Here is a 115,343-nt window from a genome sequence, read left to right as displayed (position 1 = left end):
CGACCTACGCGCTCTTCTCCGTCGTCGCGATGGCCGGGCTCTCCCGGATTCCGGGCTCCGGCCGGCAGCGCGCCGCCACCATCGTGACCACCCTGCCGCTCGCCTGGCTGCTGGTGACGGCCGGCACGCTGCTGGCCGTCCGGACCTGGGCGGCCGTGGCCGGGATGGCGGTCATCGGCTTCGCGCTCGCCTTCTCCGCGGTGACAGGACCGCGACTCGGCGGAGCGGTACCGGGGCTCCAACTCCTCTACATCCTGCCGTGCTTCCCACCCTTCGCACCGCAGATCCTGGACGAACGCCTGGCCGGTACGACCCTGGGCATCGCCGCGCTGGTCACGGCCGAACACTTCCTGCTGCCCGACCCCGGCCGCCCGTCCTTTCCGCAGCTGCTGGCGACCGCCGCCGACGCGGCCGGCCGCTGCGCCGGTGAGCTGGCCCAGGCTCCCTGGACGCTGAGCGGGGCGGCGCGCCGGCAGGCCCGGGCGGCCGCCGAGGCGCTGCGTCCGGCCCGGATACCGGAGGCGGACCGCCCGGCCGGTCCCAGCGCGCGGCAGCGCGGCCTGGCCCACGCGGGCGCGGCCTCCCGTGAACTGCTGGCGCGGCTGCAGGACCTGGCCGTGCTGCGCGAACAGCCGGTCGCGCTGGGCACCTCGACCGTGCCGGGGCCGACCCTGCACCCGGGCGCCCTCGGGCAGCAGCTGCTGGGGGACGTGCGGGCGGAGGCCGCCGCGGCGGCCCTCGCGCTGCGCAGCGGTGTGGCCCCGCCGTCCCCGTCCGCGCTCAAGGAGTCGTTGCGGGCCTTCCGGCACGAACGGGCCGCCCACTGCGAGGCGGGCGGCGACGGGGCCTCGCCCGCGGTGCTGCGACGTCAGGCGGAGCTGATCGACGCGGCCGAGGCGGCCCTGACCACGCTGCGCGCGGTCGACGTCGCGTCGCGAGCGGCCGCGCCGCCGGACCGGAACCGGACCGCCGGCCGGCCGGCCCACCCGGAGCGGCCCGCCGCGGACGGTGAACGGGCGCTCCCCGACAGCACCTTCTGGTACGCGCGGATGAGCCTTCCGGCGCTGTTGTGGCACCGGCTGGCCGGCCACCTCGGACGCCGCTCCGTCTACTTCCAGAACGCCGTGCGCACGAGCCTGGGCCTGGCCCTCGCCCGGACGGTCGCCGGCGTCATGTCCCTTCCGCACGGCTTCTGGGCGATGCTCGCCGCCCTGACCCTGACGCGCACCACCGCCCTGCAGACCCGTACCACCGTCCGCCAGGCGCTCACCGGCACGCTGCTGGGCGCGATGGCGGCCGCGGGGTTTCTCGTCCTTGTCGGCCGGGACTCCGGGGTGTATGCCGTCGCACTGCCGGTGATCATGCTGGCCACCTTCTGTCTCGGGCCGACCCTGGGCGTCGGCTGGGCCCAGGCCCTGTTCACGCTGACGGTCTCCACGGTGTTCGCCCAACTCGCCCCGGCCGGCTGGCATCTGGCCGAGGCCCGCTTCCTCGACGTCTTCACGGGCAGTCTGATCGGCCTGCTCTGCGGGCTGTTCGCGTGGCCCCGCGGGGGCCTGGACGAACTGCGCCGTGACACCGGTTCGCTGCTGCGGACCGTCGCCGAGACCCTGACCTCCACCGTCACGGCCCTCAGCGGTGAGCGGGACGGACCGGCCCGTCGGGCACGCCGCGATCAGCCGGTCCGGCACGCACTGGTCCTGATGGAGTCGTCCTACGCGCAGGCCCAGAACGAGCCGGCCGTCCCGTGGGCGGATCACCTGGACTGGCAGGCCGCGATCATCGCCGGTCACCACGCCGTGCGCGGCGCGGAGCGGCTGCTGGACCACCGGGGCCCGCCCGGTACCCGCCTGGGGCCCGTCGCGAGCACACGGACCACGGGCTTCGCCGAAGACGTCGCCGCCCGCTATCTGCTGCTCGCCGACGAGCTGGACGACATCGGAGCGGGTGCCCCGGCCGGCCCGCCCGCTCCGCCGGCCCGGCAGCCGGCGGAGCGGACCGTCTTCGCCGACGCCCGTTCGGACACACCGCCCGCCGCGCTCCCCCTGCTCTTCGACACGGGAGCCTGGCTGCAGGGCCTCGACGCCGACCTCGGCCGCATCACCCCGGCACCCAGCAGATCCACCGGCGTTTCGTGAGCGTTCGCCCAAATTGCCCATCGCCGATCGCCGGATCGAAACGAACTCATCGTTGACGACTGACGGCAACCAAAATCGCGCGAGAACGCACATCTTCCGGCGGACAGCAAGAGGTCGAGATCCAGCCAATCCAACAAACGATCTTGAATGGTGCGCCTGGGATATTCACCATGAACCTGTCGACCTGTTCAGGGGCAGCGTGGGCCTATGTAGATGACCTGTGCGCCGAACCCGCGGCTGGCAGGCGACACATGACGGAGGCTCAGTTGCACGGCTACTTCACCACGGAGCTGCACGAGCGCCTACGAGACGAAGTCCGGATGTTCGCCGAGACGGAAGTACGACCCCGGATACCGCAGATGGAGTCCTCCCGGGCCGTCCAGCACGGCCTGTCCCGGCTCATCGCCGCACAGGGCTGGATCGGGGTCACGATCGGGGCCCAGTACGGCGGGATGGGGCTGGGACACCTGGCGAAGACCGTCATCATCGAGGAGCTGTCGCGGGTCAACGGCGCCATGGGAGCGATGGTGCAGGCCTCCCAGCTCGGCGTGGCGAAGATCGTTCACTTCGGCAGCGAGGAACAGAAGAAGCGCTGGCTGCCCGCGATCGCCGCCGGGGAGTGCCTGCCGACCATCGCGGTGACCGAGCCCGGGTCCGGCGGACACGTCCTGGGGATGACGGCGAGCGCGGAGCGCGACGGGGACTCCTACGTGCTCAACGGCCGCAAGGTCTTCGTCGGCAACAGCCACGTCGGCGATCTGCACGGCGTGGTCGCCCGCACCGGCAGCGGCTCCGGCGGGCTCTCGGCGTTCCTGGTGGAGGCCGGCCACCCGGGCCTCACGCTGGGCCTGCACCAGGAGGCGATGGGGCTGCACGGCTTCAGCTTCGGCGAGCTGACCTTCGACAACTGCCGTGTCCCCGCGGAGAGTCTGCTCGGCTCCGAGGGCGACGGACTGGCGGTGGCGTACTCCTCCAGCGTGCTGTACGGACGGCCCAACCTGACCGCGGTCTCGCTCGGGATCCACCGCGCGCTGCTGGAGGAGACCGCCGCGTTCTGCACCGAGCGACATCGCTACGGAAAGCCGCTCCACGATGTGGGGCCGGTCAAGCTGAAATTGGGCCAGATGCAGTCGCGGATGATGACGGCGCGGCTGGCGGCCTATCACGCGGCGTATCTGCTGGACCTGGGACTGCCCTGCGACGCGGAACTGATGAACGCCAAGCTGATCAACGTCGAGTACGCGCTGGACTCGGCGCGCGCCGCGATGGAGGTGCACGCCGCCAGCGGGCTGTTCACCGACCGGCCGGTGGAGCGGTACATACGCGACGCGCACCACATCTTCGCCCCGGCCGGCACCTCCGACGTGCAGCTGCTGCGGCTGGGCGAAGTGGCGCTGGGGCTGGGCAAGGGCCAGTGGTCGCAGCGGTTCGCCGACCTGGTGCGGTCCCCCATGGCGTACGACGAGCAGCTGACCGGCTGACCGGGCCGACCGCTCGCCGACCTCACCGCCCGCGCCTGCCTCACCGCCCTCACCGTCCGGCTACGCGAGGCCCGCTTCGCGCTGCTGGAGGAGCTCCACGGCCTCGGCCGCCAGGGCCTTGATCGTCTCCAGACCGGTCTGGCCCCAGGGCCGGGGCTCGATGTCGACGACGCAGATCGTGCCGAGGGTGGTGCCGGTGTGGTCGATCAGCGGGGCGCCCAGGTAGGTGCGGATGCCCAGCTCGTCCACGACCCGGTTCCCGGCGAACCGGGGGTAGTCGCAGACGTCCTCGAGCACCAGCGACTTGCGCCGGTTGACGACGTGCGGGCAGAAGCCCTGGTCGTACGTCATCTCCCGGCCCGGTTCCGCGGCCGCTTCCGGGGCGGGGGCGGTCTGCGGCCCGGAGGGGGTGTGCAGTCCGGCGAAGTACTGCCGTCCGTCCATGAAGAGGTTGACCATGGCGTACGAGGCGCCGGTGGTCGCCGCGAGGCGGGCGGCGAACTCGTCGAGCTGTGCGTCGGGGCGGTCGGTCAGGCCCATCGCGCGCAGCCGCTCGTCGCGCTGCACCGCCTCGGTGTCCTCGGGGATCAGCAGGTGCCGCTCTGCGGGGTCGTAGATCATGACGGGCCTCCCTGGTCGGGCATGTCTAGTGGGCGGGCTGGTGGCGGGATGACGCGGTGTTCAGCAGGTGGCTGATGAGGTCGATGAGCACCCCGGTGGACGACCGGCTCTCGCGGGCGTCGCACATGACGACCGGCACGTGCGGGCTCAGGTCGAGCGCGGCCCGGACCTCGTCGGGTTCGTAGCTGTAGGCGCTGGCGAACTCGTTGACGGCCACGAGGAAGCGGATGCCGCGGCGTTCGAAGAAGTCGACGGCCGCGAAGCAGTCCGCGAGCCGCCGGGTGTCCGCCAGCACGACGGCGCCGAGCGCACCGTCGGACAGCTCGTCCCACATGAACCAGAAGCGGTCCTGGCCGGGGGTGCCGAACAGGTACAGGATGTGCGCCGGGTCCAGGGTGATGCGTCCGAAGTCCATGGCGACCGTGGTGGTCGTCTTGTTCTCCACCCCGGCGAGGCTGTCGGTGGCGACACTGGCCGAGGTCAGGATCTCCTCGGTGCTGAGCGGCTCGATCTCGCTGACCGCGCCCACGAACGTGGTCTTGCCGACGCCGAAGCCGCCCGCGACCAGGATCTTCAGCGCGGTGGGAAACAGGTCACTGCTGTCGTCGGCGTAGGCCATCGAGCACTTCCTCCAGAACGGCTCGGTCGGTGAGATCGGCGGGTGGCAGCGGAGGCCGCGCGGTCAGGGCGCCCCAGTCGATGAGGTCGGACAGCACGATCTTGGTGATGGCGACGGGCAGCCGCAGCTGCGCCCCCACTTCCGCGACCGTGACCGGGCTCCGGCTCAGATCCAGCGCCCGGGCGTGGTCGGGCTCCAGGTGCGCCGAGGGGACGCTTCCGGTGGCGCGGACCATGGACAGCATGTCCAGCGCCGCGCTCGGGCGGGTGCGGCCGTTGCTGACGGTGTAGGGGCGAACTAAGCGGCCGGCATCGTCGTCGATCCAGGGCTCGTCCTGCTCTTCCGCCGCCGTCACCGTACAACGTCACCCGTAACGGCCGACGCGGCGCGGGCAGGCGTCTCGAGGTTCGGCCGGACCTGCTGGATCAGCCGGTTCATCTCGTAGCCGAGGACGCCGGGGTCGGCGTCCCGGCCGGCCATGACGGCCAGGGCGCTGCCGGAGCCGGCCGCGGACACGAACAGCAGGGCGTCCTCCAGCTCGGCCACCACCTGGCGCACGTGCGGTCCGCCGCCGAGGCGGGCTCCCGCGCTGCCGGCCAGCGACCGCAACCCGGAGGCGACGGCGGCCAGATGGTCCGCGCTGTCGCCGTCGAGGCCGTGGACGGCCTTCTTGAGCCCGTCGGAGGAGAGCAGCACTGCGCTGCGGGTATGAGGGACGCGGCTGACCAGGTCGGTCAGCAGCCATGCGAGATCGCGGCCGGGGGGGACGTCGCTCACCATGGTGAAAGGACTCCTAGCGGGGAAGGTGACGCAGGATCAGGGGTTGGTGTCCGGTCGGCGCGGCAGCCGGTCGGGCTGCTCGGCGCCTGCCTCGGACTCACGTACCCCGATGCGGAATGCCGCCATCAGGTTCGGGTCGGGCTCGCCGCCCTCGTCGTGGCTGCGGGGCGCCGGGCCGTTTCGCAACTGGGGTGCGAGGTGGGACTGGCCGCGGCGCTGCGGCAACGAGGGCCGCCCTTCCGTGGCCGGGGGACGACCGGCCGGGACGGCACCGGTCGGTGCGGACGCGGTTGAGGCGGCCACGGTCGAGGCGGGGCGGGCCGGGTCTCCCGCGAATCCGCCGGAGGCGGGGTACGCCGCGGGTGCCCGGGCGGGCTCCGGCACGGCGGCCCGGACCTCGGCCGGCTGCTGGGGACGCACCGGCCGGCGGCTCTCCATGGAGCGGGCGGACACCGGCGGGCGGCTGTGGTCCACGGGCGCCGCGTCGATCGGCACGGCGGCGTGCGCTCCGGTCCTGGCCCCGATGCCCGCGGTGTGTGCCGAGGCGGCGGGTTGCCGCTGCGGGAGCGCCGGCTGCACCGGCGTCGCGGGCCGTGCCTGGACCCGTGCCGGCGGCTCCTGCTGCGCGGGCTCCGTTCCCACCAGGGCGTGCGGCAGGATCACGAAGGCCTGGATCCCGCCGAAGACGTTGCTGCGCAGCTGGACCGTGACGCCGTGGCGGCGGGCCAGGACGGCGACGACGTAGAGCCCGATCCGGCCGTCCTTGAGCAGCGTGTCCAGGTCGATGCGCTCCGGGTCGGCCAGGAGCGCGTTGTTGCCCTCCTGGGCGGCCAGGTCCAGGCCCAGGCCGCGGTCCTCCACCTCGATGACCAGACCGGCCGTGACCTTCTGCGCCCGCAGCAGTACCTGCGTCTCCGGAGGGGAGAACGTGGTGGCGTTCTCGATGAGCTCCGCGATCAGGTGCACCACGTCGGCCACGGCCCGGCCGTCGAGGTTGCCGTCGATCGGCGGGACCAGCTTGACCCGGGCGTAGTGCTCCACCTCGGCGACGGCCGACCTGAGGACCTGCGTCAGCGGCACCGGCTTGCTCCACTGGCGGCGCGACACCGCGCCGCCGAGGACGGCGACGTTCTCCGCGTGCCGGCGGATACGGGTGGCGAGGTGATCGACCTGGAAGAGTCCGCGCAGCAGGTCCGGGTCCTCGACCTGGTGTTCCAGTTCGTCGAGCAGCTGGATGCCCCGGTGGACCAGCGACTGCAGCCGCCGGGCCAGGTTGACGAACACCACGACCTGCTGGTCAGCGGCGCTGGCCGGAGCGACCGGCAGGGCCGCCGCCTGGACCAGCGCGGCGCACGCGGCGTACTGGGCCTGGCGCAGTTCGTCCGTGAGCGCGGTGAAGCGGTCCCGGCCCGCCGTGTTCGCCGGTGCCGGGCCGTGGGACACCGGGGATTCGCCCCGCCGCACCTGGGCGAGCACGTTCTGCAGCTCTTCCCAGCCGCGCGAGTTGACCGCGCGGACCTCCTGCACCCGCCGGTCCACCGCGCGGTCGGCGGAGAGCGCCGCGGCCGATCCCACCGCGAGGATCACCACGGCGAGAACGACGGCTCCGGCGAGCACCACCGCGGCCAGGGACCTGGACGGTTCCACGACCAGCAGCCAGGCCGCGACACCTCCGCCGAGCAGGGCCATGAACAGGGCGGGCAGCACCGCTATCCACCGCAGTCCGGGGACCACGCGTTCCGGGGAACGGCGGCTGCGAGCCTGGGATCTGCCGTGGCGTCCGCTGTCCCGATGATCGGACCGCACGCTGGATGAAGGGAGTTCAGACATCAACGTCCTCAGCACAAGGAGGGTGACCGGTTGTCAACAACCATCACACTAGTAACAACTCGCCACATTCGTGGGGGAAGTCGGTACTTCCGGCCCACAAGATCGTTTATCTCGCCGGTCCGACCCTCCCACGCCCCCGAGAGCTCCAACAGCCTCCCATAGTCGGCGTGTTGGGCGCCAACTGAGACGGAGAGGCAACGCGTGGCCAAGACTGCGGCCGCGCCCGACCGCGGAGCTCGAAGCTCCGTCGGGAGTTAATTCCAGGACGAGAAGAAACCTTGTCGCCCCTGACCGGGCCTGGTTAGGGTCGGGACATGAGATCGATTCGGCACCTCGGAGAGCAGGCGCGATGCGCCTGCCTCGGTGCGATGCGATGTAGTCGCCGCTGTCGGCTCATTTCCTGCTGAACTGGTTCCACCAGTCGTCTTTCCGGCATATGCCCATGGGCCGCAATATTTCGCCATGCCCTCAGCAGGCTGGTGCGGCGCTCTCGCCCGGATCCTGAGACCCCTTCCGCCGGCTGCCCGCCGGCTCGATGCCGTGGTCTCCGCTCCAGGGCACGGGTGCCCCGCCGGGCGACCACCTCGGTGACGACGGCGCAGCGCCGCGCCGCGTTCACCTCCCTTTCATCGTCTCGCCGCCGCGCGCCGCCGCGCGGTGTTCACCTGTGGCCGACCATAAGGATTCCCCCGTGCGCAGCAGAACCCGTCCTTCGGACCCTGTCCCCGGCCTCGACCGGCGACTCTTCCTGCAAGCCCTGCTCGGCACGGGCGCCGCCCTCGGGCTCAGCGCCTGCACCGCCGCCGCGGCCAAGGGACCCACCCTCTCGTCGACCGCGCCGCTGCCGAGTGCGGTGCCGGCCGGCACCGCACTGAGCATCGCTTCGTACACCGGACAGCAGGAACTGCAGCTCAAGCTCGCCGGGCTGCTGAAGAACCTGCCCTTCGACGTGTCCTCGTGGCCCAGCATCGGGGCCGGACCGGATGTGATCAACGCGTTCCGGGCGCACTCCCTGGAGGTGGGCAACAACGCGGGCATCCCGCCGATCCAGGCCCACTTCCAGGGCTTCGACGCCCGGATCGTCGCCGTGGACCTGACCCGTAAGCCCACCTACGTGTTCGCCACCAAGCCGCACAGCGACATCCGGTCCGTCGCCGACTTCGCGGGCAGGAAACTGGCGTTCTCCCAGGGGCAGGCACAGGGCGTCGTGCTGCTGCGCGCCCTGAAGAAGGCGGGCATCAAGGCGGCAGACGTCACGCTCGTCCCGCTGACCAGCAACCAGTTCCTCACCGCGCTGCAGGCCGGGCAGGTCGACATCGCCCCGCTCGCGATCTCCCAGGTGCCCGCCTATCTGACCCGGTACGGATCGGACGGCGCGCACACCGTCACCACCGACGTCGTGGACCTGCTCAACGTCCTGTGGGCGCCCGCCTCGGTCCTGGCGGACTCCGCGAAGGCGGCCGCCATCGCCGCCTATGTCCCGCTCTGGGCCAAGGGTCTCGTCTGGGTGTACGAGAACCCGGACACCTGGAACGAGGACTACTACGTCAAGACCCAGCACATCACCCTGGATCAGGCCAAGGGGATCACCTCCCTGAGCAACAAGCCGCTGCTGCCCCCGACCTGGGACGAGGCGATCGCCTGGGAGCAGGAGACGATCGATCTGCTCGCGGAAGGCGGCTTCGTCAAGTCCGTCAAGGCCGATGTGCTCTTCGACCGCCGGTTCGAGCCCATCGCGTCCAACGCCGTCGCCGCGCAGTACCGGAGTTGATTCCCGTGACGGACACCGTCTCCGAACAGCTCGCCGCGCCCGGCACCGCGGACGCGGTCGCCGCCGATCCGCCGACCACCGGCCCACCGACCGCCACGCCTGTGCGCCGCCGGGTGCGCCGGCTGGCTCCCGGCAAGCGCCTGCCCTACGCCCGTCTGCTGGGACCGGCGCTGCTGCTGGTGATCTGGTCGGTCGCCAACGTGACCGGCTCACTCGACCCGCGCACCTTGCCGGCACCCTGGACGGTCGTGCGCACCGGCGCCCACCTGTGGTCGTCCGGCACGCTCGGTACCGACATCACCGAGTCCTTGTGGCGCGCCGCCCAGGGCTTCGCCATCGGCCTGACCGCGGGCGTGGTGCTGGCCCTGCTCGCCGGGCTGAGCCGGATCGGCGAGGCCGTCATCGACGGCACGGTCCAGATCAACCGTTCCGTGCCGACGCTCGGGCTGATACCCCTGTTCATCCTGTGGCTCGGCATCGGGGAGACGTTCAAGGTCGCGATCATCGCGATCGTGGTCTACATCCCGATCTACCTCAACCTGTACTCGGCGCTGTCGGGCATCGACCACCGCTTCGTCGAACTCGGCGAGGTGCTCCGGCTGAGCCGGTGGCAGTTCATCCGGCAGATCGTCATCCCCGGCGCCCTGCCCGGCTTCTTCGTCGGGCTGCGGCTCGGAGTGACCGGCTCCTGGCTCTCGCTCGTCGTGCTGGAGCAGATCAACGCCACCAACGGCCTGGGCTACATGATGTTCCAGGCGCAGAACTACGGCCAGACCGACGTGATCGTCCTCGGTCTGCTCATCTACGGCGTCTTCGGCTTCGCCTCCGACTCCGTCGTCCGCATCCTGGAACGGAGGGTGCTGTCATGGCGGCGCTCGTTGAACACCTGACCCCGCCCGCCGTCCACATCAGCGGGCTGACCCGTGGCTTCGGCGAGCGCGTGGTCCTGGACGGCATCGACCTGGACATCCCGCCGGGCCAGTTCGTCGCCCTGCTCGGACACAGCGGCTCGGGCAAGAGCACCCTGCTGCGGGCCATCGCCGATCTCGACCACGACGTCACCGGCACCGGCGAACTCCAGGCGCCCGAACGGCTCTCGGTCGTCTTCCAGGACTCCCGGCTGCTGCCCTGGCGCCGGGTCCTGGACAACGTCCTCCTCGGCGCGCGGGGCAAGGACTCGCAGGGCAAGGACCCCGCAGAACGCGGCCGCGGCGCGCTGGCCGAGGTCGGTCTGGCCGGACGCGAACGGGCCTGGCCCAGTCAGCTCTCCGGCGGGGAGCAGCAGCGCGCGGCGCTCGCCCGTTCGCTGGTCTGGGAGCCCGAACTGCTGCTCGCCGACGAGCCGTTCGGGGCGCTCGACGCGCTCACCCGGATCAGGATGCACACCCTGCTGCGTGAACTGTGGGAACGCCACCGGCCCTCCGTGCTCCTGGTGACCCATGACGTGGACGAGGCGATCGTGCTCGCCGACCGGGTCCTGGTGCTCGACCAGGGGCGCTTCGGCCTCGATCTGACCATCGACCTGCCGCATCCGCGCTCGTACCGCGACCCGCACCTGGGCGAGTACCGCGAGCGGCTCCTGGCCGCGCTGGGAGTCGAGGAGAACGGCGGGGTGAAGGAGACATGATGACCGACATCCTTTCGACCGAGGCGGGTCCGGTCACGTACACCGAGACGGGACCGGTCATGTCCACCGAGGCGGGTCCGGTCACTCCGGACCGGTTCCGGCAGGTGTTCCGGAGGCACCCGGCGGGCGTCGTCGTGATCACCACGGATGCCGGCCGCGGTCCCGCCGGATTCACCGCGACCTCACTCACGTCGCTCTCCCTGGAACCCGCACTGGTGTCCTTCGGCATCGCGTCGACCGCGTCGAGCTGGCCGCACATCCGGGACGCCGACACCGCCGTCGTGAACTTCCTCGGCGCCGAACAGGAGGCCGTCGCGCAGCGGTTCGCCACCAGCGGGATCGACCGCTTCGGCGGGCCGACCCGCTGGAGCCGACTGCCCGGTGGTGCACCGGTGCTCGACGAGGCGCCCGGGTGGTTGCAGGTCCGGATCGCGGACATCGTGACGGCGGGCGACCACCGCATCGTCATCGCCCGCGTCGAATCGTCCTGGCTCGCCGACTTCCACCGGCCGCTCGTCCACCACGACGGCCGCTACCACTCCCTGCCCTCCGCCCCGCACCCGGACCTTCTCCTTGGAGTCGACGCATCATGAGCAGCACCGACCGCAGCCTGCACTTCAATCTGTTCATCCATGACACCGGCCATCACGAGGCGTCCTGGCGGCTGCCCGAGTCCGAGCCGCTGGCACACATCGACGTCGCCTACCACCAGCGGCTCGCCCGGATCGCCGAGGACGCCGCGTTCGACTCGTTGTTCCTGGCGGACAGTCCCGCGCTGTGGGGCGACCCGGGCCGGCGGCCGAGCGGCCGGCTGGAGCCGACGGTGCTGCTGACCGCACTGGCCGCCGTGACCAGCCGGATCGGGCTGATCGCCACCGCGTCGACCAGCTACAACGAGCCGTACAACCTGGCGCGGCGGTTCTCCTCGCTGGACCACATCTCGGGCGGCCGGGCCGGCTGGAACATCGTCACCACCGCGGGCGACGCGGCGGCGCGCAACTTCGGCCTCGAAGCCCAGCCCGCGCACGCCGACCGCTACGAGCGGGCGGCCGAGTTCATCGAGGTCTCCACCAAGCTCTGGGACAGTTGGGAGGACGACGCGGTCGTGGCCGACAAGGACCGCGGGGTGCACGCCGAGTCGGACCGGGTGCACCGGTTCGGCCATGCCGGCAAGTACTTCCAGGTGGACGGTCCGCTGAACGTGCCGCGCTCACCGCAGGCCCATCCGCTGCTGGTGCAGGCCGGATCCAGCGAGGACGGCAAGGACTTCGCGGCACGCTACGCCGAGGCGGTGTTCACCGCCCAGCCGACCTTCGAGGAGGGCCAGGCGTTCTACGCGGACGTCAAGCGGCGGGCCGCGGCGGCCGGCCGGGACCCGGACGGTGTGAAGATCCTGCCGGGCATCGTGCCGGTCATCGGCGACACCGAGGCCGAGGCCCTGGAGCTGGACGCGGAACTGGGCCGGCTGATCCAGCCGGAGTACGCCAAACTCCAGCTCGCCACCCTGCTGGGGCTCGACCCGGACCGGTTCGCCCTCGACGAGGAACTGCCGGCCGACCTGCCCGACGAGGACCAGATCGAGGGCTCCAAGAGCCGCTACACGCTGGTCGTGGAGCTCGCGCGCCGGGAGCGGCTGACGGTACGGCAGCTCATCGGCCGGCTCGGCGGCGGGCGCGGCCACCGGACCTTCGCCGGCACGCCCGTGCAGGTGGCGGACACCATCGAGCACTGGTTCAGGAACGGGGCGGCCGACGGGTTCAACATCATGCCGGCCGTCCTGCCCTCAGGACTTGAGGTGTTCGTGCAGCGGGTGCTGCCGATCCTGCGGGAGCGCGGTCTGTTCCGCACCGGGTACACCGGCCGCACCCTGCGCGAGCACTACGGCCTGCCCCGCCCCGCCAACCAGTTCTCCCCGACCCTGGTGAACGCCTGACGGGCCGGCAGTCCGCGCTGCCGGACGCTCGCGGTCAGCGGTAGTACGGCTCGACGACCTCCCGCACCTCGTCGAGGAGCGCCGGGCCGTCCTGCGGGACGGGCGGCTGGCCGCTGCCCGGCCGGATGTCCAGGAGCTGTTCGTTGGACAGCGCGAACACCACCCGCCGCAGCCCCGCCCGCTGGATGACCGCCGCGCACATCTCGCACGGCTCGCAGCTGGTGTACATCGTGGTCTCCGCCGCGGTGGCCGCGTCCAGCTCCTTCGCGGCCCACCGCGCCAGTTTCAGCTCCGGGTGCGCGGTGATGTCCTGGTCGGTGAGCGTCGTGTTGTGCTCCTCGGCCAGCACCGTCCCGTCCGGCGCCGCCAGCAGCGACCCGAACGGCGGGTTGCCGTCGGCGCGTGCCTTCGCCGCGAGCGCGATGGCCCGCCGGAGGAGGGCGTGGTCGTCGGGTGTGGTCATGACGGCTCCGTTCTGGTGCGGGGCGGGTGGACGTGAGCGGCGACCCTGGCGAGTGCCTGCCAACTCCCCTGCGGTTGGCAGGTCTCGCCAGGGTCGCCGCCGTAGGTGTCGAGGACGACGGAGTCGGCTCCCAGCAGCCGTAGTTGTTCCAGGTCGTCCACGATCTGGTCGATGGTCCCCTCGCCGGCGAGGCGTTCCGGTCCGACGGCCGGTTCGGGGGTGATCTTCAGAGCGATGCGGGGGGCGAAGGCGGGTACGGGGAGCTGTTGCCCGGCCGCGGCCGCCTGCAGCCTGCCGGCGGCTTCGCGCAGCCACGGCATGGTGCAGCGCAGTGGATGCCACGCGTCGCCCAGCCGCACGGCCCGGCGCAGGCCCGCGTCGCTGTTGCCGCCGACCCACAACGGGATCTTCCGGGTTCCGTAGGAGGCGGTGTCCGCCCAGGCCGTCCGGATGTCGCGCAGATGGTCGTCGGTGATGCGGCCACGCTGTTCGAACGGGATCCCGAGGGCGGCGAACTCCTGCCGCGCCCAGCCCACCCCCACCCCGAGAACCAGCCGGCCGTCGCTGAGCTCGTTCAGGTTGGCCGCCATCCGGGCGGTGAGCAGCGGATGGCGGTACGGAACGATGAGGACCGTGGTGCCGAGCCGGATCCGGGTGGTGAGGCCGGCCAGCCAGGACAGGGTGGTGAAGGGCTCGTAGAAGGGTGCCGGGTAGCGCTCGGCGACGTCGGGCGTGATCGCCACGTGGTCCGAGAGCATCAGCAGGTCGAAGCCCAGGCCCTCCACGGTCTGTGCCCAGCTCCGCAGGAGTCCCGGGTCGGTGCCGGGGCCGAAATTGAGGATGTTGACGCCGATCTTCACAGACCTGAGCCTAGTCAGGGAGCCCGGGTCGCCAGAAGGGATTCCTCCCTGTTCAGCGGCGGTTCGCCCGTGGATTCGCCGGTAATCTGGGCGGATGACGGAGAGTCTTGACGAGACGGACTGGGCGATCCTGGCGGAGCTCCAGAAGGACGGCCGGATCGCCTTCACCGAGCTGGCCCGGCGGGTGAACCTGAGCGCGTCGGCGACGACGGAGCGGGTGCGGCGGCTGGAGGCGGCCGAGGTGATCACGGGGTTCCGGGCCGAGGTGAACCTGGAGCGGACCGGGTACGGAGTGCTGGCGGTGATCCGGCTGAAATATCCGGGGACCCGGCACGAGCCGTTGCACCGGCTGATCGAGGAGCGCTCCGAGATCCTGGAGTGTCTGCGCACCACCGGGGACGACTGCTACGTGCTGAAGGTGGCGACCACATCGATGGCCGGCCTGGAGGAGATCGTCGACGCGCTGGCCCAGTTCGGCAGCACGACCACCAACCTCGTCCTCAGCAGCACACTGTCGTTCCGCGGCCCACGGGTGCCCCGGACGCGCACCCGGCCGTTCTGAGCCCGGCCGTTCTGAGCGCGGCCGTTCTGAGCGCGCAGCCGGCCGTTCCGAGGATCGCCCCGGCTTCCAGGAGGGTTGCCGCCACGTGGACGGTGGGCGACGATCAGGCGCCAAGCGTTTCACCGTGGGAGGGGTACCCGTGTCCGACGTCAAGGCCGAGCTCGACCAGTTGATGCGCGCCTTCCTCGGCGCGTTCACCAACACCGCCGGCAACCGGCCGAACGTCGACGTCGTCCGCGAGGTCTTCATCCCGCAGGGGATGATCATCAAGAATGTCGGGGCCGAGCCCGTGATCTACGACCTCGAGGCGTTCATCGAGCCCCGGGAGAAGATCCTCACCGATGGGACGCTGACGGAGTTCTCCGAGTGGGAGGTCGCCGAGCGGACCGAGATCTTCGGGTCGATCGCGCACCGGTTCAGCGACTACCGCAAGTCCGGTTTCCTCAAGGGTGAGTGGTTCGAGGGCTCCGGCCACAAGACCACACAGTTCGTCCGGACGCCTGCCGGCTGGCGAATGAGCTCGATGGCCTGGGACGACGTGGAGTAGCTGACGCCGCACGCAAGGGCAGGCTCTCGCAAGGGGCGCCGTGCCGCTCGGCGGTGCCCGGCGCGGTTACTCCGTACGGGCTCAGGCCCTTGTTCCAGAAGGGCCAGAACCAGACCTGCGGGCCTCCCTCAGCCGGCCGCCTGCTTCACGATCTCGCCGATCCGCGCCTCGTCGGTGGCGCTCAGCTCCCTCAGGGCGTAGGAAGTCGGCCACATGGCGCCGTCGTCGAGGTGCGCCTGGTCGCTGAAGCCGAAGGTCGCGTACCGCGAGTTGAACTTCTGCGCGCTCTGGAAGAAGCAGACGACCTTGCCGTCCCTGGCGTACGCGGGCATTCCGTACCAGAGCTTCGGTGCGAGGTCCGGCGCACTCGCCTTGACGACCGCGTGCATCCGTTCGGCCATCACCCGGTCCGAGTCCACCATTTCGGCGATCTTCGCGACCACGGCGGCTTCCTCCTCCGCGGCCTTCTCAGCGCGCGATCCGCGGCGGGCGGCGGCCTTGAGCTCCTTGGCGTGCTCCTTCATCGCGGCGCGCTCCTCGTCCGTGAACCCCTCGAAGGTCGAGGCGGCCGGGGTGGTCTTCCTGGCAGGCTGCTGGATGTCCTTCATGGTGGAATTCCTCCTGGTACGTGATGTGATGGATGGCATCGTCATGCTGGGGAGCTGTCGCGGCGGCGGCTCCTCCGAAATTGGCGTTCACGGGGCGATGCGCCCCTGGTGGCCCCGGATCGGCCGGCCGGCGGGCCCTTGCCCGCCGGCCGGGGCGGGTGCCCGTCAGCCCCAGGCGCCGGCGATCTGGCGGGTCGTGGCGTTGAGGCGGTTGAACATGTTGGTGACGCCGATCATCAGGACGATCGCGGCCAGCTGCTTCTCGTCGAAGTAGGTGGCGGCCGTGTCCCAGACCTCGTCGCTCACCGGGTCGGAGGTGTCGGCCAGCCGCGTCGCGGCCTCGGCCAGCGCGAGGGCCGCCCGCTCCTCGTCGGTGAAGTACGGGGCTTCCCTCCAGGCGACGACCGTGGCCAGCCGCTCGTCGCTCACTCCGGCCTTGCGGGCCGACTTGGCGCCGCCGTCGACGCAGGCGCTGCAGCCGTTGATCTGGCTGACCCGCAGATGCACCAGCTCCAGCGTCTGGCCGTCCACCCCGCCGGAGTGCACCGCCTTGAAGAGCTGCTGGATGGGCTGCATCGCGTCGGACAGTACGGCGGCGGGGTTCTGCATACGGGACTGCATCTCGGTCTGCTCCTCGTGTCGTTCGGTGCCCCGTTCTCCCCGGGGTGTGACTCCATAACAGCCGTTCCCGCCCGTCACGACGACGGCCATGGGACGCCCTGGGACAGCTGGAACAGCCTTGACCAGCGGAGAAACGGCCCGGAATACTTCGGCCGGAGCGGGACAGGGAAACGGGGGAATGGTGGACATGGAACAGCGAACAGCGAGGACCGACCCACAGGACGAACTGTCCGCCCGACTGCGCATGCTGCAGGAGCTGTCCGGGCTCGGCGTCCGGGCTCTCGCGAAGGACGCCGGACTCAGCTCGTCATCGCTGTCGCGCTACCTCAGCGGACAGACCGTGCCGCCCTGGCCTGCGGTGATCGCCCTCTGCCGGCTCGTCAAGCGCGACCCCCGCCCGCTGCGACACCTGTGGGAACGGTCCTCGAACCCGTTGCCCGCGCCTCCGAAGGCCAGCCGGCTGGCCCAGCCGAAACCCCGCAACGATCTACCGCGTGACGTACCGGACTTCACCGGCCGTGAGGCCCAACTCGCGGCCGTGCTCGCCGCGGTGGACAGTCACCGGGTGGTCGCCGTCGACGGCATGGCGGGCATCGGCAAGACCTGTCTGGCGGTGCACGCCGCGCACCGGCTCACCGACCGGTACCCGGACGCCCAGCTCTATGTGGACCTGCACGGATTCACCGAGGGCCGGGAGCCGTTCGATCCCGGTTCGGTCCTGCGGATGCTGCTCGGCGCGCTCGGCGTCCCGTCCGAGAGGGTCCCGCAGGAGGGCGTGGAACAGCTGGCCGCCTGCTGGCGGTCGGAACTCGCCGGCCGGCGGGCCGTCGTGGTCCTCGACAACGCCGCCGACGCCGACCAGGTCCGCCCGCTGCTGCCCGGCGCCGGCCCCTCCGTCGCCCTGATCACGAGCCGCAACCGGCTGCTGGGCCTGGACGAGGTGCCCCCGGTCTCGCTGGACGTGCTGAGCCCGCAGGAGAGCGCGGAGCTGCTGGCCCGGGCCAGCGGCGACCCCAGCGGCCCCGACGGCCGGCTGGACCGCGATCCGCGGTCCGCCGCCGAGGTGCTGCGGCTGTGCGGCCATCTGCCGCTGGCCCTGCGGCTGGCGGCGGCCCGGCTGCGGCACCGGCCGGGCTGGACCGTCGGCGTCCTCGTCGAACGGCTGTCGGAGGGCGCGACCGAGTTCGACACCGCGTTCGCCATGTCCGTACGGCAGTTGGACCGCTCCAAGGCACGTCTGTTCCGGCTGCTGGGCCTGCTGCCCGGCACCGCCTTCGACGAGTACGTGGCGGCGGCCCTGGCGGACGTGCCGCTGAACAGCGCCCGGGAGATGCTGGAGGACCTGCTCGACGCACACCTGGTCCAGCAGCCCGCGACGGGCCGGTACCGGCTGCACGACCTGGTGCACCAGCACGCCCGCCGGGCCTGCGAAGAGCAGGACTCGCCGGCCGAGCGGGAACGGGCGCTGGGCCGCTTCCTCGACTACTACGTGCACGCGGCGGCCGCCGCCGACGCCGCGCTGCCGGTCCTGTCGCCCGGCCGGCCGGCCTCCGCGGGCCGGCCCCCGGCCGCACTGCCGCGGTTCACCGACAAGAACGCGGCTCTCGGCTGGCTCGTCTCGGAGTACGAAACGCTGATCGCCGTCTTCGAAACGGCGGTCGCCATCGGTGCCGATGTGCACGTGCGCGAGCTGCCGCGCTTCCTGCGGGCGTACTTCGCGCGGCGCTGCGGCACGACACACCTCAACTTCCTCTTCGAGCGGTCACTGGCCGCCGCGGAACGCCTGGGTGATCCGCTACAACTGGCCGAGGCGCACAGCGACCTGGGCTTCGCGCGCTACAACGCGGGCCGGATGGCGGAGGCGGGCGCCGCGTACGAGGCGGCCGAACTGGGGCTGTCCCGGGCGGGAGACGTCCGGTCGGAGGCCGAACTGGCCATGCGCCGCGGCTATCTGAGATCGGACGAGGGACATGTCGACGAGCCGCTCGAACTCTTCCGGCTGGCGGGGAAGTTGTACGAGGAGGCCGGTTGCCCGACGGGTTCGGCCCACGCGGCCGCGTCGGAGGCCTGGGCGATGCTGCAGCTGGGACACCGCGACCAGGCGGCGCAGCGGGCCCGCGAGGTGCTCGACATTTCCCACGCGGACCCGTCCTGGCCGCCCACCCTGACGGCGCGGATCACCCTCGGCGTGGCCATCGCCGTCGATTCGCCCGACGAGGCGGCGGAGCACCTGCACCAGGCACTGGCGCTGGCCCGTGAGGACGGGCACATGAACAACGAGGCCTGGTGCCTCAACTGCCTGGGCGTCGCGCTGCGGCAGATGGGCCGGTACGAGGAGGCGCTGGCCAGCCATCGGGAGGCGTTCGCGCTGTTGGACGAGCTGTTCGAGGACCACTGGAAGATCCATTTCCTCAACGGCTACGCCGAGACCTGCCGGCTCGCGGGCCTCCCCGACGAGGCCCTGCGGCTGCACCGGCAGGCGCTGGAGCTGGCCCCGAAACTGGGATTCCGGTCCGAGGAGGCGCTGGCCCACGAGGGCATCGCGATCGTGCTCAACGCAACGGATCCGACCGCGGCCGCCGAGCACCGCGCGGCGGGGCAGGCCGTCCTGCGGGAGCTCGATCCCGTGGCTTACTGATCGCGGGGCGGTGTCCGCAACGGGGCGGCGGCCGGACGCCGGACGCCCACCCCAACGCCCGCGCGCGCCCACGCCATCAGTAGACGTCGCGGACGTACCGCTTGTCGGACGCCAACCGCCGGACGTACGCGGCGGCCGACTCCTCGTCCAGGCCGCCGTGTGCCGCCACGATCTCCCGCAGCGTCCGGTCGACGTCCTTGGCCATGCGGCCCGCGTCGCCGCAGACGTAGAAGTGGGCGCCGTCCTGGAGCCACCGCCACAGCCGCGGGCCGTGCTCGCGCATCCGGTCCTGAACGTAGATCTTGTTGCGCTGGTCGCGTGAGAAGGCGACGTCGAGGCGGTCCAGCCGGCCGGAGGCGCGAAAGGCCTCCAGCTCCCGCTGGTAGTAGAAGTCGGTGGCCGCACGCTGCTCGCCGAAGAACAGCCAGTTGGGTCCGGTGTGACCGCGGGCCTGCCGGTCCTCCAGGAAGCCGATGAACGGTGCGACGCCGGTGCCGGGACCCACCATGATCATGGGTGTGGCGGATCCGGCGGGCGGCCGGAAGTCCGGCGAGCGCTGGACGAACACCTGCACAGGACCGTCGTCGGCGCTGTCCGCCAGGTACGGGGAACAGACGCCTGTCCGGTCCCGGCCGCGGTCGTTGGTGTAGCGGACGACGGACACCGTGAGGCGGACCTCACTGGGATGTGCCAGCGGGCTGGAGGAGATGGAGTACAGACGGGGCTGCAGTCGCTTGAGGACCGCGGCCCACTCGGCGGCGGAGGCCCGGACGGGGAAGGCACCGACGACGTCGGCGGCCTGCCGGCCCCAGCTCCATTTCGCCAACTCGCCCGTGTTGTCGGGGCGCAGGAGCCGCTGGAGGTCGCGGTCGCCGGTGCGCGCGGTGACGAACTTGAGGAGGGCGGGGGTGATGCGGGTGATGTCGAAGCGGGTCCGCAGCGCTTCGCCGAGAGGGATGGCACCGCTGTCGGGGACGTCCACGCTCTCGTCGGGGTCGAGGCCGGTGAGGGCGAGCCATTCGGCGACGAGTGCGGAGCCGTTCACCGGCCACACACCGAGGGCGTCGCCCGCCTCGTAGGCGAGTTCGGCGCCGCGTGTGTCGAAGGCGAACTGCCGTACCTCCTTCTGCGATCCGGGCAGACTGAGCAGGCGGTTCCCGATGAGCAGGGTCGCGAACGGGGACGCCTTGGAGAAGGCTGCGGGCGCGGCCGGCCCGGCCGTGGCGGAAGGGGCGACGGCGGTGGCGGGGGTGGTTGCCAGGGCGGTGGTGATCCGGTCGAGCCACTGCGCGGCGGCTTCGTCGTAGTCGGGTTCGCAGTCGGTACGCGGGTGCAGGCGGGTGGCGCCGAGTTCCGCGAGACGATCGTCCAGGCGGCGGCCGTGGCCGCAGAAGTCGTCGTAGCTGGAGTCGCCGAACGCCAGGACGGCGTACCGCACACCGGCCAGCCGGGCGGCATCGGGAGCGGTCAGACCCTGCCAGAAGGCGGCGCCGTTGTCGGGGGCGTCGCCGTCGCCGAAGGTGCTGGTGACGATCAGCAGGTCGGTGCCGGGCGTGAGCTGCTCGGGGGCCGCGTCGGCCATCGGGAGCAGGGTCGATACGCGTCCGGCCCCGGTGAGGTGGCCTGCCGCGGTGGCGGCGAACTCCTCGGCGTTTCCGGTCTGCGAGGCCCACAGCACGAGCAGTTCCCGGGGCGGCGCGGCTTCGGAGGCCACGCCGGTGGCGGGGACCACGGGAGCGGCCGGGGAGGCAGGGGCGGTAGAGGTAGCAGGGGCGGTAGAGGTAGCAGGGGCCGTGGTTCGGGAGAACATGCCGGCCAGCACGCCGTCCACCCACAGAGCCGTCCCGGGGTCGAAGGGCGCGTCCGCGGGCAGCACCGGGACACCACCGGGCGGCGCCAGGGCGACACCGGAGAGGAATCCGGACAGGTAGCGGCGCTCCTGTTCGCCCAGTACCGGCGCGGGGAGGTCGGTCAGACCGAACAGTGCGGTCAGCGCGGTCAGCGCGGGGACGGCCGCGGCCGGCTCAGGCGACTCGGGAGACTCGTCGCGGGTCGGCGGTGCGGCGGGCACCGCGTGCGGCTGCTGCTCCTGGACCCCGCGGCCGACCCCGGGGTCGGTCTTCCTGGGTGCCGGGGCCGCCACCACGCGCAGCGCCACGGCACAGGCCTTGAACTCGGGCTGGAACGAGATCGGGTCGACGGCGTCGTTCGTGACGGCGTTGATGCCGAGGTATTCGCCGAAGAGGTCGTTCCAGTGGAATGGCGCGAAGCAGTTCCCCGGGCGTACCCGGTCGGTGACGACGGCGGGCAGGACGGCACGACCGCGACGGGAGGCGACCTCGATGTGGTCGCCGTCCCGGGCGTCCATGGCGGCGGCATCGTCGGGGTGCAGTTCGATGAACGGACCGGGGTTGAGCCGGTTGAGTCTGGCGACCTTTCCGGTCTTGGTGAGGGTGTGCCACTGGTGCTGGAGCCGCCCGGTGTTGAGGACGAACGGGTAGTCGTCGTCGGGGAGTTCGGCCGCCGGCAGGTGCGGGCGGGCGAAGAACTGCGCGCGGCCGGTGGGGGTGGGGAACGCCAGCCGGGGCCGGGTCCCGTCCGTGCGTTCCAGCAGGCTCTGGCTGACGCCGTCGTTGAGGTAGCGGATCGGGTTGCGGTCGCCGCCGTCCGGGGCCGGGGCCGGCCACTGCACCGGCGTCTCGCGCAGCCGCCGGTAGCTGACGCCGCGCAGATCCCAGCCGGTCTTCGGGTTCCAGGCCCGCTTGAGCTCCTCGAAGACGTCCTCGGCGCCCGCGTAGGTGAAGGCGTCGGCGAACCCCATCTCGCAGGCGACTCGGGCGATGAGCTGCCAGTCGGGCAGCGCCTGCCCTGGCGGGTCGACGACGCCCTGGACGAGGGTGAGGTTCCGCTCCGAGTTGATCATGATGCCGTCGGACTCGGCCCACAGCGTGGCGGGCAGCAGGACATCGGCGTACGCGTTGGTCTCGGTCTCCGCGAACACGTCCTGCGTGATGACCAGTTCGGCGGCCTCCAGACCGGCGATGACGGTCCTGCGGTTGGCGACGGAGGCGACCGGGTTGGTGCAGATGATCCAGCACGCCTTGACGTCCCCGGCGGCCATCCGCTCGAACATCTCCACCGTGCCCCGCCCGACCTCGGTCCGCAGTGTGTCCGCCTCGACGCCCCACAGGTCCTCGATGAAGGCACGCTCCTCGTCCACGAGGACGGAGCGCTGGCCGGGCAGGCCCGGTCCCATGTAGCCCATCTCGCGGCCGCCCATCGCGTTGGGCTGGCCGGTGAGGGAGAACGGCCCGCTGCCGGGGCGGCAGATCGCCCCGGTGGCGAGGTGCAGGTTGACCAGGGCGTTGGTGTTCCAGGTGCCGTGCGTGGACTGGTTGAGCCCCATCGTCCAGCAGCTCATCCACTCCCCCGCCTCGCCGATCCACCGCGCGGCCCGCCGGATGTCCGCCTCCGGTATCCCGGTGATCTCGGCGACCTTCGCGGGCGGGTGGTCGGCCAGGAAGGAGGGCAGCTCCGCCCATCCGTCGGTGAACTCCGCGATGAACGCCTCGTCCGTGTGGCCGTTCGCCACCAGCAGGTGCAGCAGTCCGTTCAGCAGGGCCAGGTCCGTGCCCGGCTTGATCTGCAGGAACAGGTCGGCCTTGGCGGCGGTGGCGGTGCGCCGTGGGTCGACGACGATGAGCTTCGCCCCGGCCGACTTGACCCGGTCCATCATCCGCAGGAACAGGATCGGATGGCAGTCGGCCATCTTCGCGCCGATCACGAAGAACGCGTCCGCGTGGTCGAAGTCCTGGTACGAGCCGGGCGGGCCGTCCGCGCCCAGCGACAGCTTGTAGCCGGAGCCGGCACTGGCCATGCACAGCCGGGAGTTGGACTCGATCCGGCTCGTCCGCACGAAGCCCTTGGCCAGCTTGTTCGCCAGGTACTGCGCCTCCAACGACATCTGCCCGGATACGTAGAAGGACAGCGCGTCCGGCCCGTGCTCGTCCAGAATCGCGCGCAGCCGCCCGGCGACCGCCGTGATCGCCGCGTCCACGTCCGTCCGCACGGGCTCGGTACCGCGCTCGGCCCGGATCAGCGCCGTGCCGGCCCGCCCGGTGGCGGCCATCATGTCCGCGCTGGTCGAGCCCTTCGTGCAGAGCCGTCCGAAGTTCGCCGGGTGCTTCCTGTCCCCGGAGACCTTGGCGACGGTCCGCCTGCCGGTGGAGGCGTCCCGCCCGATGTCGAGCACGACGCCGCAGCCGACTCCGCAGTACGAGCAGACCGTCCGCACACTGTCCGCCTCCGAGCCTGACGCCGTCACCGTCACTCCCTCCCCGGGGCTCGCAGCCCTCGCCCCGTGCCCGCCGGGCGTGGAGCGGCGGGTGTGGAGCGGCGGGCGGTGGGACGTTCCCACGGTCGCCACCCTAGGAAGGCGGCATTACCGGGTGGTCACGGCGCGTGGGTACAGGGGGTTAACCGGATCGCACAGGGCGCTCCGCGCAGGTGTGAGCGCCAGGTTCCCGGCCGCGGGACGACCTCGGTCCTGGCGCGGCCGTCGACACGGCTACGCCGCGGCAGGTGTGTCGCACACGGGCAGGGGAACCGGGTTCCTCGGCGCTTTCAGGTCACTAGGGGCGGGAGCCGTGCAGCTCCCATTCCCACAGGGCCTCGCACAGCAGGTCCAGGCCCTGGCGCAGGTGGCGCCGGTAGGTGCCGTACGGCAGGCTCAGGCGGCGGGCGGCGGCCTCCTGGGTGGGGGCGCCGGAGAAGTGACTCGCCGTCAGTGCGTCGCGGGCCCGCACTCCGCGCGGGTCGCGGGCGAGGTCGTCGACGGCCTGGCGCAGCAGGGCGCGCAATTCCTCGACGGGGTCGGTGAAGTCGGCCGCCAGGCGGGCGCGCATCAGGGCGCAGGCCGCGAAGGCGCCAGGGTCGCGCCAGTGCGACAGGGCTTCGCGCACGGCCTGGTCGAACGCGCTGCGCGAACCGTGCGGTGGTCCGGACTCGGCGGGCGCGTCGGGGGCCGATATGAAGCGGCCGATCCAGGCCTCGACGGGCACCTGTCGCCAGTCGACGCCGAACAGCCCGTAGGTGTGCTCACCGACCAGCGGTCGCGCACCGGTGTCGGCGAGGCTGCCCCTGACGCGCTCGGCCCAGGCGTCGGCGTCGCGCCAGACGGCGAAGCCGTATGCGCGGCCGCGGGCGCGGGCGGCCTCCGCCTGGGCGCGGGAACTGCTCAGGTCGATGACGCGCGAGGGGACCTGGTACCGCTCGGGGTAGACCGAGAAGCGGCTCACGCCGATGTGATCGCCGGGGCTCACCGGCGCCGTGGCGTCGGTGTACGCCCAGGCGGCCGCGATCACGGGATCGGTGGCCAGGTCCTGGGGGTCGGGAGGGGCCGGCAGGGCGAGTCGGGCGGTGAACGCCACGATCCGGCCCGTGCTCACCAGACGGTAGACGCTGAAGGCCTGCGGCTGGCGCCGCGCCCAGTAGCGGACCAGCTCCGCGGATTCCGGGCCCTCGGTCTCCTCGGCCATGCGCAGTACGGCGTCGAGGTCGTCCGGGTGCAGCGGACGGTCGTGCACCTCGTCCTCACGGGACCACGTGCGCAGTCGCGCGAGGATCTCCACCTCACGGAAGAGGTAGAAGAGTTCGTCGGTGACCGTCCAGACCCGCTCCTCGGGTGCCTCGCGCAGCAGGCGCATGTACTCCTCCGCCAGCCGCAGGCGCATCGTCACGTAGGCGTTGGGTGCCCGCCAGCGCAGGTCGGCGGCGAGGGTCTCGCGGGCGGCGTCGTGCGGGTGGAGCCCCCGGTGCGTGGACTCCATGAAGGGCAGCTCCCGCAGCCAGCCGAACAGCAGATGGGCGTCCTCCTCGGGCAGTACCGCGGACAGCAGCTCCTCGGACGTCGAATGTGCCTGCGCCACCACCTCCAGGGCGCGGCGGTGCGCTGCCGTCGGCACCTCTCCGATCAGCCCCGCCAGCAGGGTGCGCAGGACGTCGGCCGAGGGCGCCCACGTCTCCTCCCTGTTCCAACCCGTCGAATCGGCTGCCGCCGCGAGGGACAGGGCCAGCGGGTTGCCTCCGGCGAAGCGGAGCACCAGGTCCCGCAGTTCGGGCCGGATCCGGGCCGCGACCAGCAGGCTCCGGGCCTGCTCCGCGGAGAACGGCTCCAGTTCGGTCACGTGCAGGAGCCCGGCCCAGGCGGGGTCGGAGCTCCACTGCGGCTGCGGTGCGAGCCGACCACCCAGGACGACCAGGGCGCCGTCCGCGGCCCGCGGCAGGAAGTGGTGCCACAGCCAGCTCTCCAGCCACTGGCACTTCTCGAAGGAGTCCACGAACAGGACCGTTCCGGCGACGTCCAGGAACGGGGCGGCCGCGCGCTCGAAGTCGGCCGGATCCCGGCCGACGAAACGGCCGTCCAGCTCGACGAGCGGCCGGCCCGCCTTACGGGCGTGGTCCGCCAGGCGCCGCAGCAGCGTCGACTTCCCGATGCCACCCGGCCCGGACACGTAGAACGCGAACGGCGCCTGCGGATCGCAGGCCAAAGCCGCCGCGAAGCGCGCGAGTTCATCGTCCCGGCCGATGAAGGCCTGTACTCGCGCGCTGCTCAGTCTCTCTCCGATGGAGACCATGGCGGCTCCCCTCCGCTCGTCTCAGCTCCGGACAACGCAGCCCGGAAGTTCCCTCCGAACCTCGCGGTGACCGGCACCGGCACCGGCGCGAGGCATGTGTGGCGGCGGTCCGGCCCGCCCGTCACTTGATGGTTCCCAGGTTTCGGTCGTCGTCGTGGCCCGTGACCAGGAGGGTGGTCTCTTCGACGCACTGGAATCGCCCGTCGGGGGCGAACCGGGCGAAGAGGTACACCTCGGTGCGTGAGGTGCGGCCGTCGTTCCTGGTGACGGTGACGGAATGGCGGTCCGCGTAGCGCGGACCGTCGCGGAATTCGTCGTGGACCTCGATGTGCCCGCTGAGCACCACGGAACGGAGGCGGGTCATGTGCTGGGTGAAGCCGGCCCGGTCGCTCCACTCGCCGTTGGTGCGCTGGCGGTAGTCGGGCGTGAAGTGCCGGTCGATGGCTTCGTCGAGGTCGAGGCCCGGGGTGAACAGCAGGTCGTTGATGGCTCGGGTGATGTCGGTCGGAGTCATCGCTGTTCTCTCCCGGTGGGGGTGGTGGTCGTACGCACGGCAGGCCCTGACTCCTGGAGCAAGGGAGGATGGGGCGCCGGCCGACCTGGTAGAGGGCAGGACGAGGGGCCGGGTTCCGCCCTGGCCGGTGCACCTTCGTGGACCGGTGTGAAGTCCAGCGACAGGGCGGCGGGACCGCGGGTGTACAGGCCGGTCTCCCGGTAGCGGAAGCCGGGGCTGTAGCGGACCTGGTCGAGCAGGGGGAGCAGCAGCGCGGCCACGGTCTCGATCTCGGCGCGGGCGAAGGCCGCGCCGACGCACTGGTGGAGTCCGGTGCCGAAGGCCAGGTGCTGGGCGGCGGCGGTGAAGGAGCGATCGGTGCCCAGGTCCTGGCGGTGGATGTCGAAGGTGTCCGGGGCGCTGAAGGCGTCGGGGTCGCGGTTCGCCGCGCCGATCATGCAGAAGACGGTGGCCCCTGCCGGGACGACGGTGCCGGCGAACACCGCGTCCTTCTCCGCTTGGCGGGGAACGAGCTGGACGGGCGGGGTGTACCGCAGCGTCTCGGCGATCGCGGCCGACAGCAGGGCCGGGTCCTGGCGGACCTGCGCCAGCTGCTCGGGGTGGTCGATCAGATGCTTGAAGAGGAGCCCGAGGGTCTTGTCGGCGGGCTCGACGGCGGCGACCAGGACGTTGATGATCAGCGCGGTGACGTCGCGGTCGCTCATGGCGATGCCGTCGGACCCGGCCGTGCACAGCTTCGATATCAGGTCCTCGCCGGGGAGGCGGCGCCGCCGTTCGATGACGGGGGCGAGGTAGGCCTCCAATTGCTCGGCACAGTCCAGGCAGTGCCGACGGCGTTCGGGGGTGAGGCCCATGCTGGTGATGAACTCGCCGACCCCGTTGAGCCAGCCGGAGACCTGCTGCCAGTCCTGCTTGTCCAGGCCGAGGACGTCGAGCGTCACGTAGACGGCGAAGGGCTTGCCGAAATCGTTGACGAGGTCCATCCGTCCCCGGGCAAGAAAGGGCGCGACGAGCTCGGCGGCGTCGGCGTGGATGGCGCGGGTCTGCTCCCGCAGCGCCTGTCCGGTGAAGCCCCTGACGACGATCTTCCGCTTGGCGGTGTGCTCGGCCCCGGTCATCTGGGCGAGGACCGGTCCGCGCATCACCGGCTCGGCGCGCACCTGAAGTGTCTCGGTGGTGAACGCCTCGTGGTCGGTCAGCACCCGCTTCACGTCCCGATGGCGGGAGAGGAAGTAGCTGTCGATGGCCGGCTCGAAGTGCACCGGTGACCGGTCCCTCAGCCCGGCGAAGTACCGGTAGGGATCGGCGGCGAAGTCCTCGGACAAGACGCTGAAGCGAGGATCAACCATGGGCACGGCGGCCTCTCAAGGGGAACGGGCGCGGAGTGAACGCTGCGGCGGCGGCAGGCGCTTCGGTGGTGGCGGTGGCGGTGGCGGTGGTGGCGGCGGTGGTGGCGGCGGCGGCGGTGGCGGTCAACAACTCTGATCGGGATGTGGGATTCGCCGGGAAGTGAATCCGGCCGATGAAGATCCGCTGACCGAGTTCTCAGGCCGTCGGTAAGCGCCACGTGGTGCGCCGACACCCGGGACGGGGACCGGGACCGGAGTGGTCGTCCGCCGACGCGTACGTCATGCGCGGACGGCGGAGCACCGCCTGCCGACCCTCGGCCGGGCAGGCAACTCGCACTCTGGACAACGCTGTCGGCCCCTACGTCGGGACGGTCGATGAGGTCTACCGTCGGGATGACTCGGCGCCGACCCACCCATGGAAATTGTTGGGTGGACTATAACCCGGAGATCCGCCGGGACGTGAGGCTCTGGGATCGCGGCAGGTCAGGGCCATGACGACGGGCTGATGAGCCGACCGTTCACCGGCAGGAACGGGTGGACAGGTGCGGACAGGAGTGGACAGTGCCCGCCCCTGCCGGGCCTGGAATGTGGACAGCGCCCGGCACGAAGCTCTGCGTCATGAACCTCCGACGCACACAAAAGGGCCGGACGCCCCCAACCCCTCGGTCCCGTCCTCGGCCGGCGGCCGTGCTCGCGGCGCTCGCCGCGGCCCAGTTCACCGTCATGCTCGCCACGTCGATCGTGAACGTGGCGCTGCCCCAGATCCGCGCCGGGGTGGGCCTGTCGGACGGCGGCACCACGTGGGTGGTCAACTCCTACGGCCTGGCGTTCGGGGCGCTGCTCCTGGCAGGCGGGCGGGCGGCCGACCTGCTCGGGCGCCGCCGGGTGCTGATCGCCGGCCTCACGCTGTTCGCGGTGTCCTCGCTGGCGGCAGGAGTGGCCGCCTCCCCCGGCGTCCTGATCGCCGCCCGCGCCGTTCAGGGCCTCGGCGCCGCCGCCATCGCCCCGGCCGCGCTCGCTCTGACGATGGACCTGTTCCCGTCCGGCCCCGGGCGTGGCCGGGCGTTGGGGGTGTGGGGCGCGGTCTCCGGTGCGGGAGGGGCGGGCGGCGTCCTGCTGGGCGGTGTGCTCACCCAGGCCTGGGGCTGGCCCTGGATCTTCTACGCCGTCGCCCTCGGGGCGGCGCTGGTCCTGGTCGCCGTGGCGGCCCTCGTGCCACGGGAGGCGGCCGGGCACAAGGTCGGACGGAAGGCCGGACGGAAGGCCGGACGGTTCGACCTGTTGGGGACCGTCACCGTCACACTCGCCCTGACCTGCCTGGTCTGGGGGCTGACCACCGCACGCGGCGCCGGCTGGACGGACGGCCGGGTGCTCGGCGCCCTCCTCGGCGCCGCCGTGTTGCTCGCGGCCTTCGCCGTGATCGAGCTTCGCCGACCGAACGCGCTGATCCCACCGCGACTGTTCACCACCGGCCGCGTCGCGTCGGGCAACCTGCTGATGGCGCTGCTGGGATCCGTGTGGATCGCCCTGTTCTTCTTCCTGCCGCTCTACCAGCAACTGGTTCTCGGATCGAGCCCCTTGGTCACCGGTGCGGGCCAACTCCCGCTCGCCGGCGCCAACATGCTCGGCGCCGCCATGGCGCCCCGCATCTCCCGGCGCATCGGCGGCACCGCGACCGTGACCGCGGCCCTGCTCACCGAGGCCGCCGGGCTGCTGTGGCTGTCACGGATCAGCGCCGACGGGAGCTACCTCGGCGACATCCTCGGTCCGAGCATCCTGATCGGCCTCGGTCTGAGCATCGCCTTCGTCCAGCTCACCGCGTTCGCCGTGGACGGCGTCCCACGACAGGACGCGGGCCTGGCCGGCGGACTCGTGAACACCACCCGCCAGGTCGGCGGTGCGATCGGCCTCGCCGCCCTGACGACCCTGGCGGGTTCCGTCACCGCCCACGCGGCCACGCACCAACCCCACCTGGAAGCCCTCACCGCCGGCTACCGCGCCGTCTTCACCGTCGCCGCCGCGGTCCTCGCCGCAACGGCCCTCCTCGCGGTGCTCCTCACCCGCTGCATCAGCCCGCGGAGCACCACCCCCACCACCACAAACGGCACCACAGCGGGCACCGCGACCGCCACCGCCACCGCCACCGACCCGCGACCCGCCTGAGCCGCGCCACCCAACCCTCAGCACCCCACACCCCACGTCTCAGCTCTCACGTCTCACGTCTCACATCCACGGAAAGAGGTTCCTGCCATGACTGCTGCGAAGCCCTACCTGACCGGCCACTACGCCCCCGTCGCCGACGAGATCACCGCCACCGAGCTCACCGTCGAGGGCCACCTGCCCCCCGAGCTGACCGGCCGCCTGATCCGTAACGGCCACAACCCCAAGCCCGGCATCACTCCGACCCACTGGTTCAAGGGCAGCGGCATGGTGCACGGAATCCGGCTCCGCGAGGGCCGCGCCGAGTGGTACCGCAACCGGTGGGTGCACACTCCCGCCCTCGACGGCGCCCCCTACATGACCGACAAGGGGCCCGACCTGACCGCGAGCACCGCCGGCACCCATGTCATCGAGCACGGCGGCCGGCTGCTGGCCCTCTGCGAGGCCAACCTCCCCTTCGAGCTCACCCGGGACCTGGAGACGGTCGGCGCCCATGACTTCAACGGCCGGCTGAAGACCGCCATGACCGCGCACCCCAAGGCCGATCCGGTCACCGGAGAGCTCCACTTCTTCGCCTCCTCGCCCTTCCCGCCGTTCCTGACGTACTACGTCGCCGACCCCAAGGGCGAGATCGTCCACAGCGCCGAGATCCCGGGAGCGACCGCTTCCCTCAAGCACGACTTCGCCATCACGCGCCGCCACGTGGTCTTCATCGAGGGCAACGTCACGTTCGACCCCGCCGAGCACTCCGGCATCCCCTACGGCTGGAGCGACCAGCAGCCCGCCCGGATCGGCGTCATGCCCCGCGGAGGCGAGGGCGACCGGCAGATCCGCTGGTTCTCCATCGAGCCGGGCAACATGCTGCACGCGAGCAACGCGTACGAGGACGGCCAGGGGCGCATCGTTCTGGAAGGCCCCACCGTGGACCGCGAGGGCTTCCGGCTCTCGTGGAACTGGTGGGTCGGCGCGCCCGGCCGCGGCACCGAGCCCAACGCCCGCTCCTACACCCGCCGCTGGGTGATCGACCTGACGGCCGGCACCGTCGACGAGCAGATCATCGACGATCTCGCGGTGGAGTTCCCGACCCTCAACGAGGACTACCTGGGCGCCGAGAACCGCTACCAGTACGCGGTGTCCTTCCCGGACCAGGAAGGCTTCGGCGGCTACGGCGTCGTCAAGTACGACCGCACCACCGGCGCCCGCCGCATCCACCGGATCGGCGACGCCCGGCTGCCGAGCGAGGCGGTGTTCGTCCCCGCGGCCGGCGCCACCAACGAGGACGACGGCTATCTGCTCACCGTCGTCTCCGACCTCAAGCAGGACGCCTCACAGCTGCTGGTCCTGGACGCCTCGGGCCTCGACCGGATCGCCACCGTCCATCTCCCGCGCCGCGTGACCGCCGGCATCCACGGCTCCTGGATCCCCGACAGCGCCCTGGACGGAAGCGAAAACTGACCCCGCTTCCCCCCGGAGCACCCCGAACCACGTCTCCATCACCGTCTCCATCACCGTCTCGAACAAGGCTTCGGACCCGCACAGGCCGAAGCCCACGACCAAGGAAAGTCGACATGACAAGAATCCGGAAGAACGCAGGCTGGATCGCCGCGGCCCTCTCCGCGCTCGTGGCCACCATCGCCGTACCGGCGCTCGCGCAGACCGAGGACGCCGGCTACCGCACCCCCGCCAACAGCATCGACTGGCACGCCTGCGCCGACACCGACTTCGCACACATGCAGTGCGGATCGATGCAGGTTCCGGTGGACTGGTCGCACCCCGGCGCCGGCAGCACCACCCTCGCCCTGGTCCGCCGCGCGGCGGACGACCAGGCGCACCGCCAGGGCACCCTGCTCCTGAACGACGGAGCCGGCGGCTCCTCCATCGAGCAGCTGCGGCTGGCGATGCACATCCACCTCCCGGCCTTCGCCGGCGCCATGACCCAGAACTTCGACCTGGTCGCCGTGGACCCGCGAGGTGTGGGGCACAGTACGCCGATCCTCTGCGCGGAACCCCTCAAGCCCGCCGGGGTCAGCCACTTCCCGCAGAACCAGGCCGCGTTCAACGCGCTCGTGTCCCACAACCGGGCCTTCGCCGAGGACTGCCAACGCCGCAACGGCCAGCTCATCGAGCACGTCGACCAGACCAGCACCGCGCGGGACTTCGAGGCGGTCCGGATCGGGCTGGGCGAGAAGCAGCTGAACTGGTACGGCATCCACTACAGCACGCTCCTCGGACGCACCTACGCCAAGCTCTTCCCCGGCCGGCTGCGCACCATGGTCCTCGACACCGCCCTGGACGACACCGGCTCGCCGCTCACCCGGGTCACCCAGGAGGCGGCCACCGCCGAGACGGCCTTCAACCGCTTCGCCACCTGGTGCGCCACGTCGAAGGACTGCGCCCTGCACGGCAAGGACGTCGCGGCCGAGTACGACGCCCTCGTCGCCCGCGCCGACCGCACCCCGATCCCGACCGGGGGCGCGTCCCACCAGCCGCTGACCGGTGAGGACATCCGCGAGGCCAGCCAGGACTATCTGACCCTGTCCGGTCAGGCCTGGCCGGACTTCGCGAAGGCCATCGTCAAGGCCCAGGCGGGCGACCCGATGGACTTCACCCACGACCCGGACGACACCCTCGACCCGGTCCAGGTGCAGGTGCCGGCCTGCCTCGACGACACCCGCCCGGTGCACACCCTCGCCCAGCTCACCCAGCTGGGGAAGGAACTCGCCCGGGTGTCCCCGCACCTCGGCGGCGCCGTGCGCTCCTACAAGGCCATCGCCGGCTGCCTCGGCTGGCCCACCCCGGCCCAGCCGGTCAAGGCGGGCGCCCCGGTCCACGGCGCACCGCCCGCACTGATCCTCCAGTCCACCCACCAGGCCCTCGCCCCCTTCCGTGCGGGCGCGGCCATGGCCGCCCAACTCCCGGGCAGCGTCGTCCTGGGCCATGAAGGCGACGACTACAGCATGTTCCTGGTCTCCAAGTGCGTCCTGGAAGCCACCAACCACTACCTGACCACCCGCACCCTCCCCGCCCCCGGCACCACCTGCACCGACTGAGAGCCACCGCCTTGCCAGAAGTGACCGTCCGGCGCCCGCGCCGGACGGTCACCCAGTTCCTCGCCGCATTCCGAACGGTGGTCTCACCACTCGGAGTGCGGCGAAGGGCCAGTGGATCGCACCACCGGAGTGAGGCCTACTCCGGTTGCTCCGGGCGGACGCTGCCTATCCAGAGGGTGTCACGGGCGCGGGTCATGGCGACGAAGAGTTGTCTGCGGGCGAGTTCTCCGCGCTCGCGAGCGGTCTCGTCCTTCTCCTCGAGTTCACGGAGAGCGGCGTCGTGCTGGGGGAGATACACGTGCTTGAACTCCAGACCCTTGGCGCGCCGATAGCTTCCGAGTTTCACGGCCTCGACCGTGTGTCCGTCGTAGCGCTCCAGGAGGCAAACGGGAATTCCTGCCTGTCCGAGGAGCCGCTGATAGTGGGAGACAGCGCGCAAGGACGGACAGAGCACCGCCATATCGCCCCAGTCTTCACGAGTCCCCTGCAGCTGATTCGGATTGGATGTTGCAGCATCCCGCGGGGTGTCACCGGGACGGAGGGCGTCGAGAAGGGCTCGATCGTGGTCGGTGATCGTGTGCTTCACGATGCGGATCACCCGGCCGTCGTGGTAGGTCAGGTCGACATCCCGGCGTCCTGGGATGTGCGTGCCGTCAATGTCTTCGAAGGCATCCTCGGCGACGATGTTCAGGGCTACGTCCAGAATCTCCTTGGCGTTCCGGTAGTTGGTTCGCAGGACCTGCCCACGGTCGCCGCGGATGTCGACGCCGGCGTCGGACAGCCGGAATCCGCCGGGGTAGACGGCTTGCTGACCATCGCCGACAAGGAGCAGACCGTTGGGGGCGTCGCCGACCAGGGCGTGCAGGAGTTGTACGCCGACGAGGGTGAGATCCTGGACCTCGTCCACGATGACTGCTCCGTACGGTGAGCGGTCCGGGTGGGCACGGGCCTCAGCGTGAGCGAGCGTGAGGATGTCGTTGAAGTCATGTACCCCGCGCTCGGTGCGGTTGTGCTCGTACGCCTCGAACAGGGCCCACACCGCTTCGCGGTGGGTGCGCCGCAGCCCGGCCAGCCGGCGGCGTCTCGGTAATACCGCGTATTCGTTGAAGTCGGTGATGCCACGGCCTTTGATGACGTAGTCGATCTCTTCCTGCCAATATCGGTGCGCGGGGTCGATTTCTGTGAGGCAGCTGTCGCGGCCGACGTTCTTCCACGCATGGCTGAAGGCCGTCTCGGCCTTGTTGCCGTGCAGGCGGGTCGGGATACCACGCTCGTGGAGGAATTCCTGTGCCCAGGCGTGCAGACTGTGGAAGTGGACGCGGTCGGCCACCGCTGGAGCCATGGTCTGCAGGAATGTGCTCTGCACCCGGGGCAGGTTGTTGGCGAAGGTGACATACAGGATCTGTCCGGTGGTCCGCTGCGCGAGGTAGGCGGCACGGTGCAGCGCGACCACCGTCTTGCCGGTGCCGGCAGGGCCGCTGATCCGGGCGGGCCCGGCCCACCTGCGACGCACGAGCGCGATCTGGTCAGGGTGCAGGAACGTCATCCACCGCTCGATCGGAGCCCGCCGCGCAGCCTCCATGGCAGCCTCACGCAATCCATCCGCATCGAATAACCCGTCGGCAACTGGGGTCGGCGCCATGGGCTGCCGGGGAATCGCCGCAGCGTCCGTTCCGGATCGGGCGTCCGCGTCGACGGCGGATCCCTCGTAGGCGGGAAAGACGTGTTCGAGGTGATCAGCGATGGCGCGGATCATCGCGGAACGCAGCCTGTGTTTTTCGGACAGCAGCGCCGGCCCTACCTCGTACTCCCCCAGTAGCCGGATCCGACCCAGCGCGCTGTTCACCCGCCGGCCCGCAAAGACCATCAGGGGCTGCACCGCGACCGGTGACAGACCGAGCGACGCCACGGCGTGCTCGGTTGTCCTCGTCACGGCCAACAGCTTGCCCACATCGCTGTCCCGGGATTCGCCGCCGGCACTCAGGCGGCCGTCAGTGACGTCGGGCGCGGAGCGCCAGTTCTTGACGTCGATGACGAAGACACCACCGGGGCCGACCATCAGCATGTCGACGTTGCCGGACCGGGTCCCGGGCCAGCGCCGATCCACCAGCAGGCGCCAACCGCGTTCGGTGAGCACCAGCAACTGAGCGGCGACCCGGCGCTCGCCTTCGCTCCCCGCCTCCCAACGACGGGCCTGCCGCCGCGCGGCCTGCCATTGCTCGCGCAACTCGCGCTCGTGCCGCCGGGCCTCCTGGGCCCTGCGCGACGCCGATCCACCCGCTGCCATACCTGCCCCCTCGCACGCGGAGTGACGATCATAGGACGCTACGCATACGTCGCGACAGACAGCACCGCACCCTGCTGGCCGATGCCGGAGCGCGTACCGTCCTCCCGTCACTGGGAGTCCTCGTAAGGGCCGTTCTCGTTCCCCGCACCACGTGTGCCGGTGATCCGGTGCAGAATCTCGTCCCCCTGCGGTACTCCCACGTCGCTGAGAACGCGTGCCAGATTGACGCCGACGAAACTCCGGTCCTCCGGTGTCAGTGACTGAAGCGTCGCGGCGAGGGCGCGTTCCCAACTGTCCCGTTCGGAGAGCAGATTGCGGTGGGTCACCGTCCAGTCGAGTACCTCTCTCGCCTGTTCCGGCTGATGCAGCAACCAGAGGGCCGCCAAGCCCACGGGGCCACCTGCGACAACCTCCCGGTAGAAGCGGTACGCCTCGCGGTGTGCTTCGCCGAACCCTGCCGGCAGGAGGGGTTCCGCACCGGTGCCGGGCGTGGGGAGGAGCGCGGCTGGTGGGTCAAGGAACCAGTAGATGAGGCCGAAGCCGTCGATCGCCTGTGCCAGCCCGGGCGGTGTGACCTCGGTCGTGCCGATGTGCGGCGGTGGCTTTCGCAAGGGGTCGGCACTGCCGGGCAGGGTGGCGTTCTCGCTGATGTGACCGACCACCAGGTGCCGGGCGCGTTCCTCGGTGATCTGGCTTCGTGCGGCGACGACCGGATCGCTGATCTTCCACACCACCCCGTAGCGGGCAGGAGGCCTCGGCGGTCGGCGTGGGATGTCGACCTGGATCCGCCGCTCCGCGACCGAGACCCACACGATGTCGGAGAAGTCCCCCTGCCGCACTGCGCGCACTGTCGGGCGCGGGTAGCCCCAGTTGTCGACGCCGCCGGACGGCACCATGGCGTCGTCCCCGTCGTGCGCGAGGAACACCAAAGCTCGGTCGGCCGAGGAACCGAGACGGTGGCGAAGCAGTTGCCAGGTGGGCGAGGAGTCCAGGGGTGTGATGACCGGAGCGGTCATGGGGTGAACCCTTCTGCTGGTGGGGATGTACGAGCGCGATGGCGGCGCAGGACGAATCGCAGGACGCCGCGGTGGCTCTGTGCCACGGCGGAGAGTGCGACGAGGAATTGCGGAAGAGCGGACCGCTGCCGTTGCTCCGGATTCCTCTCGATCAAAGACAGGCCCGCCGCCATCGTGTCGTGGGTGACGGGGTCGTCCAGAGCCGTGACGACGAGGGCGAAAGCCGCCTCGCGGTGGTTCGCGAGCAGGTCGGCGAGACGCAGGCGCCGTACGCCCGGCGCGCTGGGGCGGGGGAAGGTCGTCAGACACATGGATTCGATGACGTGCACCGCCATGGCGTGGCGTTGTGTGCCTGGATCGGCCTCCTGCCACTCCCGCAGGCAATCAAGGACGAGGGTGTGATTGACATCCTCGGAGAGAAGGGTGCTCAGAGCGAAGGACACCGCAGTGCGCAAACTGTCCGCCAGGTCCTTGTCCGGTTCGTCGAGTACGGCATCCAGGAGTTTGAGGGCGGTGCTGGGACGGGCCAGCCCAAAACTGCCCGCACAGGTCTCGGCAACGGTGCAGCGGAGGGGTACGAGACGTACACGGCTCCACTGCCGTAGTTGCTCCCGTACGGCTCCGGTGAGGGCTGGGTCCTGAACCATCTCCCCGAGCGCGTAAGCCACCAGACGGCGCCGCCAGCGCATGTCCGACTCGGCGAAGGGCCGCAGTTGGCGCAGGGTGTTCGGGCCGGTCGCATGGGCCAAGACCCTTCCGATTGCCTGACCCGCCGCCAACTCGATGCCGGGGTGGTGAGGAGTCTCTTCCAGAGCTCTCCACAGCAGGCGCGCCATACCTTCGTAGTCCAGCCACAGGCACCGGAGCAGGGCGTCCGAACGATGCCGGCCGGAGAAGACGACCGGCTGAACCGGGTAACGCTGCGCGGCTCCAAAACGAGACGGTAGGAGACAGGCGCCGACGGCTTCCAGTCGGTCCTGGAAGGCCGGCCCGAGGACGTTGCGGCTCTGCGGTCGATCCGTGGCGGGCATCGGGCCGTCGCGTTCGTCGATGTGGGGGCGCAGGATCGCGCTGAACTCCTCGATGACCGTGCGATCCTGTTCGGCCAGCAACGAGATCGATGCCATGAGGGAGAGATTGCCGGCCTGGTGACATGATTCCGCCAGCGCTCTGCGAGCCTCCGCGGGACTGCCGGTCTGCAGGTCGTGGAGTACGGATGCGGCGGGTTTCCCAGTCGCCACGAGATCGCGCAGCCCCTGCGCTGTGTCGACACCGTCCTGTGGCAGCGGGTGGGCGTGCAGGTGACTGGCGAAGCTTGCGGAGGCGAGGTGTCTCAGCGCCTCGGTGCTCTGGTCCGGGGTAAGTTCACCGTCCTTGACCATGATGTTCAGGCGCTTGGTGACTACATCGGCCGGCTTCGGCGGACGATGCACGACCTGCCAGGGCGTCGTACCGCCTTGAAGCGCCGTCTCTGTCCGTACCGTGATGACCAGATGAGCACCCAGGCGGCGCAGCGCAGCGGCCAGCTCCATGAGCATGACTTCACTGAGCGAGGTGGCGGCCGTCGGGGACAGACTCTGCAGCAGATAGCCGCGCCCTTCCTTGGGGCTCCAGCGCCTGAGGTCGTCCGGGGAGTCCAGGCCAGTGATCCCGTCGACTCCGTGCCGTTCTGCCAGCAGTGCGAATGCGGTGGTGCTCGCGCCTGCGCCGCCGCCGGCCTTCAGCACGAGAATGTGGCTGTCCAGGATCTTCCGGCACTGCGCGTAGGCCGGTGGTTCGACGAATCCGCGCAAGCGCGCTTGAACGTCGGCCGCAGGGTAGGGGCCCTCGCGCAGACGGGGTTTGACGATACTGTCCGTGGCGTCCTCATCGGGCGGGGCGCCCATGTTCACGATGACGTCACCCGTGATTCCGCCCATGACCGCCAGTCCCCGGTCCAACCGCTGCTGGTTGTCGCGGTAGGAGTTCCCCGGGTCGCGGGCGTCAGCGCGCTGGCCGGGTGGGTCGGGAGCCGTGTCGGCGTCGGCGCTCACCGCTGCTCCCCGCGCTCGCCGACATGCTTGTCGCCCGCCACGTTGTCGCCGCCACCCCAGTGCTGGTTGGTGCCGCGGTACGAGGTCGAAGAGCCGGTGTATTTGATATCTCGTCCGACGTTCCCCATCACGGCTGCGCCCTCGCCCACGCGCTGCGTGTTGCCGCTGTAGTGCGTTTCGGGTCGAGTCGCCGGTTCCTGTTCCTGGTCGGCAGACGCGTCGGCCTGCTCTGCGAATTCTTCGCGCGGTCGCACACCGGCCTGGATGAGGTTCCCGGAGGGCGACGGGACGTACAACCATGCCCGTTGCGAGAAGTTCTTCCCCTCCACGGTGGCCGGGACCTCCACGCACCGGTCGGGGTGCAGTCCGGTGTACGCGCCGAGCACTGCATCCTCGTACACGCGCTGGGAGATGATCGCCACCAGGTGCGTGACCTCTTCGCTGGCCGCCGCCAGGATGGCTTTGACCGGTCGGGAGTCCAGAAGGCGGTGCGTGTCGTTGCGGGCCGTACCGTTGCCGTCGCCGGGGTTGTCCGCGTCCGGCAGCGGCCCGACGTGGACGCTGGCCCGGAGCCGGATACGGGGGCCTACGCACTGCTTGTTGTACGCCCCGAGGATGCCGTCCAACACGCCCAGGAACGGCCAGAGGACGAAGGGCAGCAACGCCGGGTCGAAGCCGAAAACCACTCCGTCCCCAGTATTGGCCGGAAACCGCTTGGAGTCGCGCAGCTCGTGGAGCCCGGCACGTTCCAGTGCCTGGTCGACGAGTTCCGGGATCAGCTGGCTCACCGGACCGTGCTGCACGGCGGGAAGGCCGGTGAAATCCTTTGCGTCGACGGCGAACAGCGCCCGGTAGGGAGGAAGCGGTCGGCTCTCGGCGTACGGTGCGGGAACGGGCGTGGACATGCGTGATCTCCTCGTGGACGGTGGGGCGGTGACGAAGCCGGCTTCCGGCTTGATTCGAGGTTCCGCCGGGTGGGTCCGTCCGAGTGCACAGCGCAGGGCACTGAGGGGGTGTCCCACGTCACAGCGCGGGCAGGTTCAAACGGCGATTACCGCTCACCGCACGGAAGGGTACGTTCAGCGGGTCCGCAAGAAGGGCGGCGCGAGCGGGACCTACAGCGCGGTCATCGCCCAGTCCCGCAGTGCCTGTATGTCCTTGATGACGATCACCTTGCGGGCCGTCTCCACCGCGCCGGACTCCCGCAGTCGCTGCAGTCCGGTGATGACCGCGTTGCGGGTCACTCCGGTTGCCTGGGCGATCTCCTCCTGGCTCAGGCCGGTCAGCCGTACGTCGCCCGATTCGGTTCCGAGCGCCTTGAGTTCCGCCAGTCGCAGGAGTGCCCGCGCCAACCGGACGACCAGCGGAAGGGTCAGCAATTCGGTGCGGTGTGTGTCGGACTCTCGCAACCGGGACAGTGCCTGGCGCATCAAGTCCATGACGAGTCCACGCTCTTCGATGAATCGCAGGAATCGCTCTGCTTCCAGGACGACGGCCGTGCACGGGGTGAGAGCGACCACCTCCGCCGTGCGCGGGGTGCCGTCAAAGACCGACACCTCGCCCAGCAGGTCCCCCGGTCCCCGGAAGGCCAGCCAGCTCACGACTCCGTCCGGTTCCCGGCGCACGACCTTGGCGAGGCCGGCAGTGAGTGCGAGCAGGTGCGTTCCCGCTGACCCCTGCCTCAGCATGACGCTGCGTTCACGAAAGGTGCGGGTCGCTCCCTGCCCCCGTAGCTCATGCCATGCCTCGTCCGACAGCACCCGTAGCCTTCCCCCGCCCACCCCGTACGCGACCACCTCACCCCCGGCCGACTCACGAGTTCTACACCTGTCCGACCACATCTGAGGCTAGTCGGGCAACTTTGTCCGGTAACGGCTGCTACAAACGGAGGACCCATAGGCTGGCGGTTCAGCCCCTGGGTGGTTGCGGCTCGGGCTGGGGCCCGGGGGCGGGCTGATCGGGGTGGGGGTAGGACGGTTGTACGCGGAGGGGGCGGGCTGCCCATTTGGGCAGGTACCAGTTCCACTTGCCGAAGAGGGAGACGAGGGACGGAACGAGCAGCATCCGCACGATGGTCGCGTCGATCAGGATGCCCAGGCCGAGGCCGGTCGCCAGGGTTTTGAGATCGGTGCCGGGGCCGGAGGCGAGCGCGGCGAAGGCGAGGAAGAGGATGAGTGCGGCGCTGGTGACGAGCCGGCCGGTGCGGCCGATGCCTTCGATGACCGCTTCGTCGGTCGAGTGGCCGGCGTCGTACTCCTCGCGGATGCGGGAGAGGATGAACACCTCGTAGTCCATGGACAGTCCGAACAGGAACGCGAAGATCATGATCGGGATCCAGAACGTGACGGCTCCGGTGGCGGCGATGCCGAAGATCGCGTTGGAACCGTGACCGTTCTGCCAGAAGAGCACCATCAGGCCCAGGGTCGCCGCCAGGGAGATCAGATTGAGCAGCACCGCCTTCAGCGGCAGCAGCAGGGAGCGGAAGGCGCGCACGAGCAGGATGTACGTGAGCAGCGCGATGATGGTGAGCATCAGGGGGAAGTTGCCGTAGACGGCGTGCAGGAAGTCGATCTGGGCTGCCCCGATGCCGGCGACACCGCTGACGCCGGGGAAGTTCGCCGCGGTGCTCTTGACCCGTTTGACGACGTCGACGCTCTTCGAGTTCACCGTCTCGTGGTCCGGGATGACGACGACGATGCTCTGTCCGTCCCGGTTGCCGGCGGGCCCGACAGGCACGAGGACACTGCTCACACCGTCGACCTTGGCCAGCTCGGCGGCGACCGGTTTCGCCTGGTCGGTGCGGACCAGGACCTCCATCGGGGTCAGCGCGCCGGTCGGGACGCCGCCGCGCTCCAGGGTCTGCAGGGTGTCGTAGGCCGAGCCGTTCTTGGCCAGCGATTCCGAGGAGGCCAGGCCGATCTTGATGCCGAAGAAGACGCCGACCAGGACCCCGAGCGCGGCCAACGCGGCGCCGGCGGCGATCCAGCGGCGCCGTACCACGGCGGCGGTCCAGCGGCTCCAGAACCGGCTCGCCCGGTTCTCGTGCCGGATCTTCGGCCAGTCGACCTTCGGCCCGATGCCGCCCAGGATCGCGGGGTCAGGGTGAGCGTCGTCATCACGCTCGCGAGCGGGATGAGCGCCCCGCCGTAGCCCATGCTGCGGAGGAACGGGACCGGCAGGACGACGAGGGCGAGCAGGCCGATGGCCACCGTCACACCGCTGAACACCACCGCATGACCGGCTCGTTCCATCGCGACCACGACGGCCTCGTGATTGTCCCGGCCGCGGTCGCGTTCCTCGCGCCAGCGGGTGACGAACAGCAGCGAGTAGTCGATCGCCACGCCCAGGCCGATGAGGGCGACCAGGAACTGCACGATGAAGGACACATCGGTGGCGTAGGTGAGCGGCAGCAGCATCACGAAGGTCGCGAGGATCGACACCGCGGCCACCAGCAGCGGCAGGAAGGCGAGGAACGAGGCGAAGACGAAGGCGAGCACGGCGAGGGCTCCGACGGCACCGAGGAGCGTCTCCCCGAGCACCCCGGGCCCGCCGCCGTCATTGCCCCCGGAGGCCAGCACGTCCTGGCCCGTCACCCCGACCGTGGCGCCGGACGGCAGGGCCTTCTGCACCGCCGCTTGGATGGGATCGGTCAGCAGCTTCTGACTCGGTGACGGGTTGAACCGGTAGAAGACCATCGCGTAGGCGGTGCGGTCGTCCTTCGTCCTGAACGCCTTGTCGCCGGTGTTCGCCTCATCGATCACCCGCACGTTCGGGGCCGCGGTGCCCGCCGCCGCGAAAGCGCGGCCGACCTCGGCCTCGTGGCCGGTGATCGTCTGCCCTGCCGGGAGCGTGACCGAGACCAGATACGGACTCGTGTCGCCGCCGCTGCCGAAGGCGTGCTCGATCTTGTGCGCCGTCACGGTGCCGGGCTGACCCGGCAGCGAGAAGTCGATCGTCAGCCGATCCGTCGTCCGGCCCGCCAACAGCACGCCGGCGACCAGCACGAGACCCCAGAACCCCACGACCGCCCTGCGATGCCGCAGCACGAACTCGGCCCACCGACGCATGCCCGGTCCTCCCGCACGCCGTAAGGTGCCCGAGCTCAGCCCTCGGTCCCTTTCCTCTGTTATCAGACAGATTTGCATACTTTGCACCACACGGCAGAGCCTGCGGGCCGAATGACTGTTCCCGTGACGCCTTCTCCGTCGGCCTACGCCACACGGTCGGCGCGCCTTCGGGCGAATGTCGGGCCGGTGGCGTGGCAGGGCGGGGCTCCGGTGGTACGAGCCTGGAGATGTCCAGGCCATCGCATCCGCAGTCCGGCAGTCCGGACCCCGTCGCGCCGTCCGCCGGGCGCGGGCACCGGATCCGTAAGGCGTCGCGCCAAGCGCTGCGCGGCTTCGCCCCTCCCCCGGCCGGCAACCCGGCCGGCCGGCGCCCGGCGTCAGGCTCCGGGCCCGGTGGTGAGCCGCGAGTGTTCCCCGCTCTGCTGACGGCTGCCGCGTACGCATGGCGGATCCTCGTGGTGGGCGCCCTCGTGTACGCGGTCTTCTCCGTGCTCGGGCGGTTCCACGAGATCACCGTGTCGGTCTTCCTCGGCCTGGTCATCACGGCGATGCTCCGGCCGGTGACCGACCTCCTGGAGCGCTTCCTGCCACGACCGCTCGCCGTCGCCGTGACCCTGCTCGGCAGTATCGTCCTCGCCCTCGGCGTCCTGGCCCTGGTCGGCGGGGCGGTGGCGGGAGAGCGCGCCGGGCTGGACCGGGAGTTCCGGGCGGGCGTCGACAGGATCGAGCACTGGCTCCAGCGGCCGCCGTTCCGGCTCAACCCGGCGGCACTCACCGACGTCCAGTCCCGGATCGGTCAGTTCCTGTCCAGCCACCGGTCCACCCTGATCAGTACGGCGGTCAGTGGCGCCGGCCGGCTGGTCGAGGTCCTCACCGTGTTCGCGCTGGCCCTGTTCTCCTCGGTCTTCTTCATCCACTCCGGCGACCGGCAGTGGGGCTGGTTCTGCGATCAGCTTCCGCCCACCGCGCGGGAACGGGTGATGACCGGGGGCCGCGCGGCCTGGCGGACCTTCACCGGCTACACCCACGGCATCGTGCTGGTGGCCGCGATCAACGCGATCCTGGTCGGCGTGGCCCTTTTCGTCCTCGGCGTGCCGCTCGCGCTCCCGCTGGCTCTGCTGGAGTTCTTCGCCGCGTTCATTCCGCTGATCGGCTCACCCATCGCGCTCGCCGTCGCCGCCGTGGTGGCGCTGGCGGCCAAGGGCCCGTTGATCGCGGCCATGGTCGTCGCCCTCATCGTGATCATCGGGCAGATCGAGGGCCATCTGCTGCACCCGATCGTGATGAGCTGGGCCGTCCGGCTGCATCCGGTGGTGGTCGCGTTCTCGGTCATCGGCGGCGCCGTCGCGGCCGGCGTCATGGGCGCCGTGGTGGCCGTACCGCTGGTGTCCGTCCTCTGGTCGGTCCATCAGGCGCTGCGCCCGGCGGGCGAACCGGGTCCGCCGCGGAACCCGGCCCCCGACGGAGGGCGGGAATCCTGAGTTCCCGCGGGTCGGTGCGCCTGCCGATCCGGAGGACGACGTGCCGGCGCGCCGCCGGTTCCCTCCGCGGTTCCACGGGCGGTTGACGCGACCGCACGGCGCTTCCCGCATCGGGGTCGTCAGTCGGGGTGCCGAACCTGGCGGAGAGCGCTTCGCCACGACGGGAAGCCGTGAACATTACTTACGCAATCCTGACGGATTCCTGCCCGTTTCCGGGCTCCGGATCACCCGCGGAATCCATTCCTCCGCCAGCGGCGCAGCTGCCGGCCGGAGTGAAGAAACCTCAGTTCAGGCAGGGTTGAGGCAAGGGTGGGGCGGCGGCACCGCAACACAGCCCGGGCGCGCGGAAACGGGCGCGTGACGGGCCGATCGTGCCCGTTCCGGCGCTTGGCGGCCCATCGGGGGCGGGTGATGCCGGCGCCGCGGTCACCGGCACTACGTACCATCTTCGACCATACGTACGGTGTGCGTGATCCACACGCACACCGGGCACCGGATGTGCCGGACCGACAGGCCGTGCACCCACACCCTCGCTGGACGTATCGATGACGCGGAGACCGACCCGGCCGACCACCGGGACGGAGCCGTCGTCACACAGGAAAGGACTGCAGGTACACACCATGCAGATGTCTCCCACAGCCCTGCCGGTGGAATCGCACGGGGACGTGCCGGCAGTGTCCTGGAGCAAGGTCTTCACCGGCCGGGTGGCCGAACTGCGGCTGCTGGGGGAGCTGATGCTCAGCGATGGGCGCGGCTGCTTCGTCGTGTGGCTGCACGGCATGGCGGGCGTCGGGAAGAGCACCCTGCTGCGCCGGTTCGCCGAGGAGGCCGAGGCGCACGGCCGGGTCACCCGCAATGTCGATCTGCGGCACACGGACCCGACGCCGGAGGCGTTCCTGGCCGCGCTGGAGGCGCAGGGCGGGCCGGCGGGCGCGCAGGTGCTGCTGATCGACTCCGCGGAGTCGCTGGGCCCGCTGGAGCGGTGGCTGCGCGACGTGTTCCTGCCCGGCCTGCCGTCGCGCCCGCTGCTCGTCGTCGGCAGCCGGCTGCCGCCGTCCGCCGAGTGGCGCACCGATCCGCAGTGGTGGCACGCGCTGCGCAGCGTGCGGCTGACCGGGATGAACGATGCGGAGGCCGCGCTGCTGCTGCGCAACCGGGACGTCGACGAGGCCGAGGTCCCGGGCATCGTGCGTGCCGCGCACGGACTGCCGCTCGCGCTGGCGCTGTTCGCCGACGCGCGGGGACAGTCCATGGGCGCCCTGGAACAGCGCTGCTTCTGGGAACTGCGCGACTCCCCCGACCTGGTGGCCGAACTCCTGCGTCTGATGCTGCGCGAAAGCCTGTCGCTGTCCCGGATCGACGCCCTCCACGTGCTGGCGCTGGCCCGGGTCACCACCGAGGAGTCGGTACGGCACGCGCTGGAGGTGCCGCCGGCCACGGCGCACGAGCTGTACACCTGGCTGTGCGGCCTGTCGTTCGTGCACAGCACCGCGGAGGGACTGGTGCCGCACGAGTTGATGCGGGAGGCGCTGCTGGCCGATCTGCGGTGGCGCGGACCGGAGAAGTACGAGTCGCTGTTCGGCCGGCTGCACGGCCAGTTGACCGAGCGGCTCGGACAACGGGTCGGCGACCGCTGGGCGTCCGGTGCGGGGCTGGCCTATCTGGGCCGGACGAACCGGGTGGCGCGGGAGGCGGTGGACTGGCGGGGCGCGGACCGGATCCGGTGGCGCGCCGCCCGCCGGGAGGACCTGGACGGGGCGGTTGCCGCGATCGGGAAGGAGCACGGTGTCGCGGCCGGCGCGCTGGCCCTGCGGTGGTGGGAGTACCAGCCGGCCGCCTTCACCGTCGCCGAGGACGGCCGCCGGCTCGTCGGCGTGCTCGTCGCACCCCTTCTGGAGCCGGGCGCCACGCGGCTGCCGGACGACCCGGTGGCGCGTGCCGCCCTCGAGCGCGCGGACGGCCGGTCGCCGCTGCGGCGTACCGAGCGGCTGCTGCTGGCCCGCTGGAGCACCGGCAGCGCGGCGGCCGTCTGTTCGGCGCTGACCACGCTGTGGGCGACCACGCCCGGCCTGGCCGTGAGCTGGACCTGTACGAGCGGGGAGCAGTCGGCGCTCGCGTCCCTGCTCGCCCTGTACGGGCAGCAGCGGACGGCGCCCGCCGACGGACCCGACGGCGAGCGGGTGCTGCCCTTCGTACAGGACTGGCGCGGCGCACCGTTCGACCGCTGGGCCGCGACGCTCCGCTTCCGGCTGCTGAGCGACGAGCCCGCGTGCGCGCTGGCGCCGACCGCCGCGCTGGTGGAATCCACCATGCCGTGGCCGGAGTTCGTCGACTCCGTCAAGCACGCCTACCGCAGTGTGCGGGACCCCCGGCTGCTCGCGGAGAGCGCGCTGCTCGGCACCCGGCTGGTGGCGCCCGGCGCGGACGCGACAGCGCTCCGCGAGGTGCTGACCGAGACGGTGGCGCAACTGCGCGCGTATCCAGGGCAGCGGCAGTTGGGCGATGTGCTGGAGATCACCTACCTGGGCGGGCCGCGCAGCCAGCAGGCCGCGGCCAGCAGGGCCGCGCTGTCCTTCAGCACCTACCGGCGCCGGCTCTCCACGGCGCTGACGAAGGCGGCGGAACTGCTGCGGGAGCGCGAGCTGTACGGGCCGGTGCCGCGGTGAGGCGGTCCGAGCACTGCTCACCTCGTGCTCATCCCGTGCTCACCCCGCTCGGGGAACGGCCGTCACGGGACCCCCGGTGGTTGACTGGCAGGCCCGGGGCAGGGCCGGACGGATGCATGTGAACGATTTCTCGCGAGTTGGGGACGGGCGTTGAGTGAGACCGAGCAGGACGACGCGAAACGGCGGCAGCGGGCGCGGTTCGTCGACGCGCTGACGAGCACCGCCCAACAGCCGGGCGAGCGCTCCCGGCTGGGCATCAGGGTCGCCGGTGCCACCGCGGTGCTGGCGCTGGTGGCGGGCGGCACGCTGGGAATGGGTGCCTGGCGCAGCTATCAGGCGGACGCCGACGCCAAGGAGCAGAAGCTGGCCTTCGAACAGGCGGCGGCGCTCAAGAAGATCCCGCAGTCCCCGTCCCGGCCGGCCACTCCAAAGCCCACGAAGCCGGCAGAGCCGGCGCAGCCCACCGGCCGTGCGGAGGCCCCGGCCCCCTATGCCGTTCCGGCCGCCCCTCCTGCGAAGCCTTCGAAGGAGGGCAAGCCCCAGGCCGAGAAGAAGGCAGCGCCCCGCCCCATGGTGCTCTCCGACCGGTCAGGGGTGCTGCTGAGCAACGCGGCCACCGGCATGTGCGCCGACCTTCCGGGCACCGGCCCCGGGCAGTACCAAATGATGCTCATCCAGAGCCACTGCGACGGCACCGGCGCGGACAATCAGCAGTGGAACATGCAGGTCCACCGCGGCGACACGGGTCCTGGCGGCGCCTCGCTCGTCCTCTTCGTCAACGCCAAGGACGGTCTGTGCATAGACGTGCCGGAGCGCGTGCCGAAGCCTGCGCGCACCGAGATCCAGGAGGCGAACTGCCATTCCACCGTGGAGGACAACGAGTTGTGGTGGCTCGACCCGGTCGGTGACGGCACCGTCAGGATCCGCAACTACATGAGCAACCAGCTGTGCCTCTCGATCTGGGGCGACAGCCCGAAGACCGCGAGTTGGGTGTGGATGGACCGGTGCGACGCGGACCGTGACAGCCTCTGGCGGCTGATCTGACCTGACCGAGCCGGCCGGCAGGCAGGCACCGGACCATGCGCGACGGCCCCGGCGGAATCCTCCGCCGGGGCCGTCGTACGTCTCAGCTGCCCGCACCGCCGGGCGGCGAGGAGAGCGAGTCCAGCGGGAACCGGGCGCCGCCGGTCCCCTCCCGGCACCGGTCGGCGGCCAGCGCCCCGGCCAGACCGGGCAGTTGCGCCCACGCGCCCTGCTGCAGACGCTGCTGGTCGACCTGCTCCTGACGCGTGTTCCGCAGCTCCTCCCCGAGCCGCCGGTGCGTCTGCTGCCACTCGTCCCGGGCAGCGGCGGCCCGGGTGACGGCGGCGGCAGCGGTCTGCTCCTCGTCGAGGGCCGCGCTCAACCGTTCCCCGGCGGCGGTCAGCCGCTCCTGGAGCTCCGCGACCGTACCGGCCGCGTGCTCGGCGGTCTCCCGCGCCGCCTCGGCCACCCCGCGCGCGATGTCCCGTTCCACCCGGGCCGTGTCCCGCGCGGACTCCGCGGCGGACACGGCCTCCGGGCCGGGACCGGCCTGCGGCGCCGCCGCCCCGTCCGCGCCGGAGACCGCCGGCCGGCTCCTCCCGGCCTCCTCACGGGCCCGGTGCAGCGCCTGTTCCGCCGCCGCGAGCCGCTCCTCGGCCCGCGTGACGGCCTCGTCCCGCCGGTCCGCCGCCCGTTGCGCCTCGGCCCGGAACCGCTCGGCCTCGGCCATCCGGTCGGCGAGGGACTGCCGGGCGGTCCGTGCCGCGGTGAGCGCCCCGGCCGCGGTGGTGTGCGCGGTGGTCGCTGCGGCCAACGCCGCTTGCGCCGTGGCCAGTTCCTCGGCGGCTTGGGATTCGCGCGGGCGCAGCTCGGCCTCGTGGCCGGCCGCGTCCGCTTCCGCGGCGGCCGCGTCGGTTGCGGTGACCACCGCCGTACGCAGCCGGTTCCAGGTGTCGGTGGTTGCCGGGGTGAGGTCGGCGAGCCGTCCGTCGGCGGTGAACGGCCAGAACCTCAGCCCCGTTCCGCCGCGCAGCACCAGTTCCACCGGACGGCCCGCCGCCTGGGCGGTCCGCGAGCCCACGTACAGGGCGCGGGACAGCCGGCGGCCGGCCGGGTCGGCACCGAGGTCGAGCCAGAGCTGGGCTCCGCTCTCCCCGCCCGACAGCTCCCCGGCCAGCACGGCGGGCAGTTCGGTGACCGGGTGTCTCGTCCAGTCCCGCAGCACGGCGTCCGGCTGCCGGGCGAGCATCGACGGAAGGTCGTAGACCCGTGAGGCGGTGCGCGGCCCGATCACCCCGTGGCCGAGCAGGTCCCGCTCGAAGAGCCGGACGACGGCGCTGCCGGTGACGTACCGGGTGCCTTCCGGTCCGGTGACCGTGACCACCGCGTCCACCATCGTCTCGTAGCTGCGGGTGTTGGCTCCCGTCGCGGAGCGGGCGGGGTTACCGGTCTTGAACCGGTCCCGCTGCGCGGCCGAGACCGAGGAACCACTGGTGCGGGTGACCGGCTGCCGGGTCAGCAGCGGGGTGGTGAAGCCGACCACGTGCCGGTTCGACCGGTTGCCGCTCTGGGTGAACTGGTAGCCGATGCCCGCCGCCGAGCCCACGGCCGAGGAGCTGCTGGAGGAGCTCGCGGGGCGCCGCAGCCGGTCCACGGCGACGTCCTCGGCGTCGGTGACCGGCCGCGGGTTGTGCAGCGTCACGTGGAGTACGGGGGTCTCCTCGGGACCGCTCCCGGTGGGCCAGGCCCCGGGCATCGTGGAGGCCGGTCCGGCCGTGGCGGACAGGTCGACGCTGATCCGCCCGGCCTGCACGAGTTCCCCGAACCGGGCCGCCGCGGCATCCGGCGGTGTGTCCGCCGACCAGTCCAGGGCGCCCGCGATACCCGGCGCCACCGTCCGCAACGCCTCGGCGAGCTGCGGCAGGCCGTTGAATCCGAGCACCGGTGTCGGACCGGTGGGCAGCAGTGCGGGCCCGGCGGTGAAGGGCCGCCCGTCGACCGGCAGCGGTCCGTGCGGCGCGGCCGCCCGGGGATCGGTGTGCGTGATGCGGGGCCGCACCGGCGGATCGTGCGGGCGCGGTGCGACGGCTTCAGCGGCGATGAACCGGAGGGCCACCGCCGCCGGGACCCGGACCTCGCGGGCGGGCCGGCCGCGCACCATCCGGGCCAGCCGCTGCGCGAGCCCGCTGCCGTCCCGTGCGGTCAGGGACACCCAGCCGTTCTCCAGGAAGCCGCCGACCAGGTCCGGCGGCCAGTCCCAGATCAGTTCGGAGCGGACGGAGCCGGTGAAGGTGTACCCGATGTCGTCGAAGTCGGCGGAGTTGCCGGTCCGCGTCCAGTGCCGGTCGTCGGCGGAGGAGTCGGTGCGCGAGGTGCGGCCGCGGGTCACGGAGGCGGACAGCACCGGGCCGGTCCGGTCGGTGCGGCCCGCACTCGCGCCCGGGCGGGCGTACCGGGAGATCGGGGTCGCCGTCACCTGGAGCGTCCGGCTGATCCCCTGGGACTCCGCGCTGTTGTCCGGCGCGTGGATGCCCACCACCTCCACGCCGGCCCCGCCGCCCGCGGGGCGCCCGAGCATCCGGCGCAGGGCCGGGGTCTGGGCTTCGGGGCGGGCGTTCAGGGTGACCTCCACCAGCCGGGTGCCGCCTGTCGTGGCGTACCGGAACCACAGCCGGACCGTGCCCCGCGCGGGCAGCGCGCGCACCGCGGCCGGTGCGGTCAGGTCGGCGATGCGCGTGGCCACCCCCGGCAGGTACGCGGCGTTTCCCGGACGGGTCACGCCGGGCGCTTCCCGCTCCACCAGCGCCAGCAGCTCGCGGTGCAGCCGGTCGCGGCTCTCGTTGCGCCGCACCGGGTCGTCGAGCTGGGTGACGGACAGCACGCTGCCGGCTCCGAGCTCGCGGGTGCGGGCGAAGTGGTCCGGCAGCGGCACCGTGGGAGCCGGCAGCACCGGCCGGGGCAGGCCGGGCACGTTCGCGAACCAGCGCGCGAAACGACCCAGTTGGCTGGTGGCCAGGGTGAACTGCACGGCACGGGGCAGGTCGATGGCGACCGTGATGCCGTCCCGGCTGCCCAGACCCACGAAGTTGCCGAAGAAGTTCCGGGTGCCGTGCCGCAGCGTCACCAGCAGGGTGGCGTCGGCGGTGATCAGATGCTGGTCGCCGGACTCCACCGGCACCCGCACGACCGAGGTGCCCGCGGAGCGCTCGCTCACGGCCTCGGTACGGCTGGTGCCCGCGACCCGCAGGCCCGGGTTGGCCTGCGAGGCCCGCGGCGGCGGGCCGCCGACGGGAGGGGTGGGCACCGCCTGGAGCGCGGTGAGTCCTCCCCCGAACTGATGGGACGTGGCGACGGAGCGCTGCTGGGCGGACGCGTCGCTCGCGGTCAGGTCGGTCTTGCCCTGGCTGCGGAAGGAGCCGCCGTGCGTGGCGTGGTGCAGGTAGCCGGTGATCTCCAGGGACAGTTCCTGGTCGGCGCCGAGTCCGGGCAGGACCAGGCCCTCGATGAGATAGGAGCCGTTGAAGATCTGCTGCGCTCGGGCGAGCAGGTTGGCGACCCGCACGTGCTGGTTCAGGACCTCGCCGGCGAAGGCGCCCTGGTTCCCGGCGGCGGGGCCGGCCAGGTACTCGCCCAGCCAGGTGCCGGGTGCCGTCACCAGGTCGGGCATCCGGCCGCTGAACGTGTGGAGTCGGCGGCCCAACGCCCCGGCGGGCGGGTGGCCGGGGTAGGTCCCGGTGACGAGCTGCCGGAACGCCTCCCGCAGGGCGGCGCTGCCGCGGAAGGTGTCCACGAGCGCGTCGTCGGGGAGCCGGATCAGCCCCGGCTGCGGCTGTCCTGCGGCGTCCGTGAGGCCGGACCGCACGGTGTCGTCCTGCGGTCCGCCGTCGGTGCGGGGCGTGCGGATGACGTCCAGGGTGGGCGGCGGCACGATCCGGCCCTGCGCCGGGAGCGTGCGGTGGTGCGGCACGGCCAGCGTGACGTGTCCGGCGACGGTCAGCTGCCTCGCCGGGGCGGCCGGGAGGCCCAGCGGCCCGGTCGGCGCGGGCCGGGCCTCGCCGGGCGCGGGGGCCGAAGCCGGGTCGGAAGCCGGATCGGCGAAGCGCACCAGCGGGTCCTCGGCGGCGCCCTCGTAGAGGTTCAGCGCGAACCGGGCCGGGACGGCGAAGAGTTCGGTGCTGCCGCTGACCGTGCTGGTGAGCTGGTCCGTCACCGCGGATCCGGCGGTCGCGGAACTCGAGCGCTGCGCGCCCCGGACGTACTCGCCGGTGGAGTCCAGCGCCCAACCGCCGTCCGCCAGCGCCCAGCGGGGACCACCCCCGCCACCCACCGTGCCGCCGACCTGGGTGCCGCTCTGCCGGGTGCCGCGTGCCTCGTGGGAGCTGAATCCCGTGATCCGGACGTCCGGCAGATGCCGGGTGTGCACGGCGGGCGGTGTGCCCACCTCACCGGGGCGTGGGGTCCGGTCCCGGGCGGCGGTGAAGCGCAGTTGGACGCGGCGGCTGCCGCTCAGGTGGCCGGGCAGCTCGAACCAGACGGGCCGGCCGCCCTCGACGGCGTCCGGCAGCGCGGCGGCCTGGCCCAGCCTGGAGCGCAGTTGCTCGAACCGCCGCAGGTTGGCCAGCTGGGACTGCACCCGCGGCTCGTTCACCGTGTAGCCGTGCTCCCGCGGCGGCAGGAATCCCTCCTGGCGCAGCCATTCCTCCGCCCTCCGGAACATCTGCTCCGTGCCGTTGACGGCAAGGGGCACGGCGGAGAAGCCGATGCTTTCGAGGTGTTCCAGGTGGCCGGGGAGCCCGCGCAGCTCGTTCGCCCCGGGAGCCCGGCCGTTGGCGACACCGCGCGGCAGCAGCCGCAGCTGGACGCCCTCCCGCCACGGACCGTAGGAGCGGGTGATCTCGCCGCCGCCCGGGCGGACGAGCGTGATCCGGTACGTGACGTCCCCCGGGATCAGCAGATGGTTGCTGTCCGAGTAGAGGCCGTGCATCAGCGATGCCTTGTTGCTGGTGTTCAGCGAGTCGTTGGACTGCCAGGAGACACCGGCCTTCGCGTAGACGCCACCGCCCGTGCGGGTGGCGGCGGACGGGTGGCCGGGCGCGTGGTCGGACGTGAACGACGGCCCGCCGCTGCCGTCGAGCCCGATGCCGTTGGTGAGCCGCGCCGAGCGGTCCACGCCGGAGGAGTAGGTGAGCCAGGACTCCAGCCGGAACTGGCCGTCCGGGGTCTGCGCGCTCGCGTCCCCCGGCCGCACGGTGGCGGCGAGCCGGAGCACGCCGAGCGCGTTGCCGCTGTCGTCCAGCAGCACGGGCGAGTACACGCCGCGGTCCCGCTGCATCGGGAGGGAGGCGCGCAGCATCCTCTCGGCGAGGAACTCCTCCAGCTCGCGCCGGGAGTCCGCGCCCAGGTTGTGCAGGGCGGCGAAGGCGGCGTCGTCGAGCACCTGGTCCAGCAGTCTGCCCGGTTCGCCGACGGCGTCCACGCCCCACAGGGGGAGGTCGTCCAGCCCGGCGGGCTCCGGCAGCGGGCCGCCGGCGCCGCCGTGGTCGAAGGCCCGGTGCTCGGAGAACCAGACGGTCAGCGGCCCGTGGCCCCGCTCGGCGCCCCAGGTGTCCCCCGGCGCGTTCCGGTCGGTGTCCACCCGTACCTGCCACCGGCCGGTGAAGTCGACGGCGTGCGCGGGGTCGTTGGCGCGCTCCATGGTCGTGGTCGTGACGCCCTCACTGACCGTCGTGGACTGCGTGAGTTGATGGTGCGTCAGGTTGAGGGTGAGCGCCCCGTCGAACCAGCGCAGTGGCCCGGCGGGTCCGTTGTAGATCCCGGTCCACGGGACCGGGACCGTCCGCAGCGTGCCGGAGCTCTCGCCCGCGGAGGAGGCCTGTCCGCCGTCGCCCTGCCGCTCCGACTTCGTCGTACGCGGTACCTCGCCCAGGGTTCCCTGGCGCGTGGCATGCCGCGGGTCGGTCAGGCGCAGCCGGACGTCGACGGTGTGCTCCGTGCCGTCCACGGTGACCGTGACGCGATGCCCGCGCGAGCTCCGCACATAAGCCAGATGCATGGCGATCTCCGGGGAGCTGAGCTGCTCGGCGAGCTGCCCTCGCACCGCTGCCTCGGCGGCACCGGGCGCCACGCCCAGGGCGGTCAGCACCTGCTGGTGGAGCGCGGCGAGTACGTCCTCGGGAACGGGCTCGTGGGGCACCAGCCCGACGAGGCCGTCGTGCCGGGCGCCGTAGTCGCGGACGTAGGGCGACAGGGCGCGGGGCGCGGCGGCGGCGCTCTCTGGGGCCACGGGGGCTCTTCCGGACCCGGACCCGGAGCCCGACCCGGACCCGGAGCCCGACCCGCCACCGCTGCCGCCGCCGCTGCTGCCGACGGCTGTGGCGTCGCGGGAGCTGCCTTCGCCGGGATCGTGGGCGGCGGGGACGAGGGCGTTCTCGGGGGCGGGCGCGGCGGTTGTCGTGATGGTGGGGGCCGGCGAGGTCTCCGGTACGGGAGGCGGGTTCTCCGTCGCGGCGGCGGCCGGAGTGGGCGTCACCGGCCGGGGGTCGGGGCCGAAGAAGACCGCGGGCCGCGCCGGGTTGGAGGCTGCGGCCTGCCTGGCCACGGGGGTGGCCGGGGGCGACCCGACGGCGCTCCGGGCCGTTCCCGGGGTCGCGGCCGATGGCGCGGCGGAGGACGTACCGCCCCGGGTGGCCCCGGAGGTCTCGTCCGCGCTCTCCTGGCGGGGGCGCCGGGCCTGCTCGGCCGCGGCTACGGGTTCGGTCGCCACCCAGCGGGCGGTGTAGGGCCCGGGCCGCTCCTGCTGGAGGAGGACGACAGGGCGTCCGTCGGCGGGTCCGACCGTCCAGGGGGCACCGGACGGCGACAGTACGGTGATCCGCAGCCGCAGCCCGGGCGCCCCGACCGCGAGGGTCAGCCAGTCCGAGGAGGCGGGTCCGCTCCCGGTCCGCACCCCGCGGACGATCTCGTCCGCGCTGACCCCGGCAGCCGTTCCGGGCAGCAGCGGTGCGCCGTCCGGCCCGTTCGGCACCGTCCCCGGCGACAGCAGCCCGCGCGCGGCGGGCTCCCTGCCCAGGTCGGCCGCGAGCGCGTCGGCGAGTTGGGCGCGCAGCTCCGCCGGAGCGGCGGGCCGGCTCTGCCCGACGACCTGCCCGCTCTCCTTCGGCGCTACGGCGATCAGCGCGTTCGCCAGCGCGTCTCCGTCGGCGGGAATGTACACCGGGAGGAGTCCGTGCTCGGCGAGTTGGGCCTCCACACCTGCCGGTTGGTGCTCCGAGACGGCGGGTGTCTCCGTCGTGGGGGGCACGTGAGTGACGGGCGCCTGGGTGGCCGGCTCTTCCAGCATGGTCGTGGTCGTCGGGGGCGCCGGGCGCGCTGTTGCGGACGACGTGCCTGCGGCGGCGGGGGCCGGTTGTGCCACCGGGCCGCCGACCGGAGGGAGTCCGCGTTGCCGGCGGGCGTCGTTGTAGAGCTCGAGGGACAGCTCAGCCAGAGTGTTGTGCTCCTCCTCGATGGTGTCCTCGGTCGACCGGGCCGACGCGTAGGGCCGGGTCTCCACCCGGACGACCGACGGCACGATACGCGGATTCCCGCTCCCCTCCTCCGGGTTGCCGTCCAGCACACGGAAGTGAGTGCGGATCCTGAGCGCCTGATACTGACTGATGACCTGAGCAGGGGCCGCGAGGAGCAGGTTGTCGAGGTAGTGCTGGATCGTCGCCTCCTTGTGGAAGCGCAGCGGCCGGTTCAGCAGACCTTCGGTCGTCCCCATGTCGCCGCGGAGGGTTCCCTCGAACTCGCCCGCGAGCCAACCGGCGTCGCTCTCCAGGAACGCGCGCGGCACCTCACCCAGCCCGGCCCGGACCGCCTGCAGGGACTCCCTGGAGGCGGCCGCCGTGAAGTCCTTCGCCCGGGGACGCCCCGGTTCGGTGTCCCGAACCGCCGCTGCGACCTGTGTGTACGCAAGGACAAGGGCACCCACGGCCTCATCGGCGTCCCACGCATCCACCTGACCCGCCAGATCGGGGCGCGCGGCCAGCCACTGCTGGAAGCGGGGAGCGACAGAACGCCCGAAGCGCAGCGCCCCCTGCAGATCCTGGTGGGCGATCTGCACCGGCTCCGACTCACGCCGCATGCGAGCGCCGACGTGCTCGAGGAACCGGATCACCCCGCTCAGCGGAGTGGTCGCGGTGTGGTGCACGAGGATCGTCTCCCCGGCGTTGGCCCGATCACCCCGCACCGGCAGATCCTCCGCATCCACCGCGACCTGGAAGCCCTCCGACGCCGGGAAGATCCGCGCCAGGGTGGCACCCGAAGGTGCCGACGCGAGCAGCACCCGCACCCTGCGGAAGGCGGCCAACACCTCCGACCGCTCGGCCCGACCGTCGAAGTGCCCCCGCACCAGCCCACGCGCCGGCCTGGACACCACCTCCAGAACAGCCATGGCGCCCACCCGGTCCAAGGTGATGGCCAACCGCCCGGGAAGCACCACGACATCGCCGTAGGACAACAGGTCCTCCCCCGCGGGCACCCCCACCCGGAACCGATGCAGCTCCGCCTCGAAACCACTCGCGGGCGCGAAACCCTCCACCTCCACCTCGACCGAAGCGGTCGCGCCGGCAACGGCAACGGACGCGGACGCCGGCTGCACGGCCGGCACTGCGGCACCCCGCGCCGAGGCGGCTTCCCGTGCCGCGCCCTGCGCGGAGCTCTCACCGTGCGCGGCGGGCCGACGGGACGCGTCGAGCCGGCCCTGGACCGCGGCCTGCAGCTGCGCGACCGCCGGCCAGCGGCTGCTCGCCGGAGACTTGCCCGCCTGCCACGTCTGGACAGCGGCGAGCACCCGGTTCAGGGCCGGGGCGCCGGGGTCGTGCTGCAGTTGCCGTACCGCCTTGTCGATGGCCCGCAGGGGGCCGGACCGGATCTGGTTGGGTACCGCCGACATCTGCTCCCAGTCCCGGATCGGGTCCCCGGTCCCGGTCCCCGGCGCCGGACGGACCTCTTCCGGGGCGAGGGGCGCGGAGGACCCCTGGTCCGGGACGGAGCTCTCCTGCGTGTCCGTGACCGGCGGCATCGGGGCATGGGGCTGAGGCCGCAGTTCCTGCTCGGCCCGGTCCCACAGCGCCCGGAAGCCGGCCCAAGTCTCGTTCTCGGCCTGCACCGCGGTGACGGGGTTCGCCCGGGCCCTGTTCTCCTGCGGCGGACCGTAGAGCCGCTCCAGCAGGGGCAGCAGGCCGGGCTCGTACGTCCGCACCCAGTCCGCGCCGTTGTTACGGAGTGCCCCGGTGTACGGGTCGGTGCCGGTGTTCGTGCCCAGGTAGGCGTTGCTGAGCTGGGCGAAGTACTCGTGCTCGTCGCGGGAGGAGTAGTTGGCACCGGCGCGGACGCCGGAGGGGTCGCGCAGCGGACCGTCCGGCCAGTGCGCGGCCGTGCCCTGGTCCACCGTGGCCCGGTAGGCGCCCGCGATGATCGCACGGTCCGCCGCGCTCAGACCACGCTCGTGGATCGCGTGCGCGAACTCGTGGGTGGTGGTGGAGTAGCCGTCCGGGTAGACACCGTCGCCGGGCACCCCGGTGGTCTCCCCCAGCAGGTTCTCCTCGGTGGCCGCGACCTGGCCGTTGTGGAGGATGCCGCGCAGGGATTCGAGGGGCCGTCCCTCGATGCGGGTGCCGCGCAGTGCGGCGAACGGGCCGAGCGCGGTCATCGGGACGTCCCGGGGGACGACGATGATCCGGGTGCCCCCGGTCAGCAGGCGCGCGGCCACCTCGGGGTCGGCGAGCATGCCGGCGATCCGGTCCTGCGCCTCCTGCCGGGCGGAGACCGGCTGTTCGACCCCCTCGGGCACCCGTACCAGGAGCTGGGCGGCCGTGCCGGCGAAGGCGGCGGGCGGCAGGTGGTCCCGCAGGCCGGTGACCAGTCCTTCGTCGGCGGCCAGCACGTCCAGCTGGGCCGCTGGGAGCAGCGTCAGTTCCCGGGACCGTTCCTCGGCCGTCATCCCGGGCAGCCGGGTGGCGAGGTCGGAGAGGGGAGCCGGGAGCGCGCGGGCGGATGTCTCCGTCGTGGGCGACACGTGGGTGGCGGGCTGTTCCAGCACGGTCGTGGTCGTCGGGGGCGCCGGGCGCGCTGTTGCGGACGACGTGCCTGCGGCGGCGGGGGCCGGTTGTGCCACCGGGCCGCCGACCGGAGGGAGTCCGTGTTGCCGGCGGGCGTCGTTGTAGAGCTCGAGGGACAGCTCCGCCAGAGTGTTGTGCTCCTCCTCGATGGTGTCCTCGGTCGACTGGGCCGACGCGTAGGGCCGGGTCTCCACCCGGACGACCGACGGCACGATACGCGGATTCCCGCTCCCCTCCTCCGGGTTGCCGTCCAGCACACCGAAGTGGGAACGGATCCTCAGCGCCTGATACTGGTCGACGAGCCGCTCCGGAACCGCGCGAAGCAGGTTGTCGAGGTAGTTCCCGATCGTCGCCTCGTTGTAGAAATGCAGCGGCCGGTTCAGCAACCCCTCGGTCGTTCCTATGTCGGCGCGAAGAGTGCGCTCGAACTCGCCCGCGAGCCAACCGGCGTCGCTCTCCAGGAACACCCTCGGCACCACGCCCAGCCCGGCCCGGACCGCCTGCAAGGACTCCCGGGAAGCGCCCGCCGTGAAGTCCTTCGCCCGGGGACGCCCCGGTTCGGTGTCGCGTACCGCCGCTGCGACCTGCGTGTACCCGAGGACCAGTGCGCCGGCCACCTCATCGGCGTCCCACACATTCACCTGACCCGCCAGATCCGGGCGGCCGGCCAGCCACTGCTGGAACCGTGGAAGGACGGCCTGGCCGAACCGCACCGCGCCCTGCAGATCCTGGTGCGCGATCTGCACCGGCTCCGACTCACGCCGCATGCGAGCGCCGACATGCTGCAGGAACCGGATCACCCCGCTCAGCGGAGTCGTCGCGGTGTGATGGACCAGAATCGTCTCCCCAGCGTTGGCCCTACCACCCCGCACCGGCAGATCCTCCGCATCCACCGCGACCTGGAAACCCTCCGACGCCGAGAAGATCCGCGCCAGCGTCGCACCCGGCACCGCTGCGTCCAGCAGCACCCGCACCCTGCGGAACGCGGCCAACACCTCCGACCGCTCGGCCCGACCGTCGGAATGTCCCCGAACGAGTCCACGCGCCGGATCGGACACCACCTCCAGGACGGCCATGTCTCCCACCCGGTCCAAGGTGATCTTCAGCAGCCCGGGAAGCACCACGACATCGCCGTAGGACAACAGGTCCTCCCCCGCCGGCACCCCCACCCGGAACCGATGCAGCTCCGCCTCGAAACCACTCGCGGGCGCAAAACCCTCCACCTCGACGGGACGCGGCCCCGCAGGGACCACCGCCGGTGCAGGGCCTGCGTGCCCCTGCGCGGACGACCCGGCCTGCGCGGAGGATCCGGCCGGTGCGGAGGATCCGGCCGGTGCGCTGGGACCGGCCTGCGCGCCGGGGCGCGGCGGGTTCACCGCATCCAGCCGACCGCGCACTGCGGCCTCGAGCTGCCCGACCGCCGCCCAACGACTGCTCGCCGGCGACTTCTCGTTCTGCCACGTCCGGACAGCGGCGAGCACCTGCTCCAGGTCACGCCGGCCGGCGGCCGGGCCCAACCGCCGCACCGCTTCGTCGATGCCGCGCAGCGCGCCGGAGCGCCGCTGCCCGGAAACGGCCGAGATCTGCTCCCAGTCCCGGACCGGGTCCACGCTCGCCCGACCGGACGGCGGTGCCAGGTGGGTGCCCTGCGGGACCTGCACCGATGCCTGCTCGACGGGGGGCGGGACGAGGGGTTGCGGACCCTGAACGAGAGAGCCCAGCAAGGCCGTTGCGGGCAGGTGTCCACCCCGCAGGTGCTCGGCCGCGACCAGCTCGATGACCTCCTCCACCCGTGGCACCACACCCAGCGGGTTGTCGCCCGGCGCCACGTGACCGATCCGGTCCAGCACCGCGTCCGCGGCCCATTGGAGGGAGGTTTCCCGCCGCTCCTCAGGCACTGAGGGGTCGTCGAGCCGCGCCCGCGCCGTGTCGATGTCGAACCGCGCCGCGCCCGGATGGCGGGAGGCGGACGTGCCCGCCGCCGGTGTCTCACCGGTGGTGGACGTCCCGCTGGTGCCGGAACTGCCCGCGGACGAGGTGCCGTCCGTCGCCGGTGCCGACGGCTCCACCGGTCCGGACGAGGTACTCCCCGAGGTACTCCCCGAGGTGGCCGTGGCCCTCGAACCGGACGCCACCGTAGTGGGGTTGGCGGGCCGCACACCTGCCACGGTGGGCGCCCCACCGGTTCCTGCGGTCGGTGCGGTGGGTGCCGTGGCTGCGGTCGGTGCGATGGGGGCGCTAGATGCGACGGGAGCGGCCGGAGCGGACGTGGCCGGCGCGGAGGCCGCCGGAGGCACCGGGGCGACCGGAGACACGGGAGTGACCGGGGCGACCGGGGCGACCGGGGCGACCGGGGCGACCGGGGCGACCGGGGCGACCGGCGGAACCGTGCCCTCGCTGCTGTCCGGGCCGCTCCCGGTGTTGGCGGCGGGAGGGGTCGCCGAGGACTGCGCTCCGCGCTGCGTGGTACCACCGGATTCGGTCGGTGCAGACGATCCCAACGGCGCGGTCCCGGACGGGGACACCGAAGTGGTCCCGTCGTCCCCGGGCCGCGTCACGGAGGCAGGGCGGCCCGTGTCGGCGCCCGGCTGCTGGGCCGGGCGTCCGCCCGGAACCGGCAGGCCGCTCTGTGGGACGGGGGCACCTTCCGAGTCGCCGCCGCGCGCGCCGCCGGCCGGTGCCGACGGCTCCGGCAGGCCGGGCTGCGCCGGAGTCGGGCGCGCTCCGCCGTTCCCCTCGGAAGCGCCCTCGGTCCGGGCCGGGCCGGAGGACGTGGCTCCGGCCGGGCCCGGATCGGGTGTGCCCTGGGTGGTCTTCGGCGCGGAGGTCTCCGCGGGCCCCGCGGCTGCGGACGAGGATGAGGACGAAGGTCCGCCGTCCCCAGTGGTTCTGTCGCCTGCCCCGGGACCGGGCCGGGAGCCGGGCGGCTGCGTCTCGACGTAGGTGCTGCTGCCCTCGTTGGCGCGGAGGTTCCCGCCGCCCTCCCCGGTTCCGCGGCTACCCCCGGGCGTGCCGCCGGAGGTGTCGCCGAGGGTGGCCGGGCGGTCGTAGCCGGGTCCCGAACGCGTCGGGGGCTTGGCACCACCGCTGTCGGGGATCCCCTCCCCGGGACGGTTCCCGCCGCTCGGGCGCGGCTGCGCGGTGCCGTGCGGGTCGGCCGGTGGTGTGCCGAGGTTCTGCCCGCGGCCCTCGAACGGGTCCGCGGGCGTCGGGGCACCGGACTGCTGAGTACTGCCACCGGCCTCAGCGGGCGGGCGATTGGTGTCCGTCGCGGGGTAGTCGTAGCCCCGGCCGCCGGCGGACGTGTCCGCCGCCCCAGGGCCGCCGGACGACGAGCCCTTGGCGGGCTGCGGTTCGGGGGTGCCGTGCGGGTTCCCCTGCGGGCCGCCCAACCGCTGTCCTGGGCCGGCGAACACGTCGGAACCGGCCGGGTTGGCCGGCTTCCCCGCGGTGGGCGGCTGCCCCCACCACTGGGCTCCGGAGTCCCGTGCGGGTTCGCCTGCGGACCACCCAACCGCTGACCCGGCCCCGCGAACGGATCCGTCCCACCGGAACCACTCGGCTTCGGGCTTCCCTCCGCAGGCGCCGGCTTCGGCTCCGGCGTCCCGTGTGGATTCGCCTGCGGACCGCCCAACCGCTGGCCCGGGCCGGCGAACACGTCAGAACCGGCCGGATTGGCCGGCTTCACCGCGGTCGGCGGCTGCCCACCACCACTCGGCTCCGGAGTTCCGTGCGGGTTCCTCGGCGCACCGCCCAACCGCTGACCCTGCCCCGCGAACACCTCAGAGCCGGCCGGGTTGACCGGCTTCCCCGCAGCGGGCGCCTGCCCGCCACCACTCGGCTCCGGCGTCCCGTGCGGGTTCGCCTGCGGACCACCCAACCGCTGACCCTGCCCCGCGAACACCTCGGAACCGGCCGGGTTGACCGGACGGGACTCCGGCCTCGCCGGGGACCCGCCGGAATGCTGCGGGGTGGCTGCGCCCAGCTCCGGGCTGTGGGGAACCGGGGAGCCGCCGGTCCCGCCGGCGTTGGAGCGCCCACCGACCGGCGGCGGTGTGCTGGTGGCGGGGCTCTCGCTCCGCGCACCGGGGTTGGGCGCGGTGACGCCATCCGTGTGGCCCGCGCCGGCTCCGCTGTTGGTGGGATGCGACGGGTTGGCGGACACGCCGCCGCCCTTCAGGTCGAGCGGGCCGGGGGCGACGGCGCCGTCCCCCTTGCCCAGGGCGCCGGGGCTGGGGGCCGCGTGCTCGCCGCCGGACAGCCGCGGCGGCGGGGTGACGTGCGGGCCGCCGCCGATCATCGCGGGGTTGGAGCCGAGCCCGGGGGTCGCTTCTCCTCGGGGAGTGGGCGTCGGGACGCCGCCCTCGGGGGCCCGGGCGGGGGTGGTCGGGCTCGGCTTGTAACGGAAACCGGAGAAGGCGCCGAAGCCGCCGCCCAGGATCGCGCCCAGGCCCATGCTCCACGCTTCGGCGCCCCAGTCGACGTCGTAGTCGGTGCCCGCGATGGCGGCGCCCGCCTCCCCGACGGCGACGTCGATGCCGAGGTTGAGCGCGGCGCCGGTCGCGGCGCCGCCGAGGCCGCCGGCGATCGCGGTGCCCACGGTACCGAGGCGGGCGGCCAGCTGGGCGAGCACCGGGATCAGCCGGCTCAGCAGTGAGCTGATCATCGTCAACAGGCCGCTGAGCAGCGGCCCGACGAACAGGAAGGCCAGGCCGAGGAGGGCGCCGATGAGGTTGGCCCACATGGAGGCGTTGATCTTCTTCGCGTACTCGTCGGCGGCCTTGTGCAGCTCGTCCGCGTAGCGCTGGATGGTCTGGCCGATCGTCCAGGCGGTCTCGGCGGCTTCGTCGATGGTCTTGCCGAGCGCCTCGTCCCATGCCCGGTGCGCCTGGTCGCCGGCGGCGCCGGTCATGCCGAGGCCGCCCAGGTGGCCGCCGACGGCGACCCTGCGCTCGTGGAGCTCGTCGCCGAGCCGGATCCACGCGTTGGCCAGCTCGATCATGTCGTCGATGCTGATGGTGTCGAGTACGGAATCCGCGCTTGCCATGATGTGGGCCGCCCTCCCTGGGCGCTGTGCTGCTGTCTAGGCTCGGGTGTTGACGGTCCGGGCCGTTTCGGAACCGGGGACGGCCGGTACGGAACCGGCAACAGCCGGTACGGAGCTGCCGGAGGCGGCCGGGGGCGCGTCGCGTTCGTCCAGCGCGATCTGCACGAGCATCGGTTCGGCGCTGCGCCGCACCAGCAGACCCCGGCCGGGCTTACGGGGGCGGGCTCGCTGGTCGCCGATGAGGGCGCCTTCGCGGTGGTCGCCGGAGAGCAGCAGGCCGTCGGTGCCGATCTCCTTGAGCTTGCTGAGCAGCGGGTCCGACATCAGGGCGCGGCCGGCGCCGCCGACGCGGCGGGCCAGCACCAGGTGGAAGCCCAGTTCGTCGGCCTGCGGGATGAACTCGGCCAGGGCGGCGAGCGGTCCGCGGCCCATGCTGCCGGAGGCGAGGTCGTAGTCGTCGGCCACGACGTAGAGCTCGGGGCCCTGCCACCAGCCGCGCTCGGCGAGCTGGGCGGTGGTGAGATCGGCCGGGGGGATGCGCGAGCGCAGCATCTCGGCGAGGGCCTGCGCCTGCGCGGAGACCAGGTCGGCGTTTCCACCGCGGGCGCCGATGTATTCCTCGGGCACCAGGTCCAGCAGGCTGTGCCGGTGGTCGACGACCATGAAGCGCACCTCGCGCGCGGAGTACCGGGCGGCCATGCCGCGCATCCAGCCGCGCAGGAAGGCGGTCTTGCCGGAGCCGGAGTCGCCGAAGACGGTGAAGTGCGGGGCGCCGGAGGTCAGGTCGAGGCCGACGGTGCGCAGGTCGGACTCGCGCAGCCCGATGGGGACCTCGTGCTCGCCGAGGCCGGCCCCGTGGCTCTCCCAGCGCTCGGCGGGTGACGGCTGGGCGGCGGTCGCCAGTTCGCGGACGGTGATCCGCTCCGGCAGCACGCGCAGCGCCGGGGCCGCCGACTTCCGCCAGCGCTCGGCGATCCAGCGGACCAGCGCCTGCTCGGCGTCGGCGAGCCCGTCCATGCCGTCCGCTCCGTCGAGCCGGGGCAGCGCGACGTGGTAAGTGAGCCCGGGCGAGGCGAGTCCGCGCCCGGGGATGCTCTGTCCCAGTCCGCGGGCGGCGGGGCGGCTGATCTCGGACTCGGACGGGTCGTTGAGGCGCAGTTCGAGACGGCCGGGGATGTTGTCGCGCAGGCTGACGCGGATCTCCGCCCAGCGGTTGGCGGTCAGCCACAGGTGGACGCCGACGCCGAGGCCGCGGGTGGCGATCTCGGTGAGGGTCTCCACGGCGCTCTCGTCCGCGGCGTGCAGGGCGGCCCAGTTGTCGACGACGAGCACGATGTCCGCGGCGCGCACGCCCTCGGGCAGCTCGCCCCGGACGCGCCGGGTGCGCAGGTCGGCGGCGGACTGGATGCGCAGCTCGCGGAACATCTGCTCGCGTGCGGTGACCAGGCGGCCGACCTCGGCCAGCACCCGGCCCACCCGTTCCTCGTCGCGGCGCCCGGCGACGCCGGCCACGTGGGGTGCGTCGGCCAGCCCGTGCAGCGCGCCACCGCCCATGTCGACGGCGTAGAACTGCAGCTCGTCGGGGGTGTGGGTGAGCATGGCGCTGAGCATCGCGGTGCGCAGGAAGGTGGACTTGCCGCTCTGCGGTGCCCCGACGAGGGCCAGGTGCCCCTGCCGTCCGGTCAGGTCCAGCACCAGGGGGCGCTGTTCCTGGCGGGCGGGCACGTCGAGGACGCCGACGGGGACCTTCAGCTCTCCCGCGAAGGGCCACTGGGCGCAGCGCAGGCCGAGGTCCGGGTCCGCCTCGGGCTCGCCGAGCAGCGGGTCGAGGGGGAAGTGTGCCGGCAGTGGCGGCAGCCACACCTGGTGTCCCGGGGTGTCCTTGTTCAGCAGGCGTTCGACGGCGATCTGGAGTTCGGTGTCGCCCGCGTCCGGGTCCCACTCCCAGGCGGCCGGCTCGCTCTCCTCGCCGGTGAGCGGGGCGAGGTCGCCGAGCACCGCGTAGGGCACCGGTTCCACGGTGGGGCCCGGCGCCTCGGAGTCGTGTTCGCGGTAGGGCGCGGAGACGTGGGCGACGCGGAAGCGCTCGTAGACGGACTCGTCCACCTTGAGGTAGGCGGAGCCGGGGATGGCGGGCAGCGTGTAGGCGTCGGAGGTGCCGATGACGGCGCGGGACTCGGCGGCGCTGAAGGTGCGCAGGCAGATCCGGTACGACAGATGCGACTCCAGGCCGCGCAGCCGGCCTTCCTCCAGCCGCTGGGTGGCCAGCAGCAGGTGCATGCCCAGGGAGCGGCCGACGCGGCCGATCTGCACGAACAGGTCGATGAAGTCGGGCCGCTGGGAGAGGAGTTCGCCGAACTCGTCCACGACGATCAGCAGATACGGCAGCGGCTCCAGCGGTTTGCCGTGCACATCGGTTCCGCCGGCGGCCTGGCGGAGCTGGTACTCGCGCACCGAGTCGACGTTGCCGGCCTCGCGCAGCATCCGCTGGCGGCGCTGCTGTTCGCCCTGGAGGGCCTGCCGCATCCGGTCGACCAGCGCGAGATCGTCCGCGAGGTTGGTGATCAGGCCGGAGACGTGCGGCAGTTCGGTGACACCCGCGAAGGTGGCGCCGCCCTTGAAGTCGACCAGGACGAAGGCCAGGTGCTCGGGTGCGTGCACCATGGCCATGCCGGTGACCAGGGTGCGCAGCAGTTCGCTCTTGCCGGACCCGGTGGCGCCGACGACCAGGCCGTGCGGTCCGATGCCGCCCTGTGCGGACTCCTTGAGGTCCAGGGAGAGGGGTTCGCCGGTGCCGGTCACCCCGATCGGGATGCTGAGCAGGTCCTTGCGGTCCGGGGCGCGCCGGGAGGTGGCCGGGTCGAAGGCCGCGATGTCGGGGAAGCCGAGCATGCCGGAGAGGGAGACGTGCTCGGAGAGCACCTGGTCGCGCTCGCCGGACAGCCGGAGCGGGGCCAGCGAGCGGGCGGTCGCCTCCCGGACGGCGGGCACGGTCTCGTCGGCCACGGCCTTCTCGACCGGCGCGTGCAGGCCGGGGGCGCGGCCCTCCAGGACGAGGCCGCCGCGCGCGTCGGTGCGGGCGCGTACGTCCACCCGGCCCGGTTCCGAGCCCTCCTCCTCGACCAGGCACACCACGTGCAGGCCCAGTTCGGGACCGGCCTCGGTGAGCAGGTCGGACAGCAGCGCCGCACGGGTCCAGGGCGCCTGGGGGTCGTAGTCGTCGAGGAAGACGACGAGGTGGCGGCGGGCGCCGGTGTCCCGCTGGGTGACGATGCGGCTGCTCCGCTCGGCACGCGCGGCGACGGCCTGGTCCAGTGTGCTCTGCAGGTGGTCCTGGAGCCCGGCCAGGTCATCGGCCAGCAGCGGGACGAGCTCCTGCTCGCGCAGCCGCGCGTCCTGGTCCGGCTGCTGGGCGTGCGGCAGCCATTTCACCCAGTCCCAGGCGGAGTCGCCGCCGGTGACGACGGCGACGCGCACGTCGTCGGGGGCGTGCAGCACCGACAGCTGGAGCAGCAGCGACTGGGCCAGCTCGCGGGTGCGCGGGCGCGGGCCGAGCAGGCTGACGACGCCGGCGCCGCGCAGGTCCAGCCAGGCGGCCTGGTCCTCGACGGTGCCGTGGGTGCGGACGAGTTCGGCGGCGGCGTGCTGGGAGCGGGTGTCCACTTCGACGGTGGGGTCGTTCTGGGCCGGCATGTGCAGCCCGTGCGCGGCGGGTGCCGCGCCGGCGCCCACGCGCAGCCGCAGGAAGTCGGCGTCGCCGGGCCGCCGTTCCCACACCCGGCGGCGGCGGGTGGCGATGGCCCACAGCCGGTCGGGGTGCGGGTGGAGCCAGGCGTCCGCCGCGCGCTGCGCGGCGCCGTCGTGCATCGCCTGCTTGCGGACGCCCGCCAGGTACTCCGAGTAGCGCTCGCGCTGCCGGTACTGGTTGCGTCGCCGGCTGCCGCGCAGCTGCATGCGCACGCCGATGGTGATGCCGACCGACACCACGACGAAGGCGATGCCGAGCAGGATCATCCACGCCTTGCCGTAGGCGACCATGTAGGCGGCCATGCTGATGCTGGACAGCAGCGGCAGCAGGATCATCAGCCAGCCCGCCGCCCCTTGCTGCTGCGGGCGTTGGGGCGGGGTGGCCAGTGTCGTCCTGCCGTCCGGCATCGGCGGGGGCGTCATGCGGACGGGGCGGTGGAAGGGTATGCGACTCACGGGGGCTGCCTACTGACGGGGCTGAGGGGGCCGGCGGGCGAAGGGGGCGGGGCGGCGGTCAGCCGAAGGTCATGGTGATCGCCGTCCTGTTGGTGTCGGTGACCGACTCGGGCGGGGTGTCCTTGGGCGGATCGCTCTTGCCGTCACCGGGCGCCAGGGCCTGGCGGAACTCCGAGAACGCCTTGGCGATGGCGTCCTCGGCCGTGCTGAAGTTGCCTGAGGCCATGCCGACGCCGTCGGCGAGGGTGGTCAGGACGCCCTTCTTCGGGTCGTCCTTGGTGCCGAACAGTTCGGTGGTCACCCGCACCCAGTCCTGGGCGACCTCGTCGGCGTCCCTGGCGGACCGGCCCTCCCAGGTGAGCCGGAGCCCGTCGAGCGTCGCCTTGACCCGGGTGAGGCTGTCGGCGACGTCCTGCGCGAGGTTCTTCAGCTGGGTGGCGGTGGTGTGCATGCCGCTCGGGGAGACGTCGATGACGGAGACGTCGTAGTCGGCCTGGCCGTGATCAGCCATGGGTCACCTTCCTCTGAAGTCCCGCGAGGGCGCGGGGTGTTGTGGCGAACGGCGCGGTCCCGCCACGATGCTGACAATTCCTCATATAAGTGGTAAACCTGGCGGAGGTTCCATGGGGCCACTGCCGCCCCGTACACCGCGCCGCCCGGCCGACGGACCGCGAAGCCGGCGCGACACTGCCGAGGGAGACACCGTGACCGACCCGATCAACTCGCAGTACGACACGACGCCACTGCCCGCCGCGGAGGGGGGCGACGACCAGAGCGAGCCGGGGCCGGACCACGGCAAGGACCTCAGCGGTCTGGTGCCGAACGACAAGGTCGCCTGGGGCGAGCCGCCGTCCTTCAACGACGACCCGCAGAAGATCCCGTCCGACTCCGGCACCGAGGGCCCCACCCCCGGGGACCCGTCCGGGGACCTGAGGATCGACCTGAGCGCCATGCGCACCACGGAGCGGTCGCTGCTCACCGAGAGCCGCGCCGCGGTGGCCACGTACGAGGAGGTCCGCGCCAAGGTCATGGCGAAGAAGGACACCGTCTTCGGCCAGGGCGCGAAGTCGCAGGGGTACTACTCGAACCGGCTGAACCATGACGGCTACATCTTCGTCAACGGCAAGGACAACCCGTTCGCGCCGGCCGGCGAGCAGTTCGCCGCCGACATGAACCCGGCGATGGAGCGGGCGCTGCTGCAGGCGGGCATGGCGCTGGAGAAGCTGGGCGAGTACATCGCCCTGATCAACCACTCCGGTCAGGTCTACGCGCACACCGACCGGGAGTGCCGCTTCCCGGACCCGCCCGCGACGCACTGAGACGGCCGCCGCGGACCTCGGCTCAGGCACTCCGCTGCCCGTCGCTGAGGTTCGCGTAGTTGGCGGTCTCCGCCTTGTGGTAGTTCCAGTAGCTGGTGGTCATCCGGGAGACGATGTCCGCCAGCAGGTGCTCCAGGTCGTGCTGCGCCGTGTGGAACCAGGACGTGATCTCGTCGAACGTGGCGTAGGACGGGCTGGACCAGTCGGTGCCGACCTCCCTCATCCTGGAGTCGACCGAGGCCATGGTCGCGGAGATGGCCGCGGCCTCGCGTTTGACCGCGCCGATCGCGTCATGCAGTGCCGCGAGGTCGGCCTGCCACTGCTCTGGAGTCGGTTGTTCCGCCATCTGCGGGGCACCTGCCTTTCACCACGTCCGAAGTCCCATCACGCCGCACGTCCGCGGTCCGGTCCCGCCGTACGGTCGGTACGGTCGTCCCGTTGCGCGCCGCCGGCGGTCACGGCGCCTCCCCCGGCGGGAGGTCCGCGGGCAGCAGCGCGGTGAGCAGCTCCGGGCCCGCCGCGGCCAGGTCGGCGGTGCTCAGGCACAGCTCGGCCACCCGCTGTGCGTGCCGTTCGGTCATCAGCTGGAAGACCTGCCGGGCGCTGCGCCCGTTGCCGAACTGCTCGCCGCGCGGCAGGGTCTCGAAGTAGCCGTGCAGTGCCTCGGTGGTCTCGGGCACGACGGTGTACTCGTGGCTGTCGGCCTGGTGCTCCACGATCCGCACCAGTTCCGCGGAGGAGTAGTCCTCGAAGCGGAGCGTGCGGGTGAAGCGGGAGGCCAGGCCCGCGTTGGACTCCAGCAGCCGGTTCATCCCACCCGGGTAGCCGGCCACGATGACGACCACTTCGTCACGGTGGTCCTCCATCAGCTTCACCAGCGTCGAGACGGCCTCGGCGCCGAAGTCCATCTGGTTTCCCTGCGGCACCAGTGAGTACGCCTCGTCGATGAAGAGCACCCCGCCCAGCGCCCGCCGGAAGACGGCGGTGGTTCTGGGCGCGGTGTGTCCGACGTACTCGCCGACCAGGTCGCCCCGGTCCGCCTCCACCAGGTGGCCGCGGCTGAGGAGTCCGAGGGCGGCCAGGAAGCCGCCGTAGAGCCGGGCGACGGTGGTCTTGCCGGTACCGGGGTTGCCGGCGAAGACCAGGTGGCGGTTGAGCGGCGGCGCCGAGAGCCCCGCGGCCTGCCGGATGGTGACCATCTGCATCAGCTTCGTGAGGGTCACCACGTCGCGCTTGACCCCGTCGAGACCGACGAGCCGGTCCAACTCCGCGTGCAGGGCGGCGAGTTTCTCCCCGGCCTGTCCGGCGTCGTCGCCGGACGCGTCCTGGTCGCGCGCACCGCCACCGGCCGCCCCGCCGGCCGCACCCGCGGCGTGCGCGACGGCGGGCACGGCGGTGCGCCCCTCCCGCTCCCCCACGGGCGCCAGCGTGGGCAGCACGGGCTCGGAGACGCCCTCCACCCGGCAGTCCTCGGCCGTCACCTCCGCCTCCTCGTCCCGCAGCAGGTCCTGTTCCGTCCCGTCGACGGTGCAGCGGCGCAGCAGGACGCGGGAGCGGGCTCCCGCGTAGACGGCGGGGAAGCGGCTGCCGGTGAAGCGGCAGTCCTCGTAGCGGCCTTCGCCGCCCTCTTCGACGAACAGCCCGTTCTTGGCGGCCGCCGCGACCGTCGTGCCGTGCATCCGGGGCCTGGCTCCGGCCCGGACGACGATGCCGCTGCCCGCCGTGTCGCGGATCGCGCCGCCGTCCACCACCGCCGTGCTGCCCTCCTCCAGCAGCAGACCGGCGGTGCCGCTGGCGGTGATCGTCACGTTCTCCAGCCGGGCTCCGGTGTCCCGGCCGATCCGCACCCCGGTCTCCGCGGTGCCGGTGATGTCGCAGTCGGCCAGCAGCGGACGGTGCGAGGTGCGCAGCCGCACCCCTTCCCTGGTGCCGCTGATCCGGCAGCCGCGCAGCGCGGCGTCGCCGCCCTCCACGGACACCCCGGCCAGCTCGGCGCCGGTCACCTCGCAGTCGTCCGCGAGCAGTTCGGCGCGCTCGGTCACCCGCATCCCGTACTCGGCGCTGTCGGTGACGGTGCAGCCGCGCACCCGGGCGCGGGCTCCGCCGCCCAGGTGCAGGGCGCTGTAGGCGGTGTCGCGCACGGTGCAGCCGGTGAGCGACACGTCGGCCCCGTCGACCGCGTACAGCCCGTTGGCCGCGGTGCGGGCGAAGGTGGAGTCGTGCGCGGTGACCGTGCCCGAGCCGCTGACGACGAGCGCGGTGTCCTCGCAGTCCACCGCCCGCACCGCCGTCAGCTCCGCGGCGGCCTGGGCGGTGACCAGCACCGCTGCGCCGGAGGTGTGGTGTACATGGCAGGCGTCCAGCAGGACGGCGCTGCCGCCGTCCGCCAGCACTCCGGCCCCGGCGGTGCGGAAGATCTCGCAACCGCGCAGCCGCACACCCTGGGTACCGCGGGTGGTGCGGGGCTCGACCCCACGGGGGAGGGCCGAGCCCCTGCTCTGGGGGTGCGGGTCGCTCTCCCGCACCGGGTTGTCGTCCGCGGCCGTGCCGCGGCCCGCCGTGCCGCGCAGCCAGACGCCCGGGCCGCCCGTCCCGTGCAGCCGGCACTCGCGGAGCGTGGCGCCCGCGTGTCCCTCCGCGAAGACGGCGGCGCCACCGCTGCCGCGTATCTCGCAGCGGGTCAGGGTCGCGTGGGCGCCGGCGGTCAGCACGACGCCGCGCCCGGTCACTCCGTCCAGCACCGCGTCGGTCAGCTCGGCCCGCGCCTCGTCGCCGGCCACCAGGCCGTCCCCGTCGCAGCCACCGACGGTCAGGCCCTCCAGCGTCGTGCGGCTGGTGCCGGTGAGCCACAGGGCCGCGCCCTCGGTCCGCCGCACCGAGCAGCCGGTCAGCAGCGGTGCCGCCGCTCCGGTGACCTCGACGCGGCCGCCGGTGATCTCGCAGTCCCGCAGCACCGGTTCGCCGCCGCGCAGCAGCACGGCCGCCTCGCGGGGCGCGGTGCCGGACAGGACGAAGCCGCGCAGTTCGGCGCGGCCGGCGTGTACGGTCACGGCCGGGCCCCGGGCGGCGACCAGCCGCACTTCGCCCTTGGCGACCAGGCTGACGTCCTTGTCGAGCACGACGCTCTCGATGTACGTGCCGGCCTGGACGGTGATCAGGGCGCCCGGCCGGGCACCCCGCACCGCCGCTCCGATAGTGCGGTGCGCGCCCCAACTGCCGGGCGCCACCCGCTGCGCGACCGCCTTCACCGCGGGCCTCCCGCCGCGACCCGGGCCCGCACGCGGCGGCCGGTCACAGACCGCTCCCCAGGTTGGCCAGCCAGCCGTAGAGGCCGAAGACGCCGACGGCCAGCGGCAGAGCGGCCACCGCGAGGAAGGTGGCCACCGCCGACGGCCATGTGGGGCGCTCCTGCTCGACGGGGCGCAGCGCGGCACCGAAGGCGAGGAACAGACCGCAGCCGACCAGCACCAGACCGGCGGCGAATGCGGCGAGCGGCCCGGCGGCGCGGGAGTCGAAGAGGTACTCGGGCAGCCGGATCGCCAGCGCCAGCAACCCGGCGACTCCGGAACCCAGTTGGGGCAGCACGGCGGCCGGCAGCCGCACCGAGCCTGCCTGGAGCAGCAGCCCGACGCTCACCACGGCGACCAGGGCGAGCGCGTACACACCCCGGGAGGCGCTCAGGACCAGCAGCGCGGTGGCGAGCACCGTCGCGGTCAGCACACTGAGCAGAATCAGCAGCGCGTTGCCGCGGCGCACGACGGCGGCCACGTCCGCACTGGCCATGGCCGGCCTGCCGGTGTCCGGTCCGGTGGGAACGAGTACCGCGATCTGGCTGGTCACACGGGGCAGCAGACCGGCCACCAGGTACAGCGTCAGGGCCAGCACGGCGGCCGAGCCGGTGAGGCCCGCGTGCAGCGCGGTCAGCGGCACCACGCACAACGCGGTGATGGCCGTGACCAGTTGGAGGACGACGGTGGACGGCGCCGGCAGCGCCACCAGCCCGGCGAGCGCCCCGAGCACGGCGCCGGCCGCGACCAGCACCGGGGTGGCCACCGGCCCGTGCAGCGGCGCGCCCAGTCCGGCGCAGGCCAACAGCGGGCAGGCCGCCAGCGCCAGGAGCTGGCGTACCGCGCCCGGCAGCGGCCAGTTCTTGCGGGTCGCGTACCAGGCGAGCAGCGCCGACGCCAGCGCGGCGAAGACGAAGAGCGGCACGGCGGGACCGGCCGGCCGGCGCGCCCCCAGCCATCCCGCGGCGACGACGGTCACCAGCAGGCCTGCCCCCAGCACCGCCTGGGCGCGAAGCCGGGCGCTCCACACACCGCCCTGCTCACGCGCCGCGGTGACCTGTTCGTCCAGGTCGGTGACGGTCAGCTCGCCCCACTCGCCGTCCCGGTGGTCGCGCAGGTAGAGCGTGGCACCGTCCACGATGCCCGCGGCAGCCAGCGAGTCCCCGGGGGCCAGCGGGGAACCCCCGGACTCGGCCAGCGACCAGACGGGAGGCATCGCTTCGGACTCGGGCTGGCCGCACAGCGCGGCGAGCCGAGGGGCGTACTCGGCGATCGGGGCCTGCGCCGGGAGGGCGAGGTCGACGCGCCTGCGTTCACCGACCACGGTGACCCGGCAGCGTTCATCGGGCACGGACGATTCCTTCGGTGGTGTCGGCGGTATCGGTGGAGTCGGGGCTTCGGGGCTTCGGGGCTTCGGGACGGCGGGGCCGTGCGGCCCCGGGGGCCGTGCCGGGACCCGCATGCCGCAGGGGAGGTCAGTGCCGCCAGGTGGAGATGTTCGACCACTCGGCGTCGCTGTAGTTGTTCCAGTTCACGTGCATGGCCTGGGCGATCCGGCCGAGCACCCCGTCGGGTCCGAACAGGCCGTCGGCCGCCAGGTCCCACTCGTTCTGCATGTCCTGGTAGTAGGTGGCGGCCTGACTCTCCCGCCAGGCGTCCGCCAGCGGTGCCAACTGCGACTTGAGGGCCTGGAGTTCGCCGGAGACCTCGCCGGCTCTGGCGTTCAGCCAGCCGCCTGCCGCGGCGAGGCCTTCGCCCACGTAGATCGGAGTGCCGTCGACATCGGGCATGAATGGCTCCTAGTGAGTGCGCCGGGATGGGCGGCGGAACACGTGACGGTCAGGAGAAGTTGGTGCCGGTCGCTGACTTCGGCACGTCGTCGCCGAGCGCGATCAGGTTGTTCACGTTCTGCTGCTCGGAGTCCTTGTAGTTGACGTAGTTGCCCTGCAGCCCCTTGGAGATCCCCTCCAGGGCGTCGTGGAGCATCCGCGCGTAGATGTCGTACTCGGCCATCAGCGTCTGGAACTGGTTGTGGGCGATGCCCTGCCAACTCGCCTCCAGACTCGTCACGTACGACTTCAGCTCGCTCAACTGCCCCGAGATCTCGCCCGCCGTGGACGAGGTGTTACTGGAGGCGTTGGCCAGGTATTCCGGTGTCACCCTGTAGGTCACACCGCCGACGCTCACAGAAGGCTGGTCAGCCATGGCGGGGTCCGCCCCTCTCGCTCGACACCTCCGCAGTCAAACACCACCGCGGCCCCGTCCGGGTGGTCGCGAACCGAAGTGAGCAGCGATTGAACAGGTTCTGACCCGAGGAGGAGATCGCGCACCCACAGCGCGCCCTCCGGGCCGAGGCCGGCCACACTGCCCCCGGCCCCGCGAGCTCTCCTCCGGAGGCCGGACGGTACACAGCCGTTCGGCCCGGCTCCTGTCGGGAGCCGGGCCGGTGGGTGGAGGGCGGGTCATGCCGGGGTGGGGAGGGTGACGGCGTCGGGCTGCCGATGCCGGGCCGTTCGGTGTGCCGCGGGCCGGTTACGGCACCGGCTGCTGCTGGGTGACGCAGTGGATACCGCCGCCGCCGGTGCCGAGGCGGTCGATGTTGAGCTGCTCGATGACGCGGCCGGGGAACAGGCGGGCCAGAGTGGCCTTGGCCGCGGTGTCCGCCCGGGTGTCGCCGAACTGACCGCTGATGACGGCTCCGTTGCAGACGTAGTAGTTGGCGAAGGAGGCGAGGAACTCCGGGTTGGTGGAGCGGATCTTGTTGTAGTCGGGACCCTGCAGCTTCTCGACGGTCATGGGGGCGCCGCCCGCGGTCGTGGCCGCGGACAGGACCTGGTACTGCTGGCGCGCGTCCTTGGCGTACGCGTCGTTGTCCGAGGCCAGCGGCATCTGGACGACGGCTCTCCCGGGGGCGAGGAAGCGGGAGGTCGCGTCGACGTGGTCGTCGGTGATGTCCTTGCCGGTGACGCCGTCGAACCAGATGACCTTGGAGGCGCCGTAGGCGGTGCGCAGCGCAGTCTCGACCTGTGACTGCGACATGTTGGGGTTGCGGTTGCGGTTCACCAGACTGCTGCGGGTGGCCATCAGGGTGCCCGCGCCGTCCTGTTCGACCGCGCCGCCCTCGGCCACCAGGCCGGCGGCGGTGAACGGGGTGCCGACGTACGCGGCGATCCGGCCGGCGACCAGAGCGTCCTTGGAATGGGTCTGCTTGTTGCCCCAGCCGTTGAAGTTCAGGCCGACCGCGTCGAGGCCGCCGGCCCCGTCCGAGCGGAAGATCGGGCCGGTGTCGCGCATCCAGCAGTCGTCGACGGGGATGGTGGTGACGACGGTGACGGTCGAGCCGCACAGGGAGCGGGCCTTGGCGGCACTGGCGGAGTTGGCGCAGAGGTAGACCGGTTCGTACTTGGCGATGGTGCGGGCGATGAGCGCGATGTCCGTCTGGACGCCGTTGAGCGTGCTGCCCCAGATGGAGGTGCTGTCCGGCCAGGCCATCCAGGTACGGGTGTGACGGACGTCCTCACCCGGTACCCGGAACGCGGCCGCGGCGGGGCGGGCCGCCGCCCCCGCCCGTCCCTCGACCGCCGTGAGGGCGGCGGCAGCGGCGGTGAGGCCGGCCGCCGCGAGGAAGGTGCGCCTGCCCATCCCGCCGGGTGGGTTGGCCGCGTGATCGTCGCCCGCGCCGGGCGGGTTCGCTGCGTGGTCGTTCATGAGGGGTCTCCTTCGGTGGGTCAACTCCCCGCGCCGACTCCGGGGTTGACTGGAAAGCTAAAACTGACCAAGCGCTCGGTCAATAGTTTGGACGAGGTCATTCCGGTGGATCTTCCGGCGGATCTCCCATGGATCTCCGATGGACCTCCGGTCGTTCAGGGAGTGGACCAGAGGAGTAATCACCGGGTGGATCAGGGAAGCCGCAGGTGGCCGTGCCCCCAGGCTCGTTAGAGTGACGCCATGGCAGATTCCGCGAAGGACTCCCCGGACCTGTCCGCTCCCCTCGCCCCCGCGCGACGGCCGCGGGTCTCGGCCAAGGGCGAGCAGACCCGGGCACGGCTGATCTCCGCCGCGCGGACCCTGCTGGCGGGCGAGATGAGCGAGCGCTTCACCACCCGCAACGTGGCGGCGCTGAGCGGCGTCACACACGGGATGTGCCACTACCACTTCCAGGACAGGACCGATCTCGTCCTGGCGGTCGTCACGGACATCCGCCCGGAGTGGATCCTCCCCCTCGAGGAGGCCGTCTCCGGACCCGGCTCGTTCGCGGAACGGGCCGAGCGGGTGGTCGAGCTGCTCGCGCGGTCCGAGGGTACGGAACTCTCCCACCTCCACTCGGCGTTGCACTGGCACGCCCTGAACGACCCGCGGGTCCGGGAGTGCTTGGAAGGGGAGTACCGGCGCTGGCGCGCCTGCTTCGTCGCGCTGTTCGAGGTCCTGGCCGAGGAACGGGCCGCCGACCTCGATGCGCGCCTGCTGGGCGAGGCCGTGGCCGCCGCGGTGGACGGCCTGGCCGCCGCGGAGTCGCTGGGCTCCGATGTCGACTCGGGTCCTGTACTGCGCGCCCTGATCAGCACGCTCGCCGCCGGGGCCGGCCCCCGGACCTGACACCCGACACCCGGCGCCGGCTACACCCCCCCCGGATCCACCCCGGACGCCCGGCGCCGACTACAGCCCTTGAACCTGACCCGGGACGCCCGGCGCCCGCTACCGCATCGGCTCCAGCGCCCGCCGGGCCGCGGCGATCGCCTTCGGGTCCCAGCCCGGCCGGGGCACGGACTCCAGCAGCAGCCGGGTGTACGGATGTTCAGGTGCGGCGAGCACCTCCTCCGTACGGCCCTGTTCGACCATGACCCCGTGGCGCATGACGACGATCTCGTCCGTGACACAGCGGACGACCCCGAGGTCGTGGGTGATGAAGAGGTACCCGATCCCGGTCTGCTCCCTGATGTCCGCCAGCAGGTTGAGGATCTGCGCCTGTACGGAGACGTCGAGCGCGGCGACGGCCTCGTCCAGGATGAGGACGGCCGGTTCCACGGCCAGGGCCCGGGCGATGGCGACACGCTGGCGCTGGCCGCCCGACAGACGCCGCGGCAGGGCGTCGGCGGCCCGGGTGCCCAGGCCCACCTGGTCGAGCAGTTCCCGCACGCGCTTCGCGTGGTCGCGGCCGGGGAAGTGCAGACTCAGGGTTTCGCGCAGCACCCCTTCGACACTGATGCGCGGGTCGAGGGAGAGATAGGGGTCCTGGAAGACCATCTGGACCTCGCGGGCGCGGGCCAGCCGCGCGGCCCGCCCCCGGGTACGCCCACGGGTACGCCCGCTGCGTGACCTCCCGCGGATGCGGACGTCGCCTTCATCGGCGTGCTCCAGGCCGACGACGATGCGGGCGATGGTCGTCTTGCCGGACCCGGACTCCCCCACGATGCCCAGCGATCCGCCCTCGGGCAGCGCGAAGGACACGTCGTCCACCGCGCGGACGGCTCCGAAGCAGCGGCGCAGCCCGGCGACCTCCAGTACGTTCCCAGGCACATTCGCAGGTGCGTTCTCAGGTGCGTCGTTCTCGGGTGCGTTCTCAGGCATCGACGGCGCTCCCTTCGAGCAGGTCGCTGTGGTGGCAGGCGGCGCGGTGGTCCGGCCGGTCCGGGGCTGCCGTGGGCAACGGGGCCCGCTGGTCGCAGACTTCCGTCGCGAGCGGACATCGGGCCGCGAAGGCGCAGCCCCGCAGCGGCTCCCGCAGGTCCGGCGGCTGACCCTCGATGGCGGCGAGCCTGCCCCGGGGGCCTTCCATCCGCGGGGTGGAGGCGAGGAGAGCCGCCGTGTAGGGGTGCCGGGGGCGGGCGAAGAGGGCTTCGGCCGGGCCGCTCTCGGCGATCCGGCCGGCATACATGACGTAGACGCGGTCGCTGATGGCGGCGGCGAGTTCCAGATCGTGCGTGACGAACAGCAGGCCGGTGCCGAAACGTTCGCGGAGCGCGGTCAGGAGGGCGATCACCTCGGCCTGACTGGTGACGTCCAGTGCCGTGGTGGGCTCGTCGGCCAGCAGGAGCGCGGGGTCCCCCATCAGGGCCGCCGCGATCACGACACGCTGGAGCATGCCGCCGGAGACCTGGCCGGGGTACTTGCGCAGGACGGACTCGTCCAGGCCCACGGCCCGCAGGAGTTCGACCGCCCGGTCGGCGGCCTCCGTCCGGTTCATGGCCCCGGTGAGGGTGACGCTCTCGGTGAGGAAGTCGCCGATGCGGCGCAGCGGGTTGACGGTGGCGCGGGGGTCCTGGAAGACCATGGAGACCATGCCGGAGCGCACGTCGCGCAGCCGGCCGGCGTCCATGGTGAGCACGTCCTCGCCATCGACCCGTACCGCGCCCTCCGTGACCGCGCCGGGTGGCAGCAGGCACAGCGCGCTGCGGGTGGTGAGCGTCTTGCCGGAACCGGACTCGCCGACCAGGGCGACGGTCTCACCGGCGGCGACGGTTAGGTCGACGCCGTCGAGAACGGGCCGGGCGGCGCCGGGCAGAGTGACCCTCAGCCCCTGGATGTCGAGCGTGGGCGTGGATCCCGTCGGTCGCGGGGATCCCGTCGATTGCGTAGGTCGCGTCGATCTCATCGGTCTCTCCTGGCTACGCGGTCGGCCCAGCGCTCGCCCACCACGTTGAAGGCGACCACGGTCAGCACGATGAAGACGCAGGGCAGGATCGCGGACAGCGGATAGCCGTACTGGATGGCGGTCTGCCCGTCGAAGACCATGCGGCCCCAGTCGGGGGTGAGCGCGGGCACGCCGAGCCCGAGGAACGACAGCCCCGCGAGATCCATCAGGGCGTAGCCGAAGTTGATGGTGGACTGGGCGAGGACGACGGGGGCGATGTTGGGCAGGATGTGGCGCAGGCAGATCTGTACCGCCGAGTGTCCCTGGACCCGGTAGGCGCTCACATAAGGGCGGGCGCGCTCGGCCAGCACCAGTGAACGGGTGAGGCGGCTGACGTAGGGCAGGTAGGCGACGGCGAGCGCGATGACGGGGGCGAGCAGCCCTTCGCCGTACATCGAGATGATCAGGATGGCCAGCAGCATGCCGGGAAAGGCGAAGACCAGCTCCGTGCTCCGGGAGAGGACGGAGTCCAGCCAGCCGCCCCGCCAGGCGGCGGCCATGCCGACGGCGATGCCGGCGACGGTGGAGAAGACGACGACGCCCAGCGGGCCGAGCAGGGAGGTGCTCGCGCCGAGCAGCAGCCGGGAGAGGGTGTCACGGCCCGCGGCGTCCACGCCGAGCGGATGCGCGGCCGAGGGTCCGGCGAGCGCGTTGCCCAGGTCGACGGCGTTGGGATCGTACGGCGCCACCCACGGCGCGAGCAGCGCGGCGAGGACGACGAGGGCGACGAGCCTCAGACAGATGACGTGGAGCGGGGAACCGGTGGCGCGGATCCGTGCCAGGCCGGGGCGGCGCGTCAGGACGGCGGTCATGCGGCGGCCCCTCTCGTTCCGAGGGTGATCCGGGGGTCGACCAGGGGCAGCAGCAGGTCCACGATCAGGTTCACGACCATGAAGAGAGCGACGATGATCAGGGAGATCGCCTGGACGGTCGGGAAGTCCTTGGTGGTGGTGGACAGTTCGAGGAGCTGGCCGATCCCGCCGATGCTGAAGGCGGTCTCGACCAGGATGGTGCACACCAGCAGGGTGGAGACGATCAGTCCGCCGGTGGTCAGGATCGTCCCGAGCGAGTTGTGGAAGACATGGCGGCGGATGACCTGGCGCTCGGGGACACCGCGGCTGCGGGCCACGGTGACGTGCTCGCTGTCGAGGGCTTCGAGCATGGCCGAACGGGTGACCCGGGCGAGCATGCCGATCAGGTAGAGCGCCAGGGCGATCGCGGGGAGCGTGAGATGCCAGAGCATGTCCCCCAGCCCGTCGCCGGCGCCGCTGCTGGGGAACCAGCCGAGCTGGACGGCGAACAGCCCCTGGAGCAGGACCGCGGCGACGAAGGACGGAGTGCCGACGGCGAACGTCGTGGTGACCAGGACGGTGGAGTCCGTGGCCCCGCCGCGGACGGCGGCGATCCGGCCCAGCAGCAGGCCGACGGCCACGACCACGACGAGAGACATGGCGACCAGCAGCAGTGTCACCGGAAGCCGGTCCGCCAGGAGCCGCGAGACATCCGTGCGGTAGGTGATCGACCGCCCGAAGTCGCCCTGCAGCATGTCCCCGAGCCAGCGGAAGTACCGGACGAGGAAGGGGTCGTTCAGGTGGTACTGGGCATTGATCGAGGCGAGCGCCTCAGGAGAGGCCGACCGGCCGGCGAGCAGGAAGCTCGCCGGACTGCCCGGCGCCAGGTACATGGCGCCGAAGACCACGAACGAGGCGACGAGGAGGGTGGCGGCCATCTCCGCCACCCGCCGTGCGGCGAAGCGGACAAAGCTCACTGTGCGGCCCCCACATCGGCGGCCCACGGGTAGTACATGTACGAGATCGTGGTGGGCGCTCCGGTGATCCGCTTGTTCAGGAACATCGCGGTCGGCCACTCCGCGACGGGGATCCACAGGAGCTGCTCGGAGGCCAGGTGCTGGAGTTTCGCCTCGATGTCCAGCCGCTCCGGGACCGGGTAGACGGCGGCGGCCTGGTCGGCGAGCCGGTCGTACTGGGGGTCGCTGTAGCCGGCGAAGTTCATGTAAGCGCCGGTCTTGAAGTTCGACAGCAGGTCGAGGGGGTCGGTGATGGAGTCGTAGTAGGTGAGCGGGAACATGTCGATGCCCTTGCGCGCCTCGGGGTCGGTGAACAGCGCGGTGAAGGCGTTGGGGGCGATGGTCTTGAGCCGGATGTCCAGTCCGATGCGGGTGCCGGCCGCCTGCACCGCGGTGGCGAGCAGGGAGACGTCCTGGCCTATGGCGCTGGTGGCCATCGTCAGCGACTTTCCGGTGGCTCCGGCCTCCTTGATCAGGGCCTTGGCCTGTTCGATGTCCTGGCCGGTGGGCGGCAGCCCGTCGAAGGCCGTCTTCCGGGTGGCCTCGGGGGCGGCGGCCCAGGCGGCCCGGGTGGTGAGGGAGTTGGTGACCGTTCCGGCGCCGGCGAGTCCGGCCTTGACGAATCCGGTGCGGTCGATCGCCAGGGAGAGCGCCCGGCGGACGCGGAGGTCGCCGAGGGGGCCCTTCATGTTGGTGACGTTGACGTTGACGGTGCTCAGGCCCTCACCGAAGTAGAGGGTGCCCGTGCCGCTCTCCCGCAGCCGGGCGTAGCTCTCGGTGGGGATCAGGTAGCCGCCGTCCACCTCACCGCTGAGCATGGCGTTGGTGCGGGCGGACGGGTCGGTCAGGATGCGGAAGACGGCCTTCTTCGCCTTGGCCTTGGTGCCCCAGTAGCCGTCGAAGCGGTCGAGTTCGATCGACTGGCCCTTGTTCCACGTGCCGAGCCGGAAGGGGCCGGTGCAGGCGAGCCCGCCGGTGGTGCCGTAGTTCTTGCCCGCCGCCTCGACGCCGGCCTTGGAGGCCACGACTCCGGCGGCGGTCGCCATGTACTGCGGGAACTGGGAGTCGGGCTTCTTGAGCTTGACGGTGACCTGGAGCGGGCCGCTCTTGGTGATGGCGGAGACGTTCTGGAAGACCTGGGCCCAGGCCGCGGCGTTGTCGGGGTCCATCTGCCGGCCGAGGCTGAAGACCACGTCGTCGGCGGTCATCACCTTGCCGTCGTGGAAGCGCACCCCGGGGCGCAGGTCGTAGACCCAGGTGGTGGGATCGGGGTTGGACGCGTTCTGCGCGAGGCCCGGCGCGGTGGTGAGCGCCGGGGTCCAGCGCATCAGGCTCTCGCACACGTTGGACAGGATGGTGTTCTGCGGGTAGTCGAAGGCCACCGTGTAGTCGAGGGTGGGCGGTTCGGCGTAGACGGCCCAGCTGAAGGAGTCGATGTCACCGCGGGCCGGGGGCGTGGTCGCGGAGAGTTTCAGGGCGGCTGCTTCGCCGCCGTTGCCCTTGGGAGGGCCCGCACAGGCCGCGAGCAGGGCGAGGGACGTCAGGACGGCGATGGTGAGCGCCGCGGTGCCGCGGCCGGGCCGGCGGTGGGGGCGTCTGCTGGTGCGGGGTGGGGAGGTGGTCATCGTCGCGCTCTCTTTTCCGTGAGGAATGCCGGGGGAAATGCCGGGGAGGAGCGGGCGGGCCGCCGGGGCGGACCGCCTGGAACGGTCGGTGCCCGGGTCAGCCGGCGGTGTTCGGGGAGGAGCGGACGACGGGGATCTGCTGGGTGATGCAGTGGACCCCGCCACCGCCGAACGCGATGACGGGCGTCCGCACCCCGACGACCTTGCGGCCGGGGTGGGCCGAGGCGATGACGGCGAGGGCGTCCTCGTCCTGGGGCAGCCCGGCCACCGGGACGACGACACCGCTGTTGGCCAGGTAGTAGTTCAGGTACGACACCTCGACCTCGCCCTCGGCCAGGTCGGCGAAGGCCGTCTGCGGCACGTCGACGATCTCCAGTCGGCGGCCCCGGGCGTCCGTGACGGCCTCGAGCACCGCACGGTTGGCACGCATCCGGGCGTAGTCGGGGTGGTCGGGGTCGGACGGCAGGGAGACGACGACCTTGCCGGGCGCGGCGAAGGCGCAGGAGCCGTCGACGTGGCCGTCGGTCTCGGTGTCGAGCAGACCGCCGTACGGCAGCCAGATGACCTTGGTGACACCGAGCCGGGACTTCAGCTCCGCCTCGATCTCGTCACGGCTCAGGCCGGGGTTGCGGTTGGGGTGCAGCAGACACTGCTCCGTGGTGATCAGCGTGCCCTCGCCGTCCACGGTGATCGCTCCGCCTTCGAGGATCATGTCGGAGGCGATCCGGTCGACCCCCAGGTGCTCCAGCAGGAGGGCGCTGACGCGGTCGTCGGCGTCGAACGGGTGGTGCTTGCCGCCCCAGGCGTTGAAGCGGAAGTCCACGCCGGCGCGGTTGCCGTCCGCGTCGAGGACGAACAGCGGAGCGGAGTCGCGGAACCAGGAGTCGTCGAGCGGCAGCTCGATCACCGTGATGCCGGTGGCACCCGTGGCTTCGGTGGTACCCGTGGCGCCGTCCCCGCAGCGGGCGCGGGCCTCGTCGCCGTGGCCGGGCGGAGCGACCATCGTCACCGGCTCGAAGGCGGCGATGGCGCGGGCGACATTGGCGTACTCCTCCTTCGCTTCGTCCAGCACCCTTCCCCACAGCTCCTCGCGCGTGGGCCAGGCCATCAGGCAGCCCTCGTGCTCGGACCACTCGGCGGGCATACGGTATTCAGCCATCAGACGTCTCGATTCTTTCGTTTGCAGAGTCTCCCCCCGACTGAAAATTCAGTCAAGAGTGGAGACCTGGGTCGACCTGGGTCAGTGGAGGAGGGGGCTGGAGGCGCCCTCAGAGGAAATAGAGGCGGTTGAGCGAGACCTGCTGCGCCGGTTCCGAGCGCAGCGGCTCGCCGTCGAGCGTGACGAGACCGGTCCGGGGATTCACATCGACGTCCCCCAGGCGGGCATTGCCCACCATGTCCCGGGGACCGATGCCGCGCGTGCCCCGTACGGCGACCCGGCGGCGCCGGGTGCCCAAGGTGTCGTACGGGGCGCCGAACGAGCCCGATTCGGCCGCGGCGCGACTGACGAACGCCACCGAGAGGTCCGCGGGGGCGGCGCCGTGGGCGCCGAACAGGGGACCCAGTACGAGCGGCTCGCAGTTGTCGGTGGCCGCGTTGGGGTCGCCGGTGACGCCGTAGGCGGGGAAGCCGGACTTGAGGACCATCTGCGGCTTGGCGCCGAAGTACTGCGGCTTCCACAGGACGATGTCGGCGAGCTTGCCGACCTCGAGGGAGCCGATCTCGTGGGCGAGGCCGTGGGCGATGGCGGGGTTGATGGTGAGCTTGGCGATGTAACGCAACACGCGCGCGTTGTCGTCGTCCTCGCCGTCGCCGTCCAGGGGGCCGAGCTCCGCCTTCATCTTGGCGGCCATCTGGAAGGTGCGGCGGACGGTCTCGCCCGCGCGGCCCATGCCCTGCGCGTCGGAGGAGGTGATGCCGATCGCGCCCAGGTCGTGCAGCACGTCCTCGGCGCCCATCGTCCCGGCGCGGATCCGGTCGCGGGCCATGGCCGCGTCGCCGGGCAGGTCGGTCTTGAGGTCGTGGACGGAGACGATCATGCCGTAGTGCTCGGCGACCGCGTCCCGCCCGAACGGCAGCGTGGGATTGGTGGACGACCCGATGACGTTCCGCACGCCCGCCATCTTCAGCACGTTGGGCACATGCCCACCGCCACAGCCCTCGATGTGGAAGGCGTGGATGGTGCGACCGTCCAGCACGGACAGGGTGTCCTCCACCGACAGGCACTCGTTCAGCCCGTCGCTGTGCAGCGCCACCTGGACGTCATGCTCCTCGGCCACCCGCAGCGCGGTGTCCAGGGCTCTCGTGTGCGCGCCCATGTCCTCATGAACCTTGAAACCGCACGCACCGCCCTCGGCGAGCGCCTCGACCAGCGGAGCCGGATCGGAGGACGAGCCGCGGGCCAGGAAGCCGATGTTGACCGGCCACGCGTCGAACGCGTTGAACCCGTGCTTCAGGGCCCAGGGCGAGTTCACCCCCACGCCCCAACTCGGGCCTATCTCCTGGCCGATGATCGTGGTGACGCCGGAGGCCAGCGACGCCTCCATGATGCGCGGCGAGAGCAGATGGACATGGGTGTCCACGGAACCCGCCGTCGCGATCAGGCCCTCCCCCGAGATCATGGTCGTGCCGGTGCCGACGACGACGTCCACGCCGTCGAGAGTGTCGGGGTTGCCGGCCCGGCCGATCGAGCAGATCCGGCCTTCGCGGATGCCGATCGAGACCTTGCGGATGCCGAGGACAGCGTCGATCACGACGACATTGCTGATCACGACGTCACAGGTGTCGCGGACGGCCGCCGCCTTGAGGTGCATGCCGTCACGGGCGGTCTTGCCGAAACCGGCCAGGAACTCGTCACCCGGCAGCTGCGCGTCGGACTCGACCCGGATGACAAGCCCCGAATCGCCCAGCCGCACCCGGTCCCCGGCACGCGGACCATGCACCGCGGCGTACTCGTGCGGGTCGATGTGCCGGCTGCCGGGGGCGCAGTGGTCGCTGTGCCGGGTCGGTCTGCTCATACCGGGGTTCCTTCCGGGCTTTTGTCCGGGGTTCGATCCGGGGCTCGATCCGGGGTAGCTTCCCGGGTTCCTCCCGGGATGGCTGCGCCGAGGTAGCCGCAGGCCGCGGCCCGTCGCAGGGCTTCTTCCTTCGCGCCGGGGGCGTCGAGCGGCCCGTCGACCAGGCCCGCGAAGCCGATCGCGACCCGGGCGCCGCCCATGGGAACGAGACCCACCTCGACGGTGGAGCCGGCGTCGAGACGGACGGAGGATCCTGCGGCGACGGCCAGGTGCATGCCGTACGCGGCGGCCCGGTCGAAGTCCAGCCGCGGGTTGGCCTCGAAGAAGTGGAAGTGCGAGGTCACGCTGACCGGGACCGTCGCGGTGTTGTGCACGGCGAGGATCCGGACCGGCGCGAGGGCCTCGACGGTGTCCGCTGCGGGCAGTACGGCGCCCGGCGCACTGTCGTCGCGAGGGTGCTCCCCGAAGGGGTCGCTGATCGCCGCGAGCCGGGTGCCGTCCTCGAAGACCGCCTCGACCATCACCTCGGTCACGATGTCGACGACGCCCGGCAAAACGTCGTCCGGGCCGAGGACACCACGCCCGCGGGCGAGGGCGTCGGCAAGTCGGAGGCCGTCGCGCGCCGCCTCGCACACCGTGTCGGCGATCACGGCGGTCGCCTCCGGGACGTTGAGCCGCAGGCCACGCGCGTGGCGGGCCCGGGCGAGTTGGGCGGCGGTGAACAGCAGCAGCCGGTCACGTTCGGTGGGCGTCAGGGGCATGACGCCCACCGGGCGTCCGGCCGGACGGCCGGGCGGGCGCCCGGGCCGGTCGAAACCTTCATGATCATGACTTCCTCCGGAAGGCGGACGAGCGGACGAGGTGGGCCGGGCCCGCCGTCCGGATGCACAGGTGCAGGGGGCACGCGTGCACGGAGCGGGAACGGGGGGCACGGAGGGGACCTCGGCGACGCGGTGACGGGCAAGAGCCGGGGTGCGGCCCAGAGGTAGTCCGGGGCCCGCGGGGAGAGCGAGCCGACCGAGGTGGGGCCTTGTCGGGCCGTCGGTGGCTCGATTCTCACTCTGGCATTGACTGAAAGTTCAGTCAATAGATAGGCGGCGTAACGTCCCGTCCCACGAAAGGACAGGGGCGGAACGTATTGCTGGGACCTACGACGAGCTACGCGGACCTGCGGGGACCCGCGTCAGTTCTGCCGGAGCCCGGCCAGTTCGGCGTCGATCGCGCCACGCATGAGTTCCTGCGCGTGACCGATCGGGGTGCCGCCGCTGAGCCAGCGCATGCTGAGCCCCTCAAGGAGCGCGGTGATCCGTTCGGCGGCGGCCGCCAGCGACGAGGCCGGCGCCATCGGCTGCACCTGGCCCAGCATCGCGGCGACCTCCTGGACCCACACCAGGGTGGCCCTGGCGAGATCTTCGCGCAGGACCTCGTCGAAGACGGCGCTCGCCCGCAGTTCACCCCAGGCCGAGCTGTTCTCCCGCACCTCCGCGGTGTCCTGGAGCTCCAGCAGCAGGGTCTGCTCCAGCTCCTCCCGAGGGGTGAGCGGCGGGTCTTCCGGGGCGCGGTCGGTGGTGTAGCGCTCGGCGCGGTCGTTGATGAACTCGAGCGTCGCGCGCAGGACCCCCGTACGGTCCTTGAAGTGGTAATAGATCAGAGCGGTGGAGATGCCGGCCTCTGCCGCGAGTTCCTCCACGCGGAGCCCGCGGACACCGCGCCGGGCGATCACCCGGGCGGCCGCTTCGAGGATCTGAGTGCTGCGAGAGGCCATGACCCGCACTTTACCGGGGCCTTCCCGGGCACCCGTACACGGTCCGTCACCGGGCGTGCGGTCCGGTGCGGGTGCCGCATCCGCGGCGGGCGGGGCTTCCTGCGGGCTCGTTCGCGGTCGCGTCGGCGGCACGGCGGACAGGTGCGCTTCCATGCGGTCTCCCTAAGGGGATGGAGCGGAACGAGACGGCATTCTTGCGTTAACTGAAAATTCAGTCAACCCTTGGGTCGGTATTGCCACGACCAGGAGGGATCACAGAGTGACCGACCGCAGACAGGCAATCCTCACGGGAGCCGCGCGCGTCATCGCACGGCAGGGTGTCCGGGGGCTGCGGGTGGCGGATCTGGCGGCCGAGGCCGGCGTGTCCACCGCCCTGATCTACTACCACTTCAAGGACCGGCCCGGCATCCTGCGTCACGCCCTGGCCTTCATCGGGGACCGTGCGGACCGCTACACGGCATACACCGCCTCCAGCGCGACGGGCGGCGTCCAGGCTCCCTCCCCGCCGTCCGACCCGCGGCAACTCCTGGAGCAGACACTCCTGTTGGAGTTCCAGGAGCTGCCCGAGGTCCGCGAGAACAGTACGGCCTGGGGCGAGCTGCGGGCCCACGCGGTCTTCGATCCGGAGTTGCGCGACGATCTCGCCGCGGCGGGCGCGGCCTGGGTGGCGGAGGTCGCGGGCCACCTCGCCGCACTCTGCCCGGCCGCGGCGCCCCGCGCCGTCACGGCCGCGGCGGAGCGGCTGACCGCCCTGCTGGAGGGACTGAGCGTCCGCTGGCTCAGCGGCCTGATCCCCCTCGAACACGCCCGCAGCCTGCTGCGCGGGGCGATCGGAGTGGAAATCGGGCGCCTGGGTTCCCTTTCCGCAGTCAATTGACTGAAATTCCAGTCAGTGCCACAGTTGGCGACACGCGGCCGCATCACTCTCCGTGCGGAGCGGCCGTTGACGGCGCAGAGCGCGCACTCTTGTCCGTAGGGCCCGATGTCGACCTACGCCGGCTCTCTGTCGCGCCTGTCCTGGCCGGATGCCCCCTTCCGCCAGCCCCCGATCGGAGTTCCCGTGTCCTTCCCGCCCCCCACCCGTCGGACCGTCCTTCGCACCCTCGCCGGCATCGGCGCCATCGTCGCGACCTCCTCGGCCTGCGGACCCTCCGGGACCGGAAGCGGGGCCGACGCCACCGCAGAGCCCTCCCCGTCCGCCACGCCGGGCGGCAAGCGCCGCCTCGGCGCCGAGTGGGAGAGCCACACGCGCACCTTCATGGCCTGGCCCGCGCTGAGTTCGGTCTGGAAGGAAGACCTGCGTTACGTGCGCGAGGACATCGCCCGGATCGCCCGGGCCGTCGGACAGTACGAGGCGGTCGTCATGATGGCCCGGCCCGATCAGGTGGACGCGGCCCAGCGGGCCTGCGGCTCCCAGGTCGAGGTGATCCCGCTCGCGGTCGACGACCTCTGGGCCCGCGACACCGTTCCCGTCTTCATCGAGGAGGGCACCAAGGTCGTCGGCGTCGACTTCAACTTCAGCGGCTGGGGCAACAAGCAGGAACACAAGAACGACGCCCAGGTCGGCCGCATCCTGCTCCAGAAGTACGGGATCCCCCGCGTCCAGGCCCCCCTCGTCGCCGAGGGCGGATCCTTCGAGTCCGACGGCGAAGGCACCCTGCTGATCACCGAGAGCTCGATCGTCAACGCCAACCGCAACCCCGGCAAGAGCCGGGACACCATCGAGGCGGAGCTCAAGCAGACCCTGGGCGTCGAGAAGGTGCTGTGGCTGGCCGGCGTGCGCGGTCAGGACATCACCGACGCCCACGTGGACAGCCTCGTACGGTTCACCGCCCCCGGTGTCGTCCTGCTGGACCGTGCGCACCCCGACACCCCGCCCGACTCCTGGTCGCGCTCGGCGGACCAGGCGAAGTCCGTCCTGTCCCAGGCCACCGACGCCCGCGGCCGTCGCCTCGAGATCATCGACCTGCCGCAGCCCGACCTGAACAGGATCACGGGCCAGGGCGACGACTTCGTGTCGACCTACGCCAACTTCTACATCGCCAACGACGCCGTCTTCATGCCCAGGTTCGGAGACGCCAAGGCTGACGACCGGGCCCGCGGAATCCTGCGGGAACAGTTCCCCAAACGGGAGGTCGTACCCGTCGCGATCGACACGATCGCCTCAGGTGGCGGCGGCATCCACTGCTCAACGCACGACCAGCCCGGCAAACCCGCCGCCTGACCACACGCGGGCCCGGGTCGCCAGTGTCTAACGCCGGGACGGTTCTGCCGTCCGGGATGGTTCTATCGTCCGGACATCCAGGAGCCCGGTGGGAAACGTGTCGCGTCGGCACGTGCCCAGCGGGCTGCGGCGACGTGGGCGTGTGGGGTGGCTGGGGCGGTGGGGGCACGGACCGACAGGGCGGCCAGGACTGCGGCGACCGCGGCGATCTCCTCGCTGGTGGGCTGCCCCTTGATGACCCTCAGCAGGGCAGGGCCCAGCGGACCGTCGAAGGGGGGCGCCATGGCCGGCGTCACAGCGGGGGGTTTCCGTGTTTGCGGGTGGGCAAGGTGGCGTGTTTCCGGTTCAGCATGGCGAGTGAGCGGATGAGCACGGTGCGGGTTTCGGCGGGATCGATCACATCGTCGACCAGGCCGCGTTCCGCCGCGTGGTAAGGGTGCATCAGTTCGGCCTTGTATTCCTTGACCAGTCGCCCGCGCATCTCCGCCGGATCGTCGGCGGCGGCGATGCGGCGCCGGAACACGACATTCGCTGCGCCCTCCGCCCCCATGACCGCGATTTCGTTCGCGGGCCAGGCATAGGAGAGGTCGGAGCCGATGGAACGCGAACGGTACGCCCGTCGACCAGTCCCCAGCCGGTGACCACTCCATCGGTTTCACAGCCCACCGATCGCCGGCGGTGACCCCCCGCGCGCCGGTGCGGGCCAGGTTCCTATGTGCCGCTGGTCGTGGCGTGGGTGAAGAACACCTCCCTCACCGGCCCGAGCTCACTGGCCGCCGAGGACGCGCTCGGGGTGACGCTCCACGAGACCGACGCCCTCCTGTGCGATCTGCGGCGACCGGGCAACCTTTTGCGGCGGCGGGGGACTCTAAGGGGGTCATGAGCATCTTCAACGTGAGAGCGCGTGGCACGGCACCCCCCGAAGCCGCTGCGGACCCGGTCGAGGGGGTCGAGGGGATACCGGAGTTCGAGATGCTGGCGGCGCGGCGATGGCCATCGCTCGTCCGGGCCGGCTATCTGCTGACCGGCGATGTCAACGCGGGGCAGGATCTGGCACAGACCGCTCTGGCGTCCTGCTACGCCCATTGGGGCAAGGTGTCGCGGGCGCGGGACGTGGACGCCTATCTGCATCGTGTGCTGGTCAATGCGCATCGCACCCGGATGCGTCGGCGTCGGGTGCGGGAAGTGGCGTGGGACCGCCGTGCCGAGGCGAGTGCGGCCGCCTCGGTGGACTTCGCACCCGCCGCCGCGTGGCGGGTGACGGTCAACCAGGCGCTGGCGGCGCTTCCGCCGCGGCAGCGCGCGGTTCTGGTGCTGCGTTTCTGGTCGGACTTGACCGAAGCGCAGGTCGCCGCGGCGATGGGCTGCTCGGTGGGCACCGTGAAGAGCCAGACCTCCAAGGCACTGGCCAAGCTCCGGCTCGATCCCGCACTGCGGCCCGACCTTTCGGAAGGACAGTCATGAACGACGGTACGAGTCTGGACGAGTCCGGTCTGAAGGCGGTGTTCGAGCGGCTGTCGCAGGAGAGTGACGTGGGCCGGGTACCGTTGGGCGCCATCGTGACGTCCGGCCGGCGGCAACGTCGGACGCGGCGGGCACTGCTGGGGCTCACCGCGGTGGCTGTCGCGACGGTGCTCGGCGGAGGCAGCTGGCTGGCGGCGCAGACGAACTCCGCGGGCACCACGGCCACACCGATGTCCCCACCGGCCGCGACCTCGAAGGATCCGGCGGCCCCCCGACCGGGCGTCACGACGACGAAGCCCCCGCGCACGCCGAACGATCCGCCCTTCCCGATCTTCCGCACCTTCCCCGAGCATTCCGGCAAGATCGCGGGCGTCCCCTGGAAGCTGGGGCTGGTGCACGCCGGCGGTGGCACCTCCTGCACCGCGGTCGTGGCAGCGACCGGCTCGGATTCCGGCACAGCCGGCATGTTCGGCTGTGACCAGCAGCCGGTCGGTTCGGGCGGCGGCGTCAGCACCACCGACTACACGATCGACGCGCCGTCAGGGCACGGCTCCGTGGGATGGGTGATCATCGGGCAGGTCGGTACGAATGTGAAGTCGGTGGACTGTGTCTGGAAGGGCGTGTCCTACAGCTCCCCGACCTTCCAGCTCCCGGGCCTGACCCAGACCTACTTCGCCCTGGGGCTGCCGGGCTCCCCCGGCACCGACCACTCCTCCCAGATCAAACTGCGTGACGCCCAGGGCAAGGAAATCGGCACAGCTCCCTTCTGACACGGCCGACCGGGTCTGTGGACACCCGCCCCGCCCTCCCGCGGCCGAGCTGCGGCGTGGACGGCGGGTGTCCGCAGTTTTCCGGGGATCCTTGCGGGACAGCGGACAGCCCCGGAACGGCGGGCGTCAGCCCAGGCGCTGCTTCACCGCCGCCACGTCGGGCCCGGCGTCGGCCGCCGGGATCTTCCAGCGGTACGAGGCCTTGGTGGAGTCGGTGTAGACGAGTGTGCCGCCCTTGGCCTGTTCCGGAGTGAGATCGAAGATCTCGGCACGGTTCTGGCGAGCCCCCGGCTCGATCCGGCCGAGGCTGTCGTACCCCGCGATGCTGACCTTGAAGGCGTTGCCCTTGCCCTCGGACACGGTCTGCCCGTTCGAGCCGATCCACTGCCAGCCGACCGTGCCGTCCGTGGTCTCCTCGTCGGCCGCGTTCGCGGAGAGCGACGCGTCCAGGGTCGTGATGACGACGAAGGTGCCGTACCGCGAGGTCTGCCCGTCACCTGCCCTGGCATGGACGACATTCGTCGGCGTGATCTCCACGATGCCGACGAACTTGGCCCCCACCGTCCGTGCCGACGTTCCGAGCGCCTGCGCGGCGCTGCCGTTGCCGGTGGGGGTACTGGGACTGACGGTGGCCGACGGCAACGGAGTGGTCGGCTGCCCGGCGGACGGCGTGGCCGTCGGCGTCGGCGTCGGCTTCGGGTCCGCATCGCCGCCGGTCGTGGCGTTGCACGCCGTCAGTGCGAGGCAGGCGGTGGCCGCCGTCGCGAGCAGGATCTTACGCATGGTCCCCCCAGGTGTTGATGCCTGGCGAGAACGTACCGCGACCGCGGCACCGCACAGCGTGATGTCACGAAGCCGGGTCCAACGGCGGACCGTTGTGACGAACCCCCGACATCCGCACCGGGCCGGGGGCACCCTGAGGCGGCAGCGCCGCCACGATCGGATGGTCCCGCCCGATCGGACCGAGCTTCGCGCTGCCGCCGGGGGTGCCGAGGTCGGAGAAGAACTCGGCGTTCACGGTGGCGAAGTGCTGCCATTCCCGCGGGATGTCGTCCTCGGAGAAGATCGCCTCGACGGGGCACACCGGCTCGCAGGCGCCGCAGTCGATGCACTCGTCCGGCTGGATGTAGAGCATGCGATCCCCCTCGTAGATGCAGTCGAGAGGGCACTCATCGATGCATGCTCTGTCCTTGACATCCGTACAGGGCAAAGCGATCACAAACGTCATCGAACTGCCATCCTCTGGTCGTTCCTGCTTGCCGTTCTGACGCAGCCGACCGTATGACCTCAAGTAATCTTGAGGTCAAGAGGAGGCTGTGCATGCAGAGTCACCGTTCCAGCGAGGCCCGGCCCAGCCCGGACGACTGGCTGAGCATCGGCGAAGTGAGCGCCAGGACCGGGGCCGCTGTCTCCGCCCTGCGGTTCTACGAAGAACTCGGCCTGATCGCGTCCGAACGCGACGGTCGCAACCAGCGCCGCTACCCGCGCCACATGCTTCGCCGTGTCGCCCTGATCTCGGTCGCAAAACGGATCGGCATCCCGTTGCAGGACCTCCTGGAGGCATTCGCCGACGTGCCGCTCGACCGTCCGCCGAGCCACCAGGAGTGGCAACGCGCCTCGCGTGGCTGGAAACGCCGGTTGGAGGAGCGCCGGCAGACCATCGAGCGACTCGAGGCCGAGCTCACCGGGTGCATCGGCTGCGGATGTCTCTCGATGAAGGCATGCGCCCTGCTGAACCCCGGTGACACGCTCGCCGACGATGGCGTCGGGCCCCGACGGCTGTAAGAAGTGGACCATCCAGCCGGCGAGTTCAGCACGGTCGCCGCACCGGCCGGAGTAGCGGTGTTCAGGCGTCCGGTACTCGTACCCACGGCGTCGCCGTCGCGGCAGGCGGTGGTCTTTTCGGACGGATGCCGACCCGGCGGGCATCCGCACGTCCTGGCGGCCGGTGCGGCGCCTGCCGCCGCGCCCCCATGGGGCGGGACACAACGGCAGGCCGGGGCTCAGTCGGCGAGGGCAACAGCGTTCTCCGCGATGGACTCGGTGCGGGGCGCTGCGATCCGCAGGTAGTCGCGCACGTCCAGCGCCACGGACAGGTTCAGATCGGCTGCGTTGAAGAAGATCTCTTCGTGTTCCAGCAGGGCCGGGTCGACGACGAGTTCCAGCGCCGGATCGAAGGTGAAGGGCACGATGGCGCCGCTGACACAACCGGAGAGGCGCTCAGCGGTGGCGCGGTCGGCGAAGGACGCCTGCCGCGCCGCCCACAGCTGCTGGATCCTGTCCAGGTCGACCCGGCGGTCACCGGGTACCACGGCCAGGACGTAGTGAGAACTCTTCTTGGTCACCTTCACTCGCACGACGATGCACTTCGCCGCCTGCCCTATCGGGTGCCCGCGCAGGGCGCTCACCACGTCCGTTCTGCCTTCCGGCGCGTGCTCGATCTGCCGGAAGCGGGCGCGGTGGCGGGTGAGGAGGTCGAGGAGATGAGCACGCGCCGTGGGGTCGGCGGGCGCGGCTTGGATCAGTGTGTCGCTCATCCCCGAACCATGGCGGAATCCGATTGGTTGTCGGCAAAGCCGAAGGCGCGTGGGCGCAACGGTCCGGTCGGGCGGACGGCTGCGGGGTCGCTGCGGCCCCCCGGCAACGGCGAGCGTGCACGAGCTCTCCCCCGCTCGCCTGCGCGTCCTGCGGCTGTCAGCGCAAGGGGAACATCTGTAGCGGATGCCATTTCCGGTCCCCCCATGGCGACACGTGGACCAGACGGTGATGGGCGTCGAGGTAGTACCGGCCACGCATTCCCGCCTCGTACCCGGCCAGCCGTCGCACCGCCAGGACCGCTCCCGTCGCGCCGTCGAGCAGGTGCACACGGACGAGACCGTTCGGTCGGCTCACCACCACGACGTCACCGTCGACGGCGAAGACATTGACGACCAGTCCCTGCGACCGCCGGGTCCAGTGGGGCGCCCCGCCGTCCAAGGCGAACGCGGTCAGATCATCGCCGCAGGGCTCCGCCGGACGCACCACGGCAACCAGCAGTTCGCCCACCGAGGCCGCCCGCTCCCCCGCGTGCAGTCCATCCACCGGTCCGTACGCGGCGACACGCAGCTCGCCGTGCTCGGAGACCGGTATCCGCCCGGCCGTGCGCCCGTCCTCGGCGTCGAGGACCAGCACCTCCTCCAGCCCGCCGCTGCCCCGGCCTCGGCACAGGACGGCGAGCGGATCTTCCTGCAGGACGTGGACCGTGTCCACGGGTCCGTGCGTGGACGGAGCGGTCTCCCAACGGACGGTGCCTTCGGCGGCGTCGAGACACCGGACGGTGAGGTGGCCGTCGTCCAGCCCGATCTGGATGATGCCGTCCCGGCAGACGGAGAGCTGGACGTCGCCCGCTAACGCTGCGGTCGGGGGCCAGACGGGACGTCCGCTGTTCAGCGCGTAGGCCTGGAGCCCGTCCGTCAGAAGGACGGCGCGGTTCGGGGCGACTGCGACGGCTCCGCCGAGATGGTGCTCGAGCAGGCTCCGGCTCCAGGATCCGCCGCTGAGGTCGAAGGGAACGGACCACAGGGCGGTGCCGTCCTCGACGCCGACGGCGGTGACAGTGCAGTCGACGGGCTCGTCACCCGAGCTGCCGTCCGCGCTGCCGTCCGCGTGGACGGCCAGGCCCACCCCGCTCACAGCCGTCCTGCTCATGGCCAGCAGCGCCGTGCGGCCGGGAGCGATCCACGACCAGACGGCCTCCCCGGTGCCCACGTCGTAAGCGTGCAACCCGTCCGCCTGCCCGCGCACCACCAGACCGGCCGTGCACCAGCTCCCCACGGCGTTCTGGCTGCCCGACGCGCCGGAAACCCCCGGTACCCGCCAGGCGGGCCGCACCTGCCGCAGCCGTCTCTTCGCGATCCGTACCATCCCCAACCCCCCGGGTGATTGCCCTGGCCGGCGGACTCATGTGACCAGCCCCTCACCGAACGACGTACCGCCGGGTCCCGGCCGGACGGGCGGATCAGCGCAAACCGGCGAAGAGATCGTTCTCGGGTACGGCCGTGCCGGTGGCGCCCTTGACCCGTACGAAGGTCTCGATGCCCAGCAACTCGCCGAACCTCTCCTTGCCCATCTTGAGGAAGAAGATGTTCTCGCCCTGACTGGCGTGCGCGGCCAGCGCATCGAACTTCTGACCGCTGAACGCGGTGGTGTCCACCCATGTGGAGATCTCATCGTCGGGCAGACCGATCTCGGCCATCGCGGCGGCCTCAGCGGGATCCGGCTCCGGCATGTCCTCATCGAACTCGCGCACGAGCTCCCCGAAGCGCTGCATCATCGAGCGGGGCATCGTCGTCCAGTACACCTTCGGTGTCAGCCCGGTCATCTCCAGCGCCGCCATCGTGATGCGGTGGGCCTGGATGTGGTCGGGGTGGCCGTAGAAGCCGTTCTCGTCGTAGGTGACGACCACATCAGGTCGATAGTGCCGCATGAGTTCCGCGAGCCGGGCGGCGCCTTCCTCGACGGGGGTCTGCCAGAAGGATCCCGGGGCCTTGTTGCTCGGCCAGCCCATCATCCCGGAGTCGGCATAGTCCAGCATCTCCAGATCGCTGACCTTCAGGACGTCACAGCTCGCCTCGAGTTCTTGACGGCGCATCGCGACGACGGCCGCCGGATCGTGCCCGTCCTCACCCGGCTTGACACCCCCCGGTCCATCACCGCAACCGCCGTCGGTACAGGTCACAAGAACCGTGCGGATGCCTTCCGCCGCGTACTGCGCGAGGACGCCTCCGGTTCCGGTGGCCTCGTCGTCGGGGTGGGCGTGTACTGCCATCAGCGTCAAGGGCCGGTCGGTCATCAAACAGTCCTTCTGCAGAAAGAGAGTGCGCGGCAGGCCTACCGCGAACCGAGGGCCCGGATGCGGGTGGAGCGGCTGACCTTGCGGTCTCCGTGTTCCCCGCCCGTGCGGCACCGGTCCCTCGGTCATGCAACCGTGCTGACCGGCCCGGATGTTCCCGGCGCGGCCGCCTGGCTCCGATTAGCAGCATCCGGCGGACCGCGACGCGTGAGGAGTGCGCCGATACGGTTGCGCTGAAACCGCTGCCCGCACCGCGATGACTTCCTGGCCGCGTGCGGGTCTGCATCGCAGTCGCTCACATCCGCCGACTGGGGCGGGACCACCACCTCCGCCGGGGCCTGATCGGCGACCGGTCGGGCACCCTCGTCGGTCGCCGCCATGGGGCCCCGCCCGCTCGGCGTCGGCCCGCTCACCGGGCCGGCGGGCGTGGCGCTCGGTGCCGGAGGCCCGCGCCGGCGGTGCGGGCCTCCGGTGTGACGGTCAGGTGGTGCGGTAGGCGATGTGGAGGGTGTCGCCGGTGCCGCCGGCGAGGGCGGGCTCCGACATGGTGGACACGTCGGGGACGTACTGGGTGAAGCCGGTCCACGTGGTGCCGTTGAGGGAGTTGAGGTAGATCGCGGAGTTCAGGCCGCGGACCGCGCAGTACAGGACTCCGTTGCGGACGGTCAGCGCCGGGGCGCTGTCGGTGGTTCCGCCGAGGTTCGTCGCCGCGGACCAGCCGGTGCCGTCGTGGCTCAGGACCCATGTCTCGCCGCCGAAGCCGGCGCAGGCCAGGTAGAGCTTGTCACCCAAGGTGGTCAGGGCCGGGGCGTGGAAGGTCTGCAGGTTCGCGACCCGTGCGAAGCCGCCCCAGGTGGAGCCGGTGAGATAGGCGAGGTAGACGTAGGCGTCGCTGCCCCAGCCGCGGACCGCGCAGTGCAGCGTGCCGTTGCGACTGGCCAGTGCCGCGCCTGCCGAGCTGGCCCCGGTGAGCTTGGCGGGTGCGCCCCAGCTGGAGCCATTGAGGCGCGAGACGTAGATCTCGCCCTTTTCTCCGCCGCTGGACACGAACAAGGTGCCCGCGTTCACCGCCAGGACCGGCGGGGTCCAGCTCGTCAGGCCGGGCACGAACCCGTAACCCTGCCAGGCACCGCCGCTGACCCGGCCGATGTGGACGCCGCCGTTGAGTCCGCGCGACGCGACGTGCAGGTCGCCGTTGTGGACGGCGAGGGAGGGGCCCCAGTCGGTATGCCCGGGAAGCCGGATGGTGGTGCCCCACTGGTTGTTCGCGGGGGAGATCAGCTTGATGTCACCGGGGGCGTCGGCGGGGGGCGGGGTGCCGATCCACTTGAGCTGGAGGCGGTGGCGGCCCTCGGCGTCGCCGCCGTTGAAGACCCAGCCGGTCGAGCCGGCGCCGCCGGAGGTCACCAGCTGGCGCAGCGCGGACTGGGTGAAGACCAGGGTGCGTTCCTGGATGAGGTCGTCGTTGTTGCGGAACAGATCGATCAGCCAGGCGATGATGCGGGCGACGATCGCGGTGATCTGGGCGTAGTCGAGGAAGTCGCCGTACTGCGGTGCCAGGTAGCCGTAGATCTCCATGGTGTCGACGAACTTCTGGAGCTCCGCGCTGATGGCCCGCAGCTTGTCCCTCAGCTGGTTCCGCCAGGTTTCGCCGCCGTCGTCCTCCTCCCAGCAGGAGATGTTGCACACCAGCGTGGTGTCCACGCGGCCGTTGTAGAGCGTGGTGTTCGCCGCGAAGTCGTGCCACTCGCCCTTGTCGACGCTCCCGCGTACCGGGGTGAGCAGTTCCTGGCGGGCGCTGAACGCGCCGACGGAGCTGGTGGCCCAGTAGATCTCGTCGGACCCGGACCATTCGTTGGACTCGTCCTCGCACAGGAACGAGTACATGTCCACCCGGGCGACGAACGAGGCGTTGACGCCCGGATCCTGCTCCGGCGGCCTCGACGCGGTCACCAGCGTCGCCCCGTAGCCATAGGCGGCCTGGCCGGCGTTGAACTCCGCGGTGTCGAAGGAGTCGCCCTCCTGCGGGGAGGTGTTCAGGTCGATGACGCTGACGTTGGCCTGGCCCAGGATCTCCTCCCGCAGCGCGGGAAGGTCCTTGACCAGATCCTCCATCGAGTAGCCGTCAGCCACGGTACGGACGGTGAGCACCTGCGGCAGCACCGCGGCCGTGCTGCGCGCGGTGTTCTCCTCCCGGTACACCCGCCCGAAGTCGTGGACCTCCTCCTCCGACAGCAGCAGCCGCAGCGGTGCGACCATCCGCGCCTCCAGGTCCGTGAGCTCCAGCCCGGCCTCCAGCCGGGCCGCCGCGTGCAGCATCACCCCTAACAACAGGTTCGATCCCTGGGACGGCTGTGTGCGCTGGGCCGCGCGCGTGCCCACCGGACTGCCCTGCAACTGCCCCCGCAGTCGCTCCAACCGCTCTGCCTGCGTGGTTCCGAACTCGAACGACTCCACGAGCGTCTCCCCTGACTCGGCGATCACGGCCTGGACGGCGAGCGAGGCCGTGCCTGCGATCCTTCCGCAACGACCACGGGTAGCGACAGAGTGTTTACAGCCAGTGATCGGGGGCTGGTTGTCCGTCGACCGGCCGAACCGGTCGGGACCGGAGGCTCACCAGGGCCGGGCCCGCCCGTTCAGCCAGTACCGACCGCAAACAAACGGCTCAGCCGCGGCAACCCGAACGCCGTCTCCTCGCCTCCACGGACGTCCTCGCGCCCGTCGGCCGGATCCCGATCGCCCTGGTCATTCAGCCGCTGGGTCTCCACCGCGTCATCAAACGCGTCCTCACAACCCTCACGACCTTCGGCGCCGCCGGCTGCCCGCTCATAGGCCTCCAGCGCGACGTAGTCGAGCAACTCCCAGTCCGGCCAGTCATCGTTCCAGTCGGCGCGCGGGCGGGCGGCCAGACGCTGGACCTCGGGTGCGTCGGCGAGGGCGTCGGATCGACCAGTGCCCGTTCGAACGTTTCCCGCCCCAGGCCGACCATCCACAGACCGAAGTAACAGAAGCCGTCGTCGGAGCACCGGCCACCGAAGATGCGCGCGGCCGCAGCCCACAGATCCTCTGTGGAGGCGTCCTGGGTCACCTGGTCCAGACACACCTGGAAGCGCACGATCTCCTCAAGTGGCCTGCGCGCCAACGCGCCACGGAGCCAGGCGAGGCGCTCGTCGCGGTCCCGAGACCGCCGTCGGCACTCCGCTATGAGCGCCCAGAAAGCATCCATGTCCACGGAAGCACTCTGCCACCCGCCGCTGACACGGCAGGGATCCTCGCCCCGCGACAACCGCGCCAACCGCGCCAACCGCGCCAACCGCACCGAACGCGCCAACTACGGCCCATGGCCGAGGTCAGCGCGATGTCGCGCCGCCGGCCCGGTCGCAGGTCGGCCGGTACGGAAGGGACAAAAGGCAGGCCGCCCATTCATCGCGGTTCAGGCCGCGTCCGACCACGGTGCAGACGCGGGTCGTGGCCGCGCCGGGATCGAGGGCCCATCGCATGATCCTGCCGTCCCGGCCGCCGGAGACGAGGGCTCCGGCGGCGGTGAAGGCCAGGCCGCGGACTGTGCCGGTGTGGCCGGTGAGGGTCCCATCCCGCCGCTGGCCACGGCGTTCGACTCGTGACGGCCTGGCCCACGCCGCATTCCGATCGGTGAGGGCCGGGCCGTCGCGCCGCGGGAACGCGGACCGGACTCCGGGTCCCGCGGGGCTCCGGAACGCCGGGCGCGGCCGGCGAGGTCCTACCCCCAACGGTGTGAACTGCTCGCACCCTGCGCATCAAACGCGGGTGCTCCAGGTAATCCCTGATGTGTTGGTCCCGGCGCGATGAGCGGTCTCCGGTCCGCAGGAGCGCGGAGCCCTGCCGTTGACGAGGGAGAGGCATGCAGTTCCGCGACCGCACTCTTTTGCGCCTCCTCGATCCCGTCGAGCGCGCCGCCGTGCTGACCCCTCGGCTCGGCGACCGGCTGCTGGCCGCGGCGTTCGTCCCGTCGGACGCCACGGCCGGTCCGGTGAGCGCTGTCGTCGCCCGCCAGGTGACGCTGCTGCCCTCCGACTGGAACCCGCACCAGGTGGACGCGCAGGTGCACGACGTCCAGTCCAGCCGCCAGTGGCGGATGTCGGCCACGGTCCCCCTCGGACCCCCCTCCCCCGGGGCGGACGCCCGGCTGGACCTCACGCTCGTGGCCGGTCTGCAGGGCGTGTCGACCTCCGTCACCGGCGTGGAGGCGGAGCCTCTGGACGGGATCGCGGACGTCACCGCCGTCGACGCCGAGATCGTCCGCCAGGACGGGTCGCTGCCGCCCGAAGGGAGCGCGCGACAGGCCCGGCGGCTGACCGTGTTACGGGCCCTGCTCGGTGCACGGTTCGAGACCGCCGACGCGGCTCCCCTCGAAGCGCTGCTCGATCAGCGCGGGCTGACGACCTTCGAGAGTCTTCAGGCGTATCTGAGCCCGCCGAACGCCGCGCGGCGACTGCGGCTGGCGGTGGTCGAGGAGGCGGCGCCGCCCGTACCCGACGCGGCCTTCAAGCTGATCTGCCTCGTGTACGTCCACGCCCAGCCGTTCGATGATCTGGCGGGCCGACTCGCCGACGTGCAGCTCGCCAGGGCGCGGGGCGCCGACAACGCCGACACGCCGCGGCCGCCGGCCGGGATGACCGTGCGCGCCGCGCTGCCGGCGCTCCTGCTCTTCCCGGAGGCCGCGCTGGACGACTCCGGCCTGCCCCTGCCGGCCGGCCCGGCCCCGCCGACCGGCGCCGACGCCCTGCGGGAGGCCCGCCTCACCGAGCTCACCGCCCGGCTGCGCGAGGTCGGGGTCGTGCCCGTCCCGTTGTCCCCACTGCCAGGAGAGGCGCCATGACCGTCACCACCGTCACTGCGGAGTATCCCTACATCAAGGTCACCATCGATACGCGTGGCCTGCAGCCGCTGGCCAGACGCGCGGTGGGCAACATCGCCATCGTCGGCTCGAAGGGCGGCTTCGGATCGGCCGAGGCCAACGTCCCCGTGCAGATCGGCAGCGCGGCAGAGGCCCGCGACATGCTGGCCAAGACCGACGGGACCGGAGCGATCACCAACGGCGGCAAGGACGTGGGTCCGCTCTACCGCGCCGTCCTGGCGGCCCTGCTGCAGAACCCCGCGCCGACCCGGGTGTACGCCGTCCCCACCGCGGACACCCCCGTGGAGGGCGGCGCGGCGGACACCACCACACCGGACTACAGCGCCGCGCTCACCGCGGCCGAGGCACTGTCGGTGCAGTTCGTCTGCCTGGCGGGCGAGACCAGCGCAACGCAGCTGGCGAAGCTCAAGGACCACGTGGAGACGGTGAGCAAGGCGGGTGACGCGCGGATGGGCGTGGCCATGGTCGACCCGATGCTCACCACGAGCGCGGAACATACCTTCGCCTCAGCCGCCCAGACCGCTTACGGAACGCTCAAGAGCGACTCCGGCCGGATGATCCTGGTCGCCGCGCGAGTACGGAAGGGGGCGGACGGCGAACCGCCCGTGGACGTCGCCGCGGCGGCCACCGGCGCCATCGCCGGATACCCTCCGGAGTCCAGCGTGCTGATGAAGCAGGTCAGCGGCGTACGGATCCCGCTGGCCCAGCAGTTCGGCGGCTCGGAGATCAAGCAGCTGGCCGAGGCGTACATCATCCCGCTGATCGACCCCGAACTGATCCCCGGCGAGGGGCTCTACTTCGGTTCCGGGCGCACCTTCAACACCGGAGGTTCCGCGCCGCTGTACGTCGACACCGTCCGGGTCGTCGATCAGATCGACTTCATGCTGAAGGCCGGGCTGATCGGTTCGATCGGCGAGACCCGCATCGACCGCCTCGGCCTGCAGGGGCTCCGCTCGCGGATCGACGGCATCCTCGGTCCGCTGGTCACCTCCGGAGTCATCGCCGCGTACGGGATCGACATCCCGTTGCTGCCCATCCTGGAGACCGAGGAGGCGACCCGCTCGCCGGGACAGGCGTCGACGCTGACGGCAGCCCGTACCGAGCGCGTCGTCGAGGTGCTCCTGTCGGTCACCTACGCCGGCTCCATCCACTTCCTCGACATCCAACTCGCGCTCAAGGCCTGATCCGATCCCCGACGGAGGACGCCGTGCCCAACTGGACGAACACTCGCCTGGCCGTGGTTGTCGACGAGGACACCGCGCACCCGCTGACCCCCATCGACTCGTTCACCCCCACGTTCAACCTCAACACCGAGGTGGTGCACTCGATCGAGGCCACTCACATCGGCTACATCGCCAACCCGGCGAACTTCACCTTCACCCTGACGGTCAAGGCGATCGGCGGCTCGGCCGCCAAGCTGACCCGGCTCGCGATGGACGGCACCGACTTCTCGATCGGCCTGTACCAGGCAACCGGCGGCGCCGGTGAGTGGGACTTCCAGCATGTGCTGTTCCGGAAGTGCCGCATCACCACGGCCAATCCCTCCAACGCCGTGATCAACGGCGCGCCCGCGGCCACGTTCAGCGGTGTGGCACGCGCCGCCGAGGTCAACGACGGTGCCGTTCCCGTGTTGCAGCAGCCGAAGTTCACCACGTGACCCGGGCGGAGACGGCATGACCGGCATTCCCGAACACCCTGACGGCGCGTCGGCGGGCAGCGGCGGCACGGAGGACGGTGACACCGACCGCCCCATGGGCGGCTGGGTGCGCCGCAGCGGAATCGCCCTGGTGCGGCGGGACGAGATGGTGGTGCCGTTCGAGGGTTCCGAGGCGGAGATCGTGCTGGCGGAACAGGACAGCAGGCGCGACATCCACGTCCATCTGCCGGTGACCGTCGAGATCGCCGGCGGGCCCGACCCGCGCGAGATGCACGCCGCGGTCGACGAGGCGCTGCGGCGGGTCCGGCACGCGATGGACGCCCATTCGGCGTCGGGGTGAGCGGATGGCTCTGCATGTGCACCTCCCGATCCGGGTGCGGCTCACCGGCCGGATCACCCCGCGTGAACTCGCGCTGCTGGAACGGGCCGTCGGCGACGCGACGGAGACGGCGCTGCTGACCGCCCGCCGCGAGGTGCTCGACGCCCGCGGCACCGGACGGCGGCTCGTCCTGGACCGGCCGGCTGCGGACTTCGTCGGACCGCCCCTCGACCTGGGGCTGCGCGAGCGCGTCCGTGAGACCGTCGAGCGCGGTCTGACCGCGGGCATCGCGGCTGCCGGGCTGTCGCGGCCGGCAGCACCCGCCCGGGCCCGCACCGGGTCCGGCGCGACCGAGCCCTTCGATGCCGCGCGCGCCCGGACCGCGCACCCGGTCGCCGAGCCCGACGGCGAGACCCTGGGCCCCGGCACGGACGGGGAGGCGCAGGCCGGCACATACCTGCTGCCGTTCTACGACAAGGGCGGTGCCCCGGTGCCGGTCCCGCTCGCCGGCCCGCGCCCGGCCCCGGCGCGAAGCGTCCGGCGGCCCGCGACCGGGGGTGCGGTCACGCTGGCCGGCGCCCTGCACATCGCCTGGGACGCGCACCTCGACCGCGCCGGGCCGGTGTGGCCGCCGGGCGCCCACGGCTACCCGGGTTATGCCGGCCCCGTCGTCATCGACGGTGTGGAACGCCGCGTCCTCGTGTGGATCAACCAGGTCGACCGGTTGCAGCCGGACGGGACGGTGCTGCCGAAGGACTACGATTTCCGCTGGCGGGACTTCCGGCTCCTGCAGCTGGGCGGCGCCGATCAGCGCCGCCCGACCTTCCGGCTGGGCACCCCGGCCTTCGGCCTGGCGTCCGGTGAGTTGATCCGCACCGACCGTACGCCGACGACCGCCGTCATCGAGCAGACGATCGCGGAACTGCTGGACCTGGAGCGGGCTCCGTCGAACCACCCGCTGCGGGACGGCGAGAACCGGCGCCGCTACGCCGAGCAGCTGGCGACCGGACTGCCGTCCTCGTACGTCATCTGCTCCGTCGTCGGGGTGAGGCGGCAGTTCGCGCTGATGCCCGGCGACATCGATTCGCCGATCCGGTTCGTGACGGCACAGGCCGGGCAGTCCGGCGGCCCGCAGCCGGCGGGCGCGGGGGCGGGGCGGCCCGGGGCCGGATCGAAGCCCAGGCCGAAGACGAAGCCGAAGCCGAAGCCCAAGGTCAAGGTCAAGGTCAAGGCCAAGGCCCAGGGCAAGCCGAAGGCCGGGGCGAAGCCGGGCGGACCACCCGGCGATCCTGCGCACCACGGCGTGAAGGGCGCGGCGACCGAACCGGGCAAGGGTGACGACCAGCCACCCGGCGGTCCGCTCGGCCGCCCGCTGGAGGCGGACAGCAGTGGTGTGTGGCCGGTCACCACGCTCGCCGACGAGCCGCTGCGGTGCGGCTCCTACGACGGCGAACCCGCACTGCTCTCGCTGCGCCAGGGAGGCGAGGCGCTGGCCGCCGGCATGCTCAGGATCGCCCGGCTGCTCGACGTGCCCCAGTGCGCACACGCCGGCATGTTCGCGCTCAACTGCGCCCGGTTCATCTCCTCCAGCGCCCGCGACGTCGGCCTGGCCTCGGTGCACAGCACCGTCACCACCCAGGTCACGGTGCGCGCCGACCGGGGCGGCAACAACGGCCTCCTCGATGTGCGTCCCGGCCCGGCTCCCGAGCTGGAGTATCTGCACCAGCTCGCCGAACTCGTCGCCCTCATCGACGACTTGGCCCATGACGTGGTGGCGGCGTATCTGCACCACGACAACGCCGCACTGATCGCACCCGACGCCGGAAAGGCCGGGCAGCGCGCTGCGTCCTGGGCGCTGCACTTTCTGGAGGAGATGTCGGAAGCGCTGTCGACCGCTTGCATGCATCTGTACGCGGAGACCTGCCGGGTCCTGCTGCTCCAGCAGTTGCGGTCGTCGCGCGCGGCCATCACGCAGTACGCCGGTCCCCGGGCGAAGGAGACCCAGGAGCACTTCGAGCAGGTCCTGAACGTACTCGGCGGGAGCGCCGTCCAGTTGATCGTGCTGCGGCGGGCCGTCCGGCACGCCGAGAAGCTCGGGGTGACCGGGACATTGCGCGAGGTGCTGTCCCGCCAGGTGACCGTGCACGGTGCCGGCTACGCCGAGTACGACCATCAGGAGCCTGCTCCGATCGACTCGGTGAGCGCCCGCACGCTGGCCGAACTGGACGACGCCCGGATCGAGCGGATCGGTACCGAGTACTGGGCCTTCCATGCCGGCCGGCACTGGACGGTGCGCCAGATCGAGACGGGCATCGACGCACGGCGGGCGGTGCTCAACCAGATCGACCCGCTGTTCCTCCAGGTCGGCGACCTCGAAAAGCTGTTCCGCGAGAGCACCACCGACCCTGGTCGCGCCGGCGCCTATCTCATCGGGCTGCTCGCCGAGATGGCGAAGGCCAACGAGGAGATGCTCACACGGGCCTCCGAGCCGAAGGACGGCGCGTTCTTCGCCTTGGAGGTGTCGCAGTGGGTCGAGCGGAAGGGCGGCAGGGACGAACGCGGCCTGTGGTTCGAGCTGCACGGGATCCACGCCCTCGCCGACGACCAGTTGCGGCAGTACGCCGGTCATCTCGCGGTCTACTCGGACGGGGTCAACCGGGCGATCCTGCGCAAAGCCGGGGTCGACCAGCTCGAGCACCTCTTCGCCACGGCGGGGGTCGTGGTACTCGGCCTGCTGTGCGCCCCGCTGGGGGCGGCCGTCGCCGGTCTCGTCACCGGTGTCGTCGGCGCCTCCTTCGCCGTCGAGGAGCTCATCAGCGCCCAGGACCAGAAGCGGACCTACCGTTCGGTGCTCGATCCCGAGGCCCTGGTGCACTGGCAGGACGTCGAGATGGCGGAGCTGATGGCCTGGATCGGGATCGCGTTCTCGGTCTTCGACATCGGCCATGCGGCCGGCGGCGCCAAGGCGATCGCCGGCGGGGCGCTGAAGGAGCTGCGGCAGGCCGGACAGCAGGGGGTACGGGTCGCCGCGCAGTCCGCTCTGCGCAGCACCCGCAAGTCCATCCTCGAGAACCTGAGCGAGGAACTGCTCAGACACGCCGTGCAGCAGGCCGTCACGCAGGCCGCCGTGGTGCTGGCCATGGAGACCCTGGTGCCCCTTCTGATCAGACCGGTGGCCGAGTCGCTGATGCGCGAGTCCGCGCGGCTGCACGGCACCGGGGCGCAGCTCGAAGCGGCCCTCGCAGCGCTGGAGGCACCGTGAGAATCCAGAACACCCGGCCGCCGGCGGGGCGCTGGCTCGGCGAACTGCGCGTGTGGGGCCAGGACCGTCCGGACATGCGAAGGGTCACCCGCGCCCTGGGACTGATGTACGGGCCCGAGGAGGCCACGAGGATCTCGGCGGCACTGGTCGAACGGGCGTTGATGCGCGTGCTCGAGGTCCACGACCAGCGGTTGGTGGCGGGCTGCACGCTCCTCGAAGAGGCGGTGAACAGGCTCCTCGACGACCGGGAGGCACTGAGCAGCGGTGGCGCGCTCCGGTCCGCGGAACAGCGGCTGGCCGATCTGCGCACGCTGGAGCGGCAGTTGAGCGGGCTGAAGCGGTTCGAGGAGAACGTGCGGGAGATCATCGACAGTGACGGGCACTCCATGCAGACTTCGCTGCGCAACCAGATGGAGGCCGAACTGGGGCTGACCCGGTCGGCCGCTCCGGTGGCCGACCGCGGGACGGCGCCGGCGGGGCCGCCGCGGCTCCGGTCCGGAACGCGCCCCCAGGTCGCCGCCGCGGTCGAGGAGTTGTTCACCGCGCTCGACGAGGCCCGGCCGCTGCCCGTGGCGCCGCGGCACCCCGGGGCTCCGTGGCGGGAGGAGCCGCTCAGCGCCCACGAGCTCGCCGGGACCCAGTCGGAGCGGGTGAACCGGGCGGCCGAGCACCTGGTCGGCCTGTACGGAGGCAGGGAGGGCGACGGCATCGCCGACGCCGTACGCCTGCTCCTGGCCGGTGCCGACAACCCGGCGGAGCGCAACAGGATGGTCATCGCGGTCCTGGTCGCCCATGGCCGGCTGACACCCAACGCCAGGGTGCCGTCGACCGGCCCCCACGTCGATGCCGGCATCTTCCAGGAGACGGTGACCGGGGCGTCGTACGAGTGGACCGGGCACTTGCGGAAGCCGGTCCGCGGATTCACCACCATCGGTGTCGACGGCCTGGTGGCGGGCCGGGTGCGCGATGCCAAGCACACCAATGTGCCGGTGACGGAGGCGGGGAGCATCCGGGGCCGGGTGGCGGCTCCGAAGGTGGAACCGGACCCCGGTGACCTGCGGGCGGTACGGCCCGGGAAGGGCCGGGGTGCGGCGAAGCCCCGGAAGAATCCCCGGAAGGTGTCCGACGAGGTGCAGGGCGGGCTGCCGCTGCGCCACCGGCCCTGGGAGGAGCTCACCACGCCGGATCTGATCACCGCGATGCGCACGTCGGAACCCGTGACCCTGCGCGAGCAGATCATCGTCTTCGAGGAGCGGATCGGCATCGAACTCACCGTCGAGCTGACCCGCCAGCTGGAGTTCGCCCGGGAGAACGGTCTGCGTGGGGTGGAGTGGGTCGTCAACTCCCGGGACCTCGCCCGGGTGTACGAGCTGATCTGGATCACGCAGGTCCGGCCCGAGGTGCCGGGTGTGTCCGCGACCTTCCTCGTGGTGGGTGAGTGATGGCCGGGTCGGTACTGGACGAGTTCCAGCGGCTGCCCTCCGCCATCCTCACCGACGGGCTGCTGCCCGTCCCGCTGTTCGCGGTGTCCCGGCTGACGCTGTCCGAGCGGTACACACTGCCGCCGATCGGCACCCAGGCGTTCCGCGCCGCGGTCGGCAACGCCACCGAGAACGTCTCTCTCTCGGCGCTGCTCATCGGGCCCCAGCGGTTCGCCTGGAAGCAGGGCCTGGAGCTGTTGGCGAACTTCTCCAAGCGCGGCGGGGCGCTCGGTTCGTACTCCGGTGGCAGGCTGTCCGGCCTCATCCTCGTCACCCGCATGGTGGTGAAGATGAACATGCAGGTCACCGAGTTGTCCTTCACCGCATCCGCGCAGCGCATCGACACCGTGGAGGTCTCGCTCTCGCTCCAGCACGTGCCGCGCCCCGGCCCACTCGATCTGCTGGTCGACACGGCCGCCATGGCGGCCATGACCTGTACGGAGTTCCTGTGACCGCCGTGCTCCCCGCCGCTTACCAGCCGCTGCCGTTCGCCCCGGCCCGCGGGGTGCCGCAGCGGCTCCAGGTGCAGGTGGCGGGCCGGGCGCTCACCGTGATCCTCGTCGCGATGACGGCCGACCTCGTCGGTCTGCTGTACACCGCCCGCACCCAGGTCCTGGTGGACGGGGCCGCGGACAGCGCGCCGCGCGCCACGTCCGTGGGCGCCGATCCGCGGGCGGGCTTCACCGCCGGCCCACCCGGCGCGCTCGACACCGCCGCGGTGCGGCCGTACCTGATCGTGGCCGACTCCGGGCGGCTGATCGGTTCGGCCCCGGTCATCGTCGGCCGCCCGATGCCGTTCGGCAGCACGGAGAGTTCAGGGCTCCGGGTCGAGGTGCTGGTCGCCGAACTGAGGCTCGCCGCCGGTTCGCTGATCGGGCCTGCCGACGTCGGCGCCCGGATCGTGGCCGGCATCCGCGACAGCAGCGCCGGCGGTCTTCGCCATCTGCACCCGGCGCCGCCGAAAGGGAATCCCTATGACCTCCTTGTCTAGCGTGACCTCGGGCGCCGTGAGCGCCGCCTCGAACGGCGCACCCGTCGTCGGCTTCCTCGCCGGCTGGGCGCTGGAGTTCCGCAAGGACGACGGTCACGGGCTCCCCGACCCGGACGCCGACCCGGTGCTGGTGTCCCACGCCGACTGCGACGCGGAGATCAAGGTCGACGCCGACGACCAACTGCGCGCCGCGACCTTCGACATCACCCTGGACGGCCTGCTCGACAAGGTCTACGCCGCGATCGCCGCGGAGTCGCATGTGCATGTGGTGGTCCGGCTCGGCTGGCAGGACCTGGGCAAGGGCTTCGGAGCGGCCTTGGCGGGCGCCGTCGCGCCGTTCGGCATCGGCGGCCGGGACGACGACGGCCTGCACGAGGTACTGGCCGGGCGGCTGCTGTCGGTGGAGCGCAGCCACGGCGAGTTCCGCTACCGCACACGGCTGCAGGGCATCGACGCCGCCTTCTTCCGGATGCAGCGCCAGGCACCGCGCGACGCCGCCGTCCCGGCGGGCAGCACGGCCTTCGACTACGCCCGGCAGCTGTGCCAGGACACGGCGGTCGCGGTGACCGTGGTTCAGGAGGGCACCGCCACCGCGATCGACGGGAAGCTGGACACCAGCGCCGACCGCTCGGTCGTGACGGCGCTGCAGAAGGTCGCGCAGCTGGCGCACGGCGACGACCGCCGGTTCGTGGTCCCCATGTTCCTGCGCGCCGGGGTGCTGCACGTGGGGCGTTGGAAGGCACCGGTGCTCAAGGGGGGCAGCTGGGAGCTGAGCCCGGCCACCGGGCTGGTCGACGGCCGGCCGGTGGCCGAGACGGGTCCCGGTGCCGCGCTGCCCGAGGCTCCGTTCGCCGCTCCGAAGGTGCGGCGCTTCGACCTCACCCTGCTGGGCCGTCCCGACATCGCCGTCGGTGACAAGGTGAGCGCGGCGCTGCCCGATCCGGCGTCGGCCGGCGCCGCCGGCACGGTGAGCGGTTCGGCGATCGGCCCCGCGGGCGACCTGGCGGCAGGCGTCGCCGCGGTGTTCCGCGCCGGCATGGACACGGCGCTCACCGACTACGGGGTCGTCGGCGTCCGCCACCAGCTCGGACCCGCCGAGGGCTTCGTCACCCGGCTCACCGTGGCGCTCCCGGCCGAGGACGACCGGACCACCGCCGCGCCGGAGTCGGGCAGTACCGACGAGGCGACCCGGCTCGCGGCGGCCCTGGCCGAGCAGCACCGGCGGACCGCCCTGGAACGGCGCACCCACGAGGTCGGGCTGGTACGCCGTCAGGACGTCACCCCCGCCTCGGCGGACGGGCACGGGACCGCCGCCCAGACCCTGTGCGTCGACGAGGGCCTCGCCGACGCACCGTCACCGAACGTGCCCACCACCGCGGGCGCGGCGGCGGACCCGACCCGGCTGATCGGCAAGCCCTACCTCACCCCGTTCGCCTTCGGGGGGACGGGGCTCGTGGTGCCGCACTACCCCGGCATGCGGGTGGTCAGCCTGCACTACCGCGAGGAACAGCAGAACGCCGTCGTCGCGGGATGTCTGTGGGAGGACGGCCAGGCGCCGGAATCGCACGTCGGCGACTGGTGGCTGTGCCTGCCGGCGAATCTCGCCGGGGCGGGGGCTGGGGCTGGGGCCGCCGGGCCCCCGAGCGGACCCGCGAGCCACGACCTCATCAGCGGTGACGGCGGTCGGGTGATCGAGGTGCGCGGCCTGCGGATCAGCGTGGGCGCCGATCTGATGACGCCGGTCGGCACGCGTCCGCAGGATGCCGCGGACGACCGGGTCGTCATCGAGCACGCCAAGGCCGGCGCGCGGATCGGCATCGACGCGTCCGGCACCATCGAGATCGCCTCCGGCTCCGACGCCACCGCCGCGAGGATCACCATCGGTTCGGGCGGCGACATCGAGATCTCGACCCCCGGGAACCTCCTCCTGAAGGGCGACAAGATCACTCTCCAATCGAACACCACGGTGGAGGTGCCCTGATGCCGCAGAACCCCACCCCTGCTCCCGCCCCGGCCTCCGCTCCGCATGCCGTCCCGCCGGAGCGGACCGTCCTGGGCTACGGCCTCGCCCTCCAACCCACCGGTCCCGACAGCATCGGCCACGACCTGACGTTCGTGGACAACGGTGCCGGCCGTGATCTGGCCCTGGTGTCCGGCGCCGACAACCTGGCGCAGAATCTCGCGGTCGCCCTGCTGACCGCTCCCGGCTCCGACCCGTTCAACGTCGGCTTCGGCTTCGACGGACTGAGCGTTCTCACCCAGGACCTGACGCCGCCGATGGTGCAGGAGATGCTCCGCCTGTCCGTACTGCGCACGGTGACGGCCGACAGCCGCGTGGCCGACGTCGTGGATCTCACCCTGACCGAGACCGCCCCAGGCAGCCGCCGCTGGCAGGTGGACGCCAGCGTGCGGACGGTACTCGGCAGCGTCCTGGACACGACGATCGGAGAGGTGGTGGCTGATGACTGACCTGGACGGGACCGCCGGTCTCGAGGAGCTGGCCAGGACCAGCGGCTCGGGCAAGCCCTTCGGGATCACCGCGGAGGGCTTCGTGCCCAAACCGCTGGCCCGGCTGCTCGAAGAGAAGCAGGCCGCCGCCCGCGTCCTGTTCGGCACGGACGTCGACCTGACGGCCGGCAGCGCCCTGCGCAAGGTGCTGGAAATCATCGCCCTGGAAGAGGCGCGGGCCTGGGTGCACCTGGGGCTGGCCTACGACGACAGCCGGCTGAGTACCGCGGTCGGTGACGCCCTGTCCCGGCTGGGCGCCGAGATCGGCGTACCGAGACCGCACTTGCGCGCCACCGGCCGGGTCGCCTTCAGCGTCTCGGTGCCGCTGCCCGCCGGGACCACCGAGGTGTCGCTCCCGCGGGGCACCCGGCTGCTCAGTCCCGGCGGCCACGACTACTTCACGAGCGAGGACGTGACGCTGACCGGCACCGCCAAGCAGGCCGATGTCGCGGTCACGGCCTTCGAGCCGGGTCCCGGTCTCAACATCGATCCGCAGGTACCGGACGCGACCGGCGACACCTTCCCCGGCAAGCTCGACCGCTTCAACCCCCTCGATCCGGCAGCCGCCCTGGCGGCCGAGCTCGCCGCGGCGGCAGGACACGACGTCCTGGGGATCGACCACCGCTTCCCGACCACCGGCGGTGAGCTCTTCTGGAGCGACGCCCGTTACCGCGACCTGCTGCTCGCCTACCCGCGCAGCCTGTGGACGCCCGATGCCGTGCGGATCGCGGTGTCCCTCGTGCCCGGTGTGCGGCAGGTCCTGATCAAGGACCCGTACGGCGGTCTGGACATCAACCAGGCGGTGTTCGGCAGCTTCTCCTTCCTGGAGCGGCTGTTCTCGCAGGAGCGCAGCCTGGGCGACCCGTACTTCTTCACCGTGCTCGTCGCCCCCGAGGAGGGCGCGTTCTGGGAAGGGCCCGGCCAGCTCCGGGAGCAGGTGGCGGCAGCGGTCGAGCAGGTGCGTCCGATCGGCATCTCGCCCCACATCGAGAAGGTCGGACAGGTGGGGATCGGCTTCCGCTGCCGGATCAGTGTGGACGGCCTGCCGGTCCCGGTCGGCGACCCGGCCGCGATGAACGCCGCACCGGAGGCCGTGGCCCTCAAGGCGCGCATTCTGGACCGGGTGCGCAGGCGCCTGCAGACCCTCGCGGTCGGCGAACCCGTCAGGTACAGCGAGGTGCTGTGGGCGGTCATGGAGGAGCAGGGCGTCACCGACGCCCGTGCGCTGCGGCTGCGCCGGTACCCGCCGCCGCTGCCGGCCGTGTCGCTGACCGGTCCTGGGGACGGCACGGAGTCCGGTCCCCACGAGTACGGCGCCGAGGAGGACGCGGCGGTGGGACCCGCCGAGATCGCCCTGCTCGTCGACTCGCTGGCCGACATCGAGATCACCATCGGATGAGGACACGCCCATGACCGCCCTCGGCACGGAGCCCGCGCCGCTGACCGCTTCGGGCCTCGAAGCGGCCCTCGCCGCCCTGCCGCCCGTCTACGCCGCCGCGGCGCGCATGCGGACCCTGCCGCTGGCAGCGGGCGCCTTCACCGTGGCCGGGCCGTGCCGCGAACCGGTGCTGCTGCTGCGGCTGCGGGTCCCCCTGGCCGACCGTGCCGTGGTCGTCCGCCCACCCCCGGACCGAACGGGGGAGGTCGCATGGACGGTGGTGTTCGCCCCGTTCTCAGGGGCCGGCACCCTGCTGCCCGGCTGCCTGCCGCCGTCCGGTGCGAACGGAGCAGGGGCCGCCGGCGACCTGACGGTCGCGGTCGACGTACACGTCGTGGCAGCCCCGGAATGCCACACGGACATCCCGGCCGGCACCGCGCTCGGCCCCGCGCTGGGCGAGGACGACGCCGCAGCGCTCGTGGAGGGCGTCCTGCTGGATGGGCTGCTCGCCCGTCTCGCCTACCTGTCCACGATGGAGAAGCAGCGGATGATCCGCCAGGCCCGCGAGATCGCCGCCTGCCGGCACGTCGACCTCGCCTTCGGCGGAGCCCTCGACGCCTTGGGCAGGGACCTCGCCGTGCCACGGCGGCCGTCGGAGGACGACGCGTTCTACCGCAGCAGGCTGGCGATGTTCACCTCGTGGCGGCTGCCCACCAGGGGCGGCCTCACCGACGCGCTGAACGGACCCGGCGAGGACACCGCACCCAACAAGGGCCTGCCGTCCCTCGTCGGCGTGACCGCTCGCTTCCGGCTGGTCGAGGAGCAGAACACCCTGTCGCTGTCCACGTGTCTGGTCGACAGCGGCACCGGCGGACCGGCGTTGCGCGACCGCTTCCACAGAGTCCTGCGCGCCAGGTATCTGCTCGACCTGGACGGGCCCGTGCCCTTGGGGCTCCCGTCGGGCCGCTTCGAGGAGCTGCGGCGGATCCTCGTCGTGCTGAGCGCCGGACTCACCCGCCCGGCCGGAGCACGCCGGCCCCAATACCTGGCCCCCACACTCGCCGCCGACCTGTCCCGGCTGGTGCAGCTCGTACGCGCCCTCGGCGACAGCGGCCCGCTGACGCTGCACCGAGCCCATGTCGAGGAACCCGACCCGCTGCACGAACTGGGCCTCGGGGTGACCCTCGACCGGTTCGGGAAGTCCCGGCTGGACGCGTTGGCCGCTGCCGTCCCGGGGCTGGCGAGCGGGAGCGGGGAGCTCGCCGCCCTGGCCCGCAGTCTGAATCCGCGGATGTCCGACGCCGACCCGCTCGGACGGTGGCTGATCGAACCGTGCGGGCTGCGTACCGTGCACCCGCTCGACGCGACCACCATGTATCTCTCCGCCCTGCCGACCGCAGGACTGGCCGTCGAGGCCCCGCCGAGCGTGACCGTCGGCTCCCCGGTGACCTTCCAGGCGCGCTATGTCGCCAGCGGCACGGCCGGCGGCCTGCATGTGCTGGCAGCCGAGGCGGTCGAGCTCACCGGGCGCCGCTTCGAGGAGCGCCACCTCGGCACCGTGCAGGCGCTGGTCGCCGACGGCGTGCACGCCGTCCTGCGGACCGTGGCCGGTCAGACCGGCAGCACCCCGCCGTCGCTGCTGGCCCCGCTGATCGAGGGCAAGCTGCTCGCGGACGACAGTGCCGCTTTCGCCGGAGCCGTCCTGGAGGTGGCCGACCTCGACCAGGTCGTCGCGTACCCGTTCGCTCCGGCCGATATCGGCGGCCCGGGCGGCGGGACCGCGCTGCGGGACGCCGTCGCAGAGCGGATGACGGCGATGACCGACAGCGGCTTCTACGCGGTGCGCGGCATCTGGGACGATGCGGGCCGGCGGTTGGTGGTGCTGGCGGCGGTCTGCGCCCTGCCCGACGTCCCCGCAGAGCCGGGGAACCCCCCGCCCGCGGAGTTCCGCTGGCACACGGCCGAGGTGCCGGCACCGCTCGCACCTGCCGCACCGGACGATCCGCCGCGGCTTCCTCCGCTCACGCTGAGCAACGACAGCAACGGACGGGTGCGGGCCCGGGCCGAGCGGGACGGCCTGACCCTCGTCGTCTGCCTGGGATACGCCCGGCGGGGCCTTGCCGACCCCTACGAAGTCCGGGTCGAGCTGCCGGACGGCGAACGTCTCGACCCCGAGCAGTACGGCTACGTCATGAACCTGCTCGACAGCCTGTGCCCGCTGGGCATCGAGATCAACACCTCCGAGCTGCGCCGCAACCACCTCGCCGCGGCGGACGGCACGCCGGTCGCCCCACTGCCGGCTGCGGACGCGTCCCGCACCTACCACCGTTACCGGCGCCGGCGCACTGTCGGCGGCACGGATACCGTTCACACCGCGGGTGCGACGAGCGCCGACCTGAACGGCCGGCGGTGACGACGCTCCCGGTCGCCTGCTCGGGCGATGTCACCGCGGCCGCGGGCGCGCTCCCCTTCGCCGGGGCGACGGTCGGAAAGTGGACTGCGGGAACGGTGGAGGAGACGGCCGCGACCAGCCTGAAGGTCGACGACTCATTCGTCCTCCACACGGCCACCTGCACGTTCTCCTTTACCGGTTCCTCCCCGCCGTCCCCGACCCCGGTGACGGGCACGGCGACGGTCACGCTCTCGGCGACGGCGCCCGGCCTGGTGGCGAACGGTCAACTCGTCCTGCGGGCAGGCGATTCCGCGACGGACCCGTACGGAAACACCCTGCTGGCCGACTCGTCACGCCGTCTGCACTCGTCGTAGGAACGGTCCGGTTCCGAAGGCCGCGGAGAAACGCCGATCGCCCCGGAGCGCCTGGCGCACCGTCAGGAACCGCTGTAGAGAACCTGAAAACCGGAGAGGGTGACGGTGTCGCCGCCCTGAGCGCCGCTGAGCTTGGCGGTGATGTAGCAGACCGTCCCCGGGTCGACCACGGCGTCTCCGGTCGGAGTCACCGGATTGGCCGGGAAAACGCCGCCGGTCGGCAGCCCCGAGACGGTGATCTTGGCCACGACCCGCGGATTCGACCCGTCGAGGCGCTGGCAGTGCACTTCCAATGCCAGCAGGCCCGATCCGATGTTGCTGCCCCCGGCCTTGAAGCCGGTGATGACGCTGCCGGCCGGGAGCGCCACGGTCACCAGGCCCTGGGCGGTCGCCGCGCCCGCCGGTTTGGCCGCCGATCCGGGGGTCGACGTGACGTCCCAGGCCTGCTGGCCGGCGATGCCCGCCAGCATCGGGATGACGGTGACGGAGCGGTTGACCGCCTGCGGCTGACCCAGCGCATCGACCTTCGCCTGCAGCGCGTTGACGGCGCCGGCTGCCGTCGCGAACAGCTGATCGATGGCCGTCAGGTCCTTCTGGAGCGCCTCGAACAG

General features: G+C 72.0%; 86 protein-coding genes and 1 pseudogene (2 of these 87 running past the window's edge). 37 read left to right on the top strand and 50 right to left on the bottom strand.

Annotated elements, in window-relative coordinates; translation table 11 throughout:
- Window positions 1-2,138 carry the 3' portion of an FUSC family protein gene (locus tag LNW72_RS34085; RefSeq protein WP_250978895.1) on the top strand. 205 nt of this gene lie to the left of the window's left edge, so the window shows 2,138 of its 2,343 coding nt (coding positions 206-2,343); its start codon lies beyond the left edge, outside the window; it ends in the stop codon at window positions 2,136-2,138.
- 266 nt (window positions 2,139-2,404) lie between these two features.
- Window positions 2,405-3,619, top strand: coding sequence for an acyl-CoA dehydrogenase family protein (locus LNW72_RS34080; RefSeq protein WP_250980420.1), 1,215 nt, complete (start codon window positions 2,405-2,407; stop codon window positions 3,617-3,619).
- A 60-nt stretch (window positions 3,620-3,679) separates the two neighbouring features.
- On the opposite strand, the gene LNW72_RS34075 is transcribed toward LNW72_RS34080, so the two are convergent.
- Genes LNW72_RS34075 through LNW72_RS34055 form a run of 5 tightly spaced genes read right to left on the bottom strand, consistent with a single transcriptional unit; the run spans window position 3,680 to window position 7,373 of the window.
- The gene (locus LNW72_RS34075) at window positions 3,680-4,240 is read right to left on the bottom strand and encodes a GAF domain-containing protein (protein WP_250978894.1); all 561 of its coding nucleotides are present in this window, start codon (window positions 4,238-4,240) and stop codon (window positions 3,680-3,682) included.
- Window positions 4,241-4,265: 25 nt separating this feature from the next.
- Entirely contained in the window at window positions 4,266-4,859 is a 594-nt protein-coding gene (locus tag LNW72_RS34070) for an ATP/GTP-binding protein (protein ID WP_250978893.1), read from the bottom strand.
- Window positions 4,834-5,214, bottom strand: coding sequence for a DUF742 domain-containing protein (locus LNW72_RS34065; protein WP_250978892.1), 381 nt, complete (start codon window positions 5,212-5,214; stop codon window positions 4,834-4,836). The genes LNW72_RS34070 and LNW72_RS34065 overlap by 26 nt, the downstream gene beginning before the upstream one ends.
- A complete protein-coding gene (locus LNW72_RS34060) occupies window positions 5,211-5,639 on the bottom strand; it encodes a roadblock/LC7 domain-containing protein (protein ID WP_250978891.1) in 429 nt (142 codons plus the stop codon). The genes LNW72_RS34065 and LNW72_RS34060 overlap by 4 nt, the downstream gene beginning before the upstream one ends.
- Window positions 5,640-5,675: 36 nt before the next feature.
- The gene (locus tag LNW72_RS34055; RefSeq protein ID WP_250978890.1) at window positions 5,676-7,373 is read right to left on the bottom strand and encodes an ATP-binding protein; all 1,698 of its coding nucleotides are present in this window, start codon (window positions 7,371-7,373) and stop codon (window positions 5,676-5,678) included.
- Between the two features lie 787 nt (window positions 7,374-8,160).
- On the opposite strand from LNW72_RS34055, the gene LNW72_RS34050 reads away from it, so the two are divergent.
- Genes LNW72_RS34050 through LNW72_RS34030 form a run of 5 tightly spaced genes read left to right on the top strand, consistent with a single transcriptional unit; the run spans window position 8,161 to window position 12,800 of the window.
- Complete coding sequence (locus LNW72_RS34050; protein ID WP_250978889.1) at window positions 8,161-9,240, top strand: ABC transporter substrate-binding protein; 1,080 nt, start codon at window positions 8,161-8,163, stop codon at window positions 9,238-9,240.
- 5 nt (window positions 9,241-9,245) lie between these two features.
- Window positions 9,246-10,130 (top strand): ABC transporter permease, encoded by an 885-nt coding sequence (locus LNW72_RS34045; protein WP_374117369.1) that lies wholly within the window; start codon window positions 9,246-9,248, stop codon window positions 10,128-10,130.
- Entirely contained in the window at window positions 10,106-10,867 is a 762-nt protein-coding gene (locus LNW72_RS34040) for an ABC transporter ATP-binding protein (protein ID WP_250978888.1), read from the top strand. Before LNW72_RS34045 ends, LNW72_RS34040 begins: the two co-directional genes overlap by 25 nt.
- 59 nt (window positions 10,868-10,926) lie before the next feature.
- Window positions 10,927-11,460, top strand: a complete 534-nt coding sequence (locus tag LNW72_RS34035; RefSeq protein ID WP_250980418.1) for a flavin reductase family protein — start codon at window positions 10,927-10,929, stop codon at window positions 11,458-11,460.
- On the top strand, window positions 11,457-12,800 hold the full coding sequence (locus tag LNW72_RS34030) for an LLM class flavin-dependent oxidoreductase (RefSeq protein ID WP_250978887.1): 1,344 nt from the start codon (window positions 11,457-11,459) through the stop codon (window positions 12,798-12,800). Before LNW72_RS34035 ends, LNW72_RS34030 begins: the two co-directional genes overlap by 4 nt.
- 34 nt (window positions 12,801-12,834) lie before the next feature.
- On the opposite strand, the gene LNW72_RS34025 is transcribed toward LNW72_RS34030, so the two are convergent.
- The gene (locus LNW72_RS34025) at window positions 12,835-13,263 is read right to left on the bottom strand and encodes a nucleoside deaminase (protein WP_250978886.1); all 429 of its coding nucleotides are present in this window, start codon (window positions 13,261-13,263) and stop codon (window positions 12,835-12,837) included.
- Window positions 13,260-14,123 (bottom strand): LLM class flavin-dependent oxidoreductase, encoded by an 864-nt coding sequence (locus tag LNW72_RS34020; protein WP_250978885.1) that lies wholly within the window; start codon window positions 14,121-14,123, stop codon window positions 13,260-13,262. Before LNW72_RS34020 ends, LNW72_RS34025 begins: the two co-directional genes overlap by 4 nt.
- 94 nt (window positions 14,124-14,217) lie before the next feature.
- Between LNW72_RS34020 and LNW72_RS34015 the strand changes: the two genes are divergently transcribed.
- Together LNW72_RS34015 and LNW72_RS34010 are read left to right on the top strand one after the other, a co-directional pair.
- Window positions 14,218-14,685: an Lrp/AsnC family transcriptional regulator gene (locus tag LNW72_RS34015; RefSeq protein ID WP_250978884.1), complete on the top strand. Its 468-nt coding sequence runs from the start codon at window positions 14,218-14,220 to the stop codon at window positions 14,683-14,685.
- A 139-nt stretch (window positions 14,686-14,824) separates the two neighbouring features.
- Window positions 14,825-15,232 carry a DUF4440 domain-containing protein gene (locus tag LNW72_RS34010; protein WP_250978883.1) on the top strand — a complete coding sequence of 136 codons (408 nt, stop codon included), beginning with the start codon at window positions 14,825-14,827 and terminating at the stop codon, window positions 15,230-15,232.
- A 128-nt stretch (window positions 15,233-15,360) separates the two neighbouring features.
- Here the strand turns inward: LNW72_RS34010 and LNW72_RS34005 are convergent, their stop codons facing one another.
- Both LNW72_RS34005 and LNW72_RS34000 read right to left on the bottom strand, forming a co-directional pair.
- Entirely contained in the window at window positions 15,361-15,840 is a 480-nt protein-coding gene (locus tag LNW72_RS34005) for a DUF1801 domain-containing protein (RefSeq protein WP_250978882.1), read from the bottom strand.
- A gap of 165 nt (window positions 15,841-16,005) precedes the next feature.
- Window positions 16,006-16,461, bottom strand: a complete 456-nt coding sequence (locus LNW72_RS34000; RefSeq protein ID WP_250978881.1) for a carboxymuconolactone decarboxylase family protein — start codon at window positions 16,459-16,461, stop codon at window positions 16,006-16,008.
- A gap of 187 nt (window positions 16,462-16,648) precedes the next feature.
- On the opposite strand from LNW72_RS34000, the gene LNW72_RS33995 reads away from it, so the two are divergent.
- On the top strand, window positions 16,649-19,099 hold the full coding sequence (locus tag LNW72_RS33995; protein WP_250978880.1) for a tetratricopeptide repeat protein: 2,451 nt from the start codon (window positions 16,649-16,651) through the stop codon (window positions 19,097-19,099).
- 76 nt (window positions 19,100-19,175) lie between these two features.
- Here LNW72_RS33995 and LNW72_RS33990 read toward each other — a convergent pair whose 3' ends face one another.
- The 4 genes from LNW72_RS33990 to LNW72_RS33975 form a co-directional block, all read right to left on the bottom strand.
- On the bottom strand, window positions 19,176-23,423 hold the full coding sequence (locus tag LNW72_RS33990) for a molybdopterin-dependent oxidoreductase (protein WP_250978879.1): 4,248 nt from the start codon (window positions 23,421-23,423) through the stop codon (window positions 19,176-19,178).
- A gap of 307 nt (window positions 23,424-23,730) precedes the next feature.
- A complete protein-coding gene (locus LNW72_RS41380) occupies window positions 23,731-25,734 on the bottom strand; it encodes an ATP-binding protein (protein ID WP_285369863.1) in 2,004 nt (667 codons plus the stop codon).
- A 121-nt stretch (window positions 25,735-25,855) separates the two neighbouring features.
- Window positions 25,856-26,248 carry a nuclear transport factor 2 family protein gene (locus LNW72_RS33980; RefSeq protein WP_250978878.1) on the bottom strand — a complete coding sequence of 131 codons (393 nt, stop codon included), beginning with the start codon at window positions 26,246-26,248 and terminating at the stop codon, window positions 25,856-25,858.
- Window positions 26,245-27,597 carry a cytochrome P450, cyclodipeptide synthase-associated gene (locus LNW72_RS33975; protein ID WP_250978877.1) on the bottom strand — a complete coding sequence of 451 codons (1,353 nt, stop codon included), beginning with the start codon at window positions 27,595-27,597 and terminating at the stop codon, window positions 26,245-26,247. Before LNW72_RS33975 ends, LNW72_RS33980 begins: the two co-directional genes overlap by 4 nt.
- Window positions 27,598-27,632: 35 nt before the next feature.
- On the opposite strand from LNW72_RS33975, the gene LNW72_RS41375 reads away from it, so the two are divergent.
- The 4 genes from LNW72_RS41375 to LNW72_RS33960 all read left to right on the top strand — a co-directional run bounded on the left by LNW72_RS41375 (window position 27,633) and on the right by LNW72_RS33960 (window position 32,807).
- Window positions 27,633-27,761 (top strand): hypothetical protein, encoded by a 129-nt coding sequence (locus LNW72_RS41375; RefSeq protein WP_285369862.1) that lies wholly within the window; start codon window positions 27,633-27,635, stop codon window positions 27,759-27,761.
- A gap of 523 nt (window positions 27,762-28,284) precedes the next feature.
- Window positions 28,285-29,760 (top strand): MFS transporter, encoded by a 1,476-nt coding sequence (locus LNW72_RS33970; protein WP_250978876.1) that lies wholly within the window; start codon window positions 28,285-28,287, stop codon window positions 29,758-29,760.
- A gap of 87 nt (window positions 29,761-29,847) precedes the next feature.
- Window positions 29,848-31,212: a carotenoid oxygenase family protein gene (locus tag LNW72_RS33965; RefSeq protein WP_250978875.1), complete on the top strand. Its 1,365-nt coding sequence runs from the start codon at window positions 29,848-29,850 to the stop codon at window positions 31,210-31,212.
- A 113-nt stretch (window positions 31,213-31,325) separates the two neighbouring features.
- Window positions 31,326-32,807: an alpha/beta fold hydrolase gene (locus tag LNW72_RS33960; RefSeq protein WP_250978874.1), complete on the top strand. Its 1,482-nt coding sequence runs from the start codon at window positions 31,326-31,328 to the stop codon at window positions 32,805-32,807.
- A 136-nt stretch (window positions 32,808-32,943) separates the two neighbouring features.
- Here LNW72_RS33960 and LNW72_RS33955 read toward each other — a convergent pair whose 3' ends face one another.
- The 7 genes from LNW72_RS33955 to LNW72_RS33925 form a co-directional block, all read right to left on the bottom strand.
- Window positions 32,944-35,094, bottom strand: coding sequence for a UvrD-helicase domain-containing protein (locus LNW72_RS33955; RefSeq protein ID WP_250978873.1), 2,151 nt, complete (start codon window positions 35,092-35,094; stop codon window positions 32,944-32,946).
- 107 nt (window positions 35,095-35,201) lie between these two features.
- Window positions 35,202-36,110 carry a hypothetical protein gene (locus LNW72_RS33950; RefSeq protein ID WP_250978872.1) on the bottom strand — a complete coding sequence of 303 codons (909 nt, stop codon included), beginning with the start codon at window positions 36,108-36,110 and terminating at the stop codon, window positions 35,202-35,204.
- Entirely contained in the window at window positions 36,107-38,143 is a 2,037-nt protein-coding gene (locus tag LNW72_RS33945) for a hypothetical protein (RefSeq protein WP_250978871.1), read from the bottom strand. Before LNW72_RS33945 ends, LNW72_RS33950 begins: the two co-directional genes overlap by 4 nt.
- Window positions 38,140-39,048 carry a hypothetical protein gene (locus tag LNW72_RS33940; RefSeq protein WP_250978870.1) on the bottom strand — a complete coding sequence of 303 codons (909 nt, stop codon included), beginning with the start codon at window positions 39,046-39,048 and terminating at the stop codon, window positions 38,140-38,142. The genes LNW72_RS33945 and LNW72_RS33940 overlap by 4 nt, the downstream gene beginning before the upstream one ends.
- 210 nt (window positions 39,049-39,258) lie before the next feature.
- Window positions 39,259-39,903, bottom strand: coding sequence for a Crp/Fnr family transcriptional regulator (locus LNW72_RS33935; protein ID WP_308402070.1), 645 nt, complete (start codon window positions 39,901-39,903; stop codon window positions 39,259-39,261).
- Window positions 39,904-40,051: 148 nt separating this feature from the next.
- Entirely contained in the window at window positions 40,052-40,960 is a 909-nt protein-coding gene (locus LNW72_RS33930) for an MMPL family transporter (RefSeq protein ID WP_250980417.1), read from the bottom strand.
- 5 nt (window positions 40,961-40,965) lie between these two features.
- On the bottom strand, window positions 40,966-42,210 hold the full coding sequence (locus tag LNW72_RS33925) for an MMPL family transporter (RefSeq protein WP_250978868.1): 1,245 nt from the start codon (window positions 42,208-42,210) through the stop codon (window positions 40,966-40,968).
- A 227-nt stretch (window positions 42,211-42,437) separates the two neighbouring features.
- On the opposite strand from LNW72_RS33925, the gene LNW72_RS33920 reads away from it, so the two are divergent.
- From LNW72_RS33920 to LNW72_RS33910, 3 genes are all read left to right on the top strand, one after another.
- Window positions 42,438-43,691 carry an AI-2E family transporter gene (locus LNW72_RS33920; RefSeq protein WP_250978867.1) on the top strand — a complete coding sequence of 418 codons (1,254 nt, stop codon included), beginning with the start codon at window positions 42,438-42,440 and terminating at the stop codon, window positions 43,689-43,691.
- Window positions 43,692-44,317: 626 nt separating this feature from the next.
- Window positions 44,318-46,357 carry an ATP-binding protein gene (locus tag LNW72_RS33915; RefSeq protein ID WP_250978866.1) on the top strand — a complete coding sequence of 680 codons (2,040 nt, stop codon included), beginning with the start codon at window positions 44,318-44,320 and terminating at the stop codon, window positions 46,355-46,357.
- A gap of 150 nt (window positions 46,358-46,507) precedes the next feature.
- The gene (locus LNW72_RS33910; RefSeq protein WP_250978865.1) at window positions 46,508-47,401 is read left to right on the top strand and encodes an RICIN domain-containing protein; all 894 of its coding nucleotides are present in this window, start codon (window positions 46,508-46,510) and stop codon (window positions 47,399-47,401) included.
- A gap of 82 nt (window positions 47,402-47,483) precedes the next feature.
- On the opposite strand, the gene LNW72_RS33905 is transcribed toward LNW72_RS33910, so the two are convergent.
- Genes LNW72_RS33905 through LNW72_RS33890 form a run of 4 tightly spaced genes read right to left on the bottom strand, consistent with a single transcriptional unit; the run spans window position 47,484 to window position 67,244 of the window.
- The gene (locus LNW72_RS33905) at window positions 47,484-59,984 is read right to left on the bottom strand and encodes a hypothetical protein (RefSeq protein ID WP_250978864.1); all 12,501 of its coding nucleotides are present in this window, start codon (window positions 59,982-59,984) and stop codon (window positions 47,484-47,486) included.
- Between the two features lie 53 nt (window positions 59,985-60,037).
- The gene (locus tag LNW72_RS33900; protein ID WP_250978863.1) at window positions 60,038-62,530 is read right to left on the bottom strand and encodes a hypothetical protein; all 2,493 of its coding nucleotides are present in this window, start codon (window positions 62,528-62,530) and stop codon (window positions 60,038-60,040) included.
- Between the two features lie 36 nt (window positions 62,531-62,566).
- Complete coding sequence (eccCa, locus tag LNW72_RS33895) at window positions 62,567-66,733, bottom strand: type VII secretion protein EccCa (protein ID WP_250978862.1); 4,167 nt, start codon at window positions 66,731-66,733, stop codon at window positions 62,567-62,569.
- A 58-nt stretch (window positions 66,734-66,791) separates the two neighbouring features.
- On the bottom strand, window positions 66,792-67,244 hold the full coding sequence (locus tag LNW72_RS33890; protein ID WP_250978861.1) for a WXG100 family type VII secretion target: 453 nt from the start codon (window positions 67,242-67,244) through the stop codon (window positions 66,792-66,794).
- Between the two features lie 193 nt (window positions 67,245-67,437).
- Here LNW72_RS33890 and LNW72_RS33885 point away from each other — a divergent pair, with 193 nt between their 5' ends.
- Entirely contained in the window at window positions 67,438-68,052 is a 615-nt protein-coding gene (locus tag LNW72_RS33885) for a hypothetical protein (protein WP_250978860.1), read from the top strand.
- 22 nt (window positions 68,053-68,074) lie between these two features.
- On the opposite strand, the gene LNW72_RS33880 is transcribed toward LNW72_RS33885, so the two are convergent.
- The 6 genes from LNW72_RS33880 to LNW72_RS33855 form a co-directional block, all read right to left on the bottom strand.
- A complete protein-coding gene (locus LNW72_RS33880) occupies window positions 68,075-68,398 on the bottom strand; it encodes a hypothetical protein (protein WP_250978859.1) in 324 nt (107 codons plus the stop codon).
- Between the two features lie 109 nt (window positions 68,399-68,507).
- Window positions 68,508-71,300, bottom strand: a complete 2,793-nt coding sequence (locus LNW72_RS33875; RefSeq protein ID WP_250978858.1) for a right-handed parallel beta-helix repeat-containing protein — start codon at window positions 71,298-71,300, stop codon at window positions 68,508-68,510.
- 43 nt (window positions 71,301-71,343) lie between these two features.
- The gene (locus tag LNW72_RS33870; protein WP_250978857.1) at window positions 71,344-72,690 is read right to left on the bottom strand and encodes an EsaB/YukD family protein; all 1,347 of its coding nucleotides are present in this window, start codon (window positions 72,688-72,690) and stop codon (window positions 71,344-71,346) included.
- Between the two features lie 124 nt (window positions 72,691-72,814).
- Complete coding sequence (locus tag LNW72_RS33865) at window positions 72,815-73,129, bottom strand: WXG100 family type VII secretion target (protein ID WP_250978856.1); 315 nt, start codon at window positions 73,127-73,129, stop codon at window positions 72,815-72,817.
- Between the two features lie 49 nt (window positions 73,130-73,178).
- Window positions 73,179-73,511, bottom strand: a complete 333-nt coding sequence (locus LNW72_RS33860) for a WXG100 family type VII secretion target (protein WP_250978855.1) — start codon at window positions 73,509-73,511, stop codon at window positions 73,179-73,181.
- A 360-nt stretch (window positions 73,512-73,871) separates the two neighbouring features.
- Window positions 73,872-75,047 (bottom strand): agmatine deiminase family protein, encoded by a 1,176-nt coding sequence (locus LNW72_RS33855; RefSeq protein ID WP_308402069.1) that lies wholly within the window; start codon window positions 75,045-75,047, stop codon window positions 73,872-73,874.
- 240 nt (window positions 75,048-75,287) lie between these two features.
- Here LNW72_RS33855 and LNW72_RS33850 point away from each other — a divergent pair, with 240 nt between their 5' ends.
- A complete protein-coding gene (locus tag LNW72_RS33850; protein ID WP_250978854.1) occupies window positions 75,288-75,935 on the top strand; it encodes a TetR/AcrR family transcriptional regulator in 648 nt (215 codons plus the stop codon).
- 99 nt (window positions 75,936-76,034) lie between these two features.
- On the opposite strand, the gene LNW72_RS33845 is transcribed toward LNW72_RS33850, so the two are convergent.
- The 9 genes from LNW72_RS33845 to LNW72_RS33805 all read right to left on the bottom strand — a co-directional run bounded on the left by LNW72_RS33845 (window position 76,035) and on the right by LNW72_RS33805 (window position 86,184).
- On the bottom strand, window positions 76,035-76,907 hold the full coding sequence (locus LNW72_RS33845; protein ID WP_250978853.1) for an ABC transporter ATP-binding protein: 873 nt from the start codon (window positions 76,905-76,907) through the stop codon (window positions 76,035-76,037).
- Entirely contained in the window at window positions 76,900-77,931 is a 1,032-nt protein-coding gene (locus LNW72_RS33840; RefSeq protein ID WP_250978852.1) for an ABC transporter ATP-binding protein, read from the bottom strand. The genes LNW72_RS33845 and LNW72_RS33840 overlap by 8 nt, the downstream gene beginning before the upstream one ends.
- Entirely contained in the window at window positions 77,928-78,782 is an 855-nt protein-coding gene (locus LNW72_RS33835) for an ABC transporter permease (RefSeq protein WP_250978851.1), read from the bottom strand. Before LNW72_RS33835 ends, LNW72_RS33840 begins: the two co-directional genes overlap by 4 nt.
- A complete protein-coding gene (locus LNW72_RS33830) occupies window positions 78,779-79,738 on the bottom strand; it encodes an ABC transporter permease (RefSeq protein ID WP_250978850.1) in 960 nt (319 codons plus the stop codon). Before LNW72_RS33830 ends, LNW72_RS33835 begins: the two co-directional genes overlap by 4 nt.
- On the bottom strand, window positions 79,735-81,402 hold the full coding sequence (locus LNW72_RS33825; protein WP_250978849.1) for an ABC transporter substrate-binding protein: 1,668 nt from the start codon (window positions 81,400-81,402) through the stop codon (window positions 79,735-79,737). Before LNW72_RS33825 ends, LNW72_RS33830 begins: the two co-directional genes overlap by 4 nt.
- A 97-nt stretch (window positions 81,403-81,499) precedes the next feature.
- Window positions 81,500-82,561, bottom strand: a complete 1,062-nt coding sequence (locus tag LNW72_RS33820) for an agmatine deiminase family protein (RefSeq protein WP_250978848.1) — start codon at window positions 82,559-82,561, stop codon at window positions 81,500-81,502.
- 109 nt (window positions 82,562-82,670) lie between these two features.
- The gene (locus LNW72_RS33815) at window positions 82,671-84,419 is read right to left on the bottom strand and encodes an urease subunit alpha (RefSeq protein WP_250978847.1); all 1,749 of its coding nucleotides are present in this window, start codon (window positions 84,417-84,419) and stop codon (window positions 82,671-82,673) included.
- Window positions 84,416-85,180: an urease subunit gamma gene (ureA, locus tag LNW72_RS33810; protein ID WP_250978846.1), complete on the bottom strand. Its 765-nt coding sequence runs from the start codon at window positions 85,178-85,180 to the stop codon at window positions 84,416-84,418. The genes LNW72_RS33815 and ureA overlap by 4 nt, the downstream gene beginning before the upstream one ends.
- A 422-nt stretch (window positions 85,181-85,602) precedes the next feature.
- Complete coding sequence (locus LNW72_RS33805; protein WP_250978845.1) at window positions 85,603-86,184, bottom strand: TetR/AcrR family transcriptional regulator; 582 nt, start codon at window positions 86,182-86,184, stop codon at window positions 85,603-85,605.
- 259 nt (window positions 86,185-86,443) lie between these two features.
- Here LNW72_RS33805 and LNW72_RS33800 point away from each other — a divergent pair, with 259 nt between their 5' ends.
- Both LNW72_RS33800 and LNW72_RS33795 read left to right on the top strand, forming a co-directional pair.
- Window positions 86,444-87,061 (top strand): helix-turn-helix domain-containing protein, encoded by a 618-nt coding sequence (locus LNW72_RS33800; protein WP_250978844.1) that lies wholly within the window; start codon window positions 86,444-86,446, stop codon window positions 87,059-87,061.
- A gap of 183 nt (window positions 87,062-87,244) precedes the next feature.
- Complete coding sequence (locus LNW72_RS33795) at window positions 87,245-88,408, top strand: agmatine deiminase family protein (RefSeq protein WP_250978843.1); 1,164 nt, start codon at window positions 87,245-87,247, stop codon at window positions 88,406-88,408.
- 62 nt (window positions 88,409-88,470) lie between these two features.
- Here LNW72_RS33795 and LNW72_RS33790 read toward each other — a convergent pair whose 3' ends face one another.
- Window positions 88,471-88,692, bottom strand: a complete 222-nt coding sequence (locus LNW72_RS33790) for an acyl-CoA carboxylase epsilon subunit (RefSeq protein WP_250978842.1) — start codon at window positions 88,690-88,692, stop codon at window positions 88,471-88,473.
- 8 nt (window positions 88,693-88,700) lie between these two features.
- Complete coding sequence (locus LNW72_RS33785; protein WP_374117435.1) at window positions 88,701-89,042, bottom strand: carboxyl transferase domain-containing protein; 342 nt, start codon at window positions 89,040-89,042, stop codon at window positions 88,701-88,703.
- Window positions 89,043-89,287: 245 nt separating this feature from the next.
- Between LNW72_RS33785 and LNW72_RS33780 the strand changes: the two genes are divergently transcribed.
- Complete coding sequence (locus LNW72_RS33780) at window positions 89,288-89,872, top strand: SigE family RNA polymerase sigma factor (RefSeq protein WP_250978841.1); 585 nt, start codon at window positions 89,288-89,290, stop codon at window positions 89,870-89,872.
- A complete protein-coding gene (locus LNW72_RS33775; RefSeq protein WP_250978840.1) occupies window positions 89,869-90,642 on the top strand; it encodes a hypothetical protein in 774 nt (257 codons plus the stop codon). Before LNW72_RS33780 ends, LNW72_RS33775 begins: the two co-directional genes overlap by 4 nt.
- Window positions 90,643-90,768: 126 nt before the next feature.
- Here the strand turns inward: LNW72_RS33775 and LNW72_RS33770 are convergent, their stop codons facing one another.
- Together LNW72_RS33770 and fdxA are read right to left on the bottom strand one after the other, a co-directional pair.
- A complete protein-coding gene (locus LNW72_RS33770; RefSeq protein ID WP_250980498.1) occupies window positions 90,769-91,425 on the bottom strand; it encodes a hypothetical protein in 657 nt (218 codons plus the stop codon).
- 64 nt (window positions 91,426-91,489) lie between these two features.
- Complete coding sequence (gene fdxA, locus LNW72_RS33765; protein ID WP_250978839.1) at window positions 91,490-91,870, bottom strand: ferredoxin; 381 nt, start codon at window positions 91,868-91,870, stop codon at window positions 91,490-91,492.
- A gap of 92 nt (window positions 91,871-91,962) precedes the next feature.
- On the opposite strand from fdxA, the gene soxR reads away from it, so the two are divergent.
- Complete coding sequence (gene soxR / locus LNW72_RS33760) at window positions 91,963-92,427, top strand: redox-sensitive transcriptional activator SoxR (protein ID WP_250978838.1); 465 nt, start codon at window positions 91,963-91,965, stop codon at window positions 92,425-92,427.
- A gap of 218 nt (window positions 92,428-92,645) precedes the next feature.
- Here soxR and LNW72_RS33755 read toward each other — a convergent pair whose 3' ends face one another.
- The 6 genes and pseudogenes from LNW72_RS33755 to LNW72_RS33730 all read right to left on the bottom strand — a co-directional run.
- Window positions 92,646-93,179, bottom strand: a complete 534-nt coding sequence (locus tag LNW72_RS33755; RefSeq protein WP_250978837.1) for a YbaK/EbsC family protein — start codon at window positions 93,177-93,179, stop codon at window positions 92,646-92,648.
- Between the two features lie 157 nt (window positions 93,180-93,336).
- Complete coding sequence (locus LNW72_RS33750) at window positions 93,337-94,545, bottom strand: PQQ-binding-like beta-propeller repeat protein (protein WP_250978836.1); 1,209 nt, start codon at window positions 94,543-94,545, stop codon at window positions 93,337-93,339.
- Between the two features lie 94 nt (window positions 94,546-94,639).
- Window positions 94,640-95,473: a PIG-L family deacetylase gene (locus LNW72_RS33745; protein ID WP_250978835.1), complete on the bottom strand. Its 834-nt coding sequence runs from the start codon at window positions 95,471-95,473 to the stop codon at window positions 94,640-94,642.
- Between the two features lie 480 nt (window positions 95,474-95,953).
- Complete coding sequence (locus LNW72_RS33740) at window positions 95,954-97,957, bottom strand: hypothetical protein (protein ID WP_250978834.1); 2,004 nt, start codon at window positions 97,955-97,957, stop codon at window positions 95,954-95,956.
- Window positions 97,958-98,109: 152 nt separating this feature from the next.
- Entirely contained in the window at window positions 98,110-98,331 is a 222-nt protein-coding gene (locus tag LNW72_RS33735; protein WP_250980497.1) for a hypothetical protein, read from the bottom strand.
- A gap of 140 nt (window positions 98,332-98,471) precedes the next feature.
- A pseudogene (locus tag LNW72_RS33730) lies at window positions 98,472-98,699 on the bottom strand (DUF4240 domain-containing protein); the annotation flags it as partial.
- Window positions 98,700-99,353: 654 nt separating this feature from the next.
- Here LNW72_RS33730 and LNW72_RS33725 point away from each other — a divergent pair.
- The 13 genes from LNW72_RS33725 to LNW72_RS33665 are packed head-to-tail and all read left to right on the top strand — an operon-like array spanning window position 99,354 to window position 114,732.
- Window positions 99,354-100,331, top strand: coding sequence for a hypothetical protein (locus LNW72_RS33725; RefSeq protein WP_250978833.1), 978 nt, complete (start codon window positions 99,354-99,356; stop codon window positions 100,329-100,331).
- Window positions 100,328-101,554, top strand: a complete 1,227-nt coding sequence (locus LNW72_RS33720; RefSeq protein WP_250978832.1) for a hypothetical protein — start codon at window positions 100,328-100,330, stop codon at window positions 101,552-101,554. Before LNW72_RS33725 ends, LNW72_RS33720 begins: the two co-directional genes overlap by 4 nt.
- A 23-nt stretch (window positions 101,555-101,577) precedes the next feature.
- Complete coding sequence (locus LNW72_RS33715; protein WP_250978831.1) at window positions 101,578-102,027, top strand: hypothetical protein; 450 nt, start codon at window positions 101,578-101,580, stop codon at window positions 102,025-102,027.
- A gap of 16 nt (window positions 102,028-102,043) precedes the next feature.
- Complete coding sequence (locus tag LNW72_RS33710; RefSeq protein WP_250978830.1) at window positions 102,044-102,367, top strand: hypothetical protein; 324 nt, start codon at window positions 102,044-102,046, stop codon at window positions 102,365-102,367.
- A gap of 4 nt (window positions 102,368-102,371) precedes the next feature.
- Window positions 102,372-105,608 carry a hypothetical protein gene (locus LNW72_RS33705; protein ID WP_250978829.1) on the top strand — a complete coding sequence of 1,079 codons (3,237 nt, stop codon included), beginning with the start codon at window positions 102,372-102,374 and terminating at the stop codon, window positions 105,606-105,608.
- Window positions 105,605-107,050 (top strand): hypothetical protein, encoded by a 1,446-nt coding sequence (locus LNW72_RS33700; protein WP_250978828.1) that lies wholly within the window; start codon window positions 105,605-105,607, stop codon window positions 107,048-107,050. Before LNW72_RS33705 ends, LNW72_RS33700 begins: the two co-directional genes overlap by 4 nt.
- Window positions 107,050-107,541 carry a hypothetical protein gene (locus tag LNW72_RS33695; protein ID WP_250978827.1) on the top strand — a complete coding sequence of 164 codons (492 nt, stop codon included), beginning with the start codon at window positions 107,050-107,052 and terminating at the stop codon, window positions 107,539-107,541. The genes LNW72_RS33700 and LNW72_RS33695 overlap by 1 nt, the downstream gene beginning before the upstream one ends.
- Complete coding sequence (locus tag LNW72_RS33690; RefSeq protein ID WP_250978826.1) at window positions 107,538-108,080, top strand: hypothetical protein; 543 nt, start codon at window positions 107,538-107,540, stop codon at window positions 108,078-108,080. The genes LNW72_RS33695 and LNW72_RS33690 overlap by 4 nt, the downstream gene beginning before the upstream one ends.
- Window positions 108,064-110,061, top strand: coding sequence for a hypothetical protein (locus tag LNW72_RS33685; RefSeq protein ID WP_250978825.1), 1,998 nt, complete (start codon window positions 108,064-108,066; stop codon window positions 110,059-110,061). The genes LNW72_RS33690 and LNW72_RS33685 overlap by 17 nt, the downstream gene beginning before the upstream one ends.
- Window positions 110,061-110,549 carry a hypothetical protein gene (locus LNW72_RS33680; protein WP_250978824.1) on the top strand — a complete coding sequence of 163 codons (489 nt, stop codon included), beginning with the start codon at window positions 110,061-110,063 and terminating at the stop codon, window positions 110,547-110,549. Before LNW72_RS33685 ends, LNW72_RS33680 begins: the two co-directional genes overlap by 1 nt.
- Window positions 110,542-111,987 (top strand): baseplate J/gp47 family protein, encoded by a 1,446-nt coding sequence (locus tag LNW72_RS33675; protein WP_250978823.1) that lies wholly within the window; start codon window positions 110,542-110,544, stop codon window positions 111,985-111,987. Before LNW72_RS33680 ends, LNW72_RS33675 begins: the two co-directional genes overlap by 8 nt.
- Window positions 111,988-111,997: 10 nt before the next feature.
- A complete protein-coding gene (locus LNW72_RS33670; RefSeq protein WP_250978822.1) occupies window positions 111,998-114,379 on the top strand; it encodes a hypothetical protein in 2,382 nt (793 codons plus the stop codon).
- Entirely contained in the window at window positions 114,376-114,732 is a 357-nt protein-coding gene (locus LNW72_RS33665; RefSeq protein ID WP_250978821.1) for a hypothetical protein, read from the top strand. Before LNW72_RS33670 ends, LNW72_RS33665 begins: the two co-directional genes overlap by 4 nt.
- A gap of 62 nt (window positions 114,733-114,794) precedes the next feature.
- Here the strand turns inward: LNW72_RS33665 and LNW72_RS33660 are convergent, their stop codons facing one another.
- Window positions 114,795-115,343: the 3' portion of a hypothetical protein gene (locus LNW72_RS33660; RefSeq protein ID WP_250978820.1), read on the bottom strand. The gene runs 108 nt beyond the window's last position; 549 of the gene's 657 nt are visible here — the last part of the coding sequence; the start codon falls outside the window, past its right edge; the stop codon is at window positions 114,795-114,797.

The organism is Streptomyces sp. RKAG293 (assembly GCF_023701745.1).
In the GTDB taxonomy this organism is placed as follows: Bacteria; Actinomycetota; Actinomycetes; order Streptomycetales; family Streptomycetaceae; genus Actinacidiphila.
This window is presented reverse-complemented; position numbering and strand designations above follow the sequence as displayed.

Bases quoted from the DNA above. Each gene is read 5' to 3' on its own strand.
- LNW72_RS34075 (WP_250978894.1), bottom strand. From the start codon at position 4,240: ATGATCTACGACCCCGCAGAGCGGCACCTGCTGATCCCCGAGGACACC.
- LNW72_RS34070 (WP_250978893.1), bottom strand. From the start codon at position 4,859: ATGGCCTACGCCGACGACAGCAGTGACCTGTTTCCCACCGCGCTGAAG.
- LNW72_RS34060 (WP_250978891.1), bottom strand. From the start codon at position 5,639: ATGGTGAGCGACGTCCCCCCCGGCCGCGATCTCGCATGGCTGCTGACC.
- LNW72_RS34040 (WP_250978888.1), top strand. From the start codon at position 10,106: ATGGCGGCGCTCGTTGAACACCTGACCCCGCCCGCCGTCCACATCAGC.
- LNW72_RS34035 (WP_250980418.1), top strand. From the start codon at position 10,927: ATGTCCACCGAGGCGGGTCCGGTCACTCCGGACCGGTTCCGGCAGGTG.
- LNW72_RS34030 (WP_250978887.1), top strand. From the start codon at position 11,457: ATGAGCAGCACCGACCGCAGCCTGCACTTCAATCTGTTCATCCATGAC.
- LNW72_RS34025 (WP_250978886.1), bottom strand. From the start codon at position 13,263: ATGACCACACCCGACGACCACGCCCTCCTCCGGCGGGCCATCGCGCTC.
- LNW72_RS34015 (WP_250978884.1), top strand. From the start codon at position 14,218: ATGACGGAGAGTCTTGACGAGACGGACTGGGCGATCCTGGCGGAGCTC.
- LNW72_RS34005 (WP_250978882.1), bottom strand. From the start codon at position 15,840: ATGAAGGACATCCAGCAGCCTGCCAGGAAGACCACCCCGGCCGCCTCG.
- LNW72_RS34000 (WP_250978881.1), bottom strand. From the start codon at position 16,461: ATGCAGTCCCGTATGCAGAACCCCGCCGCCGTACTGTCCGACGCGATG.
- LNW72_RS33995 (WP_250978880.1), top strand. From the start codon at position 16,649: ATGGAACAGCGAACAGCGAGGACCGACCCACAGGACGAACTGTCCGCC.
- LNW72_RS41380 (WP_285369863.1), bottom strand. From the start codon at position 25,734: ATGGTCTCCATCGGAGAGAGACTGAGCAGCGCGCGAGTACAGGCCTTC.
- LNW72_RS33980 (WP_250978878.1), bottom strand. From the start codon at position 26,248: ATGACTCCGACCGACATCACCCGAGCCATCAACGACCTGCTGTTCACC.
- LNW72_RS33975 (WP_250978877.1), bottom strand. From the start codon at position 27,597: ATGGTTGATCCTCGCTTCAGCGTCTTGTCCGAGGACTTCGCCGCCGAT.
- LNW72_RS33965 (WP_250978875.1), top strand. From the start codon at position 29,848: ATGACTGCTGCGAAGCCCTACCTGACCGGCCACTACGCCCCCGTCGCC.
- LNW72_RS33960 (WP_250978874.1), top strand. From the start codon at position 31,326: ATGACAAGAATCCGGAAGAACGCAGGCTGGATCGCCGCGGCCCTCTCC.
- LNW72_RS33955 (WP_250978873.1), bottom strand. From the start codon at position 35,094: ATGGCAGCGGGTGGATCGGCGTCGCGCAGGGCCCAGGAGGCCCGGCGG.
- LNW72_RS33950 (WP_250978872.1), bottom strand. From the start codon at position 36,110: ATGACCGCTCCGGTCATCACACCCCTGGACTCCTCGCCCACCTGGCAA.
- LNW72_RS33940 (WP_250978870.1), bottom strand. From the start codon at position 39,048: ATGTCCACGCCCGTTCCCGCACCGTACGCCGAGAGCCGACCGCTTCCT.
- LNW72_RS33930 (WP_250980417.1), bottom strand. From the start codon at position 40,960: ATGGAGGTCCTGGTCCGCACCGACCAGGCGAAACCGGTCGCCGCCGAG.
- LNW72_RS33925 (WP_250978868.1), bottom strand. From the start codon at position 42,210: ATGCGTCGGTGGGCCGAGTTCGTGCTGCGGCATCGCAGGGCGGTCGTG.
- LNW72_RS33920 (WP_250978867.1), top strand. From the start codon at position 42,438: ATGTCCAGGCCATCGCATCCGCAGTCCGGCAGTCCGGACCCCGTCGCG.
- LNW72_RS33915 (WP_250978866.1), top strand. From the start codon at position 44,318: ATGTCTCCCACAGCCCTGCCGGTGGAATCGCACGGGGACGTGCCGGCA.
- LNW72_RS33900 (WP_250978863.1), bottom strand. From the start codon at position 62,530: ATGGCAAGCGCGGATTCCGTACTCGACACCATCAGCATCGACGACATG.
- LNW72_RS33890 (WP_250978861.1), bottom strand. From the start codon at position 67,244: ATGGCTGATCACGGCCAGGCCGACTACGACGTCTCCGTCATCGACGTC.
- LNW72_RS33880 (WP_250978859.1), bottom strand. From the start codon at position 68,398: ATGGCGGAACAACCGACTCCAGAGCAGTGGCAGGCCGACCTCGCGGCA.
- LNW72_RS33865 (WP_250978856.1), bottom strand. From the start codon at position 73,129: ATGCCCGATGTCGACGGCACTCCGATCTACGTGGGCGAAGGCCTCGCC.
- LNW72_RS33855 (WP_308402069.1), bottom strand. From the start codon at position 75,047: ATGAACGACCACGCAGCGAACCCGCCCGGCGCGGGCGACGATCACGCG.
- LNW72_RS33850 (WP_250978854.1), top strand. From the start codon at position 75,288: ATGGCAGATTCCGCGAAGGACTCCCCGGACCTGTCCGCTCCCCTCGCC.
- LNW72_RS33845 (WP_250978853.1), bottom strand. From the start codon at position 76,907: ATGCCTGAGAACGCACCCGAGAACGACGCACCTGAGAACGCACCTGCG.
- LNW72_RS33840 (WP_250978852.1), bottom strand. From the start codon at position 77,931: ATGAGATCGACGCGACCTACGCAATCGACGGGATCCCCGCGACCGACG.
- LNW72_RS33835 (WP_250978851.1), bottom strand. From the start codon at position 78,782: ATGACCGCCGTCCTGACGCGCCGCCCCGGCCTGGCACGGATCCGCGCC.
- LNW72_RS33825 (WP_250978849.1), bottom strand. From the start codon at position 81,402: ATGACCACCTCCCCACCCCGCACCAGCAGACGCCCCCACCGCCGGCCC.
- LNW72_RS33820 (WP_250978848.1), bottom strand. From the start codon at position 82,561: ATGGCTGAATACCGTATGCCCGCCGAGTGGTCCGAGCACGAGGGCTGC.
- LNW72_RS33815 (WP_250978847.1), bottom strand. From the start codon at position 84,419: ATGAGCAGACCGACCCGGCACAGCGACCACTGCGCCCCCGGCAGCCGG.
- ureA (WP_250978846.1), bottom strand. From the start codon at position 85,180: ATGCCCCTGACGCCCACCGAACGTGACCGGCTGCTGCTGTTCACCGCC.
- LNW72_RS33805 (WP_250978845.1), bottom strand. From the start codon at position 86,184: ATGGCCTCTCGCAGCACTCAGATCCTCGAAGCGGCCGCCCGGGTGATC.
- LNW72_RS33790 (WP_250978842.1), bottom strand. From the start codon at position 88,692: ATGGCGCCCCCCTTCGACGGTCCGCTGGGCCCTGCCCTGCTGAGGGTC.
- LNW72_RS33780 (WP_250978841.1), top strand. From the start codon at position 89,288: ATGAGCATCTTCAACGTGAGAGCGCGTGGCACGGCACCCCCCGAAGCC.
- LNW72_RS33775 (WP_250978840.1), top strand. From the start codon at position 89,869: ATGAACGACGGTACGAGTCTGGACGAGTCCGGTCTGAAGGCGGTGTTC.
- LNW72_RS33770 (WP_250980498.1), bottom strand. From the start codon at position 91,425: ATGCGTAAGATCCTGCTCGCGACGGCGGCCACCGCCTGCCTCGCACTG.
- fdxA (WP_250978839.1), bottom strand. From the start codon at position 91,870: ATGACGTTTGTGATCGCTTTGCCCTGTACGGATGTCAAGGACAGAGCA.
- soxR (WP_250978838.1), top strand. From the start codon at position 91,963: ATGCAGAGTCACCGTTCCAGCGAGGCCCGGCCCAGCCCGGACGACTGG.
- LNW72_RS33755 (WP_250978837.1), bottom strand. From the start codon at position 93,179: ATGAGCGACACACTGATCCAAGCCGCGCCCGCCGACCCCACGGCGCGT.
- LNW72_RS33750 (WP_250978836.1), bottom strand. From the start codon at position 94,545: ATGGTACGGATCGCGAAGAGACGGCTGCGGCAGGTGCGGCCCGCCTGG.
- LNW72_RS33745 (WP_250978835.1), bottom strand. From the start codon at position 95,473: ATGACCGACCGGCCCTTGACGCTGATGGCAGTACACGCCCACCCCGAC.
- LNW72_RS33725 (WP_250978833.1), top strand. From the start codon at position 99,354: ATGCAGTTCCGCGACCGCACTCTTTTGCGCCTCCTCGATCCCGTCGAG.
- LNW72_RS33720 (WP_250978832.1), top strand. From the start codon at position 100,328: ATGACCGTCACCACCGTCACTGCGGAGTATCCCTACATCAAGGTCACC.
- LNW72_RS33710 (WP_250978830.1), top strand. From the start codon at position 102,044: ATGACCGGCATTCCCGAACACCCTGACGGCGCGTCGGCGGGCAGCGGC.
- LNW72_RS33705 (WP_250978829.1), top strand. From the start codon at position 102,372: ATGGCTCTGCATGTGCACCTCCCGATCCGGGTGCGGCTCACCGGCCGG.
- LNW72_RS33695 (WP_250978827.1), top strand. From the start codon at position 107,050: ATGGCCGGGTCGGTACTGGACGAGTTCCAGCGGCTGCCCTCCGCCATC.
- LNW72_RS33685 (WP_250978825.1), top strand. From the start codon at position 108,064: ATGACCTCCTTGTCTAGCGTGACCTCGGGCGCCGTGAGCGCCGCCTCG.
- LNW72_RS33680 (WP_250978824.1), top strand. From the start codon at position 110,061: ATGCCGCAGAACCCCACCCCTGCTCCCGCCCCGGCCTCCGCTCCGCAT.
- LNW72_RS33675 (WP_250978823.1), top strand. From the start codon at position 110,542: ATGACTGACCTGGACGGGACCGCCGGTCTCGAGGAGCTGGCCAGGACC.
- LNW72_RS33670 (WP_250978822.1), top strand. From the start codon at position 111,998: ATGACCGCCCTCGGCACGGAGCCCGCGCCGCTGACCGCTTCGGGCCTC.